This is a genomic window from Kitasatospora cystarginea, assembly GCF_039533515.1.
GTDB classification, from domain to species: domain Bacteria; phylum Actinomycetota; class Actinomycetes; order Streptomycetales; family Streptomycetaceae; genus Kitasatospora; species Kitasatospora cystarginea.
This window is the reverse complement of the sequence record NZ_BAAATR010000038.1, coordinates 1-88563: the sequence shown is the minus strand read 5'-3', so window position 1 is coordinate 88563 and position 88563 is coordinate 1. Positions and strand designations below refer to the sequence as shown.

The following is an 88563-nucleotide window of genomic DNA, read 5'->3' as shown; positions in this document are numbered from 1 at the left end:
TGACGAGCAGCCGACCACCCCCGGAGCCGTGGAACCCGGCGCCCACCCGCGCGACAGCCGGGCCCTCGCCATACCCACAGGCACAAACAGCACGCCCCGGTGCGAACCCCGGCGGACGCCGTTCGGGAGAATTGGAAAGCGTGTTGGGGACAACCCCTCACGAGTTCGAATCTCATACTCTCCGCCTTCATGAGGGCCCGGACCGCGTCGCGCGGTCCGGGCCCTCGTCGTCTTGCGATCACTGTGGCCGTAGGTGGCGGGATGCAGCCAGGCAGGAGGACAGCCAGGTCGCCTCAGGCTGGTTGATGATCAGGTCGTCGACGGTGATCACCCCGTCCATGACTTGGCCGACCCGTATCGAGTTGTCGCCGACGTGGAACATCTGCCAGTCCGCATCGCTGTGCCAGAGCCGCGCGGTCTTCTCACCTCGGCGCTGGGCAAATACGAGCCCCTCGCCGTACTCGTTCAGAAAATAGCCCACATAGTCCTTGGCAGTGATCGAGCCACCGCACAGGCTGGCCAGAAGCTGCTCGATCTTGGGAAGGGCATCGCTCATGCCTCAGGCTCCTCGGCCGAGTTGGGGACTTGCTGTGCCGACGAAAGCGCCAGCATCCGTGCTGCCGAATCCAGCAAGGTCTCGTACGTGATCACTTCTATGCGGGAGGCATGCGTGTTGTAGGTGCGCAGAGTCTCCGCGACCTCCTGGGGCGTGATGCCCCCACTCACGTACCGGGAGTGACCGATCACTACGGTCGCCGAGGCCCTGCGGGTGTCGACACCGTGGTCCGCCAGGATGGTCCGCCGGTTCTCATCCAGGGTCCGAAGGTAGTTCTGCGACTGGGAGACGGCGTGATGCGCCGGTGCGCCCAGCATCAGGTGGCCGCTGCGTCTGATGACCAAATCCTTGATACAGGCACGTTTGAGTTCGACCACATGCAGCGATCCGTCAGCGCGCAGGAGTGGAATGTCGAGGATGGTGTCCGGGGTGTACTGACGGCGCGCCAGCTCGGCTACATAGGCCCCACCAAAAATCCACTCCTGATTCTTCAGGCAGGCATGGAGGGCACTCTCGGAGCTGGCCGGATCCTCCACCGCAGCCCCCAGAGCCTCCAGGGCGGCCCGCCTGGCCTTGAGTTCGAGGAACTGGGCCAGTATCCCCGCGTCGACGTCCGCCAGGACATCACCCATCAATCGGGCTGCCTCCGCGGATGCCAGTCCGGGCAGCGTCCGAAGGAGTACTTCCATGTGCCCGTACTGCTGGAGTCGCCTCACCTCCCGGGTGGACAGCTGGATGCCGCCCTCGCCCGTCCCAAGGCCCAGGTGATCGACGGACTGAGCGATGCCGCGAAAGAGATCACGGGCGTCGGAGGCAGTTGCGTCAGGGTTGTCACGGCAGAGCACGTCAAGAGCGATAACCGCCTGGTCGGCGCCGAGAGCGACCAACCTCCGCATGAATTCCTCACCACGCTGCCGCGCCTCCTCGTCGTAGTACGTCTCCAGGACTTCGAGGAACAGTTCTCCTCCGGCGTAGCCAGCGAACCGCTGGAAACGCTGAGCGAGCTCAAGGTCCCCGTGCAGGATGGCCTCTCGGGCCACATTCTCCAGGGCGTCCACCAATGACCTGCCCTTGCCGTACGTACGGTCCACGCTCATGATGCGCAGCACGGCCTCGATACGCTCCAGCACGCTCGCGTGCCCGGTCAGTTCCTTTGCCGCCTCGACCATGCGCCAGAGCGTGAAGCCAGATCGGAATGTCGCCATGCGGTCACCCTAGAACCGGGCACCGACACCACACCGGTGATGTCCGAGGCCCGGACAAAGGCCGGCGCCGCACAGCCGCTACCGGCGAGCAATGACCAGCCGCCACGACGGTGCCGGCCGGTCGACCGGGCCGGCCGTGGGGTGGTACCGCGGCGGAGGGCGGGGACATCGCCCTCCTGGGACTCCCGCTGGAAGAGGCCCTGGAGCTCGTGCTGCGGAGCGCTGACCGATGTGCAGACCGTCCTGCTCCTGTTGATGGTCCAAGACCGCCTCGCACGTGCGTGGAGCAGCGGCTGCCGTTCAGTCGGACCAGACCCCGGGGGTGTGGGGGCAGCCGCACGAGCCGCGCAGCACCAGGCGGGACGGGAAGCACCGCAGCCGATCGCCCCGCCAGCCGGCCTCCTGCGGACCGCCGCCGATCGCCAGCTCGACCGCCGTGCGCGCCATCGCCTCGCGGTCGGAGGCGACGGTGGTCAGCGGCGGGTCGGTCAGGGCCGCCTCCTTGATGTTGTCGAAGCCGGCGACGGCGAGGTCACGCGGGACGTCGATCCGCAGTTCGCGGGCGGCCCGCAGCACGCCGATCGCCTGGTCGTCCGTCGAGCAGAAGAGAGCGGTCGGCCGGTCCGGCCGGGAGAGCAGGCGGAGAGCCACCTGGTACGCGTCGTACCGGCTGTACAGAGCGTGGAACAGCCGGCCCTCGGTGGACAGTCCGGCCTCCGCCATGGCCTGGCGCCAGCCCGCCACGTGGTCGGTGACCGGGTCACCGATGACCGGTGTGTATTCCGCGCCGCCCAGGCACGCCACGTAGGCGTGGCCGTGTTCGAGCAGATGCTTCGTGGCCAGCCGGGCGCCGCCGAGATCGTCGGTCACCACGGCGAACTCGTGGATGGTTTCCGGGTGTTCGTGCATGAGGACCACGCGGGAATCCCACGCGGCCAGTTCGGCCGCCGCCGACTCGCTGGGGCCGAGACTGACGAGTATCAGGCCGGCCGCACGCATGCCGAGAAAGGCACGCAGATAATGGACTTCCCGTGCGTCGCGATAGTCGGAGTTGCCGACGAGGACCATCTTGCCCCGGTCGGCCGCGGCCTGCTCGACTGCGTGTGCCAGCTCTCCGAAGAAGGGCTGGCGGGCATCGGGGACTATCAGGCCGAGCAGATCGGTGCGGCGGCTGGCCATCGCCTGGGCCACACGGTTGGGGCGATAGCCGAGTCGGTCGATGGCCGAGAGCACACGCTCGCGGGTCCCGGTGGCTACGGGTCGGGGGCCGTCGTTGATGACGTAACTGACAACAGCGGTGGAGGTTCCCGCAAGTCTGGCCACATCGTCGCGCGTTACCTTCTTCACGTCCGAAGTCTACGCGTCGCAACTGTGCCTAGCAGTAAATATGCTGACGAGGCATCACCTGAAATCGGGGCGGAAGCGAGGGGCCGGATACCTTCTGTCCCCGTGACTTGAACTGCCATATCCAATTCGCGCCCGTTGACCGGCGGTTCTCGGGAATGCCCATCGGGCCGAAGGTGGCCGACTCGGCGGCGAGATCGCAGGCGTTGCCGGCGTACAGAACCGACATTTCGTCAGTCAATCGGTCACCAGGCCGGAGCCGATCACGTCTTCCGTGCAGGTCTCCTGCCACCCGCCCAGGAATGTCCGCAAGCCAAGGGGGTGTTGCCGGTGTCGGCGCATGCGCTCGGTCCAGCAGTCCACCCTCCTTCAGGCACAGGAGCCAGTCCATGTCCTATGACGCCGAGGTGCCGAGGTCCTCTTCGGCACAGGAACTCGTAGCTTCCACTGAGGCCTTACCGGGCACTTCGCAGCCCCAGTCCCGGGCCGGATTCAGCGGCCGCATGGTGGCGGCCCTGGTCGCCCTGTCGATCGCCCAGTTCCTGGTGGCCCTCGACTACTCCATCATTTACGTCGCTCTTCCCAGCATCGGTTCGGGGCTCGGCCTGCCGGCAGACCGGCTGCAGTGGGTGGTGTCGGGCTACGCGCTGTTCTTCGCGAGCTTCCTCGTCGTCGGCGGGCGAGCCGCCGACCTGACCGGCCCCCGTCGGCTCTTCCTCTGGGCCCTGCTGCTGTTCGGCGCCGGTTCGCTCGCCGGCGGGATCTCGGGGAACCTCTGGCTGCTCGTCGCCGCGCGTGCGGCCCAGGGCATCGGCGCAGCGGCGCTGACGCCGTCGATGCTCGCCCTGATCAGCGCGACCTTCCCGGCCGGTGCACTGCGCTCGCGGGCCCTGGCGATCTGGGGTGCGCTGGGCGCGGTGGGCCTGGCGGCCGGCGTCCTCATCGGCGGCGCGCTGACGGCGGAACTCTCCTGGCGCTGGGTCTTCTTCGTCAACGTCCCCCTGGTGGCGGCGACCTTCCTGCTCGCCGCGCGCGTGCTGCCCGCCGGGCAGCGGACGGGCATCTCGGTCCGCGAACTCAACATTCCCGGTGCCGCACTGTTCACCAGCGCGATCCTGTCCGTCGTGTTCGCGCTGACCGAGGCCGCGGGGGCTGGTTGGACCTCCTTGTCCACGCTTGCCTTCCTGGCGGGCTTCGTGGTGCTGGGCGGCATCTGGCTGGCGCACGACCGCCGGCCGTCGGTGACTCCGCTGATCGACCCCGCACTGCTGCGGATCCGCTCGCTGGCGGGCGGCGGCCTGATGTCCGCGCTCTACATGGCCAGTGTCGGCGCCGAGTTCTTCCTCATCACGCTGTTCCTGCAGGACCAGCGCGGCTACGGGCCGCTGGCGGCGGGCTTGGCCTTCCTCCCGCTCGCGCTCTGCGTGGTGGCCGGCAACCTGGTCACGGGCCGCCTCACCGAGCCGCTCGGCATCCGCGCCACTCTGGCCACGGGCTTCGGGGTCGGAGCGGTGGGGTTGGCCCTGCTGGGTCTGGGCGTCCACGCGCACTCCTACTGGCCGGGGGTCCTGCCGGGGCTCGTCGTCAGCGGACTCGGCCAGGGTATGGCCTTCGCGGGTATGTACATCGCAGGCACCAAGGACGTGCAGGACAGCGCCCAGGGCACGGCGGCAGCCATCCTGACCACCACGCAGTACACCGGCGGAGCGCTCGGGCTCGCGATCCTCGTCCTGGTCCTGGGCAAGACCCCGAGCGAGGGAAGCTTCGGCAACGCCTACACCGTCACCGTCTGCGTCGCCGCCGCGGCCGTCGTCTGCGCCCTGCTGACGCTGGGACACCACTCGACCGACAGCCGGAAGGGAGCCTGAGACGACCTTGCCCAGAATCATTCGGCCCGGTGGGGGCCTGGCGTTGACGTCGGTGGCACGCCCGTGTCGTTCCTGGTCGGCGGCCAGGAGACCGGAGCCCCCTGCGGGCGGGCGGCCGTGATGGCAGGCTCCCGTTGATCCGAGTGAGGCGCCGAGTCCAGGGTGCGGAGGACGGCGGCAGCGCTCGGCGCTCCGGGATGCGCCGGGGGCCGTCCTGCCGCAGGGTCGCAGTATGGGTTCTGTGATCGTGCTGTTCGAGCTGGACCCCGACCAGGCGATCGGGCCGGAGGGCGTCGAGCCGGTCGTGCTCCTGGTCCACGCGGCGGGGGCCGATCCCGATGCGTTGGAGGACCCTTTGCCGACGACGCTGTGCGGGCTGAGTACCGACCCGATGGAACACAGCCACTACCGGCCGGCCAGGCCGGGAGAGCCCTGGTACCCGCCGAAGCTGTACGACCGGCGCTGCCGGGAGTGCGAGGCCGTCCTGCGGAGCTGCTGAAGCGGTCCTGCCGGAGCCGCTGACCCGCGCTTGGTTACTAGTCAGTAGCGCACTGTCGGTCAGGCCGGATACGGTATCCGGTGGCAGAACGGTGCTATGGGGAGGACGGCGATGGTGCGGTTGGCGGACAGTCCGACGGTCGAGGTGAACGTACACGTGGCCGCGCCGCCGGAGCGGGTCTGGGCGCTGGTCAGCGACATCACCACGCCGGCCGGGCTCGGCGGGGAGCTGTACGAGGTCGAGTGGCTGGACGGCGCTCCCGGGCCGGCCCTCGGCGCGACCTTCGTCGGGCGCAACCGGAACGACCGGCTGGGCAGTTGGGAGACCGTCTCGCGGATCTTCGACTACCGGCCGGAGCATGCGTTCGGCTGGGAGGTCCGGGCGCTCCAGGGCGGCTTCGACCGGCCCGTCGCCCGCTGGCGGTTCGACCTGGAGGCCGAGAACGGCGGTACCCGGCTGCGCCAGTCGGTCACGCTCGGACAGGGCGGCTCGTACCTGAGCACGGCGATCAAGGCCCAGCCCGAGCAGGAGGAGCAGATCATCGCCCGCCGGATGGGCATGCTGGAACAGGGCATCCGGTCGACCCTCGACAGCATCAGGGAGCGCGCCGAAGCCTGAGTCCGCCCCGGGGGCGGACTTCCGGCGGCCTTCGCACAGCCGAACTCCGTCGGGGCGGGCGGGAGATGCCGCCGGTAGCGAGCCCGGCGACGGCACACCGGGAATCGCCCCGGGGCGGCCGCCCGGACGCCCGTCTCCCCGGCCAGTCGGCCGGGGAGACGGCCCTGAGGGGCACGGCGGGTTACAGGGCGCGCTCCAGCCGGTCGGCCATCAGCTTGATGAAGCGGGCCGGCTCCCGCAGCTGGCCGCCCTCGGCGAGGAGGGCCATGCCGTAGAGGAGTTCGGCGGTCTCACCGAGGCCCGGGTCGTCCGTGCGCTCGGCGTGCGCCGTCCTGAGGCCGCTGACCAGCGGGTGGCCGGGGTTGAGCTCCAGGATGCGCTTGGCCCGGGGGATCTCCTGGCCCATGGCGCGGTACAGGTTCTCCAGGGCCGGCGTCGCGTCGTGGGTGTCCGAGACGATGCAGGCGGGCGAGACGGTCAGCCGCGAGGAGAGACGCACCTCCTTGACCTCCTCGCTCAGCCGGCCGGCCATCCAGGTCAGCAGCTCCGCGAACTCCTGCTGCCGCTGCTCGCGTTCGGTCTCGGCCTGCTCCTCCTCCTCGGCGCCGAGGTTGATCTCGCCCTTGGCGACGGACCGCAGCTGCTTGCCGCCGAACTCGGGAACGGAATCCACCCACAGCTCGTCGACGGGGTCGGTGAGGAGCAGGACCTCGATGCCCTTGGCCTGGAACGCCTCCATGTGCGGGGAGTTCTCGATGGTCTGCCTGGACTCGCCGGTCAGGTAGTAGATGTGCTCCTGCCCCTCCTTCATGCGCTCCACGTACTGCTTGAGCGTGGTCAGCTCCTCCTCGTCGTGCGTGGAGGCGAACGAGGAGGCGGCGAGGATGGCGTCGCGGTTCTCGTAGTCGCTGAGCAGGCCCTCCTTGAGGACGCGGCCGAACTCGCGCCAGAGGGTGGCGTAGCGCTCCGGGGAGCCCGTCATCAGGTCCTTGACGGTGGACAACACCTTCTTCGCCAGGCGGCGGCGCATCAGCTCGATCTGGCGGTCCTGCTGCAGGATCTCGCGGGACACGTTGAGCGACAGGTCCTGGGCGTCGACGACGCCCTTGACGAAGCGCAGGTACGGAGGCATGAGCGCCTCGCAGTCGTCCATCACGAAGACGCGCTTCACGTAGAGCTGGATGCCGCGCTTGTACCCCTGGGTGTACAGGTCGTGCGGTGCGTGCGAGGGGAGGAACAGCAGGGCCTGGTACTCGAAGGTGCCCTCCGCCTGCAGCCGGACGGTCTCCAGCGGATCGGTCCAGTCGTGGCTGATGTGCTTGTACAGCTCGTGGTACTCGTCGTCGGACACCTCGTCACGGGAGCGGGCCCACAGCGCCTTCATGGAGTTGAGGGTCTCGGGCTCGCGCACAGCGGCGTCGTCCCCGTCCGCCGTGCCCGGGGCGGCCTCGGCGGCCATCCTGATGGGCCAGGTGATGAAGTCGGAGTACCGCTTGACGATCTCCCGGATCTTCCAGGCGGAGGTGTAGTCGTGGAGCTGGTCCTCGGTGTCCGCGGGCCTGAGGCGCAGGGTGACCGAGGTGCCCTGCGGTGCCTCGGCCACGGCCTCCAGTGTGTACGTCCCCTCACCGGTCGACGTCCAGCGGGTGCCCTGGCTCTCGCCGGCGCGCCGGGTCAGCAGCACGACCTCGTCGGCCACCATGAAGCTGGAGTAGAAGCCGACACCGAACTGCCCGATCAGGCCCTCGGTGGCGGCCGCGTCCTTGGCCCCCTGCAGCTCCTGCACGAACTTCGCGGTACCGGAGTTGGCTATCGTGCCGATGAGCTGGATCACCTCGTCGTACGACATGCCGATGCCGTTGTCCCGCACGGTCAGGGTGCGGGCCTCCCGGTCGGTCTCGATCTCGATGTGCAGGTCGGACACATCCGCACCCAGCGCGTCGTCGCGCAGTGCCTCCAGACGCAGCTTGTCCAGCGCATCGGAGGCGTTGGACACGAGCTCGCGCAGGAACACGTCCTTGTTCGAGTAGATCGAATGGATCACCATCTGCAGCAGCTGGCGCGCTTCCACCTGGAACTCGAACGTCTCAGTCGACATGACTCGTGACTCCTCCTCAGGACACCAAGGGACAGGAACTACCCCGAGCACTGTAGATCAACCGGCCGGCGTGCAAGTCCTGTCTTCCGCCGGGCGTGTCAACTCCCGTCCCGGCCACGGAAGTCCTGGCGGTGGCGGGGAACGGGGCGCGCCGATCCCGGAGTTGCCGGTCATCTCCGGACCCGCTCCGGCCGGGGGCGGAAGGACCGTTCGTACTCGTCGGCCGAGTCGCCGAGTTGCCGAGGTGGGGGAGCGCCGGGGAGCGCGGGGAGTGTGGAGCGGGGCAGGTGCGGACGGTGTGCGCGACGAGCTGCGCCCGTGCGCCGTCGGCTGCGGACCGCGAAGGACGGCAGGGGAGGACGGCAGGGGGAAGACAGCAGGGGGAGGACGGCTGTCTGGCCGAGGAGCTGACTATGAGAGCCCCGTCACAGTCGCCCCCGCCGAACGTGAGAACGGTCTCAAGAAGCCGTGAACGCTTTGGAAGCGCGCGATCGACGGCCATTGTCGAAGGGAAGCCCGGTGTCATGCGGGGCCTTTGTACGACCCCAGGAGTAACAGCCATGCCGGATCAGGGCACGACCCGCACGATTCTTCGCCGGGCCGCCGCAGGATGCGCCGCCCTCCTCCCGCTCGCCCTCGCCTGCGCGTGCGGGCCGACCTCGAACGGCGCCTCCGCCGCCGCGAGCCCGAGCATCCACGCGGGCGCCACCGCGTCGGCGACCGCACAGTCGGCCCCCGGCAGGGCAGCGCTCGGCTCCGTGGCCGCCACCACTGCCGGTGCGCCCGGTACGGCGGCTCCCGGCATCACCGTCGCCACCACAGCGCTCCCCGCCGCCGGTGCGCCCAGCGCCGCGACGCCCAGCACCCCGGCCCCCGGTCCCGTGACTCCCGGCACACCCGCCTCCGGCACCGCGGCCCCCGCGGCCCCCACCCGGCACGCGCCCGCTCCCGGCACCCCGGCCCCGGCGGCGACTACCGGACCCGCTGCCGCCACCGCCGCGCCGGACGCTCCGGGCTCGTCGATCGTGTACCGCACCGCGAGCGGCGGCAAGACGGTCGCGCTCACCTTCGACGACGGCCCCGGCCCGGCCACCGGCGCGATCCTCGATCTGCTGAAGCAGTACCACGCCAAGGCGACCTTCTGCGAGATCGGCCCCCAGGCCGCCGCGAACCCGAAGACGGTCCAGCGCATCCTGGACGAGGGCCACCGCCTGTGCGATCACACCGTGAACCACCCGCAGCCGATGCACACCCTCCCGCGCGAGCAGCAGGTCTACGAGATCGACGCGGCCAAGGCGATGATCCTCAAGTCCGGTGGCCCGGACGCCAAGGTCGCCTGGTTCCGGGCCCCCGGTGGTGACTTCAGTGCGCAGAACCGCCAGATCGCCGTACAGGACGGTCTGCGCCCGCTCGGCTGGACGGTTGACACCCGCGACTGGGCGAAGCCCGGCGTGCCGGAGATCGTCGCCACCGCGCAGCGCGAGCTGCACCCGGGCGGCATCATCCTGATGCACGACGGCGGCGGCGACCGCAGCCAGACGGTGGCCGCGCTGGCCCAGCTGCTCCCGTGGCTGGTCCAGCAGGGCTACACCTTCGACTTCCCGGACTGCTGACCGTACGACCGCACCCCGCCCGGAGGCCGGGCGGGGTGCGGTCAAAAGGCGTTCAGGCGGCGTGCGAGAGCTCGCGGAGGTCGACCGCCCGGGAGATCTGCCGCAGGTCCGTGTAGAGGGCGGACGGCGGAACGGCGACGACGGGGCAGCGGGCGTGGGCCAGGCAGTAGCGACCCACCGAGCCGTGGAGGAAACGCTGCAGGCTGCCCTGGCGTCCGGTGCTGATGACCAGCAGGTCACCCGGCCGGTCCGCGACGTGGACCAGGGCCGGTCCGGCGTCACCGCGGATCACCAGCGGCTCGACCTCGACGCCGACGGGGAACCCGCCGAACGCCTCCTCGAAGGCGCGCTCCAGCCGCGCCCTGGCGGCCGTCTCCCAGGCGCGCAGCAGCGGCGGGCAGGGGTGGGCGCGATAGCTGAGCTCGCCGCCCACGGGCGTCCAGGCCAGCACGGGAACCAGCACCGCCTGCTGGGCGCGGGCCTCGCCGACCGCGCGGTGCAGTGCGGTCAGACTGTTCAACGAGCCACTCACTCCGACGATGACACGCGCGCCGTGCGACATGGGACTTGACTACTTCCGTTCTCGATCGCTCCACGGGATCAATCCCGATCCCTGTGATTATGCTGACATGCTCGCCGATCTCCCTGCAAATCGAAAGCATCTGATCGCTTTCGCCTTCCATGCTTAGGAATTTTGATGGCTGGTGGGTGCCATCTGGGTGTTGCGGAGGTGTTCGGGGCGCTTCCGGCGAGCGTGGCCGTCCCCGTGCCGGCATGGCCTGACCTGCGGCGAGATCCCGTCGGGGTGTCCCGTCGTGCGCCGCTCCGGGTGCTGTCGCCGGCGCGCCGGAGGGGTGGCGGATCTTAGGGTGACGGGCTCCGGTGTCCGGCTAGCCAGTCGTTGATCTGGCAAAAATTCACTGGATCTACACGGCTTCCTTGTGGATCCTTCTTGATGATCGCGCCCGGTGGCGACGCCCGCCGTGCCGCTCGCGTCCGGGGCTCACCGGTCGACTGCCGGGGCGGATCTGTGCGCCCGTGACGGGGTTGCCCCGCGCCGGAGTGCGGCAGTACGTGCGCGACGAGCTGGGCAACGCGTCTCGTCGGCAGGCACGATGAGGGTGGCACACGCCAAACAGCCTGGTCGGGTACGTCACTGACGGACGATCACTTGGACATCGGCCGTCGTCTCGCGCCAGCCCGACCGGTAGTCTGCGGCGGACACCGGTAGAAACTCTGACGGTCCGGCAAACACACTCACGCCCCGGAGGCAAGGTGCCAGCGGTCCAGCGGATCACCTCACGCAACGCGCGGTTCCAGCAGTGGCAGGCGCTGCTCACCAACCGCAACAAGCGGCAGCGGGCGGGGGAGTTCCTGGTGCAGGGCGTGCGGCCGATCTCGCTGGCGGTGGAGCACGGCTGGCCGGTGCGCGCACTGATCTTCGACGGGAGCCGGAACCTCTCGCGCTGGGGTCAGGAGCTGCTGCGGACGGTGCGGACCGAGCAGATCGCAATGGCCCCGGCGCTGCTGGCCGAACTCGGCGAGAAGAACGAGTCCGCGCCCGAGGTGATCGCCGTGGTGGGGATGCCCGCCGACGACCTCGACCGGATCCCGGTGGGGGACGACTTCCTCGGGGTGCTGTTCGACCGGCCGACCAGTCCGGGGAACATCGGGAGCATCATCCGCTCGGCCGACGCGTTCGGCGCGCACGGCGTGATCGTGGCCGGGCACGCCGCCGACGTCTACGACTCCAAGTCGGTGCGCGCCAGCACCGGTTCGCTGTTCGCCCTGCCCGCGGTCCGGGTGCCCGCGCCCCGTGAGGTGGCGGACTGGGTGGCCGGTCAGCGGGCCTCGGGGCGCGGGGTGACGCTGGTGGGGACGGACGAGCACGGCGACTGCGACGTCTTCGACTTCGACTTCACCCAGCCGGTGCTGCTGCTGGTCGGCAATGAGACCAGTGGACTCAGCAACGCCTGGCGCGAGTTGTGCGACCACACGGTGAGCATCCCGATGACCGGCGCGGCGAGCTCGCTGAACGCCGCCAACGCCGGCACCGCGGTGCTGTACGAGGCCGCCCGGCAGCGGATCGCAGCCGCGAGGCGCGGTCCGCGCCCGGTGTGAGACCGACCGGCCGAACAACTCGGTTGCCCACCTGCGCAACCGCGGCCGAGAATCGCGGGCGTGCAGGAAGTGCTGACAGCAGAACAGATCGAACGGTTCGTCACCGACGGGTTCGTCCATCTCGAAGAGGCGTTTCCGCGCCCGTTGGCCGAGGAGTGCCGGGCGTTCCTGTGGCGTGAGACGGGGCTCGACCCGGACGACCCCGGAACGTGGACCGAGCCGGTCGTCAGGCTCGACGGCTACGCCGAGGAGCCGTTCCAGCGGGCGGCCACGACCCCGCGCCTGCATGCCGCCTTCGACCAACTGGTCGGTGCGGGCCGGTGGGTGCCGCGCGTCGGCCTCGGCACCTTCCCGATCCGGTTCCCCCACCCCGACGATCCCGGTGACACCGGGTGGCACATGGACGCCAGCTACACCCCCGAGGGTGAGAGCGGGTACTGGCTCAACCTCCGCTCCCGCGGCCGGGCGTTGCTGATGCTGTTCCTGTTCTCCGACGTCGACGCCGACCACGGGCCGACCCGGATCAAGGTCGGCTCGCATCTGGACGTCCCGCCGTTCCTGGAGCCCGCCGGTGAGCGCGGTGCCGACCTCTTCGGCCTCTGCACGGAGATGGACACCACGGGCAGGCTCGACGCCCCCGACCGGCCGACCGCCCTCGCCACCGGCCGGGCCGGCGACGTCTACCTGTGCCACCCGTTCCTGATCCACGCCGCGCAGCCCAACCGCGGTACCCGCCCCAGGTTCATCGCCCAGCCGCCGCTGGTGCCGACCGGGCTGCTCGAGCTCGACCGGAGCGACGGCGCGTACTCGCCGGTCGAACGCGCCGTCCGGCTCGGGCTGGGCCTGCCCGATGACACGGGGCGCCGACCGGTCTGACGCGGGGCGCCGGCCCGCCTGGGCATCGCCCGCAGGTCGGCCCGGCGGCACCTCCCGGCGATATCCTTGATCCCGCGAACACGGTGCGGCAGCGGAGGCTCTCCGGCCCGTCGCCCGGCCCGGTGCGGTGGGAGTGCCGCGGCGGGAGGTCGATTGCCATGGCGCCGGAGACAGGGGCCCAGCTCTCCGAGGCACAGATCGCGGTCCACTGGCGCGAGGAGCGCACGTACCGGCCACCGGCCGCCTTCGTCGCCCAGGCGAACGCCGCCGACCCCGGGATCCTCGAACGGTTCGGTGAGGAGCACTTCCCCGACTGCTTCAACGAGTACGCCGACCTGCTCAGCTGGGACACCCGCTGGCACACGGTCCTGGACGCCGGGAATGCGCCGTTCTGGAAGTGGTTCACCGGCGGCAGGCTGAACGCCTGCTACAACTGCGTCGACCGGCATCTGCCCACCGGCCGGAACAAGGCCGCCCTGATCTGGGTGCCCGAGCCGGAGGACCAGGCCACCGAGACGATCACCTACCAGGAGCTGTACCGGCGGGTCAACGAATTCGCCGCGCTGCTGCGTGAGTTCTGCGGGCTGGAGGCCGGTGACCGGGTCACCTTCCACCTGCCGATGGTCCCCGAGCTGCCGGTGGCGATGCTGGCCTGCGCCAGGCTGGGCGTGATCCACTCCGAGGTGTTCGGCGGGTTCAGCGGCGCCGCCTGCGGCGATCGGATCGCCGACTCGGCCAGCCGGGTCCTGGTGACGGTGGACGGCTACTACCGGGGCGGCTCGCTGGTCGACCACAAGGCCAAGGCCGACGAGGCGGTGGAGGCCGCCCGCAGGAACGGCCGGGAGATCGAGAAGGTCCTGGTGTGGCGGCGGCACCCGGGGCGGTACGCCTCGCGGACCCCCATGGTCCTGGGCCGCGACTTCTTCGTGGACGACCTCCTGGGCGGCTACCGCGGCCGGAGCGTGCCGCCGGTGTCCATGCCCGCCGAGGCGCCGCTCTTCCTGATGTACACCAGCGGGACCACCGGCCGCCCCAAGGGCTGCCAGCACTCCACCGGCGGCTACCTCGCCTATGCGGCGGGCACCGCCAGGTACCACCTGGACATCCACCCCGAGGACACCTACTGGTGCGCCGCCGACATCGGCTGGATCACCGGCCACTCGTACATCGTCTACGGGCCGCTGGCGCTCGGCACCACCAGCGTGCTGTACGAGGGCATGCCGACCCACCCCGACGCGGGCCGCTGCTGGCGGATCGCCGAGCGGCTGGGGGTGGACATCTTCCAGACCGCGCCCACCACCATCCGGATGCTGCGCAAGCTCGGCCCGCACGAGCCGGCCAGGTACCACCACCGGTTCAAGCTGATGACCACCGTGGGCGAGCCGATCGAGCCCGAGGTCTGGCGCTGGTACCACGACGAGGTCGGAAAGGGGCAGGCGGTGATCGTGGACACCTGGTGGATGACCGAGACCGGCGGCATCCTCGGCACCACCCTGCCCGCCCTGCAGCCGATGAAGCCAGGCAGCTGCGGGCCCGGGGCACTCGGCATCCTCCCGGTGATCTACGACGAGGACGGTGCGGTGGTCGAGGCCGGCAGCGGCCGGGCGGGCAACATCTGCATCCGCAATCCCTGGCCCGGCGTGCTGCAGACGATCTGGGGACAGCCCGAGCGCTTTGTCGACGTCTACTACGGCAGGTACTGCCGCGACCCCGGGAGCAAGGACTGGCACGACTGGCCGTTCCTGTGCGGTGACGGCGCCGTGCAGGCGAGTGACGGGTACTTCAGGATCCTCGGGCGGATCGACGACGTGATCAACGTGGCCGGCCACCGGCTCGGTACCAAGGAGCTGGAGTCGGCGGCCCTCACCGTCGAGGAGGTGGCCGAGGCGGCGGCGGTGCCGGCGGTCGACGAGGTGCGCGGCCGCGTGGTCGAGATGTACGTCGCGCTGAAGCCGGGGCTGAGCCCGAGCCCGGAGAGCGGGCAGAAGGTCACCGCGGCCATTGAACGGGAGATCGGCAAGCTCGCCCGGCCCGCCCACGTGTGGATCGTGCCGGACATGCCCAAGACCCGCTCGGGCAAGATCATGCGCAGGGTCATCGCCGGTATCTCCAACTTCGCCGACGTGGGCGACATCAGCACCCTGGCGAACCCCGAGATCGTCGACGACATCCGCCACCGCGTGCAGAGCGCGAAGCTCGCGCGGGGCGAGGTCCCGCGCGAACTCACCGCCCAGGAGGCCGAGGAGATCGGCGACTTCGGCAAGGCCGAGTGAGCGGACCTCAACTCCGCTCGCCGGCGGGCCGGATGCGGCGAGGGGTGGGTGGCGTGTCCTGAGGGGGGACGGCTGCGCCGTGACGGCCGTCCGCAGCTCGGTGACAGCGGTCGGCGCCGTCCTCGCCCTGCTCCTCGTCGTCCCGTGCTGACCGCACGGCCCCGTGCGGCGCCGCCACCCGGAGCGGATGCCACCCTGCCCGCGCAGCCCGTCCGAACCGGTCGGCCCACCTCGGCCGGACACGAACGAAGCCGGCCTGCGGGGCTCTTCAGGCCGGGCTGGATCAGCTGAAAAAAATTTTGGCCGATTTTCTGTTATCCGAGCCGAGGCCCCTGCTCTCCCAATACGTCGGCAGCGAACCCCTCATGCCGACAGGGAGGGTTACATGGCACGGAACAGAGCGTCACACCGGCGGCGGAACCGTCGCCCGCTTGTGATCACGGCAGTGGCCGTGACGGCGGGCGTGATCGCCACCGCCGTCGGGCTCAACGTGGCCACGAGCGGTCAGGACGCGCACACGGCCGCCACGGCGCAGGTGGCCCAGGTCGCCGCGGGTGACGACTCGCCGCCGTCCCCCGCGGCGGCGCCGCAGCACAAGGAGGCGCCGGCCCCGCTGGGCTCGGTACCGAAGAGCGATCCGGCGCGCGGCATGGTCTACACGGGGCTGACCGTCGCGACCAAGGACGACAAGTGCGCGGGTGTGTTCCGCACCTCCGCCGCCGATCTGTGCACCCACGGTCCGGACACGGCCCCCAAGGACGTGGACATCCACAAGACGGTCGCCCCCGCCGTGGCGGCGGTGGCACCCAACCCGGACCTGCACGGCGACTCCCAGGCACCCGCGGCCGACGACCTGTTGAAGGGCGCGCCGCCGGTGCTGAACGCCCAGACCGGTGCCACGCTGGCCTCTGCCGCGCCGGCTTCGGCGAGCCCGGGCAAGGCCGCCGCCGGCGGCTCCACGGTGGTCTGCGACGGTGACGGCAGCAGCGGCAACCGGGTCCAGGTGCTGTACGTGCACGGCTCCGGCGAGGACCGGTACGCCCAGTACCTGGCCTCCTTCAAGAAGTGGGCCGCGGACGTCGACGTCATCTACAACGCCAGTGCCCAGCAGACCGGGGGCACCCGCCACGTCCGGTTCGTCACCGACGCCGACTGCAGCGCCAACGTGCTCGACGTCGAGCTGCCCGACTCGGCGATGAAGGAGTTCGGCGCGACCAACGACGCGCTGGCGGCCAAGGGCTTCAACCACAAGGACCGCAAGTACATGATGTTCGCCGACGCCCAGGTGTACTGCGGCATCGGCACCTTCGCGGGCGACGAGCGCCCCAGTCAGGACAACCTGAGCAACTTCGGCCCCTCCTACGGCCGGAGCGACTCGGGCTGCTGGAGCGGCCATGTCGCCGCGCACGAACTGGGCCACAACCTCGGTGCGGTGAACAACAGCGCGCCGGACTCCAGCAAGGCCGGGCACTGCACGGTCGACTGGGACCTGATGTGCTACTCGGACGCCCCGTACTACCCGAAGATGCGGACGGTCTGCCCGGACCAGAACCAGCAGGACCGGCTGGACTGCACCAAGGACAACTACTTCAACACCAACCCCAAGCCGGGCAGCTACCTGTCCTCGCACTGGAACGTGGCCAACAACCGCTTCCTGATGGCCGACAACGGCACCAACCCCAACCCCAACCCCAATCCGTCGCCGACATCGACCCCGAGCCCGAGCCCGACCTCGAGCAAGGGACCGGGCAAGGCGCCGAACGTGACGGTCAGCCAGGTCACCCAGAACTCCGCGGTCCTCTCCTGGCCGAAGGCCGACTCCGCCGCCGGGTACGAGATCCGGCTGAACGGGCGCGCGATCGGCACCGTGACGTCGACCGTGGTGCGGCTGGTCTCGCTGCAGCCGGACACCGACTACCAGGTGGCAGTGGCGGTCCGCGACCAGAGCGGCAGCACCTCGCAGCCCGGTCGTGCGGCCTCGTTCCACACGATCGCCAAGACGAACCCGACCGGTCCGACCAAGCCCGGCACGCCGTACCTGATGTCCAACAGCCTCACCGGCCAGGTGGCCGACATGTGGGGCGGTTCGAGCAACGACGGTGACGTGCTGATCGCCTACCAGCGCACCGGCTACCAGAACCAGCAGTGGCTGTTCGACGACGCGGGCGACGGCAACGTCCGGGTCAAGAGCGTGCTGTCCGGCAAGTGCCTCCAGGTCGGAGGCGACCTCGCGCAGGGCCAGTTCGTGTTCCAGCAGCCGTGCGGGAACAAGGACTCGCAGGACTGGAAGCTGACCGCCGCCGGCAGCGGGTACACCCTCACCCCCAAGGGCTCCTCGCTGGTGCTCGGGGCCAGCAACCGCTGGTACTACGGCGGTTGGCTGCTCGAGCTGCAGCAGCCGAACCAGCAGGCGTACCAGAACTGGACCATCCAGCCGGCTTCCTGACACCCCCAGGCCGGCATTCCCCCCGGAGGTGGGGCGGGAGTCCTCTCCCGCCCCACCTCCCCCCTCTTTTCAGGAGTCCACCGATGCGTCGTTCCTCTCTGCCCGCCGCCCTGGCGCTCGCCGGGCTCGCCGTGCTCGGGTCGGCCCTCCCGGCGGCCGCGCACGGCGACAGCATCCACTTCGCGATCACGGCCCAGGGCGACGGGCACACCCGCGCCATCGCGAGCTACGACGACGACAACGACCCTGTGGACCAGCCGGTCACCGGGACCCTCAGTGCGGTCGCCGCGGACGGCCGCACGGTCGGCCCGTGGCAGCTGGTCCCGGTCGCCGGCGTGCAGGCCGCCTACACCACCGCCGAGGCGCTGCCCCCGGGCCACTGGAAGGTCACCGTGGAATCCGCCTTCCCCGATCTCGGCCACGGTGAGGCCGAGGCCGACGTGACCGCCGTACCGGAGGGGCCGGCCCCGTCGGCCGCCGCGCCGTCGGTCACCGCCCCGTCGACCGCTCCCGCGCCCGCCCGGAGCAGCGCGGCGCCGGAGGCGGCGGCGCCCACGAGTTCGCACTCCGGCGGCAGCGGTGCCGTCATCGGCGGCACCGTGGCCGCGGTCGTGGTCGTGGCCGCGGCGGTGGCAGCGGTGCTGCACCGGAAGCGGCGGTCGATCCCGGCGGGACAAGGGCGCTGACTGCCAGTCGGATGGCTGTCACTCCCGCGTTGCCCGCCGGTCAGCCGGGGGACCCCGGGGAGCTGGCCGCCGCGCGGTCGCGCCGGGCCGGGGCCAGCGCGGTGAGCATCAGCACGGCGGTGAGGGCGAAGGCCGCCGGGTAACCGGTCCGCCCGGCGGCCGCACCGAAGGCGAGGGCGCCGACACCCATGCCCGCGTCGTAGGCGAAGTTCCACAGGGCGGAGACGATGCCGTACTCGGCGGCGGGGACCCGTGCGTACATCAGCGTCAGGGTGGCGTTCTGGGAGACGCCGAAGCCGAGGCCGAACAGTGCCACGCCGGCGACAACGGCGACGGGGCTGCCGGTCAGCGCCGTCAGGAGCGTGCCGGCGGCCGAGACGAGCAGGCCCGGCAGGACCAGCCCGGCCGGGCCGTGCCGGTCGCCGTGCCGGCCGGCCAGCCAGCGGGCCACGGTCGCGGCCGCGGGCTGGACGAACAGGGCCGCGGCGACCAGAGCGGTGGACGACCTGGGTACGGCGAGCGGCAGGAAGGTCACGATGATCCCGGCTGCCAGTGCGGTAGCCGCGAAGACGACGGCGGGCCGCAGCAGAGCCGGCGAGCGGAACCCGGCCACCACGCCCGCCGACCGCCCGCAAGTCCGCTCCCGGTCGGGCAGTCCGGGGACCGAGGGGATCGCGGCCAGCGCGGCCACGGCCGCGGCCGTGAATACCGGCCCGTTCCCCACGTGCGCGGCCAGCCACATCCCCAGCGGCAGACCCACCAGCGACGGCACCCCGGACACGATGCCGACCAGCGCCAGCCCCTCGCCGCGCCGCCCGGCCGGGATCAGCGACGCCGTCAGCGCACCGCCCGCGACGACCGTGAACGCGAAGCCCAGCCCCCGGAGCAGACAGACGGCGACGATCAACCCGGTACCGGTGGCGGCGATCAGCACCAGCGCGGGCGCGCCGAGTAGGACCAGCCCCGTCGCCAACGCGATGCGGTAGCCGAAGCGGGCGATCAGGCGCGGCGCGGCCAGCTCACCCGCGACTGTCGCCAGCATCAGAGCGCCGGTGGCCAGTCCCGCGGCACCGCCGCCGGACGACGCATCGGCGTAGTGCGGAACGACCGGCAGCAGCAGGTAGAAGCTGGCCGAGGCCCCGATCATCGACACGAACCGCAGCAGCAGCGCCCTGGTCACCAGCGGCGGCCGTGAACCGGAGCTCAGGGCGGAGGAGTTGAGCGAAGTGGTCACGCGAGGACGCTAACGGCCGAGCGGACCACCGGTAAGCTCCAATTCCATGCCGTTGGAGTGGTCCGGTCTGTCACCCGATCTGCTGCTGGTCATCGACCGGGGCAGCGGTGTGCCGCTGCGCTCGCAGCTCGAAAACCGGCTGCGGGAGGCGATCCGGACCGGCCGGATCCAGGTCGGGGAACGGCTGCCGTCCTCCCGCGAACTCGCCCGGCGGCTCGGCGTGTCACGAGGTCTGGTGCAGGACTGCTACGCGCAACTCCGTGCCGAGGGCTACCTGGTGACCCGTACCGGTTCCGCGACCCGGGTGGCGGCCGGCGCGGTGGTACCGCCGTCGTCCGCGCCGCCGTCCGTTCCCGCGCCCCGTCTGCTGGCCGACTTCCGCTGGGGCGTACCGGATTTGAACGCGTTTCCGATCGCCGACTGGCTGTGGGCCACGCGCGAGGCGGCGCGCCGGATGCCGACGGTGGACTTCGACTACGGCGACCCGCGCGGCCACGCGGAGCTGCGCGAGGTGGTGGCCGGCTACCTGCGCCGGGTGCGCTCCGCCGCGGCCGACCCGGAACGGACGGTGATCTGCTCCGGCTACGCCCAGGGACTCGGCCTGGCCCTGCGCGCCCTGGCCCGGTCCGGTGTCCGCACGGTGGCCTACGAGGATCCCGGCACGCCCGCCACCGTCGCCGCGGCCGCCGCCGGGGCGGGCCTGTCGGCGGTCCCCGTACCGGTCGACGGGCACGGCATCGACCTGCGCGCACTGGACGCGACCGACGCCCGCGCCGTCGTGGTGACCCCGGCCCACCAGTGGCCGACCGGGGTGGCCCTGGCCCCCGAGCGGCGGCTCGCGCTGATCGAGTGGGCCCGGCGCCGGGACGCGGTCGTGATCGAGGACGACTACGACGCCGAATTCCGCTACGACCGCGAGCCGGTGGGCGCACTGCAGGGCCTCGCTGCCGACCGCGTCATCTCGATCGGCACCGTCAGCAAGTCACTGGCGCCCGCACTGCGCATCGGCTGGATGCTCTGTCCGCCCGCACTCCTTGCGCAGATCGTGGAGAACAAGCAGCTGAGCGACCGCGGCTCGCCCACCCTCGACCAGCTCGCCCTCGCCCGGCTGATCGAGTCCGGCCGCTTCGACCGGCATCTGCGCCGGATGCGGACCGGCTACGCGGCGCGGCGCACCGCCCTGGTGGAGGCGCTCGCCGAACACGCCCCCGGAGTTCGGCTGACCGGCTTGGCGGCGGGCTTCCACGCGGTCGTGACCCTGGGCGCGGCCGTTGACGAACAGAGCGTCATCACCGCGGCCCGGGCCCGGTCCGTCGGCCTGTACGGGATGACCCAGTGCCGCTCGGAGCCCGTGCGGACGCCGGCGCAGCTGGTCCTGGGGTTCGGCAACGTTCCCGTGCGCGCCATCGCGGCCGGCATCGCCGTGGTCGGGGGCCTGCTCGTCGGCGGCTGAGCCCACCGGCAACGGCACCGGCCGGGCGCCCAAACCCCTTGCTGCTGGGCGGTGTTACGGTACGGACGTGCTGAGCATTATCGAGGACGTCGCCCGATCCGGCGCGCGGTTCACCGCCGCCCTCGCGGGCCTGACCGACGAGGACGTGCGGGCGCCCTCGGCCCTGCCCGGCTGGAGCCGCGGTCACGTCGTCACCCATGTGGCCCGCAGTGTCGACGCCTACCTGTGGCTGCTCGCGGTGGCCCGCACCGGTCTCGAGCCCGGGCCGCGGGCCGACGCCGCGGCGCTGGCCCGGGCCGTCCAGGAGGGCTCCGGCCGTCCCGCCGCCGAACTCGCGGCCGATCTGCGCGGCCGGCTTGAGCAACTGGCCTCAGCCGTCGCCGAGATGCCCGCCGGACGCTGGGACACCCCGGTCACCGCCCTGGCCGGCTGGCGGCACCCGGCCTGGTACACCCTGCACCGCTGCCGACGCGAACTGGAAACCCACCACATAGACCTGAACACCGGCTACGGGACGGCCGACTGGTCAGGCGACTACGTGGCATGGGCCCTCGACGACACCCTCGCCGCACTGGCCGCAGGCGACTTCCCGCTCGCCCGGGTCGAGGCCGTCGACCTCGGCCGGTCCTGGCAGCTCTCCGGGAGCGGCCCCACCGTGACGGGCCCCGGCCACGCCGTCCTCGGCTGGCTCAGCGGCCGTACCCCCGGCACCCGGCTCGGCGCCGACCAGCCGCTGCCGGACCCGCCGGCCTGGCCGCAGCCTCCGGCCCCCGGATGGACCTGAACGGCCGGTGCTCGCCGGACGCGCGCGGCCGGACCCGGACCGCGCGCGGCGAGGGTCCGGGCCCGGCCGGTCCGGTCGGCTGGTTCTGAACGTAGAACTGGAACTTCCCCCGGAACGACGCCAGCACCGGGACGGCGATGCGGGACGGCGGCTCTTCATCGGCTGCCCCGGGGCCCAGCTCGTGCCCTGGTAAGCGCCGGGCCGCCATCCGGTGCGCCGCCGACACGGCAGACCTCGGAGCTTCCTCCGTCGAAGGCCGGGTCCCACGCCCACCCACCCTCCGCCGCACCGCCCGCCCGCCGCTCTCTGCGGTGCGAAGGCTGCGGGAGAGACCGACCATGGTGGGGAAGCTGCGCCCTGACGGAGGGAGGCGACCGATGAGCATCACCGGAGACTGGTACAACGAGTTCGGCTCGCACATGCACCTCACGGCGGACCCGTCGGGTGGCATCAGCGGCACCTACACCTCGGGCACCGGCCAGGTGGCCGGGCAGTACGAGGTCACCGGGCGCTATCAGCTGTCCACGCAGCCTGGGCGCGGAGCGGCGGTCGGCTGGACGGTCGCCTGGCACAACCGGCAGCGCGATCCGGACTCCGTGACCAGCTGGAGCGGCCAGTACTTCGAGCGCGAGGAGCGGATCTTCGCCACCTGGCTGCTGACCCGGCCGTCGGGTCCGGCCGACGTCTGGGAGGCGACCACGGTCGGCCAGGACGTGTTCACCAGGCAGCGGCCCGGAGCGTCCGAGGAGGGAGAGCCGTAGGGATGGCGCACACCTACGCGGCGCTGGTCGAGCGCCTGGTCGCAATGGTCCGGCTGGCGGAGACGGCCCTGAGCCGGGCGTCGCACGTGGCGCTCGAAACGGTGGCCGCCGCAGCGGACCAGGAACTGGCGGCCGCCGAGGCGGCACTGCAGCCGCTCGACGACCTGATCGAGGACGATGCCGCACTGCTGCTGGCGGGGCACGGGACCACACCGGGGGACGTGCGGTCGGTCGTCGCGGACACCCATGTCGGTGCCGAGGTGCAGCAACTGGCCGAGGCCATCCGCCGGGTCGGCGAGATCGCCTGGGTCCGGCGCACCAGGGGCCCGCTGCCGGAACCCGCACGGCAGCCGCTCGGCGGGATGAGTTCGCTCGCCCTGGAGATGGTCGCCAAGGCCGCCGACGCGCTGCAGAACGCGGAACCCGAGATCATCGCCGACCTGCACACCGGTCTCAACGAGATCGGCCAGCGCCAGCGCCTGCTGTACGGGCAGCTGCTGTCCTTCGAACAGCCGCTTGAGCGGACGGACGTGGTGGACGCGGTACTGCTGAGCGGCTACTTCGAGCGCTGCGCGAGCCACGCGCTGGCACTGGCCAGGCACGCCGCCCTGTTCGCCGTGCGGCCGTAGCCGTACTCGGCCGGCCGTCAGGGCAGGCCCGCGGCGGTGGTGGCCTGGAGGAGCAGCCGCCGGACGGCCTCGCTGTGCAGTTCACCCGCATGGCTCACCACCAGGGATGGGCCAGGGCGGGGTCGGCCGGGCCGGCCGGCAGCAGGCCGTGCGGAAGCAGGTGGTCCAGCAACGCCAGGACGCTGCGGGCGAAAGCGGCGGAGGCGGTCACCGGGGCTCCAGCGGCGGGCCCGACCGACCCCGGGACCAGCGCCACCCGCCGCTCCCCGGGAACCGTCTCACGACCGGCCCCGAACGTCACCGGCGCCACGGCCACCTCCGCCCTCCGCACGGATACGCCAAGCATGTCCTTTTGCGGCCCCGCCCGGCCGGGCCGGATACTCGAAGCCGCGGTATCCACGGGTTCCCTTGTCGGAGGCGGCTGTGGCAGGACCGGGCTGGCAGTTCTGGGTGGACCGCGGCGGAACGTTCACCGACGTCGTCGCGCTGCGCCCGGACGGCCGCCTCGTCACGCACAAACTGCTCTCCCAGGACCGCCGCTACCGCGACCCCGCGGTGGCGGGCATCCGGGCGCTGCTCGGCCTCGCGCCGGACCAGCCGCTCGACGGCGTGCACATCGACGCGGTGCGGATGGGGACGACGGTCGCCACCAACGCCCTGCTGGAGCGCACCGGGGAGCGGACGGCGCTGGTGATCACCCGCGGGTTCGGGGACGCACTGCGGATCGGCTACCAGAACCGCCCGGACATCTTCGCCCGCGAGATCGTCCTCCCCTCGCTGCTGTACGAGCGGGTGATCGAGGTGGACGAGCGGATCACCGCCGACGGCACGGTGCTTCGCGAACCCGACCTCGACGCCCTCGCCGAGCAGCTGCGCGAGGCGTACCGGCAGGGCGTTCGGGCGGTCGCGGTGGCCTGCCTGCACAGCCACCTGCACCCGGCGCACGAGCGGCTGATCGGCGAACTCGCCCGCGCCACCGGCTTTCCGCAGGTGTCGCTGTCCAGTGAGGTCAGCCCGCTGATGCGGCTGGTGCCGCGCGGGGACACCACCGTCGTCGACGCCTACCTCTCGCCGGTTCTGCGCCGCTACGTGGAGCAGGTGGCCGGCGAACTCGCCGGCGTACGGCTGATGTTCATGCAGTCCAACGGCGGACTGGCCGAGGCCGGGCACTTCCGGGGCAAGGACGCGATCCTGTCCGGACCGGCCGGCGGCATCGTCGGTATGGCGAGGCTGTCCCGACTGGCCGGGTACGACCGGGTGATCGGCTTCGACATGGGCGGCACCTCCACCGACGTGTCGCACTACGCGGGCCGCTACGAGCGGGTGTTCACCACCCAGGTGGCCGGAGTACGGCTGCGGGCGCCGATGCTGGCGATCCACACCGTGGCGGCGGGCGGCGGCTCGGTACTGCACTTCGACGGCAGCCGCTACCGGGTCGGCCCCGACTCCGCCGGCGCGGATCCGGGCCCCGCCTGCTACCGGGGCGGCGGGCCGCTCACCGTGACCGACGCCAACCTGATGCTCGGCCGGATCCAGGCCGCCCACTTCCCGCAGGTCTTCGGACCGGACGGCGACCAGCCGCTCGACCTGGTCACCGTCCGACGGGCGTTCGCCGGACTCGGCGAGGAGATCAGGGCCAGGACCGGGGACGACCGCTCGCCCGAGCAGGTGGCGGAGGGCTTCCTGCGGATCGCCGTGGACAACATCGCCAACGCGGTCAAGCGGGTGTCGGTGCAGCAGGGCCACGACGTCACCCGCTACGCGCTGACCACCTTCGGCGGCGCCGGCGGCCAGCACGCCTGCGCGGTCGCCGACGCGCTGGGCATCCGGACCGTCCTGGTGCCGCCGATGGCCGGGGTGCTCTCCGCGCTCGGCATGGGGCTGGCGGACACCACGGTGATGCGCGAGCAGTCGGTGGAGGCCCCGCTGGAGAGCGCCTCGATGGACCGGATCCACCGCGTCGTCGAGGAGTTGGCGTCCTCGGCCCGCACCGAACTGCTGGCCGAGGACGTACCCGAGGACCGCATCCGGATCGTCCGTCGGGCGCAGCTGCGCTATGACGGCACCGACACCGTCGTCCCAGTGGACCTCGCGGACCCGGACACCATGACCGCGGCCTTCGAGCGGAGTCACCAGCAGCTGTACTCGTTCCTGATGGATCGTCAGATCACTGTCGAGGCGCTGTCGGTGGAGGCGACCGGGCTCACCCGGCAGCCCGATCTGACCCCGCTCGGCGCGGCGGAAGGCGGCGGGGCCGAGCCACCGGGCGAGGTGCGGCTCTACCGGGACGGCGCGTGGCACCCGGCCGGGCTGTACCGGAGGCAGGCGCTGCGACCGGGCGCCGCGGTCACCGGACCGGCGGTCGTCACCGAGGCCGGCGCCACCACGGTGGTGGACGAGGGCTGGCGGGCGACGGTCGGCGAACTCGGCCACCTGCTGCTGGAACGGGTGACCGCCCCGCCGGGAGCCGCCGCCGGTGCCGAGGCCGACCCGGTCCTGCTGGAGATCTTCAACAACCTCTTCATGTCCGTCGCCCGGCAGATGGGCGTGCGGCTGGAGTCCACCGCGCAGTCGGTCAACATCAAGGAACGGCTGGACTTCTCCTGCGCCCTCTTCGACCCGGACGGCAACCTGGTCGCCAACGCCCCGCACATCCCCGTCCACCTGGGCTCGATGGGCACCGCCGTCAAGGAGGTGATCCGTCGGCGCGGGCCCTCGATGCGGCCCGGCGACGCCTACGCCGTCAACGACCCCTACCACGGTGGCACCCACCTGCCCGACATCACCGTGGTGACGCCCGTCTTCGACCAGGTGGCCGAGCGGATCCTGTTCTTCGTCGCCTCGCGCGGCCACCACGCCGAGATCGGCGGCCTCACCCCCGGCTCGATGCCCGCCGACAGCCGCCGGATCGAGGAGGAGGGCGTGCTCTTCGACAACTGGCCGCTGGTCGAGGCCGGGCGGCTGCGCGAGGCCGAGACGCTGCGCCTGCTCACCGGGGCGCCGTACCCGTCCCGCAACCCCGCCGGCAACCTCGCCGACCTGCGCGCCCAGATCGCCGCCAACCGCAAGGGAGTCGAGGAACTGGGCGCGATGATCGACCACTTCGGCCTCGACGTGGTGCAGGCGTACATGCGGCACGTCCAGGACAACGCCGAGGAGGCCGTGCGGCGGGTGATCGACCGGCTCCGCGACGGCTCCTGCCGATACGAGACCGACTCCGGCGCGGTGATCCTCGTCCGGGTCAGCGTGGACCGCAGGCAGCGGTGCGCCACCGTGGACTTCACCGGCAGCTCGGCGCAGCTGGAGAGCAACCTCAACGCCCCCTCCTCCGTCGCCACCGCCGCCGTGCTCTACGTCTTCCGCACCCTGGTGGCCGACGACATCCCGCTCAACGACGGCTGCCTGCGGCCGCTGCGCATCATCGTCCCGCCCGGCTCGATGCTGGCGCCGAGCCCCCCGGCCGCCGTGGCAGCCGGTAACGTCGAGACCTCCCAGGCCCTGGTCGGCGCCCTGTGCGCGGCCCTCGGGGCGCAGGCCGAGGGCTCCGGCACGATGAACAACGTCAGCTTCGGCAACGAGCGTTACCAGTACTACGAGACCGTCGGGTCCGGCTCCGGCGCGGGCGAGGGCTTCGACGGGGCCTCGGTGGTGCAGACCCACATGACCAATTCCCGGCTGACCGACCCCGAGGTGCTGGAGTGGCGGCTTCCGGTGCTGCTGGAGGAGTTCGCCGTCCGGCCGGGCACCGGCGGCGGGGGCCGCTGGCGCGGTGGCGACGGGGCGGTGCGCCGGCTGAGGTTCCGCGAGCCGATGACGGTGAGCGTGGTGTCCGGCCACCGCCGGATCCCGCCGTACGGGCTGGCTGGCGGGGCGCCCGGTGCGCTCGGCGCCAACCGGGTGGAGCGCGCGGACGGCACCGTCGTGCGGCTGGCGGGCTGCGACTCGGTCGAGCTGGCGGCAGGCGACGTCCTGGTGGTGGAGACCCCCGGAGGCGGCGGCTACGGCAGCAGCGCCTGAGCCGGCGTCCGTCTCAGCCGCCCCGGCGGGCCGGACGGGCGGTGCGCGCGGCGGCGCGGTCACCGGGGCGGGGACGGCACGGTGATCACGGGGCAGTGGGCGCGGTGCAGCAGCCCGTGCGGGACGGAGCCGAGCCACATGCCGGTGAAGCCGCCGTGCCCGCGCCGCCCGACCACCAGGGCGAGCGCGTGGGTGGAGGCCCTGCCCAGCTCCTCCACCGGGTGGCCGCGAACCACCTCTTGGAGGAGCTCGACCTCCGGGTACCGCTCGCTCTGCCCGGACGTGGCCTCGTAGAGCATCCCGCGCAGCCGCTGGAGGGTGGCGTCCTCGTCGACGGGGAGGAACGGCAGCGGGTGCCAGACCCACAGCGCCCGCAGTGCGGCCCCGCGCCGCGCGGCGAGGCCGAAGGCCCAGTCCACCGCGGCGGCGGAGGAGGGGCTGCCGTCCACTCCGACCACCACGTACGGCGGGTCCTCGGTGACGTGCTCCGCCTCGCGGACCACGGCCACCGGGCATTCGGCCCGGGCGCTCACCGGCACGGTCACCGAGTGGGCGCTGAGCATCTCCTCCAGCCGGGATAGGCGCCGCGACCCGAGGACGACGAGTTCGGCGTGCGCCGACTCCCGGACTAGCACATGGCCCGCGTTCCCGTCCACGACGTCGGTGGAGACCTCCAGCTCAGGATGGCGCTCCAGAGCGAGGGAGGCGGCCTTCTCGACCAGCTGGTGGCCGGCGCGCCAGAGCTCCGCGTGGAACGACTCGTCGTAGCCGCGCGGGTCCCTGAACCGCGGCGCGATGACATGGAGCAGCCGCAGCGGCAAGTGCCGGCGGGCGGCCTCGTCGGCCGCCCAGGCCGCCGTGAGCGGGCCCCGGTCCAGGGCGTCGACGCCCAGCACGATCGGACGGCGTTCGCTGGGGGCTGTCATGGCTCCTCCACCGGGTGCTGTGGCGCTGCCGGATTCACCCGGCCCTGTCTGCACGCTACGCGCGGCGGGGCCGGGACGGCAGCGCCGGATGACCCGTCCGCGCGCGGCGTCCGCGCGCGGCGGTGCTGTGGGGTGCCGCTGCGGGCGCTCCTCGAGGGCCGGACGGCACGGGGGCCCGGCCGCCGGCCGTACGGCCGGCGCGGGACGGGAACCGTTCGGCGCGTCGCCGCGTTGTGGCCAGAGGAACACGGCAAGTCAGTACAACTGCGGAGGAAGCTCGATGGGCGCGACCCTGGTCAAGGGTGGGAACGTGTCGCTGAGCAGGCAAGCCCCGGGTGTCACCGGCATCCTGGTGGGGATCGGTTGGCAGGTGGCCGGCACCACGGGTGCCGAGTACGACCTGGACGCCAGCGCGCTGCTCTGCGACCGCTCCGGGAAGGTCCTCTCGGAGCAGCACTTCGTCTTCTTCAACAACCTGAGCAGCCCGGACGGTTCGGTCCGGCACTCGGGCAGCGGCCTCTCGGGTGGCGCGGGCGACAAGGAGCAGATCCAGGTCGACCTCGCCGCGGTCCCGGCCGGGGTGGAGAAGATCGTCTTTCCGGTCGCCATCTACGAGGCCAGGGCGCGCGGCCAGAACTTCGGGCAGGTCCGCGGTGCCTACATCCGGCTGGCCGACCGGGACGGCGGCGCCGAGCTGGTCCGGTACGACCTGGGCCAGGACGCCTCGACCGAGGCCGCAATGGTGTTCGGCGAGCTGTACCGCAACGGGAGCGACTGGAAGTTCCGCGCCGTCGGCCAGGGCTACGCCTCCGGACTCGCGGGCATCGCACGGGACTTCGGCGTGACCGTGCTGCAGGAGGCCGAGCCGGCCGAGGGCAGCGGGCCCGCTCCGGCTCAAGTGCCCGTGCCGGCCGCCCAGGTGCCCGCACAGTCCGCGCAGCCGGTACGGGAATCCGTCCAGCCGGCACCGACGACCGCCGGTGCCCCGGTGGTTGTCCCGGGTTCCACCCTCGCACCACAACAGATCCCAGGGAGTTCCTCCGTGACGTGCTTCTTCGACCCCGGCCACGGTGCCGGCCTGGCCCCCGTGCTGTGGTCCCCGCAGTGGGGTGTGCCGCGCCAGATCCAGGCCTGCGCGGCCTGTGCCCAGCGGGTGCAGACCACGCCACCGCCGTTCTACACGCCGCAGGCCGGCTACCCGCAGGCCGGCTACCCGCAGCCGGTCCAGCAGGGCTACCCGCAGCAGGTGCAGCCCGGCGTCGGCCAGCCGGACCAGCAGCGGCGGTACGGCACGGGCGCACTGATAGGTGCCGGTGCGGCCGGCCTCATCGGCGGTGCGCTGATCGCCGAGGCGCTGGACGACGACGAGCCCGAGGTGATCGTCAACAACTACTACGAGGGCGACGGCGACTTCTTCTGACAGGTCGTCGACGCACCGTCCGGACGCCCGCTCCACGGCTGTGGGGCGGGCGTCCACGCGTCCCGGGCACCTGCTCGTCCCCGCGTGCCCAGCGCTGCCGTGGGCACCGGCGGGCCGGGGAGAGCCTCAACCGGGCTCGCCGGTCCGGACCTCCTGCAGCAATCCCCAGGTGAAGTCGGCGGTGCAGGCCCGCGGTTCACCGGCCGTGCCCGGGGCGGTGAAGTCGAGCTGCCACCGGGTCGGGGCACTGCCCTCGCGTGGCACGGCTGGCGGGAAGGCCGCAGCGACGTCCGAGACGACGCAGCTCCACGGCCTCAGATCGGCGAGGGTGCGCAGTACGGGCGGCGGCGAGTCGGTGGCCCGCACCAGCCACTCGTTCCAGACCGGGCCGCCGCTGTCGGCCGGACCGACCAGGATCTCGAAGCGCAGCTCGGGCCAGAGCGGCAGCGCCCACTGCTGGGCCGTGCAGACCAGGTCACCGATCCGCCGGGGGAGCACCGCCTGCGGCGGCCCGAGCACCGCGCGGTACCGGCTCGCCCCGTGCGGGAAGCGGGGTGAGCGGATCATCGCCTGCCAGCGCTTGTTCGCCTCCCGCATCACGGCCCGCGACGAGCCGAGCCGGCGTACCGCCTCCTCGACCAGTTCGGGGTTGAAGTCGGCCATCCGCCGCAGCAGCACCAACTGGAACTCGGTGGTCGAGAAGCCGTGGACTGACATCCGGCCAGGCTAGCTGTTCTCGCCCGTGAGGTTGGGGACGCGGCTGGCGGGTCCCGGCGAGCAGGACGCCAGGACCCGCTGTCGTGTCCGCGGCCGCGCTCAGCCCGTGCCGTGGCGCTTGTGGCAGGGCCCCGGGTCCGCATTCGCGGGTTGGGGGTCCGGTTCCTCGGGGTTGTGGACCAGCCTGCGCGGGCCCGGGCCCTCCTGGCCGAGCACGTCGAACGGGTTGGCCAACGGGCAGGCCGCGATGGAGAGGCAGCCGCACCCGATGCAGTCGGTCAACCCCTCGCGCAGCGCGACAAGTTGATGGATCCTGGCGTCCAGGTCGGCGCGCCAGGACTCAGAGAGCTGCGCCCAGTCCTCGCGGTTCGGCGTCCGGCGCTCGGGCAGTTGGGCCAGTGCCTCCCGGATGGCCCCCAACGAGACGCCGACGCGCTGGGCGGCGCGGATCAGCGCTACCCGGCGGAGCGTGTCGCGGGCGTAGCGGCGCTGGTTGCCGGCCGTACGCCGACTGCGGATCAGCCCTTTGGACTCGTAGAAGTGCAGTGCCGTGACGGCCACGCCGCCGCGGGCAGACACCTGGCCGACGGTGAGTTCCTTGGCCAGGTGGAGTGGCCGGCCCTCGCCGCCCATAATCAGCGAGCCTGGATCAGGTGCTGGAGCAGCGCCTGTGTGGAGGGGACGCCCGAGGACACCTGCCCGCCGTTGATGAAGAAACCGGGCACGCCGGTGACGCCGCGGCGTGCCCCGAGCTCCTCATCCCCGCGGACGTCGGCGGCGTACGCGTCGCCGTCCAGGGTGGCCTTCACAGCCACCGGGTCCAGGCCGACGTCCAGCGCCAGCTCCAGCAGCACATCGGGGTCTGCGACGTTGCGCTGCTCGCCGAGGTAGCCCCGGAACAGCCGCTCCTTCATCTGTGAGGCCAGGCCGTGGTCGGCTGCCAGGTGCACCAGGCGCTGGGCGTCGAAGGAGTTCACAGGCTGGACCCCGGTCAGCTCGATGTGCAACCCCTCCTCCTGGGCGAGGCGCTCGATCTCCGCGAACAGTCCGACCGCCGAGCCGGGTTGCAGACCGAGCCGGTGCTGCATCATCTCGCCGAGGGTGGGCCCCGGGGTCCGTGGCTGATCGGGCCGCAGCTCGAAGCTGCGCCAGACGACCTCCACCTGGTCTCGGTGCTCGAAACGGGCCAACGCCGTCTCCAGGCGCCGCTTGCCGATGTAGCACCAGGGGCACATGATGTCCGACCAGATCTCGATCTTCACTGCTTCTCCTCCAACGGAACGTGTCCGTTTCCCAGGATGAAACCTCGACATTGGTCGAGGTCAAGAGTGGACGGTGCCGGATCGCACGGCCGTTCCGAGAGACGAACTGCGCGTGGGTGCCGGGGCGTTGGCGTCGACGTAGTCGGATCGGGCGACGATGAGGTGGCGTCAGGTCTGGTTGGCCGTCTCCTTGGCTGCCTCGGTGCGCTTCGCGGCGCCACCGAAACCGGCCTGGGCCGGGCCGCGCCGCATCTCCTTCGGAATCGCGGCCAGTACCAGTGCCAGCAACAGCAGGCTCCCACTGACCATGAACACGGTCTGCATTGCGTGCGCCATCCCCTCGAGGAAGGGGTGCGCCAACCGTGGATCGGCGTGCTTGAGGAAGGAGGTGTCATCCAGCGGGATGTGGCCGCCCCGGCCCTGCAGCAACACCTGGTTGGCAGGCAGCGCCGCGATCGACGGGTCGTTCGCCGCGCTCTGGAAGGCGGGATCGGACGCGGCGCCGGCGTAGGCGTCGGCGACCTTCCCGCCGACGGAACCGAAGAACACGGACAGGAACACCGCGATGCCCGCCGTCCCACCGATCTGCCGGAAGAAGGTGAACGAGCCCATGCCGGCGCCCATGAACTGCGGATCCACGCCGGTCTGGATGGCGATCAGCATGACCTGCCAGCACAGACCGATGCCGATGCCCATGAGACCCGCGGCGATCCCGGTCTGCCAGAGCGGCGTGTTCACCCCGAAGGCGCCGAACCAGAAGGCGGCGATCACCATCAGGGCCACCCCGCCGAGCAGGAAGACCTTGTAGCGGCCGCTCTTGGTGGCGTACGGACCGCACAGTCGCCCGGCCAGCACGATACCGAGAGTCTGCGGCAGCATCATGAGACCTGCCTGGGTGGGCGAGAGCCCCTTGACGATCTGCAGGTAGAGCGGGAGCACGGCCAGCGCGCCGAACACGGCCGCGCCCACCATCACGTTGACACCGTTGAAGAGCGAGAACACCGGGTTACGGAACATCGGGGTGGGGAGCAGGGCGGCGCTCCCGGCCCGCCGCAGCGCCAGGATGAACAGCACCAGGGCGACGGTGCCCACAGCGAACAGCGCGAGGGTGCCGGTCGCCGTCCAGCCCCACTTGGGCCCCTGCTCGACGGCGAAGAGCAGCGGGATCAGGCAGACGATGAGGGTGGCGGTTCCGGCCAGGTCCACCGGGTGGTTCGACCGGTTGGGCTGCAGCCTCACCAGGGCGGCGATCAGCAGCATGGCGGTGAGGCCGATCGGCACGTTGATGAAGAAGGCCCAGCGCCAACCGGTCGCGCCCGCGAAGCTGTTCAGTCCGGCGAAGAAGCCGCCGACGACCGGGCCGACCACGGCGGAGATCCCGAAGACCGCACCGAACCAAGCCTGGTACCGGGCACGCTGAGCCATCGGCAGGAGGTCCGCGAGGATGGCGAAGGCCAGGCTCATCAGGCCGCCCGCGCCGATGCCCTGGACACCGCGGAACACCGCCAGTTCGGTCATGGACTGCGACAGACCGCACAGCACCGACCCGAGGATGAACATGCCCACGGAGACGCAGTACACCGGCCGGCGACCGTAGATGTCGGAGAGCTTTCCGTACAGGGCTGTGGCGATCACCGATGTGGTCATGTACGCGGTGTTCGCCCAGGCCTGGTAGGTGAGGCCGTGCAGGTCGTCGGCGATGGTGCGCAACGCGGCGGCGATGATGGTCTGGTCCAGCGCGGCCATGAACAAGCCAAGCAGCAGACCAAGCACGATCAGTCTGATTCTGCGTCGGTCGAGCGCGGGGGTACCGGAATCCGACACGGAGGCGCCCGCGTTCGCTGTTGCTGTCATCAGTTCTCTCCCCTTGAAATGGCCGCAGATCCGGTGCGTTCACAGGTCCGGCCATGGACACGTGGCAAGCATGAAACCTCAAGCGCGGTAGAGGTCAAGCTTGACTCTCGGGCGGCGGACTCGAGTGGGATCCGGGCAGCGCTCAACCGTCCTTCGGTAACCCTCGCGGGGCTCTCCGCTGTTCTTGCCCGTGGGGTTGGGGGACGCGGCCGGTGGGTGGCTTGCCCGTAAGCGCGGCGTGTTTGCCGGGTGGACCAACTCACCTGGTGCGGAACGCTCGTAGCGTCGGATGCAGTGGCCGGTGGCGCGGTCGAGGTGTGCGAGGCGGACGATTCGCTAGCGGGTGAGGACGCGGTGCACGGTGTCCGGGTCGAGCCGCAGGAGGTGGGCGATGCGGACTGGTCCCAGCGGCGGAGCATGCGGACCTTGATGATCCGCCGCTCGGTGCGGGTCGGGGTTCGGCGCGGACTGTGGTGCGGTCTTGAGGAGCGGTCGGTCATGCCGGCCTCGCCCAGGGTGCGGTAGCGGTCGGCCCAGCGCGTGGCCGTGGTCGGCGAGACCTGGAAGCGCTCGGCGGCCCGCCGCAGGGGCCAGCCGTTCTCGACCCCGAAGGGGCCAGGCGCAGGCGCCCGGTCTCGGTCAGTGGTGCGTCACGGCGTGGCATGAGGGCCTTTCCGGCGCTGGGGTGGATGTCGCAATCCACGCCTGGCCGGAAGGCCCTCACACATTTCAAGATCACCCGGCCGTGAGCCCTGTCATCAACCTCCGTGGTCAGTGCAGCTGCCTGGACCGGCCCGGGAGCCGCGGTGCCTCGGGTCGGCGGACGCGATTGACTGCGCGACGATCTGACGTTACGTCATTACGTCAGAATCCGTCGGCCGCCTGGTCGATGGTGTCCTTGGCTCGCTTCAGGCCGAAACCGGTGCGCTGTCGGTAGGCCTTGATGGCCTGGATCTTCTTGCCGGCCTGGACGAGCTCCAGTACCTCGGGCATCCGGCGGGGGTCCGTCTCCGGCAGGGGGTGGGGCAGGTTGAGATAGGTCATGATCGCGTCGAGTTTCGACTCGATCGTGTTCAGCCGCTGTGCGAGCGCCGCGTCGTCCATGGGTTCCATGTCCAGCACCCTAGCCGCTGCGTTCCGGCCGGTGATCAACACCCCGGCCGGCACCGGACGGCCGCGGAAGGCGGTGGTGGGCCTGCGTCAGATCGCCCCGGGAGAAGGAGGATCGGGGACTCCACCGCACGTAAAGGCGGGGTAAACGCCTTGCTAGGGTGATCCGTCACCGAACTCCGAAGGACAGCGCATGAGCACCCCCGAGCCGCCACCCGCCCCATCCCCGTGGGCACCGCCACCCGAGAACGCTCCGGAGCCGCCACCCGCCCCGTCCCCGTGGGCACCGCCACCCGAGAACGCTCCGACGCATGCACCCGCGGCGTCCCCCTGGGCGCCGCCGGCCGAGAACGCTCCGCAACCACTCCAGTGGGGCCCGCCGCCCGGCTTCCCGGGGCCGTACGCAATGGCGCCGCAGCCCCAGAACGGCCTGGGGGTGGCGGCGTTGGTGCTCGGCATCATCGGTGCGCTCCTCGGGATCGTCCCGTTCCTGTTCTGGATATCGGGTGCGCTCGGGCTGGCCGCGCTGATCCTCGGTCTGGTCGGGCACGGCCGGGCCCGCCGGGGCCAGGCCACGAACAAGGGGATGGCCCTCGCCGGGAGCATCCTGGGCGGCGTGGCGATGCTGCTGGCGATCGTGGGCCTGGTCGTCACCGTGATCGTCGTGAAGAAGGTCGCCCACGACGTCGAGGAGCGCAGGAAGAGCGCCTCCTCCACCGGGCCCGCCGACTCCGCCGCCCCGCAGGCCCCCAAGGCCGACGAGCCGGTGCCGTTCGGTGAGACCTGGGAGTACGAGGACGGGCTCCGGATCACCGTCGGCAAGCCCGAGTCCTTCGAGCCGGGGCGCTACGCCGTCGGCCACAATGACGGCGACCTGGCGATCCAGGTGAGGATCACGATCGTCAACGGCGGCCACGAGCCGGTCCCGCTCGTCGGCGTACTGCCGTTCGTGAAGGACGCCGACGGCGCGCAGGTCGCCAGCATCTACGACACCGCGCACCCGACGAAGCTGTTCTCCGGCACGCTGAAGCCGGGCGAGCGGGCGGAGGGCCAGTTCACGTACTCGGTCTCCCCCAAGGGGGCCGGAAAGCTGCGGCTGACCATCTACCCGGGCGCCGGGTACGACCGCGCCGAGTGGGACGGACCGGCTCAGGACGGAGCCCCGGACGCCACCGCGAGCGCCACGCCGAGTGCCTCGCCGAGCTCCCGTACGGACGAGAGCGCCAAGCTCGGCGTGTAGGCGCCGACAGCCGCCGCTTCGGGAGCGCCGCCGACAGCCGTGCTCGAACACCGGAGCCGTAGCATGTCGATGTTCACGGATCGTCAAGCGTGGCTGGATCGGACAGTGGTGGGGCGGATGGGGACGGGCGGCTGGCCGGGCGGGCTCGGGAAGCTGGTGGGGACGGCGGCCCAGCTGGGCGAGGTCGGAAAGCAGGCGGTGCTGCGCGGCGGCCGGACGGTGGCCGGCGGGACGGTGGCGGGCGGTCAGTGGGTGCACGGCGCACTCACCTCCCTCGCCCCGCCGCAGGTACCAGCCACCGAGCCGTGGAAGCTGTCACTGGGCGCGCTCGTCGGACGCCACCCGCGCACACCGGCCGTGGTGCACAAGCTCCTCGGCCTGCTGGACGGGTTCGGCGCGGTGCACCTCGGCCCGGAGCGGGTGGGCTTCGACGGCGAGGAGATCGAGTGGGGGAAGGTCGTCGAGATCCGCACCCGCAGCGCCTTCGAGGTGATGACCACGTCGGCGCTGGAGCACGAGGTCGACCGCATCCGCGAGTTCCTCCCGCCGGTTCCCGGTCGCAAGTGGGTCGTCACCAGGGCGGCCGAGGCCGTCGCCACCGTCGTGCTGGCGGCGCTCGAACAGGGCGCGGTCGAGCAGCGCCTGGACGCCCTGACCGTCCCCTCCGAGATCGTCCACCGCGGCCTGCTCGGCCGCACGCGCACGCTCGACGGCGGCCTGTTCGCCACGGCCGGCCTGGTCCTCGTCGGACAGGCGGGCGAGAGCCTGATCGCCACCGCCGGACAGCACGGCATCCCGGTCCGCCCGGCCGAAAGGCCCGACGACCGCATCGCCCATGTGGAGACGCTGCGCGAACGCACCGACACCGTCGCCCGCCTGCTGCGCCGGCTCCAGGAGGAGAGCCCGGAGCCGGCGGAGCCGCCGGGCGCGGGCGTCCCCGGCGGCACCGAGTCCGGCCACGCGGGGCTCGACGGTGCCGGGGCGGGCAACCTGATGAGCCTCGACAAGGCCCTGAGTGACAAGGCCGGGAGCGACGAGGCCGCCGGACCCGGCCCGGCGGCCTCCCCGTACCGGTGGCTCAGCTGACCGGCTGGACGCTGCCGGGCAGCCCCGGCTTCCCGGCGGCGCCGAGCATCAGGACGGCGTCGGCGGTCCGGGCGAGCTTCTGGTCGTGGGTGATCAGGATGGTGGTCCGCCCGGCCATCAGGCGCCGCAGCGGGGCGATGACGTTCGCTGCGGACTGCTCGTCGAGGCCGGTCGTCGGCTCGTCGAGGATCAGTACCGGCGTGGCCCGCAGGAAGGCGCGGGCGATGGCGATCCGCTGGGTCTGTCCGCCGGAGAGCTGGAAACCGTCCCGTCCGATCTCGGTCCGGTACCCCTCGTTCAGGGCCGTGATGAACTCATGGGCGTCCGCGTCCTTCGCGGCCTGCACCACCTCGTCGAGCGAGGCCGAGGGCCTGCCGTAGGCGATGTTGTCGCGGATCGTGGCGTGGAAGAGCGGCGCCTGCTGGGGGAGCAGGGTGACGGCCTGGCGCAGCGAGGCCAGCTTGAGGTCCCTGAGGTCGTGCTGGTCGAGGCGTACCGTGCCGGAGTCCGGGTCGAGGAAGCGCACCAGCAGCTTGGCCAGGGTCGACTTGCCGCAGCCGCTGGGGCCCATGACCGCGAGGATCGTCCCCGGGCCGATGTCGAAGCTGAGGTTCTCCAGGACCGGCCGGCCGTCCTGGCCGGGGTAGCCGACTCGGACGTCCTCGCAGCTCACCCGGCCGGCCACCGGGCCGGTGCCGTGGGCGTGGGGACGCTCCACCACCGGGGACGGGGTGTCCAGCAGTTCCAGGACCCGCTCGCCCGCGGCACCGGCCGCGCCGGCCACCGGCAAGAGCTCCGAGATCCGCTGGGCCGGTTCGAAGAGCTGGGCCATGAAGGCGGCGAAGGCCAGCAGGCCGCCGAGGCTCAGCACACCCCGGTCGAGTTCGACGGCGCCGATCCCGACGACCGTCAGGCCGCCGAGGACCTCCAGGACGTTCAGGACCGGCGGGTACAGACCGGCGTACCGGGCGATGGAGAGCTCGGACTCCAGCAGAGCCCGGCCGGTCCGGTGGACCTTCGCGACCTCGCGGCGCTCCTGGTTGCAGGTGCCGGCGATGGCGGCGTTGCGCAGGCTCTCCTCCAGTACGGCCGTGACCGCGCCGCCGCGGCGTCTGGCCTCCCGCTCGCGGATCAGGATGCGGTTGCCGAAGTACCGTCCGGACAGCCAGAAGACCGGGGCCACGGCCAGCGCGGCCAGCGCGAGCTGCCAGCTCAGGTAGAACGCGGCGGCCCCGAACAGCAGCAGGCTCAGCACCGCGGAGCCGGCCTCGACCACCCCGGTGGCCACCAGCTGTTCGATGGCGGCGATGTCCCCGGTGAGCCGGGCCACCACATCACCGCGCTGGCGGCGGTCCAGGGTGTCGGGCGGGAGGCCGTGCAGGTGGGCCACGACGGAGGTCCGCAGCCGGAGGATGAAACGCTCGGCCACCCAGGTGATGGTGTAGTTGCCGGCGAAGATCAGCAGCGCCGAGACCACGGCGGTCGCGGCCATCGTGCCGGCCGGTGCCCAGAAGGCGGAGAACCGGTGGGGTACCAGGACTTGGTCGATCAGGTCCTTGAACAGCCAGACCGACACCACCTCGCCGAACGCGCCGGTGAGCAGCAGCAGGATCGCGGCGGGCAGCCACAGCCGGTCCTGGCGGACCCACGGCCAGAAGCGCCGGAACGCCTCCCGCGGTCGGACGGGCGGCGCGGCCGCGACCGGTCCCTTCGGATCGGACTCCTCGGCTGACGGGTCCGGCTCGGCCACCGGGTCCGAGTACGCCGGATCCGGAAACGTCGCAGTCTCCATGCGCAGTGCTTGCCCTTCAAGGATGTGGGGACCGGCGGGCGAACCCGCCGGCCCCCGGTCTACGAGTACCGCGGACTACCGGCGGTGGTGACGCCGCCGACCGTGACGGCGGCGACGACGGCGGCCCTCGCCACGTTCACCACGGTTCCCGCGGCCGCGACTTCCGAAGCTGCTGAAAACGCTCATGACTTCCTCCTGTTGCGATCGAGCGATGCTCAACGCCGTTCTCCACGAACCGGGTTCACCGGCGGTGGCGGCGGTGGTGGTGATGGCGGTGGTGACGGTGGTGGCGGCGACGACGGCCCTCGCCGCCCTCGCCGCGGTCACCGCGGCCACGACCTCCGAAGCTGCTGAAAACGCTCATGATGACTTCCTTTCCGCGTATCGGCATGCCGCCGTGTCCCCGCACGAGTCCGAGGGCTCGGTGGAGAATCCGGTAGCACTGGGATACGGAAGGGGTTAACGGTGCCGGTGCCCGGTCCCAAATGCCGGACGCCGCGCGGATCACACGCCGCGGACGTGACGCCCATCGAAAACGGGCACCTGTTGTCGGTCATCCAAGTGGCCGCCCTTTCGGGGTACTTCGGCCCTCGGAGGACTCGAATGGCAGGTTCTCCTGCTGATACTGCCGTGACTGCTGCGCACAGTTCTTCTGTCGCAGTCGCCTCGATCTCCAGAAGAGGGGTGATGGGATCGGAATGGTCCGATCCGCCCTGCCAGAACCCAGTTGAGCATTCGGGTCGGAGTGCGGCAAGACAGGTGACTTCTCGATGCACCCATCCGGGAAGCGGGCCCGGAACCAGGCCGCGAAAGGCTCCACGACGAAGGTCGCGACGGCCTGCTGGGCGGCCCGCAGCAGTCTGCCGGGCGGCGGGCGGCGGGCGGTTCGGTGGTTACTCGCGGGTCCGGGAGGCGGGGTTGACGGGCAGCGGCGCGGGCAGTGCGGGGCGACCGGCTGCCCGCGCCCACGGCGAATCGCCCGATGCCGTCATGGCAAGGTAATTTGACGTTTCGCCAGATAGTGGAGTCAGCTACTGGCGACCGGATAGCCGAACCCACCGGCCGGTGCGGCGAAGCCGGGCAGCCAGCTGCCGAGGACCAGCGCCGACGGGTGGAAGAGCGGCTCGGGCAGCGCATCGAGCGGGAAGCGCTCCCAACCCGCGCAGGCGTGCGGCTCGGTGACATCCGCCGGGGCGTCGGTCGGCGGCGCCAGGACGGCGGCCGTCAGCCGGGGGCGGCCCAGTTGGTGGTCGAGCAGTACGGCCAGCACCCGCAGCCGCCCGGCCGACAGGGTGATCCCGGTCTCCTCGGCGAGCTCCCGGGCGGCGGCCTGCTCGAAGGACTCCCCGGCCTGGTCCACCTTGCCGCCGGGCAGGCCCCAGGTCGGCGGCTCGCCCGCGGTGATCCGCCGGCCCAGCAGGACCCGTCCGTCCGTGCTGGGCACGATCACGCCGACTCCGAGCACGGGTGCTGCCATGGTTCCCGCCCCTTGGTTGTCCATCGTCCGTTTCGATCGCGGCCGGGACGCCGGCCGCGGTGGGTCTACCAGGCGGCCTTGGCGTAGTCCTTGAGGAAGCAGCCGTAGAGGTCCTCGCCGAGCTCGCCGCGGACGATCGGGTCGTAGACCCGGGCCGCGCCGTCCACCAGGTCGAGCGGGGCGTGGAAGCCGGCGTCGGCGAGCCGCATCTTGTCCGGGTGCGGGCGCTCGTCGGTGATCCAGCCGGTGTCGACGGCGGTCATCAGGATGCCGTCGGTCTCCAGCATCTCCTGCGCGCTGGTGCGGGTGAGCATGTTGAGCGCGGCCTTGGCCATGTTGGTGTGCGGGTGGCCGGCTCCCTTGTAGCCGCGGCTGAAGACGCCTTCCATGGCGGAGACGTTCACCACGTACTTGCGGCGGGCCCTGGCGGCGGCCATCGCCGGGCGCAGTCGGCTGATCAGGATGAACGGCGCGGTGGAGTTGCAGAGCTGGACCTCCAGCAGCTCCACCGGGTCGACCTCGTTGACCGTCTGGATCCAGCTGTTGCTGGCCGCGAGGTCCGGCACCAGGCCGCCCGCGTCGATCGCGGTGCCCGCCTCGATCCGGGCGGGCGAGGCGGAGCCGCTGACCAGCGCCAGGCCGGTGACGTCCTCCGGGGCCAGCCGCTCGCTGCCGGTGGTGGCCTGGCCGGGCAGGGCGCGCAGCTCGACGCCGCCGCTGCCGAAGCGGCCGATCACCGTGGACGACGGCAGTTCGCCGGCCGGGAGCGGCGCGGACTCGGCCGCCACCAGCTCGCGGTAGGCCCCGGGGGAGCGGCGGACGGTCTGCGCCGCGTTGTTGATCAGGATGTCCAGCGGCCCGTCGGCGGCGACCTCGTCGGCGAGCGCCACCACTTGGGCCGGGTCGCGAAGGTCGATCCCGACGATCTTGAGCCGGTGCAGCCAGTCCGCGCTGTCCGGCATCGACTTGAAGCGGCGGATCGCGTCGTTCGGGAAGCGGGTGGTGATGGTGGTGTGCGCGCCGTCGCGGAGCAGCATCAGCGCGATGTACATACCGATCTTGGCCCGGCCGCCGGTGAGCAGGGCCCGGCGTCCGGTCAGATCGGTCCGGGCGTTGCGGCGGGAGAGGTTGAACTCGGCGCACTTGCGGCAGAGCTGGTGGTAGAAGGCGTCGACCTCGACATAGCGCTCCTTGCAGATGTAGCAGCTGCGCGGGCGCTCGAGTATGCCGGCGATCTCCGTCGTGGTGACCGTGCTCAGGCCGAACACACCCCGGGTCTCGTCGTCGATCCGGCCGGGCGCGCCGGTCGCGGTCAGCGCGGTGACCTTCCGGTCGTTGGCCGTCTTGCGGGCGCGCGTCTCCTGGCGGCGGCGCTGCTTGAGCGTACGGAAGATGCCGCCCACGGCCTTGCGGACGGTGATCGCGTCCGGGTGGTCCACGTGGATCTCGTCGAGCTCGGCGAGCACGCTCAGGCAGAGCTCCAGCCGCTCGGGGTCGATGCCGGGACCGAACTCGATCTCCTCCTGCTCGCCCGGAGCCCCTGCCGCCCACTCGTCCGCCTGCTGCTCCACCTGCTTGGCCGCTCCCGCCGTCATGCCTGCTTACTGCTTCCCGCTCGTCCTGCCCGTATCAGCCGTACCGGCGAACTCTACGTGAGAGCGCGGCGGAGGGGCGAAAGTCGATCGAGATGTAATGGGCAAAAGATCATAGCACTGCTTACCGGTTCTGTCTGTATTGGTAATGGCCGATCACAGGGCGGTCCATTGCCGCTGCTCACCGCCGCCGACGAGGCGTTCCAGCGCCGCCGCCAGGAGTAGGAGCGGGCCGACGGCGCGCTCGACCGGGCCGAGTGGCCTCCTCCTCCGCCGACCCGCTGCTGGCCGAGCAGGTCGCCGCCCGCCCGGGCAGCAGCGCGAGATCGCGGCCGCGCTCCATGGTGCAAGTGCTGCGCCACGAGTGCGTCGCCTACCCCGGTGTCGGCCATGGCTTCCTCGGCGCCGGCGCGGACGACCCGGCCGGCTCGGCGGCGGCAGCCGACGCGTGGCGGCGCGTCCGCGAGCTCTTCGAGTCCAGCGGGCTGTCCGCTGGAGCCGGTGCGCAGGGGCTGGGCTGAGGCCCCGAAGTCCGGTAGAACAGCAAGTGGTCGTCGGCACCGGATGGGTGGAGGGCGGATGAGGGTCGACCGCAGGGGGTTCCTGAGAGCATCGCTCGCGGCGGCGGCCGCCGGCGCGGTCGCCTGGCCGACCGTCGCACCGGCGTCGGCCGCGACCGGTACTGCGGCCGGGGCCACGGCCAGGACCGCGCCGACGGCCGGGTTCGCGCCGAGCGACTGGATGTCCGCACTCGGTGACGCCGTACCGCTGTCCCGGCTGACCCTCCCGGGCACCCACGACTCCTGCGCGCGCTACGGTGGTGCACTGACTGAGTGTCAGACACTGCCCATAGCGCGGCAGTTGGAGTATGGGATCCGCTTCCTCGACATCCGCTGCCGCTCCATCGACGGTTCCTTCGCGATCCACCACGGCCCGGTGTACCAGCAGCAGATGTTCGGTGACGTACTCGTCGCCTGCGCCGCCTTCCTGGCCGCCCACCCGGGCGAGACCGTCCTGATGCGGGTGAAGCAGGAGTACTCGCAGGTGAGCGACACGGACTTCCTCGCCGTCTTCAACGACTACCTGGACAACCGGGGTTGGCGGGGCCTGTTCCACCTGGGCGACACCCTGCCCGCGCTCGGTGCGGCCAGGGGTCGGGTGGTGCTGATCTCCGACGTCCCGACCCTGCCGGCCGTCGGCTGGTGGAGCTCCCAGCTCGACCTCCAGGACGACTGGACCGTTCCCACGCTCTTCGACCGTCCGCACAAGTACCAGGACGTCGTCAACCAGATCAACCGGGCGGCCGCCACCGGCCCCGGCGGGCCGCTGTCCGTCAACTTCCTGAGCGGTTCCAGCGCCGGCTGCTTCCCCACCGACTGCGCGGCCTACGTCAACCCGCACGTCCAGGACTACCTCGGCTCCTTCGCCGCGAGCCACGGCCACCCGCCGCTCGGCGTCCTGGTCATGGACTTCCCCGAACGCCACGCGCCCGCGCTGACCTCGACCCTGCTGAACTGGAACGCCCAGGGCACACCCTGATGGCCGCACGAGGCCGACCGGGTCAGGGGCGGCGGTTGTGGGCGCCGGGGGTGTAGCCGAAGGAGCGGCGGAAGACGTCGATGAAGGCACTGGTGGAGGACCAGCCGCAGCGGTGGGCGACCGCGGTGACGGGGACGCCGTCGGCCAGCATCCGCAGCGCGTGGTAGAGCCGTGACTGGGTCCGCCACTGAGGGAAGGTCATGCCGAGCTCGGAGCGGAACAGGCGGCTGAGGGTGCGCTCGCCGGCCCCGGTCGCGGCTCCGAGGGCGGCGAGGGTGCGGGTGTCCGCCGGGTCGTCGTGGAGGATCGCGCAGACGGCCGCCAGCCGGGGGTCGGCGGGAGTGGGCAACTGCACGGGCTGCTGGGGGGAGGCGCGCAGCTGGTCGTACAGGACGGCCCGCAGCCGACGGCGTTCGGCACTGGTGTCGTCCGGGGTGGCGGTGTGGGCGAGGATCAGTTCACGGAGCAGCGGGCTGACGGTGAGCACGGTGGGGGAGTCGAGGCCGAGCGGGTTGTCGCCGGCCGGCAGGCCCACCAGGTGCAGTTCGAGGTGGCCGTAGGCGCGGTGTGCGTGGACGGTGCCAGCGGGGACCCAGATGGCACGGGTGCCGGGCGCGAACCAGGTGCCGGCGTCGGTGGTGACGGCCACGACCCCGGAGCCCGCGTAGACGATCTGGTGGTCGTCGTGGCGGTGCGCGTCGATGCCCTCCCCGGCGGCCAGCGTCCGGGCGCGGGTCGGGGCTTGCGGCAGATGGCGGATATCCGGCATGGATTGGCAATTTATCGGAAGCGTGACACGGCCTGCCTTCGCCACGATCGAAGCGTGCCGACGAATCCGACCATCCCACACCACCGCTCCGTCAGGCTGATGTCCCTGGGACACGCCTGCGTCGACGTCTACCAGGGAGCGGTGGCCGCACTGGTGCCGTTCTTCGTCTCCGAGCGGGCCTACGGCTACGCCGCCGCCTCCGGCCTCGTGCTGGCCGCCTCCCTGCTGTCCTCGCTGGTCCAGCCGCTGCTCGGGGCGCTCGCCGATCGGTGGGCCATACCCTGGCTGCTGCCGGTGAGCACACTGGTGGCCGGCACCGGCGTCGCCCTGAGCGGCGTCTGCGGCTCCTACCCCCTCACGCTGGCCGCGGTCGCGCTGTCCGGGATCGGTGTCGCCGCGTACCACCCCGAGGCCGCCCGGGTGGCCCGCGAGGCCAGCCGCGGCAGCCACACCGCGATGGGCTGGTTCTCCCTCGGCGGCAACCTCGGCTTCGCCGCGGCCCCGCTGCTGGTCTCCGCCGTCATCGCCACCGGCGGCCTGCACGCCTCCGTGCTGCTGGCCGTCCCGGCCTTGGCGGGTGCGGCGCTGAGCGCCGCCGCGCTGCGGGCGGTCCAGTCCCCTGACACGGCTGCGACAGGGGACTGGACCAGCCGGGACGGGCGTCGGGACGGGCGCCAGGACGGGCGCCGCGACGACTGGGTGTCCTTCGGCAGACTCTCCGGGGCGATCGTGTGCCGCTCGATCGTCTTCGTCGGCCTGAGCGCGTTCGTCTCGCTCTACGTCCGCCAGCGCACCGCCGGAGGAGACGTCTCCGGAAGCGCAGCCCTGTTCGTGCTCTATCTCGGCGGCGCGGTTGGCACGGTGGCCGGAGGAAGACTGGCCGGCCGCTACGGCCGCACCACGGTCGTGCGGTGGTCGTACGCCCTGACCGTCCCGGCCGTCGCCGGCGTCGTCCTCGTACCCGGCCCGCTGATCTACCTGTTCGTCGCCCTCACCTCGGCCGGGTTGTACGTGCCCTTCTCACTGCACGTCACCCTCGGCCAGGACTACCTGCCGCGGCGGGTCGGGACGGCCAGCGGCGTCACCCTTGGCCTCGCCGTCAGTGTGGGTGGCGTCGCGAGCCCCGTCATCGGCGCCGTCGCCGACGCAACCTCGCTGCAGACCGGTCTCGCACCGCTGATCGTCCTGCCCGCCCTCGGCTGGCTCCTGCTGCGCCGGCTGCCCGAGCCCGACCTGCCCGAGGCCGCCACCGGCGGAGCACGCCGTGGGTAGACCGCCGTTCGGGTCCCGCCCGGCCACGACGGCTGACGACCGGCAGGGCGTACCGCGCGACGGGTTCGTGGGCCGGGCGGCGTCGTCGGGAGTGTGCGGTCCGGCGGCCGGTGTCTCAACGGAGGACCAACTGGGCGGCGCCGTGCTGGACCAGGCCGTCCGCCCGGGCCTCGCGAAGGTTGGCGGTGAACGCCTCCGCGAGGTCGACGGGCCCGAGGTCCCGCGCATCCTCGGGCCAGGTACCGGGCGGGACGAGGATGACCAGCACACCGGCCCGCCCCACGGCGGCCGATACCCACTCGGGCGAGACCGGGGCGGGCGGCGCCGGCTCCCACACCCGGTGACCGCCGACCAGGCTGAGCTCGGTCAGCAGGCCGTCACGGACGTGGATCTCAGCGGTGGTCAGTGGCGGCTCACCGACGGCCATGGTGAAGCCGCTGGCCATCGCGTCCTCCAGCAACTGCGGGTACTGCGCCGGACCGATCTCCACGATCGCCTCGGCGGACGGCGGCGTTCCCGGCGTGGACTCGCGGACGACGAACGCCCACAGCACCGGCGTCGGTCCCCTTCGTTCGCCCCCTGGACTGGTCATGCTCTGTGCAACGATCCGTCACCCCAGTTGTACCGGTGCGGAGCCAGCCATCACCCGATCACCGGAGACCGGGCGGTTCAGACGCTCTCCTGACAATCGGTAGAACGCCTCCGGCCGCCTGCGGACATCGCTCCAGCGGCTGCCGCGACCCCTGAACGGGGCCGCCCGCCCGCTCAGCCTGCCTGCCCGGTCTCGACGCAGAACTCGTTGCCCTCAGGGTCGGCGAGGACGACCCAGCCGGTGCCGTCCGGCCTGCGGCGGTCGTCCACCAGCGATGCGCCGAGGGCGAGCAGGCGCTCCACCTCCTCGTCGCGCGTGCGGTCCTGCGGCTGGAGGTCGAGGTGGACGCGGTTCTTGACGGTCTTCGCCTCGGGCACGGTGATGAAGAGCAGCCCCGCGCCCTCGATCAGTGCCATCGGGTCGCCCGGCTTGTCGTCGCCGTGCAGGGGCTGGTCGAGGACCTCGGACCAGAACTCGGCGAGGCGGTAGGCATCGAGGCTGTCAATCGTCATGTGGCGTATCCCGGAGGTCATGCCGCGGATTCTGGCCTGCCCCGGCCGGCCGGGGCAACGGGGATTTACCGGAGCCTGCCGTGCTACCAGGCCCGCGCTGAAGTATCCCCGCCGAGGGGCCCGTACATGGCCTGCTGCCCTGCTTGCGGCCCGGGGGTGATCCGCCGCCCGCCGCAGGCCAGGTCTCCGGATGAGCCAGTCTGCTGAGCAGGGCGAGCGCCTCCGCACGGGCCACCGGCGCGAGGAGCTCTCGGTTGACTACCTATCAGCGGACACCCGGTTGGATACCGGGTGGGGCGGAGTGCGGGTGCCGCTGGGCAGTCCGGCGTTGCACCAGACCGCGGCTCCCCACCTGCGGCCGGGAGAGTCGCTGCTCGGCGTGTTCTGCGTTTCGCTGGACCCGCTGCCGCCGCTCCACTTCGACTGGCAGCTGACCATCGTGGATCGCGCTCAACGTCGAGAACAAGGAGACAGAGGAGCGGCTGCCGGCGCTGCTGGGCTGACAGAGCGGGAACGGTTCGAGGGGGCACCGTGCCAAGTACAGTGCCCCCTCGGGCTGTTGTCACGCCGAGGCAGGATCGGACGAAGGCCTGCGCGATGCGGGAGCGGTCGATCCAGTACGGGCCGGAATCACTGTCCAGGGCCTTTCCCGGGAGTCGTCGGCCGACCACTGCAGCTGCCCTTCAGTGCACATGGTCCTTCACGGACCGAACCGCCTGGGAAGAGATGCGACAGCACACTGCTCGCACCCGGTGCGGGGCTCCGTTGATCACTTGCCGGAAATCCGGCCACCTGGCCAACGCCCGCCACTGGCCCACAGGAGTGGCATCAGCCGAACCAATCCTCGCCCGTCAGATCACCGCGACCAGTCATGCCGAGCTGATGAGTCAGATGGTTGGAGAACCGTGGCCTAACCCAGCCACTCCCGCAGGTCCTTGCGACGGACGATCCGGATGCCGCCAGCCTCGCCGGGGCAGATGAAGGGGTCGGCCCAGTCGCGGGAGCTCGGTGAGACGTCCTCGTTCGTCCACATGTTGAGGATGAAGATCACCCAGCCCACTAGGCCCCCTTGGAGCCAGCGCACGGTCAACCGCCAGAGGGTCGGTCGGCGGTCGGTGAGGAGGTCGATCATCCGGTTGGCCAACAGGAACTTCCCGATGCTGCAGTTGGTCAGCCTGCTCAGCAGGACCTGGTTGGCAAAGGAGGTGAACGGGATGGCCAGGACGGCGATCCCCAGCTTGGCACCGGAGCTCAGGTGGGCGTGGAACGCCGCCCGGGCCAGCAGGAAGCCGACGACGATCGCGAACACGAAGTCGAGGAACCCGCCGATGCCCCGGAACACGCTTTCCGCCTCTTCCGGGAGCGTCGGGCTCTCCGGAGTCGGAGTCGGAGCCGGCTGTGGCTGGGCGTACGGATTCTGCTGCCCGTACGGGGTCTGCTGCCCGCGTGGATCGAATACCTGTCCCTGCGGATAGCCCTGTGGCATGCCCGTGCCCCGCTGTTCCGGGTGAAGATGCGGAGCCGCGTCCTGTGGAAGTGCTGACGGGTGGGGAGCCTTCTTCTTGTCGGGGTCAGATGCGAACCAGGCGAGGAAGACCAAGGCCGCGATGCAGCCAACGACGATGAGAATGAGGCCAATCAATAGGATCTCCTTGATCATGTGGTGGTTGGCGCGCATCCGGCTGCGGGGCGAGGGTTCGAACTCGTGCGCAGGGAAACCTATCGCAGGGCGGCCAGCGTTCGGTCGGGGTAGGCATCCGTGACGCTTCCCCACACAGTCGCCACATCTTGAAGCCGTCTCCTGTCCGGTTCGTCCGACGGCGCGTCAGTAGGATGAGCGGCTCAACATCGGGTCAGGGAAGGGCATATGCCATGGGGGATGCAGGGTTTCAGGTGCAACCTGAAGCGATCAGCAGGTATGCGTCAGTGGTCGGTGATCAGGACGGGCAGCTCTCGCAGGTCCAGTCGAGGGTCTCAGGCATCACCATCTCGGGCGACGCCTTCGGGAAGCTGCCGAACGCCCATCACCTGTTGCAGGAGTACAACGACCACGTGGACGCCAACCGGAAGAACCTCGCCGACCTCATCGAGGCCCTGAACCAGACCTCCGAGGCGCTCAACGGCACTGCGCAGAACTACCTCCAGCACGAGCAGGAGCTCGGTGCGGGCCTCGGGGGTGGCCAGTGAGCATCAAGGACACGGCGGTTGAGTGGACGCGTGACAAGGCGAAGCAGCAGGAGAGGAAGCAGGAGCAGAAGTTCCTGGACGGCCAGCTCGACAAGGTGACCGGGTTGGGCGACGGCTCTGACAAGTCCAAGTCGAACGGCGACGGCCCGAGTCCCATCATGGCGCCGCGGGGGCCCGTCCTGGGGCCGCCGAGCGATGCCTACGGCTGGACCCGGGCCACGTGCCAGAGCATGCCTGCGCTCACCCCGGCCCAGATGCCCGACCGGAGCGGCCTGAGCGGCTGGCTTGACCACAATGTCAAGGCGGCCCTCGATCACTGCGGCATCATGCACGGCCTGGAGAAGGTCACCGGCAACCTCCAGGCGCTCAACGAAGCCGCGGAGGAATGGCACGCCCAGGCGGTCGCGGTCCAGAACGTGGCCGACCAGCTGCGGGCCGAGTGCAGTTCCCTGCCGCAGCAGTGGCAGGGAGCCGCCTCCGATGCCTTCGGGCGACACATGGGTGAGGTGGTTGAGTCCCTCGACGGCACCGCAGCGGGCCTGTACCAGACCGCGCAGATCATCAACCAGGCCGCTCAGATGTGCGCCCTGGCCGAGAGCATGGTCATCCAGATCATCAGCGAGGCGATCGAGGCGCTGATCGCCTCGCTCGCCATGGAGGTCGTGGTCAGCGTCCTGACGCTGGGTATCGGCGCCATCGCCAGTGCCATGATCGACGCAGCCGAGATCTCGGTCTTCATCGCCCGTGTCGCCAAGGTGTCCACCGAGCTGGCCAAGAATCTCGAGGAGCTGGTGAAGGCCCTCAAGGAGATGAGGTCCGCGATGAAGGCGGTCAAGAGTCTCAAGGATGCGCGGGAAGCCTACAAGTCGATCCAGAACGTCCGTAAGGTGGTCAAGGGCATTCGTGAGATGGAGGACGGCGGCGACAACCTGCTGAAGATGGCCAGGGACGCCAAGGAGGCCAGGTCGCTCGACGGCGTGGGCGAGAAGGTCGCGAAGTACGGAGCACGTGAGGCCGCGCACTACGTCGACTCCAAGGTGACGGACTGGGCCCAGGGCGAGTTCAAGCAGCATGTTCTCGGCGACAGCAAGGACGACCCGGTGTCCACCATCAATCCGCACGACCTCAAGTGGGGTGCCGACGAGGACCACGGCACCGGGCGCAAGGGGAGCCATGGCGCTGTCGTGAACAGCCTCCTGAGTACCGGCAAGGTCATCGGTGGGATGGCGAAGCCGGGCCTCGGCGTGGTGACGGGCGACATGAAGGACGAGACGAGCGGGCACCTCATCGAGGGCGCCTTGGAGGGCGAGGCCGGTCAGTACGTGCAGCACAACCCGCACTACTTCGGCAGCGGACTCGTGCACGACGTGGCCAACACCCCCGTCATCGGGGACAAGCTGCGGGAGAACGAGTACGTGAAGGGCGTGGCGGAGGGCGAGAACGACCCCGCGCCCTACCGCGTCAACAAGTCCCGCATCGAGGAAGCCTTCGGGTAAGCCTCGCGATCGCTACTGCGGTCACGGCCGAGGGGGCGCCGTGAGGACCGCGGTGTCCCCTCGGCCGTGACACGATCGCCTTGTCCCTCGCCGGGTTGTGGCTGGGCGTCCCCCGCGGCTGAGGTGCTGCGCTCGCTCTGCCAACTCCCGGCCGCTGCTCACCGGCTGGTGTAAACGACGAGTTTTTCCGGTTCGAGCTGTCCGTCGTCGTCGGCGGTCTCCGCGCGGAGCTGCTGAACGGGTGATCTTCCGACATAACTTCCGTCGCTGCCAAGCTCTCTGACTGAGCATCAGTAAATTGCTGTCGCGCCTCTGTACGCGGGGGTGCAGCTGTGGTGACATGGACGCGCCAAGTCTCCTCCCGAATCACCACCGCTCACAACACTGACGCATCCCACGGGATCCGTGGGCGATCGGAAGGGAAAGTCATGCTGTCACGCATGCTGGCCGTCGGCGGCGTCGCCGTGTCGCTGCTCGGCTCCTCGGGCTTCACATGGGGAATGACTCCGCCGCCGGACAAGATCGTCATCGACGTGGCGACCGTCAACGGCTCCGGCTGCCCGGCCGGTACCGCCGCCGTCGCGGTCTCGCCGGACAACACGGCCTTCACCGTGACGTACAGCGACTACCTCGCCCAGGTGGGCGTCGGCGCCAAGCCGACCGACTTCCGGAAGAACTGCCAGCTCGACCTCAACGTCCACGTCCCCCAGGGCTTCACCTACGCGATCGCCTCCGCCGACTACCGCGGCTACGCCCACCTGGAGCCGGGGGCCACCGGCGTCCAGCAGGCGAACTACTACTTCCAGGGACAGCCGCAGACCACCTCGAAGAGCCACCGGTTCAACGGCGGGTACGACAACAACTGGCAGGCCACCGACGCGGTCGACGTCGCCGCCCTCGTCTTCGCGCCCTGCGGTGAGGAGCGCAACTTCAACATCAACACCGAACTGCGGGTGAGTGCCGGCACCTCCGACCCGACGAGGACGACCAGCTTCATGACCATGGACTCCACCGACGGCAACATCAACACCACCTACCACCTGGCCTGGAAGCAGTGCCCCTGAGTTCCCCCCGGAACGCCTGGCGCGCCCTCCCCTCCGCACCCGGAGGGGAGGGCGCCGCCGCGTCCGGCGGCACGGACTCCGTGCGGCTGCCGTCACTGCGCTCCGGACCACAGCGCGGACCGCGGCTCGGCTGATAAGCACACCACATGGAGGAACTGGTGCGACTCAGCGAGATCGAGCAGACCGCGCCCGGCGGCGGGCAGTTGCTGGGAGCGGCCCACAAGCCGGCCCCGTGAGGCCCGGCGCCGCCGCGCCAGGCCATTGACGGGCGCACGCCCGCTCGGCCTGCGCCCTGCTCCGGACCGCACGCCGAGAGCGTGCTGGGCGGCGCCGACGGGCCGTGAGCCCCCGCCACTTCGCGAGGCGCCGACTGCCGGGGTTCAGGCGGTGTGCGCCGGGGGCCGCAGCGAGTCGAGGACTGCGCCGACCTGGTCGGCCAGGGTCACCGCGACGAGACGGGCCTGGCGCGAGGGCACGGCACCGGGCGTCGGTTCGAGCATGAAGCGGCCGACGTACTGGCCGTTGCCGAACAGCCGCAGCTCCACGTCCTGGTCGGGCAGGCCGAGACGGTCCGCGTCCCAGGGCCTGCGGCCGATGACGACGGAGCCGTCGTGCTCCAGGCGCGGCGGGTGGCCGAGCAGGGAGCCGTACTCGAACCGGCAGCCGCGCAACCGGAGCAGCTCGACCAGCTGGTCCTGGACGTGGTCGACCACGGTGATGGCCGAGTTGGCCGAGCGGGCGAGTACGGCGGTGGCGTGGATCCGGGCCAGGTAGTCGGCGTCGGTGATCGCGACGACCTGCAACCGGCTGGCGTGGAACGCCAGTTGGGAGACCGCCAGGCCGACGAGCAGCAGCAGGACGGCGGTGGTGAGGTCGGACGACTTGCTGATCGCGAAGCGCTCGTACGGCGGGGTGAAGAAGAAGTCGAACCACACGGCGGCGGACACCGCGGCGAGAGCCCCGGCCAGCCGGCGGCCCAGCGCGGCCACCGCCACGACCACCACCACCAGCAGCAGCAGTGCGACATCGGTGTTCGCCAGGCGGTCGCGAAGCGGCAGCAGCACCGCGCACAGGGCGGCCGGGCCGAGGACCGCCGCGACCAGCGAGAGCGTATCCCTGGTGAGATGCCGGAGCATGACGCACCTCCTGGCTTCCGGTGTAGCAGCCCGATGGCCCGGCGCAAGCGCTGAGCCCAACCGTTGACGCAGCCTTAGCGGTCGAGCGCGACCGCCCCGGCGCAGGCCCCTGACGGCCTAGGAAAGGTCACCATGTCGCGGCGCGCCGCCGGAGAATCGGCGTGACCGAGTGTGACCCCAGTAGTCGCGGAGCGTGGTCGACATGATGGACCTGGCCTATGTCGGTGTGACGGTGCTGTCGTTCGGCGTCCTCGCCCTGGTCGCCAGGGGGGTGGGGCGGCTGTGAACGGCCCGGCCGCCCGCAGCCGGCAGGCCGGTCCGGCCGGTCCGGAGCGGAGGAGGGGATGAGCGCGGACAACATCGTCGGGCTGGTCGTCTCGAGCGTCATCACGGTCTATCTGGTACTGGCGCTGATCCACCCGGAGAGGTTCTGAGGTGGCCCCCGGCCTCGCGGGCCTGCTGCAGGCGCTCGCCCTGGCGGCGGCGCTCGCGCTGTCGTACCGGCCCCTGGGCGACTACCTGGCGCACCTGCTGACCAGCCGGCGGCATCTGCGGATCGAACGGGGCCTGTACCGGCTGATCGGGGTCAACCCCGACTTCGACCAGACCTGGCGGGCATATCTGCGCGGAGTGCTCGCCTTCTCGGCCGTCTCGGTGCTCTTCCTCTACGCCTTCCTGCGGCTGCAGAACCACCTCTGGCTGTCGCTGGGCTTCCCCGGTGTGCCCGCGGCGACGGCGTGGAACACCGCGGTCTCCTTCGTCACCAACACCAACTGGCAGTCGTACTCGGGTGAGTCGACCATGGGCCACCTGGTGCAGATGGCCGGCCTGGCGGTGCAGAACTTCCTCTCCGCCGCCGTGGGCATCTCGGTGGCGGCGGCGCTGGTCCGGGGCTTCGGCCGCAGCCGGACCGACCGGGTGGGCAACTTCTGGGTGGACGTGGTCCGGGTGACGGTACGGCTGCTGCTGCCGGTGTCGGTGGTCTTCGCGATCGTCCTGGTGGCGGCCGGAGTGATCGAGAACCTGCACGCTCCCATGACCGTCACCACCCTGAACGGCGGCTCGCAGGCCGTCACCGGCGGCCCGGTCGCCTCGCAGGAGGTGATCAAGGAACTCGGTACCAACGGCGGCGGCTTCTACAACGCCAACTCCGCGCACCCGTTCGAGAATCCGAACCCGCTGACCAACTGGCTCGAGGTCTACCTGCTGCTGGTGATCGCCTTCGCGCTGCCCCGGAGCTTCGGCACGATGGTCGGCGACCGGCGCCAGGGCCATGCGATCGCCGCCGTGATGGCGCTGATCTGGATCGGCTCCGCCGGCCTGCTGACGCTGTTCGAGTGGCAGCACCACGGCAGCGCCCTGCGCGCGGCCGGTGCGGCGATGGAGGGCAAGGAGGTGCGGTTCGGCATCGCCGGCTCCACCCTCTTCGCCGCCTCGACCACGCTCACCTCGACCGGCGCGACCGGCTCCACACACGACTCGTACTCACCGCTGGGCGGCGGCGTGCTGCTGCTGGACATGATGCTCGGTGAGATCGCGCCCGGCGGCGCGGGGTCGGGCCTCTACGGCATGCTGATCCTGGCCGTCGTGACGGTGTTCGTGGCCGGGCTGATGGTCGGCCGCACGCCCGAGTACCTGGGCAAGAAGCTGGGCGGCCGGGAGATCAAGTTCGCCTCCCTCTACATCCTGACCACCCCGGCGATCGTGCTGGTCGGCACCGGTACGGCGATCGCCCTCAGGGCGGGGCGGGCCGGCATCCTGAACACCGGCCCGCACGGCTTCTCCGAGGTGCTCTACGCCTTCACCTCGGTGGCCAACAACAACGGCTCCGCCTTCGCCGGCCTCACCGCCACCAGCACCTGGTGGAACACCGCGCTGGGCCTCGCCATGCTGTTCGGCCGGCTGCTGCCGATGGTCTTCGTACTGGCGCTCGCCGGATCCCTGGCCGGACAGAGCCCGGTGCCGGTGACCGCCGGGACGCTGCCCACCCACCGGCCGCTGTTCGTGGGGATGCTCCTCGGCGTGGTCCTGATCGTCGTCGGGCTCACCTACTTCCCGGCCCTGGCCCTGGGACCGCTGGCGGAAGGGCTGCGCTGATGCCGCCGCCCACGCAACAGGCGCACCGGGTCTCGGCCGGGGTGCTGGACCCGAAGCAACTGCTGCTCTCCCTCCCCGACGCGCTGCGCAAGCTCGACCCCCGGGTGATGGTCCGCCACCCGGTCATGTTCGTGGTGGAGATCGGCGCGCTGCTCACCGTCTACTCGGCGGTCCGGCACCCCGGTGTGTTCGCTTGGGTGATCACCGCCTGGCTCTGGCTCACGGTGCTCTTCGCCAATCTGGCGGAGGCCGTGGCGGAGGGCCGGGGCAAGGCCCAGGCACAGACCCTGCGCCGGGCCAGGACCGAGGCCGTCGCCAGGCGGATCACCACGGCGTGGCACCCCGGCCTGGCCCGGCCGCCGGAGGAGACCGTGCGTGCGGCTCAGCTGCGGCTCGGTGACCACGTGATCGTGGAGGCGGGGCAACTCATCCCGGGTGACGGCGACGTGGTCGAGGGCGCGGCCTCGGTGGACGAGTCGGCGATCACCGGTGAGTCCGCCCCGGTCATCCGCGAGTCCGGCGGGGACCGCTCCGCCGTCACCGGCGGCACAACGGTGCTCTCCGACCGGATCATCGTGAGGATCACCTCCAGGCCGGGGGAGACCTTCATCGACCGGATGATCGCGCTGGTCGAGGGCGCCGCCCGGCAGAAGACACCCAACGAGATCGCCCTCGACATCCTGCTGGCCTCGCTGACCGTCATCTTCCTGCTCGCCGTCGTCACCCTGCAGCCGATGGCCACCTTCGCGGGCGACGAGCAGCCGATCGTGGTCCTGGTCGCGCTGCTGGTGGCGTTGATCCCGACCACCATCGGCGCGCTGCTCTCCGCGATCGGCATCGCCGGCATGGACCGGCTGGTGCAGCGCAACGTGCTGGCCATGTCCGGCCGGGCGGTGGAGGCGGCCGGCGACGTCTCGACGCTGCTGCTGGACAAGACCGGCACCATCACCTTCGGCAACCGGCAGGCGGCGGAGTTCACCCCGGTCGGCGGTACCGACCTGCGCCGACTGGCCGACGCCGCACAGCTGTCCAGCCTCGCCGACGAGACCCCCGAGGGGCGCTCCATCGTCGTGCTGGCGAAGGAGCGGTACGGGTTGCGCGCCCGCACCCAGGCGGAGACCGGGCACGCCGAGTGGATCGGGTTCTCCGCGCAGACCCGGATGAGCGGTGCGGACCTGCAGGAGGACGGCGGTACCCGGCGGATCCGCAAAGGGGCGTTCGGCGCGGTCGTCCACTGGGTGGAGGAGCACGGCGGCAGCCCCGGCGACGAGCTCGGTCCGCTCGTCGACGGCATCTCGGGGGCGGGCGGCACCCCGCTGGTGGTGGCCGTCCAGGACGGCGGCGAGCCGGCCCGGGTCCTGGGGGTCATCCACCTCAAGGACGTGGTCAAGCACGGCATCCGGGACCGCTTCGACGACCTGCGCCGGATGGGCATCCGGACCGTCATGATCACGGGGGACAACCCGCTGACCGCCAGGGCGATCGCGAAGGAGGCCGGGGTGGACGACTTCCTGGCCGAGGCCACCCCCGAGGACAAGATGGCCCTGATCCGGCAGGAGCAGGGCGCGGGGAAGCTGGTCGCGATGACCGGGGACGGCACCAACGACGCCCCGGCCCTGGCCCAGGCCGACGTCGGAGTGGCGATGAACACCGGGACCTCGGCGGCCAAGGAGGCCGGGAACATGGTGGACCTGGACTCCAACCCGACCAAACTGATCGAGATCGTCGAGATCGGCAAGCAACTGCTGATCACCCGAGGGGCGTTGACCACCTTCTCGATCGCCAACGACGTGGCCAAGTACTTCGCGATCATCCCGGCGATGTTCGCCGGCGTGTACCCGGGCCTGAGGCACCTGAACGTCATGGCGCTGCACAGCCCGACCTCGGCGATCACCTCGGCGGTCATCTTCAACGCGTTGATCATCGTGGCGCTGATCCCGCTCGCCCTGCGCGGCGTGCGCTACCGCCCCTCCTCGGCCTCCGCACTGCTGCGGCGCAACCTCGGCGTCTACGGCGTGGGCGGTGTGGTCCTGCCGTTCATCGGGATCAAGCTGATCGACCTCCTGGTGCAGTTCGTGCCCGGGCTGAGCTGACGACGGAAGGAGAGCCCACGTGCCGACGCCACTGCTGGTGCAGATCCGGCTGTACCTGGCCGCCCTGCGGCTGCTGCTCGTCCTCACCGTGATCTGCGGGCTGGCCTACCCGCTGCTGATCACCGGCTTCTCCCAGCTGGCCCTTGACGGGCAGGCCAACGGCTCGCGGCTGGAGCGGGACGGGCAGGTGGTCGGCTCTCGCCTGCTGGGCCAGACCTTCGACCTGCCCAAACGCAACCCCGCCGATCCCGAGGAGCCGGCCAGGCCAGATCCCAGGTGGTTCCAGCCACGGCCCTCGGCGGCGGGCAGCGGGTACGACCCGATCGCGTCGGGCGCCTCCAACCTCGGTCCCGACGACGTCGGCCTGACCACGACCGTCAGGGACCGCCGCGCGGCCGTCGCCGCCTTCGACGGCGTGACGCCCGAACAGGTCCCCCCGGACGCGGTCACGGCCAGCGGCTCCGGGCTCGACCCGCAGATCTCCCCGGCCTACGCCCACCAGCAGGTCAACCGGGTCGCAGCGGCCCGCGGTCTGGAGCCGGCGGTGGTCCGGCGGCTGGTCGAGGAGCACGTCCAGGGACGCGTCCTGGGTTTCCTGGGCCAGCCCCGGGTGAACGTTCTCGCCCTCAACCTCGCGCTCTCACGGCTCGGTTGAGCAGCGGACGGGTGCACCGAGGCGGGATCAGCAGCTGCGCAGCTCCGGTGTCTGGTTGAGGAGCTGGGCGCGCAGCGAGGTGAATTCCCGGTAGGCGTCGCCCTGTTCGGTGCCGGGGCGGAAGGCGGCCACGCGGTGGCAGTTCATGAAGGCGAGCCGCACGCCGAAGTGCCGCTCCAGGCTGCCGCGGATGGCGTTGCTGGCCAGGGCGCGCAGCAGCTGGGCGCGCTCCTGGTCGGTCGGAGTGGTGTTGTCGTCGGCGAACTCGGCGGTGGAGGAGCCGAGTTCGGTGCTTAGCCCGGCGACCGCCCGATAGGCGTAGGGGAGCGAGGTGCGGACGGTCTCGATGAAGTCGGCCTCGTCGACCGTGCCGTTCTCGGCCTGGGCGAGGAGGGCGGGGGAGACGTCAAGTGACATGGCGGGATCCCTTCGGAGAAGCTTAACGAAGATGAAAACCATTAGCGATAGCCGCTGATGCTTTGTCAAGTTCCCTGCGAAGTGGGGTGGGGGCTCCTCGGGGTGCGCTCCGGCATCCGCGGCGAAGGTGCACCGAACAGGTGTCGCATCCAGCGGGGTTTGGCGTCGCGGAGTGGCGAGGAGATGCGGGGGTCATGGCATGCGGAACTGGAAAGCCGCTATGCTCGAAGGTCTGCGGGAGTAGAAATTCCTGCAGAAAACCCGGCAGTGACATTCTATCAACGGAGGCCAGCTTGTCAAGCGAGGAGATCGCCCGGGAGCAGGAGCACCTCTCGAGGGTCTACCGGCGGTTCGACGCCCTGCGGGAGCAGACGTCCAGCGGGCTGGCCGAGTTACTACGGGCGTCCACCGCCGGAACCGCGCAGGCGCGGATCGAGCGTGACACCGCCCACGTGCGGCAGGCCGAGCGTCTCATCCAGCTGAACGCCGCCGAGCAGGGGCTCTGCTTCGGCCGGCTCGACGTGGAGGACGGCGAGTACCGGCACATCGGCAGACTCGGCATCCTCGACGACCGCCACGAGCCGCTGCTGATCGACTGGCGCGCGCCGGCCGCCCGGCCGTTCTACCTGGCGACCGCGGTCTCACCCTGCGGCGTCAGGCGCCGCCGCCACCTGCGGACGGACGGCCGGACAGTGGTCGCACTCCACGACGAGGTGCTCGACCCGGACCTGGCCGAGCACGCCCCGGACGGCCAAGTCACCGGCGAGGCCGCGCTGCTGGCCGCACTGAACGCCGGCCGGACCGGCCGGATGACCGACATCGTCGAGACCATCCAGGCCGAGCAGGACCGCATCATCCGCTCCGACCACCAGGGCATCCTGGTCGTCCAGGGCGGACCCGGCACCGGAAAGACCGCGGTCGCCCTGCACCGGGCGGCCTACCTGCTGTACGCGCACCGCGAGCGGCTGGCGCGGCGGGTCGTGCTGGTCATCGGCCCGAACGCCGCCTTCCTCCGCTACATCGGCCAGGTGCTGCCCTCCCTCGGAGAGACGAGCGTGCTGCTGTCCACCGTCGGCGAGCTCTATCCGGGCGTGGTCCCGGAGCGGACCGAGTCGCCCCGGAGCGCGGAGATCAAGGGGCGGTCGACGATGGCCGAGGTGGTGGCGGCCGCCGTACGGGACCGGCAGTGGGTCCCCGAGGAGGTGCTGGAGATCGACCACGAGAACGAGGTGCTGCGGCTGGACCGGCAGACCTGCGTCCGGGTCCGGGAGCGGGCCCGCGAAACGGGTCTGCCGCACAACCTCGCCCGCCCGCTGGTGGTCCGGGAGATCGTCGATGTCCTCGCCCGCCAGTGGGCCGACCGCATCGGGGCCGATCTGCTCGGCGGCCCCAACCTGCTCGACGAGCAGGACGTCGAGGAGATCCGCCGGGAACTGCGGGAGGGCCCAGCGGTACGGGCCGCACTGGACGAGCTGTGGCCGGTGCTGACCCCGCAGCAGCTGCTCGCCGACCTGTTCAGCTCCGCGGAGCGCATCGCCTCCGCGGCGCCGGGACTCAGCGCGCAGGAACAGCGCCTGCTCCTGCGCCGGGCAGCGGGCGGCTGGGCGCCGTCCGACGCGCCGCTGCTGGACGAAGCCGCCGAACTGCTCGGCGAGGACGGCCGCGCGGCCCGGGCGCTCACCGAGCGGGAGCGGCGCGAACGCCTCGACTACGCGCAGGGAGTGCTCGACATCGCCATCGGCTCCCGCTCGACCGACCTGGAGGAAGGCCTGGCGGAGGAGTCGCTGTCGGTCCACGACCTACTGGACGCCGGGCGGCTGGCCGAGCGGCACGAGGAGGCGGACCACCGGACGGCGGTGGAACGCGCGGCAGCCGACCGGACCTGGACGTTCGGGCACGTCATCGTCGACGAGGCGCAGGAGTTGTCCGAGATGGCCTGGCGGCTGCTCATGCGCCGCTGCCCCACCCGCTCGATGACACTAGTCGGCGATGTCGCGCAGACCGGGGACCCGGCCGGTACCACCTCCTGGCAGCGGGTGCTCGACCCGTATGCCGCCGGGCGCTGGCGACTTGAACGGCTGTCGCTCAACTACCGCGTGCCGGCCGAGATCATGGCGGTTGCCGCGGACGTACCGGTCGGCCTGGACGCGGCCTTCCAGGTGCCGCGGTCGGTCCGGGCCACCGGCGTCCACCCGCGGTGCTGGGAGGTCCGGTCGGCCGAACTGCCGTGGCGGCTGGGCGAGATCGCGGCCAGGGAGGCCGCCGGGCTGGAAGGGCGGCGGCTGGCGGTGATCGTGCCCGAGGCGAGGCTGGTCGAGCTGGGCGACGCGGTGACCGCAGCCGTTCCGACCGCCCGGATCGGCGAGGACCCCCAGGCGCCGAGCCCGGTCGTGGTGCTCAGCCCGAAGCAGTCGAAGGGCCTGGAGTTCGACGCCGTCCTGGTGGTCGAGCCGGCCGGGATCGCCGACGGGTCGCCGCGGGGGCTCGGCGATCTGTACGTCGCGCTGACCCGGGCCACCCAACGGCTGGACGTCGTGCACAGCGGTGTGCTGCCCGCGGTGCTCGGACGCCTGGCCGACGGCCGCCCTGCCGATCCGGCTGACCTCGACTGTTAGGCTAGCGAAGCGTGAGCGCGAAGCCCCAGATTCCCAATGTCCTGGCCTCTCGGTACGCCTCGGCGACCCTGGCCCAGCTGTGGTCCCCCGAGCACAAGGTGGTCCTTGAGCGCCACCTGTGGCTCGCCGTCCTGAAGGCCCAGCAGGACCTGGGCATCGAGGTGCCGGCCGAGGCCGTCGCCGACTACGAGCGGGTGGTCGACCAGGTGGACCTCGGCTCCATCGCCGCCCGCGAGCGGGTCACCCGGCACGACGTGAAGGCCCGGATCGAGGAGTTCTGCGCGCTCGCCGGGCACGAGCAGATCCACAAGGGCATGACCTCCCGGGACCTCACCGAGAACGTCGAGCAGCTGCAGATCCGGCAGTCCCTGGAGCACGTCCGGGACCGTACGGTCGCCGTCCTGGTCCGCCTCGGCAGCCTGGCCGCGCAGCACGCGGAGCTGGTCATGGCCGGCCGTTCGCACAACGTCGCCGCGCAGGCCACCACCCTCGGCAAGCGCTTCGCGACCGTCGCGGACGAGCTGCTGGTCGCCTTCCAGCGCCTGGAGGAGCTGATCGCCCGCTACCCGCTGCGCGGGATCAAGGGCCCGGTCGGCACGGCCCAGGACATGCTGGACCTGCTCGGCGGCGATGCCGAGAAGCTCGCCGATCTGGAGCGCAGGGTGGCCGGCCACCTCGGCTTCGAGAACGTGCTCACCAGCGTCGGCCAGGTCTACCCGCGCTCGCTGGACTTCGAGGTGGTCACCGCCCTGGTCCAGCTCGCCGCGGCGCCCTCCAGCCTGGCCAAGACCATCCGCCTGATGGCCGGCCATGAGCTGGTCACCGAGGGCTTCAAGGCCGGCCAGGTCGGCTCCTCGGCCATGCCGCACAAGATGAACACCCGCTCCTGCGAGCGCGTCAACGGCCTGGCCGTGATCCTGCGCGGCTACGCGTCGATGACCGCCGAGCTGGGCGGCGACCAGTGGAACGAGGGCGACGTCTCCTGCTCGGTGGTCCGCCGGGTCGCGCTGCCGGACGCCTTCTTCGCCTTCGACGGCCTGCTGGAGACCTTCCTGACCGTGCTCGACGAGTTCGGCGCCTTCCCGGCCGTCGTCGAGGCCGAGCTGGACCGCTACCTGCCGTTCCTGGCCACCACCAAGGTGCTGATGGGCGCGGTGCGGGCCGGCGTCGGCCGGGAGACCGCGCACGAGGTCATCAAGGAGCACGCGGTGGCCTCCGCGCTGGCGATGCGCGAGGGCGCCCGCGAGAACGCGCTGCTGGACCGGCTCGCCACCGACGGCCGGATCCCGCTGGACCGCGCCGAACTGGACGCGCTGCTCGCCGACCGGCTCTCCTTCACCGGTGCGGCCGGTGCGCAGGTCGCCGAGGTGGTCCGCCGGGTGGAGGCCGTCGCGGCCGCCCACCCCGCCGCGGCGAAGTACGCGCCCGGCGACATTCTGTGACGGGTCCGCTCGCGGATCCGAGGTGAAAGGGCCCCGCTCCGGCGGGGCCCTTTCGCGTGTCGTCGGGATAAGGACGCCTACGATGCACGTGAACCGGACAGAGGGAGATGTTTCATGCGGGCGCAGCGAGCGGGCTTGTGGCAGGGGCGGACCAGGACGGCGCGCATAGTACGCGCGGGTGCGCTGCTGGCGGTGACCGCGCTCGTCACCACCGGCTGCTCCGAAGGGGACCACAAGCCGGTCCCCGCGCGCGAGGTGCACGAGTCCTCGGCCCCCGGACAGCTGAGCATCAAGACCGGGAGCACGGAGGACATGCCCGCGATCACGATCACCGGAGCCACCGTCCACCCGGGTGCGAACGGGGAGGGTGAGCTGGCGATGGTGGTGCGTGACGACAGCACCATCGCCGAGCACCTGGTGATGGTCTCGTCCACCGCGATGGGCCGCGCGGTGCTCAAGCAGCCGGGTGGCGCCGGGACCGTGCCGCCGGTGGGGGTGGCGCTGTCGCCGGGCAAGCCCGCCGCCTTCGGGACGGCGGACGGGTACCACGTGGTGCTGCAGAACCTGAACATTCCGAGCGGTGCGAAGGAGCTGCCGGTGTCGGTGCTCTTCGCCCGGCTGGGCCTGGTGCAGATGAAGGCGGTCGTGGGCTGACGCGGGCCGGGGCCGTCGGCGTGCCGATCGCGCACTCGTGACCCCGGGCCCGCTCCGGCGGGGCGGCCGCTCAGGGCGACTCCGGTTCGTGGCCGGGATCGATCGGGGGATGGGTCGGGGCGCAGTACCACTCGCAGTCCGGCTCGGCCCGCGGGCGGTCCGGGGCGAGGGCGTCGCCGCGGACCGTGGTCAGGGCCAGCAGACCGCCCGCGGTGAGCAGGGCGGCGCAGATCAGCATCGCGGTACGGAACCCGGCGTCCACCTCGCTCGGCACCCGGTAGGCATCGCCGCTCAGACCGGAGAGCGCGGGCAGGGCGGCGACCGCGAGCAGGCCGGCGGCCCGGGCGGCGGCGTTGTTCACCCCGCTGGCGATGCCGGCCCGGCGTACCTCGACGGCCGCCAGGACGGTCGCCGTCAGCGGTGCCACCAGGGTGGTCATCCCCAGGCCCAGCAGCACCACGGCGGGCAGCACGTCGGCCCAGTACGAGGCACCCGGGCCGATCCGCAGCATCAGTAGGACGCCGCCCGCGCAGAGCAGCGGCCCGACGAAGAGCGGGATCCTGGGCCCGATCCGGCGGCCCAGCTTCCCGGCTTGGCCGGAGAACGCCAGCATCAGCAGGGTGGTCGGCAGCAGGGCGAGTCCCGCCATCAGCGGTTCGAACCCGGCCACCGTCTGCAGCTGGACCATCAGCAGCAGGAAGATCCCGCTGAACGCCCCGTACACGCAGAGCGTCACCAGGTTGACCGCCGTGAACAGGCGGGAGGAGAACAGCTCCAGCGGCAGCATCGGCTGCGGGTTGCGCCGCTCCGCCCGCACGAAGAGCACGCCGAGCAGCAGGCCGACCGCGCCGGCGATGCCGGACAGGCCGCGGCCGCCCTCGGTCAGCGCGTACGTCACCCCACCGAGGGCGAACGCGGCGAGCACCGCGCCCCGGACGTCGAAGCGGCCGGTGGCGGACTCGTCCCGGCTCTCGGGGACATGACGGAGCGTCACCCAGATGACGACCGCGGCCAGCGGTACGTTCAGCAGGAAGATCCAGCGCCAGCCGGGCCCGCCCACCAGCCAGCCGCCGAGGAACGGCCCGACGGCGGCCGACACCCCGCCGAGCCCCGACCAGACGCCGACGGCCCCCGAGCGGTCGTCGGGACGGAAGGACGCCTGCAGCATCGCGAGCGAGCCGGGGGTCAGCAGAGCGCCGCCGATGCCCTGCAGGGCGCGGGCGATGATCAGCAGCTCGATGCCGGGCGCGGCCGCGCAGGCGGCGGAGGCCGCGGCGAACCAGCAGACGCCGATCAGGAAGACCCTGCGCCGGCCGTAGCGGTCACCGAGCGAGCCGCCCAGCAGGATCAGGCCGGCCAGGGTGAGAAGGTAGGCGTTGACCGTCCACTGGAGGGCCGCCAACGAGGCACCGAGGTCGGCGCCGATCCGGGGGAGCGCGACGTTCACCACCGTGCCGTCGAGCAGCGCCATACCGGAACCGAGGGCCGTTGCGAGAACTACCCACCGGCCCTGTGCGGTGCCCAGGCGCAGGGTGCCGGCGGTGTCATCCGTGGTCACGTCCCGATCCTCCGCCAGTACGGGGGCCGGCGCACCCCCGCGTGGCGCGGTTTTCCCGGAATTCCGCCGGTCACGGTGCGGCCGTACCTATCCGACGGCTGGTCCCCGCCGGGCGCCGTCGCCCAGCAATTCCATGACCGTGCCGATCACTTGCCCGTGCGCGGCCTCGTTCACCCCGAGCGGGCTCCAACCCGCCAGCCGGGCCGCGTCGAGCAGTTGCTCCAGCGGCTGCGGTGGGACGCGGTCGGTGCTCCGCCGTCTGCGCTGGGCCCGCCGCTCGTGCTCCACGGCCGGCCAGAGGACGCTCAGTTCGCCTCCGGTTTCCAGGACTTGGTCGGTTCGCTCGGCCATCCCGGCCGGCGGCCAGCGGCGGGTGGTCTCGACCCGGCTGATGTGCGAGTCGTGGTAGCCGAGCCGGCGGCCGAGCTCCGCCTGGCTCAGCCCGCGCAGGCGGCGCCAGTGCCGCAGCCGGTCGCCGAACCTGGCGTGCGCGGAGGCCGCCGACTGCCGCTCGTACAGAGGGAGTCCGGGCGTGTGCGGGCTGGGGGACACGGGACCTCCAGTGGGGTGGACGGACCGTCAGGAGCCTCGCAGCGGGTTGTCATGGACAGATATCCCCGGAATGTCCAGCCGGTCAAACCGCCCTGCCCGCAAGGGGGTTCGGGGTGGGGGCAACCGTGCGCCGTCCGTACCCCGGGGGCGGTCGTGGGCCAAGGGTACGGACGGCGGTGCCAAAGAGGCGGTCCGATCAGGCGGTGAGCCGGGCGCGCAGCGCGTCGACGGTCTCGTCCTTGAGGCCCAGGCCGGCCCGGACGTAGCTCTCGACGTCGCCCCACACGTCGGTCATGGTCCCGATCGCCGCCTCCAGGTAGGACGGGTGGACGCCGATCACGGCGTCGGCGATCTCCGGGTCGCCGCCGGCGCTGGTGAAGGCCGCGACCTGCGGGGCGAAGGCCGCGCGCACCGCCGGTCCGGCGGCCAGGTACTCGGCCAGCACGGTCTGCCGGTCCGCGCCGAGCAGCAGCAGGATCAGGCTGGCGCCCCAGCCGGTACGGTCCTTGCCCGCCGTGCAGTGGAAGAGCACCGGACCGCCCTCGGGCCGGGCGAGCGCGGTCAGCAACTGCTTGTACGCGGCACGGGCGGAGGCGCTGGTGACGAAGCCGCGGTAGTCCTTCTCCAGCGCCTGCCGGGCCCGGCCGCCGCCGAGGGTGCGGTTGGCCGTGGCGGGGTCGGCCATGGCGGCGCCGAGCCGGTTGGCGGCGCCCGCGCCGGAGGTGTCCGCCATCACGTCCGCGACCAGCAGGTTCGCCCCGGCCGGGACCCGGTCGGGGCGGGAGGCGCGTTCGAAGGCCGTCCGGAGGTCCACCACGGTACGGATGCCGAGCGCCGCGACCGCGGGATCGCCCCGCGGGTCCAGCCGGTCCAGCTGGCCGGAGCGGAAGGCGGTTCGGGGGCGCACCCGGCCGCCGTTGGGCAGGGATATACCGCCGAGGTCCCTGAGGTTGGTGACGGTTGCGGACTCGACGACCTGGGAGTTCGGCATGGCAACCTCCTGTGCGCGATGGTCTCGCTGCACGCGATGGATCCGATGGGAGCGATGTGGGTGCCGGGCGGTGTCCGGGGCGCCCGGCGTTCGTGCCGGCGTGACGCGGGATGCCGGACACCCCGGGGTGCCGGTCGGCACGGTTCCCGGGCGACGTGGCGCCGGACCGGGCCGGGTCCCTCTGCAGGGCACTGACCAGCCTCGTCAGCACCGTAGGCCGACCATGGCGCGGACGCGCGCGGAGTACGTCCGGTCGGTCTGATCCGGTACCTCCGGCAGGTGGGTGGGGGAGCATCCGGGCGCACTGGGGCAGCCCGGGGGCGCACGCCCGGTGCGGAGCCGGTGGCGGATTGCCCGGACCGCCCGTCGGACGGCAGGGTGTGCATGGCCCCACAGCAGGTGGGCGGACGGAGGGGAATCCAACCCGTTATGGCACCCAAGATCCTGATCATCACCGGCGACGCGGCGGAGTCGCTGGAGGTCCTCTACCCGTACCAGCGGCTGCTGGAGGAGGGCTACGAAGTCCACATCGCGGCGCCGGCGCGCAAGAAGCTGCAGTTCGTGGTGCACGACTTCGTCGAGGGCTTCGACACCTACACCGAGAAGCCCGGCTACACCTGGGACGCCGACACCGCCTTCGCGGAGGTGGATCCGGCGCAGTACGCCGCCCTGGTGCTGCCCGGCGGCCGGGCCCCCGAGTACCTGCGCAACGACGCCGAGGTCAAGCGGATCGTGGCCCACTTCTTCGAGGCCGACAAGCCGGTCGCCCAGATCTGCCACGGGCCGCTGATCACCCTGGCCGCCGGCTCGCTGGCAGGCCGCCGCAGCGCGGCCTACCCCGCGTTGGAGCCGGACGTGAAGGCGGGCGGCGCCGACTACCGGGACGGTGACGCGGTGGTGGACGGCGTCCTGGTCTCGGCCCGGGCCTGGCCGGACCACCCGGGCTGGATGCGCGCCTTCGTCGAGGTCCTCCGCGAGAAGGCACCGGTCGACTGACGGGCGGTTCCGGTCGGGCAGCGCCCGTCGATGGCCTGCTGTGACGTCAACTCGCCCCACAGGGCTCGGGTTACCGCTGACGGTGGCTGCCCCGGGCGGCGGCCGGGGGCCGCGCGACCGGCACGCCAGGGAGGAGTGCGGCCCCGCGCCGGGCGCCGCCTTGCCGGGCGCTCGGTGCGAAGCGGCGCTCCGCGAAAGGCATCGGTGTCGGTCAGCGGCGCGTCCTGGGTGCGGCGGTACCGTCGCCGCTATGCATGTCGTCATCGCCGGTGGACACGGCCAGATCGCCCGTCGCCTGGAACGCCTGCTCGCGGAGCGCGGCGACACCGTGACCGGGCTGATCCGCAAGCCCGAACAGGTCCACGACCTGGAGTCGCTGGGCGCACGGGCAGTCGTCTGCGACCTGGAATGGACCCCGGCGGCCGATCTCGCCAAACACCTGCACGGCGCCGACGCGGTGCTCTTCGCCGCAGGCGCGGGCCCGGCCAGCGGCAGCGCGCGAAAGGAGACCGTCGACCGGGCCGCCGCCGTCCTGCTCGCCGACGCCGCGGGCCTCGCCGGGGTCGGCCGCTACCTGATGATCAGCACCATGGGCCTGGACCGCGCCGACGACCCGGGTACCGAACCGGAGTTTGCCGCCTACCTCCGGGCCAAGGCCCTCGCTGAGGATGAACTGCGCCACCGTGACCTGGCCTGGACGATCCTGCGGCCAGGCCGCCTGACGGACGAGCAGGGCAGCGGGCTGGTCCACCTGGCCGCACCACCGCTGCCCAGCGGCTCCGTACCGCGCGACGACGTCGCCCAGGTGCTGCTCGCCCTCCTGGACACCCCGTCCTCGGCCGGGCGCACCCTCGAACTCACCTCGGGCCGCGAGTCGGTGGCCGAGGCCCTCCGAACGGTGCTCTCCACCGGCTGACCGCGACCGCCGGACTCATGCCGACCCGATGCGCGTGCCCGAACGCCGGGTCGTCCCGGTTCGAGGGGAGGGGACGGAGCCGTCCGGGGGTGGGGTGCGACGGCCGGTGAGGAGGGTCAGGATGAGCGCGAGGGTGACCAGGGCGGTGCAGGCCAGGACGGCGTGCCAGTACGCGGCTCGGGGGTCGGCGCCCGTACCGGCCGAGCCGTGCAGGTAGATGCCGGAGACCGCGGAGACCGCGACGGCGCCCGCGATCCGCTGCGACATCTGCAGGATCCCGCCCGCGACTCCCGCCGCCCGGGCCGGAGCGTGCCGCAGCACCGCGGCCTGGTTGGGTGAGACGGAGAGCCCGGAGGCCGCGCCCGAGCAGAGCTGACCCGCCGCCAGCAGGAGCGGCAGCCAGCCCGTCGGCGCGTACCGCCCGGCAAGGCCGCTCAGCAGCAGCGAGAGGACGGCGAGCGCGAGACCGAGCGCCACCACGTGCCGTCCGATCCGCTGCACCACCCGCCAGGCGACCGCCGAGGCACCGGCCATCGCCAGGGCCGAGGGCAGGGTGACGGCAGCCGCGGCGAGCGGCGAGAGGCCGAGTCCGTCCTGCAGGAACATCACCAGCACCAGTGAGGCGGCCAGCGAGGAGCCGAACTGGCCCATGGCCACCACCGTTCCCAGTGCGTACGGCGTCGAGCGGGCCAACGCCGGGTGCAGCAGCGGGCGGTGGCCCGCCGCTGCGTACCGGCGCTGCCAGAGAAGGAAGACCCCGGTGAGCGCGGCGGCCGCCAGTGCCCACAGCGACTTGCCGGTGGCGTCGGACGGTTGGATGAACGGCAGCATCACCGCCAGCGTCATCGCGCCCACCAGCAGCAGGCCGACCGGGTCCAGGTCGGTCCGGCCCGCCCGGCGACGGGGCGGCGGCAGGTGGCGCACCGCCAGGATCAGGGTGGCCAGACCGGAAGGCGTACTGACCAGGAACGCCAGCCGCCAGCCCCAGTCGGGGCCGGCCACGGCGATCAGGGCACCGCCGAGCGGTGGTCCGAGCGCGATGCCCACCGCGCAGACCACCTGGTAGAGGCCGAGTGCCCGGGTGCGTTCCGGACCGGTGAAGACGTCCTGGATGGTCCCGATCATCTGCGAGTTGACCAGGCCGGCCCCGGCACCCTGCAACAGCCTCAGCGGTACCAGCAGTTCGGGTATCGGCACGGTGCTCGCCAGCAGCCCGGCCGCGAAGAACACCGCGATGCCCGCGACGAAGAACGGCTTGCGGCCGCGCTCGTCACCGAGCCGGCCGCCGGGTATCAGCGCGAGCCCGAAGGCCAGTGAGTACCCGGCGACCAGCCACTGCACCTGAGTGGCACCGGCGTGCAGCGAGCTCCGCAGCGCCGGTACCGCGATGTTGAGAACCGAGTTGTCCAGCATGGTGGTGAGGCCACCGGCCAGACAGACCGTCAGCACCTTCCTGCTGGCCGCGTTCAAGGCCGTACCGCCAGGACCGGACACCGTGCCGACTCGGCGGACCGGGCCGTGGGACGGTTTTGGGTGGTCTCGGGTTGTCTCATGTCCGGAGGATATTCCTCGATCCGGCAGGCGGAACCGGGCCGGATCGGTGATGGTGCGTCACTGCGTTCGGTGGAGCGGGCGTCAGCCGCCGGTGACACCGTCCGTCCGCTCCCGCAGCAGATCGGCGTGCCCGAGGTGGCGCGCGTACTCGGTGATCATGTGTAGGTAGATCAGGCGCAGCGAGAGGACCTCGCCGTCGTGCGTACAGGTGTCGTCCAGCTTCGCGCCCGCGACGACGGCGTCCGCCAGACGGCACTCCTCGACCAGCCGGGCGTAGTCCTCGGCGGCGCGGGCCGGGTCCAGCTCGGCGAAGTCGGCGGCCTTGGAGTCGGCGGTGTCGTGCAGCCGCTCCACCTGTTCACCCGCGAACCGCTCCCGGAACCAGATCCGTTCGACCTTGGCCATGTGCCGCAGCAGTCCGAGCAGGGAGAGGTTCGACGGGGGTACGGTGCGGCCGGCGAGCTGCTCGCCCGTCAGGCCGGCGCACTTGTGCAGCAGGGTGGTGCGCTGCCAGGCGAGATAGCCCTCGAGCATCTCGCGTTCGCCGGCGACCAGAGAGCCCGCGACACGGGTGACTTCAGGAACTGTCCAGGTCATCCGATGATGATCCCGCTCTCCGGGGCCGCCTCGCGACCCCTTTTCGGCGGAGATCCGACGTGCGGGGAAGCTCAGGTACGGCCGCGGAGTTCGCTGACCACCGCCCAGGCGACCGAAACCAGCGGGACCGCCACAACGGCACCGATCACGCCCGCGAGTACCGCCCCGGCCGTCACCGACAGCGCGATCGCCACCGGGTGGATCCGGACCGCCCAGCTCATCACCAGCGGGTGCAGCAGGTGCCCCTCGATCTGGCCGATCACCACGATCAGGCCGAGAACGATCAGCGCGGTGACCGGCCCCCGGGTCGCGAGGGCCACCACCGCGGCGATCGCCATCGCGATCGGGGACCCGACCAGCGGAACCAGGGTGGCGAAGAACTCCAGCAGCGTCAGCGGCAGGGCCAACGGCACCCGGAGCGCCCACAGCGCCAGCCCGACCAGGACGGCGTTGCTGGCCGCCACGATGACGATGCCCCGGGTGTAGCCGGCGAACGTCCCCCAGGCCACCCGACCGGCCCGCGAGCAGGTCGTGCGGCTGCCGGCGGGCAGCTGGCGCAGGCACCAGCCCCACATCCGGTCACCCGAGTAGACGAAGAAGACCGAGAGGAACAGCGCCAGCGCGGCGATCGTGGCCGCCTCCACCAGCCGGCTGGCCCCGGTGACCGCCGTGGTGATCAGCATGGACCGGTGCCTGGAGAGAAAGTCGGCGATCTTCCCCTGCAGACCGGCGACCGTCGTGGGGTCGATGTTCAGCGGCGGCCCCTCCAGCCACTGCTCGATCCGCCCGATCCCGCCGTGGAACTCCCTCCCGAGCTGTGCCGACTGACTCGCCACCACCTCCCCGACCAGGGTGAACAGACCGGCCAGCAGCAGGACGGCGCCCAGCAGGGCGATCAGCACCGCGAGCGACCGGGGCACCGCCCGGTCCAGTAGATCGGCCACCGGCCGAAGTACGGAGGTCACCACCAGAGCCAAGAAGATCGCGACGGCCGGCAGCTGGAGCCGCTCCAGTACGGTGAACGCGGCGTAGCCCGCCACCCCGAGGACCAGCAGCCGCCACGCGTACCCGGCCGCCCGGCGCAGTCCGGGGGAGACCACCCCTTCGCCCCGGACGTGCGGGGCCGGGGCGTGCGGGCGCACCGGTCGGGTGACGGGCCGCCGGACCGGGCCGCCCTGCCGCGCGCGGCGGCGCGGCCGGGCGGTCCCCGCGTCCGTGTCCCGGCGGCGGTCCGGCGGTGGACCGGACGGGCGCCCGTCGTCCGGGGTCACCGTGCGGCGCCCGGGTGCGAACGGCCATCGTCGGGGCCGTGCTCCGGCCCGGTCCGCAGAGCGCTCGCGCCGGCGCCCCGTGCCGGGGGACGGCCGCGGGCCAGGTCCGTCCGGCGGGGCGTATGCCTCCCCGGCGTTCCGGGCGCCGGGGAAAGCCGGCTCACCACCTGTCCCGCTGACGCGGGCGAGTCGGCTTCACCGCCGCCGTGAACGGCGGAGCACTGCCGACGATCCCGGTAGCGCGCGACCACCGCCGCACGGGTCACCTGCGCGACGGAGGGGGACGCCTGACGGTTCGTACCGGGTGACGCCGGGACGCCCGGTGCGGCCGAGGTGTTCCTCCTGCCCGCCGTCCGTGGCGCGGCGGCGCAGCCCGCCAGCAGCGAGCCGGTCGCGGCGGCCAGCAGCCGTCGGCGAGAGATGGGCATCCGGACCTCCCAGTCCCGAACGAGTCCCCCGGAACGAGCTACCGTTCGGCGCCGCGCGGCCGGGGCCTCGCCTCGGCCCGGAACCGGGGGGCTCCGGGGGCACCGGCTCTCCGAGCCCCACCCGGCACGCTCGACCACCGCGGCCCCGTCCGGAGGGACATCACGGGTGCCGGCATCGGTGAGCAGGTACTCCTCCTCGACACCGACGGCCTGCCGGGTGACCGCCCTGAGGTGTGTGGTGGTCCGGACGCGGCGTTCATCGCCGTGGCCCCGGCCGTTCGGGGAACCGGACCGCGATCCGGCGCGGGAGTTGAGTCACTGTCCGCTCGGTCTCGGTCGGCTGCTCGGTCACGGGACCACGCTAGGCAGGTCGCGCGGCATCCGCACCCGCGCTCCCAGGGGGTCTTGCACCGGTCGGCGGACAGCCTACGGGGCCGTTGCCCCACCGCGTCCGCACCGGTCGGCCGGCGGCGGCCGGGGTACCCCCAACGGCCTAGCGACACGTCCGGGCGGACCGGATGGACGTGCAAGCCGGTCGGCCGCCCGGCAGCATGGTCCAGCAGTGCCGTGCCCGAAGCCGGTCCGGGAGATCCGTCGCCGTGACGGCCCGACTCTGCGGTGGAGGCCCGGTCCGCCTCGGTGGGCGGGCGGGCAGCGCGGTTCGCAACGAGAATCCGAAGTCGAGGGCACCGTCGACGACCCCGCACCCGCCCCGTCCGGTGGTCACCGGCCGTCCTCCACCACGATCCGGCCGCCGAGCCAGTCGGTTCACTCTCGTCGGCCTTGCGCATCTGACCGCCCAACACCGAGAGAGCCCCGATGATCCCTCCGCCAGCCCCGCGCCCCGCCCCCCGCCCCCCGGCCACGGCCGCCCGGGGGTGCAGCGCATGAGCGCCGAAACCAGCCCCCCGCCTGGCAGGAAGGCGGGCGCGCCCTCGGGCACGAGTACGAGTGCGGACGCGCCGGGTTCCAGGGCCAATCCCGACAACAAGTGGGAGGCGGCAGCCGACTGGACCGACGGCCGGCTCGGCATCTACTCCCTCGCCAAGGCCAATCTGCGCAAGATCTTTCCGGACCACTGGTCGTTCATGCTGGGCGAGATCGCGCTCTACACCTTCGTCATCATCATCCTGACGGGGGTGTGGCTGACGCTCTTCTTCGTCCCGAGCATGGGCGAGACCGTCTACCACGGGAAGTACCTGCCGCTGAACGGCATCCGGATGTCGGAGGCGTACTCCTCGACCCTGGACATCAGCTTCGACATCCGCGGCGGCCTGCTGATCCGCCAGATCCACCACTGGGCGGCGATCCTCTTCGTCGCGTCGATGTACGTCCACATGATGCGGGTCTTCTTCACCGGGGCCTTCCGCAAGCCGCGCGAGCTCAACTGGCTGTTCGGCGCGGGTCTGCTGATCCTCGGGATGTTCGACGGCTTCATGGGCTACTCGCTGCCGGACGACCTGCTCTCCGGTACCGGTCTGCGGTTCATGGAGGGCGCGATCCTGGCGGTGCCGATCATCGGTACGTACCTGATGTTCTTCCTCTACGGCGGGCAGTTCCCGGGGACCGCGATCATCCCCCGGCTGTTCACCGTCCACGTCCTGCTGATCCCGGGCATCATGCTGGGGCTGCTGGTGGCCCATCTGATCCTGGTCTTCTACCACAAGCACACCCAGTGGGCGGGTCCCGGACGCACCGAGAAGAACGTGGTCGGCATGCCGCTGATGCCGGTCTACATGGCCAAGGCCGGCGGGTTCTTCTTCCTGGTGTTCGGCATCGTCTCGGCGATCTCCGCGATCGCCACGGTCAACCCCATCTGGCGGTACGGCCCGTACCGGCCCGACCAGGTGTCCACCGACGCCCAGCCCGACTGGTACATGGGCTACTCCGAGGGGCTGATCCGGCTGATGCCGGGATGGGAGATCCGATTCCTGGGGCACACGCTGAACCTGGGCGTGTTCATCCCGCTGGTGGTCTTCCCGCTGGTGCTGCTGTCCATCTGGCTGTACCCGTTCTTCGAGAACTGGGTGATCGGTGACAAGCGCGAGCACCACATCCTGGACAAGCCGCGCAACGCGCCGGTGCGGACCGCGTTCGGCGCCGCCTGGATGGGCCTGTACGTGGTGCTGCTGGTCGGCGGTGGCAACGACCTGTTCGCCACGCACTTCCACATGTCGCTCAACGCGATCTCCTGGGCCTGCCGGATCGGCTTCTTCGTGGTCCCGGTGGTGATCTTCTACATCACCAAGCGCTGGTGCCTGGGCCTGCAGCGCCGTGACCGGGAGAAGGTCCTGCACGGCCGGGAGAGCGGCATCATCGTGCGGAAGCCGCACGGCGAGTTCATCGAGGTGCACGAGCCGCTGACGCCCGAACAGCGGTACACGTACACCGCGTACGAGCAGTACGCCCCGATCGAGCTGCCTCCCGAGGTGGACGAGAACGGGGTCGCCCGCAAGCCGAGCCGGACGAACCGGCTGCGGGCCAGGTTGTCGAAGTACTACTTCGGCTCGTACGGCCAGATCGCCAGGCCGAGCGCCGAGGAGTACCGCAAGGTGACCAGCGGCCATCACTGACCGCCGAGTTCGCGTGAGGGTCCGTCGTCCGTGACGGGCCCTCACGCGTCGGGTCAGCGGTCCGGGGTCACCGCGGGGCGGAGCGGGGCGCCGGGGCGGTCGGGGGCGCCGGGGTTTCGAGCAGGGCCGCGAGGTCGGCCGCAGTCTGCTGCTCATCGGCGAGGACCGACTCGATCAGCCGGCGGCTGGCCGGGTCGTGGTCGCCGAGCCAACCGGCGATCTGGCGATAGGTGGGGACGACGACGCGGGCGGCCAGCAGGTTCTGCTCCAGCATGGCGCGCAGCGCGGCGTCGTCCGCGGTGGAGTAGTCCGTCTGGGCGCGCTGGGCGAGGGTCGCCGGGTCGAAGTTGGGCTGCCCGCCGAGCTGGACGATCCGGTCGGCCAGCGCGACCGCGTGGCGCATCTTCCGGTCGGCCTGGGCCTCGAATAGCGCGCCGGCGGGGGCGGTACCCTGCGCCAGGATCGCCTGCCGGGTGCAGCGGAGCCAGCCGACCACCTCCGCGGCCACCACGTTGTTGAGGACGCTGATCACCCGTTCGATGTCCGGCCCGTACGCGCTCCGTACCGGTCCGGCGTCGATGGTCCGTTGGGCCTCTCGGCGGATCCGGTCCACGTCCAGGGCCAGGCTGGCGGTCATGGGCGTCCTTCCTTCGCGGGGTCGGGCGGCGGTGTTTCGGGCGGGTGCCGGTGCGGGCCGGGGGGTCGGGCCGGGGCCGCCGAGGTCATGGCAGAAGGTATGTCCGGGTGTCCGCCGTCGAAACCGGACGGCGCCGGATGAGCGGGCCCCGTCGGCGGAGCGGCTGCCGCCGGGCTCGTCCGTGCGCACGCTTGATACGGAAGTCCCCTCGGCAGTGAGGGGGCTCGGAGAGGAGCGAGTCGCCATGGTCACGCTGCAGGGACTCACCGTCGCCTTCCTGGTCGCCCGGCAGGGGGCGGAGCAGCGCGAGCTGACCGGGCCGTGGCAGGCCGTCCTGGAGGCCGGCGGCACGCCCAGGCTGATCTCGACCGGGCCGGGGCGGATCCAGGCCTTCAGACACCTCGACAAGGCGGACACCTTCGCGGTGGACGTCACGGTCGCGGAGGCCACCGCCGAGCCCTACGCCGGACTGGTGCTGCCCGGTGGTGTGGCCAACCCGGACTTCCTGCGCCTGGACCGGGCGGCCGTGGACCTGGTGCGGGACTTCTTCGTCCGGGGGAAGCCGGTCGCGGCGATCTGCCACGCCCCGTGGCTGCTGGTGGAGGCCGACGTGGTCCGCGGCCGTACGCTCACCTCCTGGCCGAGTCTGCGGACGGACCTGATCAACGCGGGGGCCACCTGGGTCGACGAGGAGGTGCGGATCTGCGCCGATGGCCCGAACACCCTGATCACCAGCCGCAGGCCGGCCGACCTGCCGCTGTTCGAGGACGCCCTGGTGACCGTGCTCGCCCGGGAGCGCCGGGGTCGCTGACGGTTGCGGCGAGGTGGCGGAGCGGTCAGCCGTTGGGTGCCTGGTCGAGTCGCTGCGCGGCCGGGCTCAGCCGCCCTGGTGGACGCGGGTCAGCAGGGCGTGCAGCTGGGCGCGCTCCGGCTCGGTGAGCGGGGCCAGGACGGCGTCCTGGACGGCGTTGGCCTCGGCGGTGAGGGCGGCCAGCGCGCTCCGTCCGGCGGGGGTGAGCGTGACCGAGACGCGTCGGCGATCGGTCTGGTCGCGGTTGCGTTCGACCTGTCCGGCCGTGGCCAGCTCATCGACGATCTTGACCATGTCGCTCGGGTCGATGCCGAGCCGGGCGGCGAGGTCGCGCTGCGCGTGCGGGCCGAAGTCGGCGAGGGCGGCGAGTACCGCCATGTGCCACAGGCGCTGCCCGTGCTCGGCCAGCCGTTCGGCGAGCCGGGTGCGGGCGGTCTTGCCGACATTGGAGAGCAGGTAGGTGGTCAGCGCGGTCAGGCTCGGCGGGGTCTCGGTTTCGCTCACGGACATATTGTAGGCTCACGCCAATGATGGGTCTTCACCTACTAATTTGGAGGCGGGGATGGATGCCCTTCACACGCGCCTGCTGGTGCACCGCTACGCGGACTGCTTCCGCTTCTATGACGCCGTGCTGCCGGCGCTGATCGGCGCCCGGCGGACGGGTGGCACCGAGGCCGGCCCGTACGCCAGTTGGGACGTCGAGGATGAGGGGGTGCTGCGGATCTTCGACCGGGGGGCGATGGCCGAGGTCGTCGGTGCCGCGGGGCTGCCCGCCGAGGCGGCGGCCCAGGACCGGGCGATGCTGGTCAGCCGGGTCGCCGACGTGGACGCCGGGTTCGAACTCTGCCTGCGGCACGGCGGGTTGGCGGTGGCTGCGCCCGCCGACCGGCCCGAGTGGGGGCCGGGCATGCGGACCGCGCACCTGCGCGATCCGGACGGCAGTCTGCTCGAACTCCAGTCGTACTGAGAGGATTTGGGCGTAGGCGCTGCCGGGCAGGAGGGTCGATGGTGGATCGGGACGGCGAGCAGTTGACCGGCGGGACGGTCAACGCCGGTGCGGTGTTCCGGCGGGGCGAGGTGGTCGAGCGGCCCGCGCCGAGGCATGCCGAAGCGCTGCACCGGTACCTCGGGGAGCTGGCGGCGCACGGGTTCGACGGTGCGCCGACCCCGGTGGGGCCGCCCGTCGCCGGGCGGGAACGGCTCACCTTCCTTCCCGGGGAGGTCGCCGTGCCGCCGTATCCGCGCTGGGCGCTGACGTAGGAGGCACTGTGTTCGGTCGGGGCCCTGCTGCGTCGCCCGGCGAGTCGCCGCGAGTGATCCCGGTTATCTGGATCTGCTTGCCGGGCACGGCGGTTGGGGACGCTGGGACCGGTTGCAGGCCTGGCAGGCGGCGCAGCGGGAGGTGCTGGTGGCGGCCCTGCTCGCGTAGCGGTGGGCGCTACCGGGCCGACGGGTTCAGGGCCCCAGGCGGTCGAGGAAGTCGGCGATCAGCGGGGCGATCTCGGGCAGGTTCTCCTCCAGCGCGAAGTGGCCGGTGTCGAACAGGTGGAGCTCGGCGTCCGGAAGGTCGCGGAGGTAGGCGCGGGCGCCGGGCTCGGGGAAGAACGGGTCGTTGCGGCCCCAGAGGATCAGGGCCGGTGGGGTGTGGGTGCGCAGCCACTGCTGCCACTCGGGATAGCGGGCGACGTTGGAGTGGTAGTCGAAGGCCAGGTCCAGCTGGGGGCGGGTGCGGCCCGGCAGGTCGAGGAAGTGCTGGTCGAGCGTCCAGCCGTCCGGTGCGACCAGGCGGGGGTCGGTGGTCCCGCCCTCGTACTGGCCCCGGGTGGCCGGGAGGGTGAGCAGCTCGCGGATGGTCTGCGCGGCTCCCGGGGCCTGAGGGCGCAGTGCGATGAACGACCTGGCCGCCTCGGAGAGCCCCTCCTCGTACGCGTTCGCGTTCTGGACGACCAGCCCGGCGATCCGCTCGGGGTGGCGGGTGGCCAGTCGGAAGCCCACGGGTGCGCCGAAGTCGAAGGCGTAGAGCACGAATCGGGTGAGGCCGAGCTCCTGGAGGAAGCGCTCGGTGATGTCGGCGAGGTGGTCGAAGGTGTAGCTGAAGGTGCCGCCGTCGGTGGTCGGGGCGGGCGCGTCGCTGTGGCCGAAGCCCGGGTAGTCGGGGGCGATCAGGCGGTAGTGGGAGCCGAGGGCGTCGATCAGGCGGCGGTACTGGTGCGAGGCCGAGGGGAAGCCGTGCAGCAGCAGCATGGTCGGTGCGTCGTCGCGAGCTCCGGTGGGAACCGACTCGCGGTAGAAGATGCGCACGCCGTCGACGTCGAGATGGCGGTGGAGTATGCGGGGAACGGTCGGGACTGCCATGACGGCCTCCTGGTGGCGGGTTGTCGGGGATGTTCTATCCAGGTCGCTACTAATGAGTCAATAGCTATATACGCATTAGCATGTAGGAGATGTGGAGGATACGGATTGATCCGTGCCTGCGCCGCCTCATAGGTTGTCCTTCGGCCCTCGGCAGCGTGCCGGGGTGGACAACGAGAGGCGGCGGGATGCAGCACGGCACGGACACGGACCGCAGGGGAGGCGGCCCGCTGGCTGTGGTCGCCGCCAGCGTCGAGGTGCTCGGACACCCCCGGGCCGACGAGCGCCTGCTCACCGACGGCGAGCGCGAGCGCGCGGCGCGGTTCCGGCAGGAGGCCACCCGCCGGGACTTCGTGGCGGCGCACATCCTGGTCCGGCTGTGCGCCGCACGGCTGATTGGCGCCACCGCCACGGAGGTGACGCTGGCCCAGTCCTGCCCCGGGTGCGGGAAGGCCGACCACGGCAAGCCGTACCTGCCGGACCACCCCGGAGTCCACGTCAGCATCTCGCACACCAAGGGCGTGGTCGCGGCGGCCGCCGGCTATCGGGAGGTGGGGGTCGACGTGGAGCTGGCGGAGCGGACCGGGACGCACCCCGACGTGCTGGAACGGGTGCTCACCGAGGGCGAGTTGCGGCTGGTCGAGAAGCACACGGACCCGCAGCGGGCGTTCCTGCGCCAGTGGGTGCGCAAGGAGGCGCTGATCAAGATCGGCCGGCTCACCCTGGACACCATGGGCGCGGTCGACCTCTCCGCCCTGCCGCTCGCCGCCGTCGACGGGGTGCCGCTGCGCAGCCGCTTCGAGGAACTGCACCTGCTCGACTGGGACGACGAGAAGTACCAGGCCACGGCGGCGGTGGTGAGCCCGGATGAACCTCGGGCGGTCGACCTGGCGGAACTCGCGGACCTGGTCGGCTGACGGCGCGGTAGCGTTGGCGGGAGGCGCTGATCTTTGGGGAGGGTGGCCGTGGCTGACTTCGTGATCACTCCGATGACCGCCGCACATGCCGATGAGGTACTGGCGATCTACCGGTCCGGGATCGAGGAGGGGAATTCCACCTTCGAGACGGCGGCGCCCGGCTGGGAGGAGTTCGACGCGGCCAAGCTGCCGGAGCACCGGGCGGTGGCGGTCGACGCCGAGGGCCGGGTGCTCGGATGGGTCGCGGCCTCGGCCGTGTCCGGGCGCGCCGCGTATGCCGGTGTGGTCGAGCACTCGGTGTACGTGCACCCCGGGGCGCGCGGCCGGGGCGTGGCCATGGCACTGCTGCGGGAGCTGATCGAGTCGACCGAGCGGGCCGGGATCTGGACGATCCAGTCGGGTGTGTTCCCGGAGAACACGGTCAGTCTGGCGCTGCACCGCCGGGCCGGCTTCCGGGCGATCGGCGTCCGGGAGCGGGTCGGCTGCCATCACGGCGTGTGGCGGGACGTGGTGCTGATCGAGCGGCGCAGCGCGGTTGCCGGCCAGGGGCCGTCGCTGCGCTCCCTGAACTCGCCGAGCCCCTGAACCCGCCGAGCCCCCGAACTCCCTGAGCAGCGCCGGACGGTGAAGCCGGCGGTGGTACGGCGGGCGCGGCCCGGACGGAGGCTCAGGGCGGGCCGCCGCCCCGGAGGTGGAGGGCGCGGAAGGCGACCTCGTTGGCGAAACGGTCGTCCGGGTCGGCGAGTTGGTCGCCGAAGGCGCGCTCGACCAGGCGCATCCGGTAGCGGACGGCCTGCGGGTGGACACCGAGGATCTCGGCTACTCCCGCACTCCTCCACCCTCGGATCCGCCCGGGGCCTCAGCGGACGAAGCGGGCCAGCAGCGTGGCCCGGTGGAGGGCCGCCTCGAGTGGGCCGCGGCGGAAGCGACGGGTCCACATCCAGGCGAGTGCCAGGGCCAGCGCACTGAAGGCGGCCAGCAGCACAGCGGGTGAGTCGGGAAGGTCGTCCCCGCCCAGCGCCTCGATCAGCACGATGTGCCCGACGTACACGGAGAGCGAGAGCGCGCCCACGGCGGCGACCGGCGCGACCGGCAGCCGGGTGCCGACCGAGGGGCGCCGGGCCAGCAGCGTGGTGCAGGCGACCACGATGCTCACCGCGACGCCGAGCGAGCCCAGGATCTCGAAGGTGGTGCCGCTGTGCGGCGCCGCGGTGAGCAGTCCGGCGGGGTCGGCGGTGTTCACGGTGCCCTCCTCGGCGCCGTGCCACCAGTCCACGTCCGTGGCGACCAGCCGACAGGCCAGCCAGGCGCCGCCGTAGCCGAGGCCGATCAGCGCCGCTCCCGTGGCGGCCAGTCGGGAGCGCAGCCGGGCGGAGGTCAGATCCAGCCGCCCGAGGGCCATGCCCCCGAGGACGAACGGCATCCAGGTCAGTGCGGGGTAGTTGCCGGTGAGCAGCAGGGCCACCAGCCCTTCACCGCCGCTGAGGTGGGCGATCGGGTCGAGTGCGGTGAGCGGCTCGCTCCAGTCCCGGGTGTCGAGGCCGGCGCGGAGCACGAACGACAGCTGCGGGCCGAGCAGGGCCCAGCCCAGCGCGGCGGTGGCCAGCGGGCCGGCCGGCAGCCGGCTCAGCGGCAGGGCCAGCAGGAAGTAGAGGCCGTAGTAGGCGAGGATGACGTCGACCGGGGCGTGCATCGCCGTCATCGCGCTGCCGACGGCCAGCAGGATCAGGGCCCGGAGCGCGATCCTGGCCGCGGCCTGCCGACCGGCCCGCCCGACCCGGGGGCTGCGCCCGGCGATCAGTGTCAGCGACACGCCTGCCAGCAGCGCGAAGAGAGCCGAGGCGCGCCCGTGGGCGAACTGGGCGGCCAGGCCGATCGGTCCGTCCTCCCCCTGCACCGGTCCGACGTGGGCGGCGAACATGCCGAGCACCGCCAGGCCGCGCGCCAGGTCGAGGCCGGCCATGCGTCCTGTGGAGGCCGAACGCGTCGGCTCGGCGGCGATGTTGGTGACTGCATCAGCGGACATGACCCCAGTCTTGGGCCTCCGCCGGCCGGTACGTACACCCACAGGAGGGAAATCGTCCCGCCGGTCAGCGGGGGAGTGCGCGAGGGCGCGAGGGGCGTGCGGCAGAGCGGACGCGCGCCCTGCCGGTCCGCGCAGTCGGCGACCACGAATGTGCAACTAGTTGCATATATGCGCCCGCCCGCCCTACCGTGAGGCGACGACTTCGCGCGAGGAGGCGCTGGATGACCGCGTACCCCCACCTGCTGAGCCCGCTCGACCTGGGGTTCACCACGCTGCCCAACCGGGTGCTGATGGGTTCGATGCACGTCGGCCTGGAGGAGGCACCCGGCGGCTTCGAGCGGATGGGCGAGTTCTACGCCGCCCGGGTCCGCGGCGGCGTCGGGCTGATCGTCACCGGCGGGATAGCCCCGAACGAGGAGGGCCGTCCCTGGAGCGGCGGCGCCAAGCTGACCTGTGACCAGGAGGTGGCGCAGCACACCGTCGTCACCGATGCCGTACACCGCGAGGGCGGCCGGATCGCCATGCAGATCCTGCACTTCGGCCGCTACGCCCACCACCCCGACCTGGTCGCACCCAGCGCGCTGCAGGCGCCGATCAGCCCGTTCACGCCGCGCGCGCTCACCGACGACGAGGTCGAGCGGACCGTCGAGGACTTCGTCCGCACCGCCGAACTCGCCCGCCGGGCCGGGTACGACGGCGTCGAGATCATGGGCTCCGAGGGTTACCTGATCAACGAGTTCATCGCGGCTGCCACCAACCGGCGCGAGGACCGCTGGGGCGGCTCGTACGAGAACCGGATGCGCTTCCCGGTCGAGATCGTCCGCCGGGTCCGCGAGCGGCTCGGTCCCGACTTCATCGTCATCTACCGGCTCTCCATGCTCGACCTGGTGCCCGGCGGCTCCAGCCTGGACGAGGTGATCACCCTCGCCAAGGCGATCGAGGCGGCGGGCGCGACCATCATCAACACCGGTATCGGTTGGCACGAGGCACGCATCCCCACCATCGCCACCTCCGTGCCGCGCGGCGCGTTCGCCTGGGTCACCAAGAGGGTGATGGGCGCGGTCCGGATTCCGCTGGTGACCAGCAACCGCATCAACACCCCGGAGATCGCCGAGCAGTTGCTCGCGGAGGGCCATGCCGACATGGTCGCGCTGGCCCGGCCGCTGCTCGCCGACCCGGACTTCGTCGCCAAGACCGAACGCGGCCGGGCCGAGACCATCAACACCTGCATCGGCTGCAACCAGGCCTGCCTGGACCACACCTTCAGCGGGAAGATCACCTCCTGCCTGGTCAACCCCCGTGCCTGCCACGAGACCGAGCTGGTGCTCGGCCCGACCCGCCACCGCAAGCGGGTCGCCGTGGTCGGCGCCGGTCCGGCCGGCCTCGCGCTCGCGGTCGCCGCCGCCGAGCGCGGTCATGCCGTGACCCTGTACGAGGCGGCCGGTGAGATCGGCGGGCAGCTCAACATCGCCCGCCAGGTGCCCGGCAAGGAGGAGTTCGACGAGACCCTGCGCTACTTCCGCCACCGCCTGGCGGCCGAGCAGGTCGAACTGCGGCTCGGCAGCGCGGTGACCGCCGACGCGCTTGCCGCCGGGGGCTACGACGAGGTCGTGCTCGCCACCGGAGTCACCCCGCGGACCCCCGAGATCCCCGGTATCGACCACCCCAGCGTGCTGAGCTACCTGGACGTGCTGCGAGACAAGGCCGAGGTCGGCGAGCGGGTGGCGATCCTCGGGGCCGGCGGGATCGGATTCGACGTCGCGGCCTTCCTGACCGACCCCGGGGACGCCGCGGCACTCGAGGGCGCGGTGTTCCACCGGCGGTGGGGCATCGACACCGAGTACCAGGCTCCCGGCGGCCTCGGCCGGCCGGAGCGGGCCGCCGCCCCGCGCAGCGTCCACCTGCTCCAGCGCAAGACCAGCAAGGTCGGCGCCGGGCTGGGGAAGACCACCGGCTGGATCCACCGCACCGAACTCCGTCGCCGCGGCGTCACCATGCTCTCTGGTGTGAGCTACCGGCGGATCGACGACGTCGGACTGCACATCACCGTGGACGGCCGCGAGGAGAGCATCCCCGTCGACACGGTGGTGGTCTGCACCGGGCAGGAGCCGCGACGCGAGCTGTACGACGCACTGGTCGCGCTCGGCGTCCGGCCGCACCTGATCGGGGGTGCGGACGTGGCCGCGGAACTCGACGCCAAGCGCGCCATCGACCAGGGCACCCGGCTCGCGGCCGCGCTCTGACCTCTGCGGTCGGGCCCACGTCGGTGGGGCCCTCCTGCGGTGCGATCGGGTGTCCGTGCCATCGGGTGCCGACCGGCGCGTGCGGCTCGGCCGCCCGGCCCGGCGAGGTCCGTGCGCCGGGCCGGGCGGCCGCGCTCCGAACGGCGCTCCGTGCTCCGGCCCGCGGCGCATCCGTAGGATGCCCTGTGATACCCGTTGGCACCTGCCGGAGGCTCCCCCGACCATGTCGCTGCCGCACGCCATCCTCACCGCCTTGCTGGAGAAGCCGTCCTCGGGGCTGGAGCTGACGCGCCGGTTCGACAAGTCGATCGGCTTCTTCTGGCCGGCCACCCACCAGCAGATCTACCGTGAGCTGGGCAGGCTGGAGGAGGCGGGGCTGATCCGCGAACTGCCCCAGCAGCAGCCGGCCCGCGGCGGACGCAAGGAGTACGAGGTCCTGCCCGAGGGTCGGGACGCTCTGGTGGCCTGGGTCGGTGAGAGCCAGGACCCCAGGCCGGTCCGGGACGCGCTGGTGCTGCGGCTGCGCGCGGCGGCGGTGGTCGGTACGGCGGGAGCCGGCAGCGGGCTCGGTGACGAACTCCTCCGGCACCGTGAGCTGCACCGGCGCCAGCTCGCCGAGTACCGGGAGATCGCGCAGCGCGACTTCGCCTCGGTGGCGGACGAAAGAGCCCGCCTGCAGCACCTGGTGCTGCAGGCGGGCATCGGCCTGGAGACGTTCTGGCTCGACTGGCTCGACCAGGCCCTCGCCCAACTCGCCGAGGGAGACCTCGACGAGGAACTGGACGGCGACCTGGGGGAGACCTGAGCGGCGGTCCGTACGACGCTCAGTGCTGGGGCGGGATGATCCCGGTCAGCCACTTGAAGGTGGGGACCACGAGCGGCTTCCAGGTCGCGCTCAGGTGCGGCCCGTGGGTTTCGAACGGTGTCACCGAGGTCGGGGACTTCGCCGCCTTCTGCAGTGCCAGTGCGTCCTCCAGGCCGTCGCCCTTGTTACCGGTCTCGTAGAGGGCCACGTTCGGCGGGGTGGCCGCGTGGGTGAGCAGGTACAGCGGGTTGGAGACCTCCCGTAGGTGCGGGTCCTTCGCGGTCAGCGAATCGGACTCCTCCTTCGGGTCGTTGTAGCCGGACATGCTGATCGCGGCCCGGTAGCGGTTGGGGTGCGCCAGCGCGAGCCTGGTGGCGCAGTGCGCCCCCGCCGAGTAGCCGGCCAGTGCCCAGCGATCGGGGGAGGCGTCCACCCGGAAGTTGTCCAGCACCATCTGCGGGACGTCCCGTGACAGCCAGGTCTCCGCGTTGACCTTGCCCGGAACGTCCGCACAGCCGGTGTCGGTGTTCTTGCCGAGCAGCGTGACCCGGGGCGAGACCAGGATGAAGGGTGCCACCTGACCGGACTTCATCAGCGGCGCCAACTGCTTGGAGACGTCCATGGTGCCGAACCAGGTGCTGGAGGAGCCGGGGAACCCGGCCAGCAACTCGACCACGGGGAAGGCCTTGTCCTTGTACGCGGGGTCGTCGTACTCCGGCGGCGTCCACACCAGGACCTCACCGTCCACTCCGGAGAGCTGGCCCTTGAGGTCGGTCTCCTTGACGTCCTTGGGGACCGCGTTGTCGTCCACCCCGTGGAAGGACTGGATCACCTTCTGCCGGTTCTTGTCGGCACCGGCGTCGGCCGCGATGCCGTTGTCCTTGGGCGGCACCGGAACCGCCCGGACATGGCTGCTGGTGCCCAGCAGATCGCCCCAACTGTCGTAGATCAGGTTCGAGTTGTTGACCATCACGAACACCATCAGCACGGCAGTGGACTGACAGAACAGGATCGTCGCCAGATAGCCGACGAACTGCAGCGGCCCGCGCTTGGCCTGCGGTGCCCGGCCCCGGTTGCCGCGCCGGCTCCCCTGACCGCCGCCGCCTCCTCGCCTTGCCCACTGCACCACGGCCAGCACGATGGAGGCTAGGAAGAGGACGATCGTGAGGATGTAGAAGGGAGTACCGGTCAGTTTCATCTGATCTCCTTCGTGGATACCCCCAAGCTTCAGCTGGGGGAGGAAACGAATGCTCCCGCGTAGTGGGACAGGGAAAGCCAGACCGCCGCCTGGGCGGTATGGCGTCTCGGTAGGTGAATCACCCGCACCAGGCCGCGAGTTCGCGGCACCTTGTGATCCGTGCAGGCCGTTCACGTGAAGCGGGCGTACAAGTTCCGCTTCTATCCGACCGATGCGCAGGCAGCTGAGCTGTCGCGCACGTTCGGGTGCGTGCGCAAGGTCTACAACCTGGCGTTGCGTGCCCGTACCGAGGCGTGGTCGCTGCGGGGCGAGCGGATCAACTACAACGCCACATCGGCGATGCTGACGGCGTGGAAGAAGACCGAGGAACTGGCGTTCCTCAACGAGGTCTCCTCCGTCCCGCTCCAGCAGACCCTGCGACATCTGCAAGGTGCCTTCACCAATTTCTTCGCGAAGCGAGCCAGGCACCCCCGCTTCAAGTCGAAGAAGAAGTCCCGCGACTGCGCCGAGTACACCGCGTCCGCGTTCCGCTTCCGTGATGGGAAGCTGACGCTGGCGAAGATGACGGAGCCACTGGAGATCCGATGGTCCCGGCCTCTCCCAGAGGGGCAGGCCCCGTCCACGGTGACCGTCTCCCGGGACAGTGCGGGACGCTGGTTCGTCTCGATGCTGTGCGAGGACCCGGCCGTCAAGCCTCTCCCGGCCGTGGATGCGGCGGTGGGCATCGACGCGGGTATCATCTCGCTGGTGACGCTCTCCACCGGGGAGAAGATCGCCAATCCCCGATCGGAACGCGAGGACGGGGAATGTCTGGCCAGGGCTCAGCGGGCGCTGTCCCGCAAGGCCAGGGGGTCTGCCAACCGGGAGAAGGCCCGCGGGAAAGTCGCTCGGATCCACGCGCGGATCGCCGACCGGCGCAGGGACTTCCTGCACAAACTCACGACTCGACTCGTCCACGAAAACCAAGTGGTCGTGATCGAGGACTTGTCCGTCCGCAACCTGCTGGGGAACCGCAGGCTGTCCCGCGCCATCTCGGACGCTTCGTGGAGCGAGCTGCGGACCATGCTGGAGTACAAGTGCGCCTGGTACGGCCGCGACCTGGTGACCGTCGACCGGTGGTTCCCCAGCTCCAAGCTGTGTTCGGCGTGCGGAACCGTCCGCGAGAAGATGCCTCTCAATGTCCGTGAATGGCGCTGCGGCTGCGGAGCGGTTCACGACCGGGACGTGAACGCGGCCCGTAACCTCCTGGCCGCCGGACTGGTGGTTGCAGCCTGTGGAGACGGTGTAAGACCTCAACGGAACACTCCGAGCGGGCGATCGTCGGTGAAGCAGGAAGTGGTCCCACCGCAGCGCAAACGCACAGCGGCCCAGCCGCGAGGCTGAGGGGAATCCCCCTCGTTCACGAGGGGGAGGAAGTCAAGGCGTTCTCGTATCCAGCTCCTGTGCCGACCGGGTCACTTGCCCGGCTCGTACTGCGTTCGAAGAGTTCACCGGAAGTCGGTGTCCGGTCGCCCGGGGCGCGCAACCGGGTGGCTGCCCGGCGGCTTCGGCGGCGGCGTGTCGTCGGTGCCTGGCGGGTGGCCGTTGCTCGGCCCGATGTCGTCAGCCGGTCTGCCGCTGCTGTCCCGCCCGCTGCGCTAACCCGGGTGCGGCGGCGAGGGAGCTCGGGCGTGCGGTGTTCGGCTGCGCGGTGCTTGGATGCCAGGTGCTCGGGTGCGCCGTGCCGAAGTGCTCCGGCCGGGCCGTTCGGGTGGCCGTGAGCGTCTCCACCGCCCCGGCGTGGCGGTCTTGGGCGGCGAGTGCCGTACCGAGAACCAACTCAGCCTCCAGGGTGCGGTGGTGGGAGGGAACGAGCGGCGATCCGCAGAGCCCGGCGCTCTCCCGGAGCACGCCCTCGGCCTTTGCGGGTCTGCCGAGGCCGATCAGCGTGGTGCCGACAGGGGCCCCTGCTGCCGGATAGTAGCCGTCCCGCCTCGGCGGGGACTGCTCAACATCATCCTGTCCGGCGACCAGGCCCATCTCCACTGCCCCCGTACTCGCGCAGCAAGCCCATGCCGCTGATCCGCACCGCTGATGAGAACTGCCGAAGAATGCCGGAGCACGGCGCCGACGGGCCCGGACTCCGCCGGCCCGGAACCGATCGGCGGGACACCCTCCCACACCCGAACCGCACGCTCAAGATTGGGTCCGCCACTCGCCCGACCGCCGTCAAGTACTGCCCAAGCACTCGCCAAGTGCCGTTCAGCTGCCGCGCGATGGGCCGAACGAACCGGGAGCCCGCCGGCCTGCCGTCCGCCTGGCCGGCCCGGCCCGACGTAGTGCGGAGATCACGTGACTCCCCCATCCGCGGCGCCTGCGCGCCGCCGGTTGCCGACGAGTGGACCGGGAGCCTCGCGGCACCCCGGGTGCGGTGCTGCCGGCCAAGCTAGGCGACGCCACTGCGAGGAGGCGATCTCCCGGCTGCGGACGGCGGTTGAGACCGGGCACATGGAATCCGCCTTCAACCTTGCCTTGTTATACGTCGGCCAGGACGATCCGCTGCTGGCCGGGCACTGGTTCACGATCGTCGCCGAGTCCGGTACCGCGAAGAGCGTGGAGGCCGAGCAGGAGCTGGCGCGAGTCGAGCGGGAGTTCGGCGGGTAGCGGCCGGCCGGCGGGGTTCGTGGAGGACGTGGGCAAAGATGCCAACGATTCGCGAAATAGGGTGAATCGGCCGGACGGCGGCGGCGCCGGGCCGTGGTGACGGTGTAGGACGTTCACCAACGAGTTCGTCCACCGCTGGGAGCAACCCGTGCACACCGCGAAATTTCTGGCCGCTCCGCTGGCTCTGGGGCTGGCGCTGACCGCGACGACGGTGTCCGTCGCCGCGACGGCGTCGGCCGCCGCCCACCCGTCCCACGCCCGGTTCGCCCGCGCCGTCATGCTCACCAATGCGGACGACGGCCGCACCGTGACGGTGGCGCGCAACGACGTGATCAAGGTCAGGCTGACCCACCTCCGGGATCAGGGGCAGACCTGGGTGTGGAGCGCACCGAAGGCCGGCGATCCCAAGGTCCTCCGACCGCACGACGCCGGCACCTCGCCGAACGGAGACGCGTCGGCCGGATTTCAGGCGATCAGCCGCGGCACGAGTGGCATTACCGCCTTCAGGCACTGCGTTCCCGACCCCGGACACGTCTGCCCACGGGTCGTCATCCCCTGGCGGGTCACGGTCACCGTGAAGTGACGTAGCGCCCCGCCGCCGCAACTGCCGGCGCTCACGGGCAGGTCCTGGCGCCATCCCGCCGCCCCGGCGCCGGCTCGCCGCGACCGGCCGGTGCGGGACCTCACAGAGATTGCAGTGCGGCTTCGCAGCTCCGGCAACGGCGGGTCCGCTGGGACGGCGGGTACCAAGTGGCTCCCGGTTCGTCGGGGCTGTACGGCTCCCGCTCCAGGTCGCTCGTCGCGATGCCGCAGAAGGTGAGCGGGCCCGGGTCGTCGGGTGCGTCCGGATCAGCCGGTGCGGCGTGGACCCAGCGGATCCGGGCACCCACGTCGACTTCCCCGCTGTCGAGGACCTCGGTCGAGGGCTCCTCGACTGTCCGCAGCGCAGGTGTCAAATCGAGGTCACCACCCCGAACTTGAGCTGCTCGCCAGCTCGGTATGATCCCGGGGCATGACGACCGCATCTCTACCGATCGGCAGACTCGGCCCGTACCCCGAGCGGCTGCGGCAGCAGTTCGAGGGCGTGGTCTGCCAGTTCCTTCCGCAGGGCGCCGCGCCTCGATCCAGGCTGGCTTCGCTGGCACTGGCACGGGAGCGAGTACGGCCACCGCTGATCATCGGTCTGTGAAGAGTAACGATCTCGCGGTGGCCGCAGGTCGCAGCGTAGTGCCTGCCCGATGGCAGGTGATGTTCGACCAGCTGATGGGCCGTGTCGCGGGCCGGTTCACGCGAGTGCGGCTTCACCAGGACGAGCACACGAAGGACCCGGCCCGGCAAGGTGCTTGCCGGGCCGGGTCCGAGTTCAGGCGGTGGCGGTGCGCCGTTCGAGGCGGGTCC

The 88563-nt window shown here is 71.6% G+C and carries 79 protein-coding genes and 2 pseudogenes; 45 read left to right on the top strand and 36 right to left on the bottom strand.

Annotated features, from left to right (window positions below; genetic code table 11):
• Nucleotides 1–238: 238 nt before the first annotated feature.
• The 3 genes from ABD369_RS31600 to ABD369_RS31590 form a co-directional block, all read right to left on the bottom strand.
• Complete coding sequence (locus ABD369_RS31600; RefSeq protein ID WP_344640021.1) at nt 239–556, bottom strand: hypothetical protein; 318 nt, start codon at nt 554–556, stop codon at nt 239–241.
• Nucleotides 553–1761 (bottom strand): Shedu anti-phage system protein SduA domain-containing protein, encoded by a 1209-nt coding sequence (locus ABD369_RS31595; RefSeq protein ID WP_344640020.1) that lies wholly within the window; start codon nt 1759–1761, stop codon nt 553–555. The genes ABD369_RS31600 and ABD369_RS31595 overlap by 4 nt, the downstream gene beginning before the upstream one ends.
• 300 nt (nt 1762–2061) lie before the next feature.
• On the bottom strand, nt 2062–3108 hold the full coding sequence (locus tag ABD369_RS31590) for a LacI family DNA-binding transcriptional regulator (protein WP_344640019.1): 1047 nt from the start codon (nt 3106–3108) through the stop codon (nt 2062–2064).
• A gap of 386 nt (nt 3109–3494) precedes the next feature.
• Between ABD369_RS31590 and ABD369_RS31585 the strand changes: the two genes are divergently transcribed.
• The 3 genes from ABD369_RS31585 to ABD369_RS31575 all read left to right on the top strand — a co-directional run bounded on the left by ABD369_RS31585 (nt 3495) and on the right by ABD369_RS31575 (nt 6090).
• Complete coding sequence (locus ABD369_RS31585) at nt 3495–4973, top strand: MFS transporter (RefSeq protein ID WP_344640018.1); 1479 nt, start codon at nt 3495–3497, stop codon at nt 4971–4973.
• A gap of 232 nt (nt 4974–5205) precedes the next feature.
• Nucleotides 5206–5472, top strand: a complete 267-nt coding sequence (locus ABD369_RS31580; RefSeq protein WP_344640017.1) for a hypothetical protein — start codon at nt 5206–5208, stop codon at nt 5470–5472.
• Nucleotides 5473–5583: 111 nt separating this feature from the next.
• Complete coding sequence (locus ABD369_RS31575) at nt 5584–6090, top strand: SRPBCC family protein (protein WP_344640016.1); 507 nt, start codon at nt 5584–5586, stop codon at nt 6088–6090.
• A gap of 181 nt (nt 6091–6271) precedes the next feature.
• Here the strand turns inward: ABD369_RS31575 and htpG are convergent, their stop codons facing one another.
• On the bottom strand, nt 6272–8188 hold the full coding sequence (htpG, locus tag ABD369_RS31570; RefSeq protein WP_344640015.1) for a molecular chaperone HtpG: 1917 nt from the start codon (nt 8186–8188) through the stop codon (nt 6272–6274).
• A 560-nt stretch (nt 8189–8748) separates the two neighbouring features.
• Between htpG and ABD369_RS31565 the strand changes: the two genes are divergently transcribed.
• Entirely contained in the window at nt 8749–9801 is a 1053-nt protein-coding gene (locus tag ABD369_RS31565) for a polysaccharide deacetylase family protein (protein WP_344640014.1), read from the top strand.
• Between the two features lie 52 nt (nt 9802–9853).
• Here ABD369_RS31565 and ABD369_RS31560 read toward each other — a convergent pair whose 3' ends face one another.
• On the bottom strand, nt 9854–10363 hold the full coding sequence (locus ABD369_RS31560; RefSeq protein WP_344640013.1) for a universal stress protein: 510 nt from the start codon (nt 10361–10363) through the stop codon (nt 9854–9856).
• 713 nt (nt 10364–11076) lie between these two features.
• On the opposite strand from ABD369_RS31560, the gene ABD369_RS31555 reads away from it, so the two are divergent.
• The 5 genes from ABD369_RS31555 (at nt 11077) to ABD369_RS31535 (ending at nt 18203) form a co-directional block, all read left to right on the top strand.
• Nucleotides 11077–11922: an RNA methyltransferase gene (locus tag ABD369_RS31555; protein WP_344640012.1), complete on the top strand. Its 846-nt coding sequence runs from the start codon at nt 11077–11079 to the stop codon at nt 11920–11922.
• Nucleotides 11923–11982: 60 nt separating this feature from the next.
• Entirely contained in the window at nt 11983–12798 is an 816-nt protein-coding gene (locus ABD369_RS31550) for a phytanoyl-CoA dioxygenase family protein (protein ID WP_344640011.1), read from the top strand.
• A 158-nt stretch (nt 12799–12956) separates the two neighbouring features.
• The gene (acs, locus tag ABD369_RS31545) at nt 12957–15071 is read left to right on the top strand and encodes an acetate--CoA ligase (protein ID WP_344640010.1); all 2115 of its coding nucleotides are present in this window, start codon (nt 12957–12959) and stop codon (nt 15069–15071) included.
• Nucleotides 15072–15516: 445 nt separating this feature from the next.
• On the top strand, nt 15517–17517 hold the full coding sequence (locus tag ABD369_RS31540) for an RICIN domain-containing protein (protein ID WP_344640009.1): 2001 nt from the start codon (nt 15517–15519) through the stop codon (nt 17515–17517).
• Nucleotides 17518–17600: 83 nt separating this feature from the next.
• Complete coding sequence (locus ABD369_RS31535; RefSeq protein WP_344640008.1) at nt 17601–18203, top strand: hypothetical protein; 603 nt, start codon at nt 17601–17603, stop codon at nt 18201–18203.
• Between the two features lie 40 nt (nt 18204–18243).
• On the opposite strand, the gene ABD369_RS31530 is transcribed toward ABD369_RS31535, so the two are convergent.
• Nucleotides 18244–19437, bottom strand: a complete 1194-nt coding sequence (locus tag ABD369_RS31530; RefSeq protein WP_344640007.1) for an MFS transporter — start codon at nt 19435–19437, stop codon at nt 18244–18246.
• 46 nt (nt 19438–19483) lie between these two features.
• Here ABD369_RS31530 and pdxR point away from each other — a divergent pair, with 46 nt between their 5' ends.
• The 5 genes from pdxR (at nt 19484) to ABD369_RS31505 (ending at nt 27081) form a co-directional block, all read left to right on the top strand.
• On the top strand, nt 19484–20890 hold the full coding sequence (gene pdxR, locus ABD369_RS31525) for a MocR-like pyridoxine biosynthesis transcription factor PdxR (RefSeq protein WP_344640006.1): 1407 nt from the start codon (nt 19484–19486) through the stop codon (nt 20888–20890).
• Between the two features lie 67 nt (nt 20891–20957).
• Entirely contained in the window at nt 20958–21674 is a 717-nt protein-coding gene (locus ABD369_RS31520) for a maleylpyruvate isomerase family mycothiol-dependent enzyme (protein WP_344640005.1), read from the top strand.
• Between the two features lie 377 nt (nt 21675–22051).
• A complete protein-coding gene (locus tag ABD369_RS31515; RefSeq protein WP_344640004.1) occupies nt 22052–22435 on the top strand; it encodes an avidin/streptavidin family protein in 384 nt (127 codons plus the stop codon).
• A 2-nt stretch (nt 22436–22437) separates the two neighbouring features.
• Nucleotides 22438–23064, top strand: coding sequence for a PhoU domain-containing protein (locus tag ABD369_RS31510; RefSeq protein ID WP_344640003.1), 627 nt, complete (start codon nt 22438–22440; stop codon nt 23062–23064).
• Between the two features lie 423 nt (nt 23065–23487).
• Nucleotides 23488–27081, top strand: coding sequence for a hydantoinase B/oxoprolinase family protein (locus ABD369_RS31505; protein ID WP_344640002.1), 3594 nt, complete (start codon nt 23488–23490; stop codon nt 27079–27081).
• Between the two features lie 59 nt (nt 27082–27140).
• On the opposite strand, the gene ABD369_RS31500 is transcribed toward ABD369_RS31505, so the two are convergent.
• On the bottom strand, nt 27141–28007 hold the full coding sequence (locus tag ABD369_RS31500; protein WP_344640001.1) for a universal stress protein: 867 nt from the start codon (nt 28005–28007) through the stop codon (nt 27141–27143).
• A gap of 280 nt (nt 28008–28287) precedes the next feature.
• Between ABD369_RS31500 and ABD369_RS31495 the strand changes: the two genes are divergently transcribed.
• On the top strand, nt 28288–29427 hold the full coding sequence (locus ABD369_RS31495; RefSeq protein ID WP_344640000.1) for a TerD family protein: 1140 nt from the start codon (nt 28288–28290) through the stop codon (nt 29425–29427).
• Nucleotides 29428–29553: 126 nt separating this feature from the next.
• On the opposite strand, the gene ABD369_RS31490 is transcribed toward ABD369_RS31495, so the two are convergent.
• From ABD369_RS31490 to ABD369_RS31465, 6 genes and pseudogenes are all read right to left on the bottom strand, one after another.
• On the bottom strand, nt 29554–30144 hold the full coding sequence (locus tag ABD369_RS31490; protein WP_344639999.1) for a hypothetical protein: 591 nt from the start codon (nt 30142–30144) through the stop codon (nt 29554–29556).
• 99 nt (nt 30145–30243) lie between these two features.
• Complete coding sequence (gene soxR / locus ABD369_RS31485) at nt 30244–30777, bottom strand: redox-sensitive transcriptional activator SoxR (protein WP_344639998.1); 534 nt, start codon at nt 30775–30777, stop codon at nt 30244–30246.
• A 2-nt stretch (nt 30778–30779) separates the two neighbouring features.
• Complete coding sequence (locus ABD369_RS31480) at nt 30780–31406, bottom strand: DsbA family oxidoreductase (RefSeq protein WP_344639997.1); 627 nt, start codon at nt 31404–31406, stop codon at nt 30780–30782.
• Between the two features lie 168 nt (nt 31407–31574).
• Nucleotides 31575–33260, bottom strand: coding sequence for an MDR family MFS transporter (locus ABD369_RS31475; protein WP_344639996.1), 1686 nt, complete (start codon nt 33258–33260; stop codon nt 31575–31577).
• A gap of 249 nt (nt 33261–33509) precedes the next feature.
• Nucleotides 33510–33924, bottom strand: a pseudogene (locus tag ABD369_RS31470) (helix-turn-helix domain-containing protein); the annotation flags it as partial.
• A 200-nt stretch (nt 33925–34124) separates the two neighbouring features.
• Nucleotides 34125–34373, bottom strand: coding sequence for a ribosomal protein L7/L12 (locus ABD369_RS31465; RefSeq protein WP_344639995.1), 249 nt, complete (start codon nt 34371–34373; stop codon nt 34125–34127).
• Nucleotides 34374–34776: 403 nt separating this feature from the next.
• On the opposite strand from ABD369_RS31465, the gene ABD369_RS31460 reads away from it, so the two are divergent.
• Both ABD369_RS31460 and ABD369_RS31455 read left to right on the top strand, forming a co-directional pair.
• Nucleotides 34777–35610: a DUF4190 domain-containing protein gene (locus tag ABD369_RS31460; RefSeq protein ID WP_344639994.1), complete on the top strand. Its 834-nt coding sequence runs from the start codon at nt 34777–34779 to the stop codon at nt 35608–35610.
• 117 nt (nt 35611–35727) lie between these two features.
• On the top strand, nt 35728–36696 hold the full coding sequence (locus tag ABD369_RS31455; protein ID WP_344639993.1) for a hypothetical protein: 969 nt from the start codon (nt 35728–35730) through the stop codon (nt 36694–36696).
• Here ABD369_RS31455 and ABD369_RS31450 read toward each other — a convergent pair.
• On the bottom strand, nt 36689–38488 hold the full coding sequence (locus tag ABD369_RS31450) for an ABC transporter ATP-binding protein (protein WP_344639992.1): 1800 nt from the start codon (nt 38486–38488) through the stop codon (nt 36689–36691). The two genes, ABD369_RS31455 and ABD369_RS31450, sit on opposite strands and share 8 nt — an antisense overlap.
• A gap of 211 nt (nt 38489–38699) precedes the next feature.
• Between ABD369_RS31450 and ABD369_RS31445 the strand changes: the two genes are divergently transcribed.
• Entirely contained in the window at nt 38700–38951 is a 252-nt protein-coding gene (locus ABD369_RS31445; RefSeq protein ID WP_344639991.1) for a hypothetical protein, read from the top strand.
• Between the two features lie 564 nt (nt 38952–39515).
• Here the strand turns inward: ABD369_RS31445 and ABD369_RS31440 are convergent.
• Together ABD369_RS31440 and ABD369_RS31435 are read right to left on the bottom strand one after the other, a co-directional pair.
• The gene (locus ABD369_RS31440) at nt 39516–39965 is read right to left on the bottom strand and encodes a nucleotide triphosphate diphosphatase NUDT15 (protein ID WP_344639990.1); all 450 of its coding nucleotides are present in this window, start codon (nt 39963–39965) and stop codon (nt 39516–39518) included.
• Between the two features lie 65 nt (nt 39966–40030).
• Nucleotides 40031–41560 carry an SDR family NAD(P)-dependent oxidoreductase gene (locus ABD369_RS31435; RefSeq protein WP_344639989.1) on the bottom strand — a complete coding sequence of 510 codons (1530 nt, stop codon included), beginning with the start codon at nt 41558–41560 and terminating at the stop codon, nt 40031–40033.
• 254 nt (nt 41561–41814) lie between these two features.
• Here ABD369_RS31435 and ABD369_RS31430 point away from each other — a divergent pair, with 254 nt between their 5' ends.
• The gene (locus tag ABD369_RS31430; RefSeq protein ID WP_344639988.1) at nt 41815–42078 is read left to right on the top strand and encodes a dienelactone hydrolase family protein; all 264 of its coding nucleotides are present in this window, start codon (nt 41815–41817) and stop codon (nt 42076–42078) included.
• 58 nt (nt 42079–42136) lie between these two features.
• The gene (locus ABD369_RS31425; RefSeq protein ID WP_344639987.1) at nt 42137–43096 is read left to right on the top strand and encodes a phosphatidylinositol-specific phospholipase C; all 960 of its coding nucleotides are present in this window, start codon (nt 42137–42139) and stop codon (nt 43094–43096) included.
• Between the two features lie 22 nt (nt 43097–43118).
• Here ABD369_RS31425 and ABD369_RS31420 read toward each other — a convergent pair whose 3' ends face one another.
• A complete protein-coding gene (locus ABD369_RS31420; protein WP_344639986.1) occupies nt 43119–43865 on the bottom strand; it encodes an AraC family transcriptional regulator in 747 nt (248 codons plus the stop codon).
• A 99-nt stretch (nt 43866–43964) separates the two neighbouring features.
• On the opposite strand from ABD369_RS31420, the gene ABD369_RS31415 reads away from it, so the two are divergent.
• Nucleotides 43965–45137 (top strand): MFS transporter, encoded by a 1173-nt coding sequence (locus tag ABD369_RS31415; protein ID WP_344640024.1) that lies wholly within the window; start codon nt 43965–43967, stop codon nt 45135–45137.
• Nucleotides 45138–45252: 115 nt separating this feature from the next.
• Here the strand turns inward: ABD369_RS31415 and ABD369_RS31410 are convergent, their stop codons facing one another.
• From ABD369_RS31410 to ABD369_RS31400, 3 genes are all read right to left on the bottom strand, one after another.
• The gene (locus ABD369_RS31410; RefSeq protein WP_344639985.1) at nt 45253–45729 is read right to left on the bottom strand and encodes a hypothetical protein; all 477 of its coding nucleotides are present in this window, start codon (nt 45727–45729) and stop codon (nt 45253–45255) included.
• Between the two features lie 173 nt (nt 45730–45902).
• Entirely contained in the window at nt 45903–46262 is a 360-nt protein-coding gene (locus ABD369_RS31405; RefSeq protein WP_344639984.1) for a VOC family protein, read from the bottom strand.
• 889 nt (nt 46263–47151) lie between these two features.
• Entirely contained in the window at nt 47152–47583 is a 432-nt protein-coding gene (locus ABD369_RS31400) for an RDD family protein (RefSeq protein WP_344639983.1), read from the bottom strand.
• A 584-nt stretch (nt 47584–48167) separates the two neighbouring features.
• Between ABD369_RS31400 and ABD369_RS31395 the strand changes: the two genes are divergently transcribed.
• From ABD369_RS31395 to ABD369_RS31385, 3 genes are all read left to right on the top strand, one after another.
• Nucleotides 48168–48428 (top strand): hypothetical protein, encoded by a 261-nt coding sequence (locus tag ABD369_RS31395; protein WP_344639982.1) that lies wholly within the window; start codon nt 48168–48170, stop codon nt 48426–48428.
• Complete coding sequence (locus tag ABD369_RS31390; protein WP_344639981.1) at nt 48425–49924, top strand: WXG100 family type VII secretion target; 1500 nt, start codon at nt 48425–48427, stop codon at nt 49922–49924. Before ABD369_RS31395 ends, ABD369_RS31390 begins: the two co-directional genes overlap by 4 nt.
• A gap of 428 nt (nt 49925–50352) precedes the next feature.
• Nucleotides 50353–50988 carry a DUF4360 domain-containing protein gene (locus ABD369_RS31385; RefSeq protein ID WP_344639980.1) on the top strand — a complete coding sequence of 212 codons (636 nt, stop codon included), beginning with the start codon at nt 50353–50355 and terminating at the stop codon, nt 50986–50988.
• Between the two features lie 380 nt (nt 50989–51368).
• Here the strand turns inward: ABD369_RS31385 and ABD369_RS31380 are convergent, their stop codons facing one another.
• A complete protein-coding gene (locus ABD369_RS31380) occupies nt 51369–52124 on the bottom strand; it encodes a DUF4118 domain-containing protein (protein ID WP_344639979.1) in 756 nt (251 codons plus the stop codon).
• A gap of 344 nt (nt 52125–52468) precedes the next feature.
• On the opposite strand from ABD369_RS31380, the gene ABD369_RS31375 reads away from it, so the two are divergent.
• The 4 genes from ABD369_RS31375 to kdpC are packed head-to-tail and all read left to right on the top strand — an operon-like array spanning nt 52469 to nt 56969.
• Nucleotides 52469–52558: a potassium-transporting ATPase subunit F gene (locus ABD369_RS31375; RefSeq protein ID WP_344639978.1), complete on the top strand. Its 90-nt coding sequence runs from the start codon at nt 52469–52471 to the stop codon at nt 52556–52558.
• Nucleotide 52559: 1 nt separating this feature from the next.
• Complete coding sequence (kdpA, locus tag ABD369_RS31370) at nt 52560–54221, top strand: potassium-transporting ATPase subunit KdpA (protein ID WP_344639977.1); 1662 nt, start codon at nt 52560–52562, stop codon at nt 54219–54221.
• Nucleotides 54221–56314 carry a potassium-transporting ATPase subunit KdpB gene (gene kdpB, locus ABD369_RS31365; RefSeq protein WP_344639976.1) on the top strand — a complete coding sequence of 698 codons (2094 nt, stop codon included), beginning with the start codon at nt 54221–54223 and terminating at the stop codon, nt 56312–56314. Before kdpA ends, kdpB begins: the two co-directional genes overlap by 1 nt.
• A 19-nt stretch (nt 56315–56333) precedes the next feature.
• Nucleotides 56334–56969, top strand: a complete 636-nt coding sequence (gene kdpC, locus ABD369_RS31360) for a potassium-transporting ATPase subunit KdpC (RefSeq protein ID WP_344639975.1) — start codon at nt 56334–56336, stop codon at nt 56967–56969.
• A gap of 27 nt (nt 56970–56996) precedes the next feature.
• On the opposite strand, the gene ABD369_RS31355 is transcribed toward kdpC, so the two are convergent.
• On the bottom strand, nt 56997–57386 hold the full coding sequence (locus ABD369_RS31355; protein WP_344639974.1) for an SCO5389 family protein: 390 nt from the start codon (nt 57384–57386) through the stop codon (nt 56997–56999).
• Nucleotides 57387–57679: 293 nt separating this feature from the next.
• Here ABD369_RS31355 and ABD369_RS31350 point away from each other — a divergent pair, with 293 nt between their 5' ends.
• The 3 genes from ABD369_RS31350 (at nt 57680) to ABD369_RS31340 (ending at nt 62097) form a co-directional block, all read left to right on the top strand.
• Entirely contained in the window at nt 57680–60001 is a 2322-nt protein-coding gene (locus tag ABD369_RS31350) for a HelD family protein (RefSeq protein ID WP_344639973.1), read from the top strand.
• 11 nt (nt 60002–60012) lie between these two features.
• Complete coding sequence (gene purB, locus ABD369_RS31345; protein ID WP_344639972.1) at nt 60013–61443, top strand: adenylosuccinate lyase; 1431 nt, start codon at nt 60013–60015, stop codon at nt 61441–61443.
• A 114-nt stretch (nt 61444–61557) separates the two neighbouring features.
• Nucleotides 61558–62097 (top strand): hypothetical protein, encoded by a 540-nt coding sequence (locus tag ABD369_RS31340; protein WP_344639971.1) that lies wholly within the window; start codon nt 61558–61560, stop codon nt 62095–62097.
• A gap of 70 nt (nt 62098–62167) precedes the next feature.
• On the opposite strand, the gene ABD369_RS31335 is transcribed toward ABD369_RS31340, so the two are convergent.
• The 3 genes from ABD369_RS31335 to ABD369_RS31325 all read right to left on the bottom strand — a co-directional run bounded on the left by ABD369_RS31335 (nt 62168) and on the right by ABD369_RS31325 (nt 65198).
• On the bottom strand, nt 62168–63655 hold the full coding sequence (locus ABD369_RS31335) for an MFS transporter (protein WP_344639970.1): 1488 nt from the start codon (nt 63653–63655) through the stop codon (nt 62168–62170).
• A gap of 87 nt (nt 63656–63742) precedes the next feature.
• Nucleotides 63743–64207 (bottom strand): helix-turn-helix domain-containing protein, encoded by a 465-nt coding sequence (locus ABD369_RS31330; RefSeq protein WP_344639969.1) that lies wholly within the window; start codon nt 64205–64207, stop codon nt 63743–63745.
• Nucleotides 64208–64403: 196 nt separating this feature from the next.
• Nucleotides 64404–65198, bottom strand: coding sequence for a tyrosine-protein phosphatase (locus ABD369_RS31325; protein WP_344639968.1), 795 nt, complete (start codon nt 65196–65198; stop codon nt 64404–64406).
• Nucleotides 65199–65627: 429 nt separating this feature from the next.
• Between ABD369_RS31325 and ABD369_RS31320 the strand changes: the two genes are divergently transcribed.
• Together ABD369_RS31320 and ABD369_RS31315 are read left to right on the top strand one after the other, a co-directional pair.
• Nucleotides 65628–66194 (top strand): DJ-1/PfpI family protein, encoded by a 567-nt coding sequence (locus ABD369_RS31320; RefSeq protein ID WP_344639967.1) that lies wholly within the window; start codon nt 65628–65630, stop codon nt 66192–66194.
• A 250-nt stretch (nt 66195–66444) separates the two neighbouring features.
• A complete protein-coding gene (locus ABD369_RS31315; RefSeq protein WP_344639966.1) occupies nt 66445–67110 on the top strand; it encodes an SDR family oxidoreductase in 666 nt (221 codons plus the stop codon).
• A gap of 15 nt (nt 67111–67125) precedes the next feature.
• Here the strand turns inward: ABD369_RS31315 and ABD369_RS31310 are convergent, their stop codons facing one another.
• The 3 genes from ABD369_RS31310 to ABD369_RS31300 all read right to left on the bottom strand — a co-directional run bounded on the left by ABD369_RS31310 (nt 67126) and on the right by ABD369_RS31300 (nt 70532).
• A complete protein-coding gene (locus ABD369_RS31310; RefSeq protein WP_344639965.1) occupies nt 67126–68580 on the bottom strand; it encodes an MFS transporter in 1455 nt (484 codons plus the stop codon).
• A 165-nt stretch (nt 68581–68745) separates the two neighbouring features.
• Nucleotides 68746–69261 carry a DinB family protein gene (locus tag ABD369_RS31305; RefSeq protein ID WP_344639964.1) on the bottom strand — a complete coding sequence of 172 codons (516 nt, stop codon included), beginning with the start codon at nt 69259–69261 and terminating at the stop codon, nt 68746–68748.
• Nucleotides 69262–69332: 71 nt separating this feature from the next.
• Nucleotides 69333–70532, bottom strand: coding sequence for an AI-2E family transporter (locus ABD369_RS31300; RefSeq protein ID WP_425557821.1), 1200 nt, complete (start codon nt 70530–70532; stop codon nt 69333–69335).
• A gap of 1315 nt (nt 70533–71847) precedes the next feature.
• On the opposite strand from ABD369_RS31300, the gene qcrB reads away from it, so the two are divergent.
• The gene (gene qcrB / locus ABD369_RS31295; protein ID WP_344639963.1) at nt 71848–73533 is read left to right on the top strand and encodes a cytochrome bc1 complex cytochrome b subunit; all 1686 of its coding nucleotides are present in this window, start codon (nt 71848–71850) and stop codon (nt 73531–73533) included.
• A 67-nt stretch (nt 73534–73600) separates the two neighbouring features.
• Here the strand turns inward: qcrB and ABD369_RS31290 are convergent, their stop codons facing one another.
• A complete protein-coding gene (locus ABD369_RS31290; RefSeq protein WP_344639962.1) occupies nt 73601–74170 on the bottom strand; it encodes a ferritin-like domain-containing protein in 570 nt (189 codons plus the stop codon).
• A gap of 244 nt (nt 74171–74414) precedes the next feature.
• Here ABD369_RS31290 and ABD369_RS31285 point away from each other — a divergent pair, with 244 nt between their 5' ends.
• Entirely contained in the window at nt 74415–74981 is a 567-nt protein-coding gene (locus tag ABD369_RS31285; protein WP_344639961.1) for a type 1 glutamine amidotransferase domain-containing protein, read from the top strand.
• Between the two features lie 66 nt (nt 74982–75047).
• Here the strand turns inward: ABD369_RS31285 and ABD369_RS31280 are convergent, their stop codons facing one another.
• The gene (locus ABD369_RS31280) at nt 75048–75485 is read right to left on the bottom strand and encodes a MarR family winged helix-turn-helix transcriptional regulator (protein WP_344639960.1); all 438 of its coding nucleotides are present in this window, start codon (nt 75483–75485) and stop codon (nt 75048–75050) included.
• Nucleotides 75486–75543: 58 nt separating this feature from the next.
• Here ABD369_RS31280 and ABD369_RS31275 point away from each other — a divergent pair, with 58 nt between their 5' ends.
• Both ABD369_RS31275 and ABD369_RS31270 read left to right on the top strand, forming a co-directional pair.
• Nucleotides 75544–75948, top strand: a complete 405-nt coding sequence (locus ABD369_RS31275) for a VOC family protein (protein ID WP_344639959.1) — start codon at nt 75544–75546, stop codon at nt 75946–75948.
• Between the two features lie 38 nt (nt 75949–75986).
• Nucleotides 75987–76238, top strand: a pseudogene (locus ABD369_RS31270) (aminoglycoside phosphotransferase family protein); the annotation flags it as partial.
• A gap of 198 nt (nt 76239–76436) precedes the next feature.
• Here the strand turns inward: ABD369_RS31270 and ABD369_RS31265 are convergent.
• Nucleotides 76437–77336, bottom strand: coding sequence for an alpha/beta fold hydrolase (locus ABD369_RS31265; protein ID WP_344639957.1), 900 nt, complete (start codon nt 77334–77336; stop codon nt 76437–76439).
• Nucleotides 77337–77521: 185 nt separating this feature from the next.
• Here ABD369_RS31265 and ABD369_RS31260 point away from each other — a divergent pair, with 185 nt between their 5' ends.
• On the top strand, nt 77522–78250 hold the full coding sequence (locus ABD369_RS31260; protein WP_344639956.1) for a 4'-phosphopantetheinyl transferase family protein: 729 nt from the start codon (nt 77522–77524) through the stop codon (nt 78248–78250).
• Nucleotides 78251–78322: 72 nt separating this feature from the next.
• Nucleotides 78323–78835 (top strand): GNAT family N-acetyltransferase, encoded by a 513-nt coding sequence (locus ABD369_RS31255; protein WP_344640022.1) that lies wholly within the window; start codon nt 78323–78325, stop codon nt 78833–78835.
• A gap of 82 nt (nt 78836–78917) precedes the next feature.
• Here the strand turns inward: ABD369_RS31255 and ABD369_RS31250 are convergent, their stop codons facing one another.
• Together ABD369_RS31250 and ABD369_RS31245 are read right to left on the bottom strand one after the other, a co-directional pair.
• Nucleotides 78918–79064, bottom strand: a complete 147-nt coding sequence (locus tag ABD369_RS31250; RefSeq protein WP_425557822.1) for a helix-turn-helix domain-containing protein — start codon at nt 79062–79064, stop codon at nt 78918–78920.
• A gap of 45 nt (nt 79065–79109) precedes the next feature.
• Nucleotides 79110–80276 carry a DUF418 domain-containing protein gene (locus ABD369_RS31245; protein ID WP_344639955.1) on the bottom strand — a complete coding sequence of 389 codons (1167 nt, stop codon included), beginning with the start codon at nt 80274–80276 and terminating at the stop codon, nt 79110–79112.
• Between the two features lie 221 nt (nt 80277–80497).
• Here ABD369_RS31245 and ABD369_RS31240 point away from each other — a divergent pair, with 221 nt between their 5' ends.
• Both ABD369_RS31240 and ABD369_RS31235 read left to right on the top strand, forming a co-directional pair.
• A complete protein-coding gene (locus ABD369_RS31240; RefSeq protein WP_344639954.1) occupies nt 80498–82519 on the top strand; it encodes an NADPH-dependent 2,4-dienoyl-CoA reductase in 2022 nt (673 codons plus the stop codon).
• A gap of 223 nt (nt 82520–82742) precedes the next feature.
• Nucleotides 82743–83324, top strand: a complete 582-nt coding sequence (locus ABD369_RS31235; RefSeq protein ID WP_344639953.1) for a PadR family transcriptional regulator — start codon at nt 82743–82745, stop codon at nt 83322–83324.
• A 19-nt stretch (nt 83325–83343) separates the two neighbouring features.
• Here ABD369_RS31235 and ABD369_RS31230 read toward each other — a convergent pair whose 3' ends face one another.
• Complete coding sequence (locus ABD369_RS31230) at nt 83344–84522, bottom strand: alpha/beta hydrolase (protein ID WP_344639952.1); 1179 nt, start codon at nt 84520–84522, stop codon at nt 83344–83346.
• A 159-nt stretch (nt 84523–84681) separates the two neighbouring features.
• Between ABD369_RS31230 and ABD369_RS31225 the strand changes: the two genes are divergently transcribed.
• A complete protein-coding gene (locus ABD369_RS31225) occupies nt 84682–85905 on the top strand; it encodes an RNA-guided endonuclease InsQ/TnpB family protein (RefSeq protein WP_344639951.1) in 1224 nt (407 codons plus the stop codon).
• Nucleotides 85906–86124: 219 nt separating this feature from the next.
• Here ABD369_RS31225 and ABD369_RS31220 read toward each other — a convergent pair whose 3' ends face one another.
• Nucleotides 86125–86547 (bottom strand): hypothetical protein, encoded by a 423-nt coding sequence (locus ABD369_RS31220; RefSeq protein WP_344639950.1) that lies wholly within the window; start codon nt 86545–86547, stop codon nt 86125–86127.
• Between the two features lie 486 nt (nt 86548–87033).
• Here ABD369_RS31220 and ABD369_RS31215 point away from each other — a divergent pair, with 486 nt between their 5' ends.
• The gene (locus ABD369_RS31215) at nt 87034–87165 is read left to right on the top strand and encodes a hypothetical protein (protein WP_344639949.1); all 132 of its coding nucleotides are present in this window, start codon (nt 87034–87036) and stop codon (nt 87163–87165) included.
• A gap of 148 nt (nt 87166–87313) precedes the next feature.
• On the top strand, nt 87314–87748 hold the full coding sequence (locus ABD369_RS31210) for a hypothetical protein (protein ID WP_344639948.1): 435 nt from the start codon (nt 87314–87316) through the stop codon (nt 87746–87748).
• A gap of 100 nt (nt 87749–87848) precedes the next feature.
• Here the strand turns inward: ABD369_RS31210 and ABD369_RS31205 are convergent, their stop codons facing one another.
• The gene (locus ABD369_RS31205) at nt 87849–88121 is read right to left on the bottom strand and encodes a hypothetical protein (protein WP_344639947.1); all 273 of its coding nucleotides are present in this window, start codon (nt 88119–88121) and stop codon (nt 87849–87851) included.
• A gap of 56 nt (nt 88122–88177) precedes the next feature.
• Here ABD369_RS31205 and ABD369_RS31200 point away from each other — a divergent pair, with 56 nt between their 5' ends.
• Nucleotides 88178–88354 carry a hypothetical protein gene (locus ABD369_RS31200; RefSeq protein ID WP_344639946.1) on the top strand — a complete coding sequence of 59 codons (177 nt, stop codon included), beginning with the start codon at nt 88178–88180 and terminating at the stop codon, nt 88352–88354.
• Nucleotides 88355–88563 lie beyond the last annotated feature (209 nt).

What these genes read in the sequence shown, in the direction of transcription:
- ABD369_RS31600 (WP_344640021.1), bottom strand. Translation starts at nt 556, where the DNA reads ATGAGCGATGCCCTTCCCAAGATCGAGCAGCTTCTGGCCAGCCTGTGC.
- ABD369_RS31595 (WP_344640020.1), bottom strand. Translation starts at nt 1,761, where the DNA reads ATGGCGACATTCCGATCTGGCTTCACGCTCTGGCGCATGGTCGAGGCG.
- ABD369_RS31585 (WP_344640018.1), top strand. Translation starts at nt 3,495, where the DNA reads ATGTCCTATGACGCCGAGGTGCCGAGGTCCTCTTCGGCACAGGAACTC.
- ABD369_RS31580 (WP_344640017.1), top strand. Translation starts at nt 5,206, where the DNA reads ATGGGTTCTGTGATCGTGCTGTTCGAGCTGGACCCCGACCAGGCGATC.
- ABD369_RS31575 (WP_344640016.1), top strand. Translation starts at nt 5,584, where the DNA reads ATGGTGCGGTTGGCGGACAGTCCGACGGTCGAGGTGAACGTACACGTG.
- htpG (WP_344640015.1), bottom strand. Translation starts at nt 8,188, where the DNA reads ATGTCGACTGAGACGTTCGAGTTCCAGGTGGAAGCGCGCCAGCTGCTG.
- ABD369_RS31565 (WP_344640014.1), top strand. Translation starts at nt 8,749, where the DNA reads ATGCCGGATCAGGGCACGACCCGCACGATTCTTCGCCGGGCCGCCGCA.
- ABD369_RS31560 (WP_344640013.1), bottom strand. Translation starts at nt 10,363, where the DNA reads ATGTCGCACGGCGCGCGTGTCATCGTCGGAGTGAGTGGCTCGTTGAAC.
- acs (WP_344640010.1), top strand. Translation starts at nt 12,957, where the DNA reads ATGGCGCCGGAGACAGGGGCCCAGCTCTCCGAGGCACAGATCGCGGTC.
- ABD369_RS31535 (WP_344640008.1), top strand. Translation starts at nt 17,601, where the DNA reads ATGCGTCGTTCCTCTCTGCCCGCCGCCCTGGCGCTCGCCGGGCTCGCC.
- pdxR (WP_344640006.1), top strand. Translation starts at nt 19,484, where the DNA reads ATGCCGTTGGAGTGGTCCGGTCTGTCACCCGATCTGCTGCTGGTCATC.
- ABD369_RS31515 (WP_344640004.1), top strand. Translation starts at nt 22,052, where the DNA reads ATGAGCATCACCGGAGACTGGTACAACGAGTTCGGCTCGCACATGCAC.
- ABD369_RS31510 (WP_344640003.1), top strand. Translation starts at nt 22,438, where the DNA reads ATGGCGCACACCTACGCGGCGCTGGTCGAGCGCCTGGTCGCAATGGTC.
- ABD369_RS31500 (WP_344640001.1), bottom strand. Translation starts at nt 28,007, where the DNA reads ATGACAGCCCCCAGCGAACGCCGTCCGATCGTGCTGGGCGTCGACGCC.
- ABD369_RS31495 (WP_344640000.1), top strand. Translation starts at nt 28,288, where the DNA reads ATGGGCGCGACCCTGGTCAAGGGTGGGAACGTGTCGCTGAGCAGGCAA.
- ABD369_RS31490 (WP_344639999.1), bottom strand. Translation starts at nt 30,144, where the DNA reads ATGTCAGTCCACGGCTTCTCGACCACCGAGTTCCAGTTGGTGCTGCTG.
- soxR (WP_344639998.1), bottom strand. Translation starts at nt 30,777, where the DNA reads ATGGGCGGCGAGGGCCGGCCACTCCACCTGGCCAAGGAACTCACCGTC.
- ABD369_RS31475 (WP_344639996.1), bottom strand. Translation starts at nt 33,260, where the DNA reads ATGACAGCAACAGCGAACGCGGGCGCCTCCGTGTCGGATTCCGGTACC.
- ABD369_RS31465 (WP_344639995.1), bottom strand. Translation starts at nt 34,373, where the DNA reads ATGGAACCCATGGACGACGCGGCGCTCGCACAGCGGCTGAACACGATC.
- ABD369_RS31460 (WP_344639994.1), top strand. Translation starts at nt 34,777, where the DNA reads ATGGCGCCGCAGCCCCAGAACGGCCTGGGGGTGGCGGCGTTGGTGCTC.
- ABD369_RS31455 (WP_344639993.1), top strand. Translation starts at nt 35,728, where the DNA reads ATGGGGACGGGCGGCTGGCCGGGCGGGCTCGGGAAGCTGGTGGGGACG.
- ABD369_RS31450 (WP_344639992.1), bottom strand. Translation starts at nt 38,488, where the DNA reads ATGGAGACTGCGACGTTTCCGGATCCGGCGTACTCGGACCCGGTGGCC.
- ABD369_RS31445 (WP_344639991.1), top strand. Translation starts at nt 38,700, where the DNA reads ATGCTCAACGCCGTTCTCCACGAACCGGGTTCACCGGCGGTGGCGGCG.
- ABD369_RS31440 (WP_344639990.1), bottom strand. Translation starts at nt 39,965, where the DNA reads ATGGCAGCACCCGTGCTCGGAGTCGGCGTGATCGTGCCCAGCACGGAC.
- ABD369_RS31435 (WP_344639989.1), bottom strand. Translation starts at nt 41,560, where the DNA reads ATGACGGCGGGAGCGGCCAAGCAGGTGGAGCAGCAGGCGGACGAGTGG.
- ABD369_RS31425 (WP_344639987.1), top strand. Translation starts at nt 42,137, where the DNA reads ATGAGGGTCGACCGCAGGGGGTTCCTGAGAGCATCGCTCGCGGCGGCG.
- ABD369_RS31420 (WP_344639986.1), bottom strand. Translation starts at nt 43,865, where the DNA reads ATGCCGGATATCCGCCATCTGCCGCAAGCCCCGACCCGCGCCCGGACG.
- ABD369_RS31415 (WP_344640024.1), top strand. Translation starts at nt 43,965, where the DNA reads ATGTCCCTGGGACACGCCTGCGTCGACGTCTACCAGGGAGCGGTGGCC.
- ABD369_RS31410 (WP_344639985.1), bottom strand. Translation starts at nt 45,729, where the DNA reads ATGACCAGTCCAGGGGGCGAACGAAGGGGACCGACGCCGGTGCTGTGG.
- ABD369_RS31405 (WP_344639984.1), bottom strand. Translation starts at nt 46,262, where the DNA reads ATGACCTCCGGGATACGCCACATGACGATTGACAGCCTCGATGCCTAC.
- ABD369_RS31385 (WP_344639980.1), top strand. Translation starts at nt 50,353, where the DNA reads ATGCTGTCACGCATGCTGGCCGTCGGCGGCGTCGCCGTGTCGCTGCTC.
- ABD369_RS31380 (WP_344639979.1), bottom strand. Translation starts at nt 52,124, where the DNA reads ATGCTCCGGCATCTCACCAGGGATACGCTCTCGCTGGTCGCGGCGGTC.
- ABD369_RS31375 (WP_344639978.1), top strand. Translation starts at nt 52,469, where the DNA reads ATGAGCGCGGACAACATCGTCGGGCTGGTCGTCTCGAGCGTCATCACG.
- kdpB (WP_344639976.1), top strand. Translation starts at nt 54,221, where the DNA reads ATGCCGCCGCCCACGCAACAGGCGCACCGGGTCTCGGCCGGGGTGCTG.
- ABD369_RS31355 (WP_344639974.1), bottom strand. Translation starts at nt 57,386, where the DNA reads ATGTCACTTGACGTCTCCCCCGCCCTCCTCGCCCAGGCCGAGAACGGC.
- ABD369_RS31340 (WP_344639971.1), top strand. Translation starts at nt 61,558, where the DNA reads ATGCGGGCGCAGCGAGCGGGCTTGTGGCAGGGGCGGACCAGGACGGCG.
- ABD369_RS31325 (WP_344639968.1), bottom strand. Translation starts at nt 65,198, where the DNA reads ATGCCGAACTCCCAGGTCGTCGAGTCCGCAACCGTCACCAACCTCAGG.
- ABD369_RS31320 (WP_344639967.1), top strand. Translation starts at nt 65,628, where the DNA reads ATGGCACCCAAGATCCTGATCATCACCGGCGACGCGGCGGAGTCGCTG.
- ABD369_RS31315 (WP_344639966.1), top strand. Translation starts at nt 66,445, where the DNA reads ATGCATGTCGTCATCGCCGGTGGACACGGCCAGATCGCCCGTCGCCTG.
- ABD369_RS31305 (WP_344639964.1), bottom strand. Translation starts at nt 69,261, where the DNA reads ATGACCTGGACAGTTCCTGAAGTCACCCGTGTCGCGGGCTCTCTGGTC.
- qcrB (WP_344639963.1), top strand. Translation starts at nt 71,848, where the DNA reads ATGAGCGCCGAAACCAGCCCCCCGCCTGGCAGGAAGGCGGGCGCGCCC.
- ABD369_RS31290 (WP_344639962.1), bottom strand. Translation starts at nt 74,170, where the DNA reads ATGACCGCCAGCCTGGCCCTGGACGTGGACCGGATCCGCCGAGAGGCC.
- ABD369_RS31285 (WP_344639961.1), top strand. Translation starts at nt 74,415, where the DNA reads ATGGTCACGCTGCAGGGACTCACCGTCGCCTTCCTGGTCGCCCGGCAG.
- ABD369_RS31275 (WP_344639959.1), top strand. Translation starts at nt 75,544, where the DNA reads ATGGATGCCCTTCACACGCGCCTGCTGGTGCACCGCTACGCGGACTGC.
- ABD369_RS31265 (WP_344639957.1), bottom strand. Translation starts at nt 77,336, where the DNA reads ATGGCAGTCCCGACCGTTCCCCGCATACTCCACCGCCATCTCGACGTC.
- ABD369_RS31260 (WP_344639956.1), top strand. Translation starts at nt 77,522, where the DNA reads ATGCAGCACGGCACGGACACGGACCGCAGGGGAGGCGGCCCGCTGGCT.
- ABD369_RS31255 (WP_344640022.1), top strand. Translation starts at nt 78,323, where the DNA reads ATGACCGCCGCACATGCCGATGAGGTACTGGCGATCTACCGGTCCGGG.
- ABD369_RS31245 (WP_344639955.1), bottom strand. Translation starts at nt 80,276, where the DNA reads ATGTCCGCTGATGCAGTCACCAACATCGCCGCCGAGCCGACGCGTTCG.
- ABD369_RS31240 (WP_344639954.1), top strand. Translation starts at nt 80,498, where the DNA reads ATGACCGCGTACCCCCACCTGCTGAGCCCGCTCGACCTGGGGTTCACC.
- ABD369_RS31235 (WP_344639953.1), top strand. Translation starts at nt 82,743, where the DNA reads ATGTCGCTGCCGCACGCCATCCTCACCGCCTTGCTGGAGAAGCCGTCC.
- ABD369_RS31230 (WP_344639952.1), bottom strand. Translation starts at nt 84,522, where the DNA reads ATGAAACTGACCGGTACTCCCTTCTACATCCTCACGATCGTCCTCTTC.
- ABD369_RS31200 (WP_344639946.1), top strand. Translation starts at nt 88,178, where the DNA reads ATGACGACCGCATCTCTACCGATCGGCAGACTCGGCCCGTACCCCGAG.